115 protein-coding genes and 3 tRNA genes (2 of these 118 cut by a window edge) are annotated in these 112,142 nt (G+C 69.2%); 36 read left to right on the forward strand and 82 right to left on the reverse strand.

Features of this window, described 5'->3' with window-relative positions:
• Together ABTX24_RS00535 and rlmC are read left to right on the forward strand one after the other, a co-directional pair.
• Positions 1 to 62, forward strand: partial view of a DUF4190 domain-containing protein gene (locus tag ABTX24_RS00535; RefSeq protein WP_350836654.1) — the 3' end only. 343 nt of this gene lie to the left of the window's left edge; 62 of the gene's 405 nt are visible here — the last part of the coding sequence; its start codon lies off the left edge, out of view; its stop codon occupies positions 60 to 62.
• Between the two features lie 3 nt (positions 63 to 65).
• Positions 66 to 1,178 carry a 23S rRNA (uracil(747)-C(5))-methyltransferase RlmC gene (gene rlmC, locus ABTX24_RS00540; protein WP_350836656.1) on the forward strand — a complete coding sequence of 371 codons (1,113 nt, stop codon included), beginning with the start codon at positions 66 to 68 and terminating at the stop codon, positions 1,176 to 1,178.
• Positions 1,179 to 1,224: 46 nt separating this feature from the next.
• Here the strand turns inward: rlmC and ABTX24_RS00545 are convergent, their stop codons facing one another.
• Positions 1,225 to 1,590, reverse strand: a complete 366-nt coding sequence (locus tag ABTX24_RS00545) for a DUF6223 family protein (RefSeq protein ID WP_350836658.1) — start codon at positions 1,588 to 1,590, stop codon at positions 1,225 to 1,227.
• 171 nt (positions 1,591 to 1,761) lie between these two features.
• On the opposite strand from ABTX24_RS00545, the gene ABTX24_RS00550 reads away from it, so the two are divergent.
• Positions 1,762 to 2,871, forward strand: a complete 1,110-nt coding sequence (locus ABTX24_RS00550; RefSeq protein ID WP_350836659.1) for a sensor histidine kinase — start codon at positions 1,762 to 1,764, stop codon at positions 2,869 to 2,871.
• On the forward strand, positions 2,868 to 3,539 hold the full coding sequence (locus ABTX24_RS00555; RefSeq protein WP_350836660.1) for a response regulator: 672 nt from the start codon (positions 2,868 to 2,870) through the stop codon (positions 3,537 to 3,539). The genes ABTX24_RS00550 and ABTX24_RS00555 overlap by 4 nt, the downstream gene beginning before the upstream one ends.
• On the opposite strand, the gene ABTX24_RS00560 is transcribed toward ABTX24_RS00555, so the two are convergent.
• From ABTX24_RS00560 to ABTX24_RS00610, 11 genes are all read right to left on the reverse strand, one after another.
• On the reverse strand, positions 3,517 to 4,533 hold the full coding sequence (locus ABTX24_RS00560; protein WP_350836661.1) for a UDP-N-acetylmuramate dehydrogenase: 1,017 nt from the start codon (positions 4,531 to 4,533) through the stop codon (positions 3,517 to 3,519). The genes ABTX24_RS00555 and ABTX24_RS00560 overlap by 23 nt on opposite strands.
• Complete coding sequence (locus tag ABTX24_RS00565) at positions 4,526 to 4,924, reverse strand: MaoC/PaaZ C-terminal domain-containing protein (protein ID WP_160025607.1); 399 nt, start codon at positions 4,922 to 4,924, stop codon at positions 4,526 to 4,528. Before ABTX24_RS00565 ends, ABTX24_RS00560 begins: the two co-directional genes overlap by 8 nt.
• A complete protein-coding gene (locus tag ABTX24_RS00570) occupies positions 4,924 to 5,331 on the reverse strand; it encodes an FAS1-like dehydratase domain-containing protein (RefSeq protein ID WP_350836663.1) in 408 nt (135 codons plus the stop codon). The genes ABTX24_RS00565 and ABTX24_RS00570 overlap by 1 nt, the downstream gene beginning before the upstream one ends.
• 219 nt (positions 5,332 to 5,550) lie before the next feature.
• Positions 5,551 to 5,721, reverse strand: coding sequence for a 50S ribosomal protein L33 (gene rpmG / locus ABTX24_RS00575; RefSeq protein ID WP_091042824.1), 171 nt, complete (start codon positions 5,719 to 5,721; stop codon positions 5,551 to 5,553).
• 47 nt (positions 5,722 to 5,768) lie between these two features.
• A tRNA-Met gene (locus tag ABTX24_RS00580) sits at positions 5,769 to 5,842 on the reverse strand.
• A 67-nt stretch (positions 5,843 to 5,909) separates the two neighbouring features.
• Positions 5,910 to 5,982 (reverse strand) — tRNA-Thr (locus tag ABTX24_RS00585).
• A gap of 74 nt (positions 5,983 to 6,056) precedes the next feature.
• Positions 6,057 to 7,487, reverse strand: a complete 1,431-nt coding sequence (locus ABTX24_RS00590; RefSeq protein ID WP_350836664.1) for an amidase — start codon at positions 7,485 to 7,487, stop codon at positions 6,057 to 6,059.
• A gap of 27 nt (positions 7,488 to 7,514) precedes the next feature.
• On the reverse strand, positions 7,515 to 8,192 hold the full coding sequence (locus ABTX24_RS00595; protein WP_160025610.1) for an LrgB family protein: 678 nt from the start codon (positions 8,190 to 8,192) through the stop codon (positions 7,515 to 7,517).
• Positions 8,193 to 8,268: 76 nt separating this feature from the next.
• Entirely contained in the window at positions 8,269 to 8,658 is a 390-nt protein-coding gene (locus ABTX24_RS00600) for a CidA/LrgA family protein (protein ID WP_160025611.1), read from the reverse strand.
• On the reverse strand, positions 8,655 to 9,593 hold the full coding sequence (locus ABTX24_RS00605) for an ROK family protein (RefSeq protein WP_160025612.1): 939 nt from the start codon (positions 9,591 to 9,593) through the stop codon (positions 8,655 to 8,657). Before ABTX24_RS00605 ends, ABTX24_RS00600 begins: the two co-directional genes overlap by 4 nt.
• A gap of 21 nt (positions 9,594 to 9,614) precedes the next feature.
• Positions 9,615 to 10,646, reverse strand: a complete 1,032-nt coding sequence (locus ABTX24_RS00610; RefSeq protein ID WP_350836666.1) for a pirin family protein — start codon at positions 10,644 to 10,646, stop codon at positions 9,615 to 9,617.
• Positions 10,647 to 10,737: 91 nt separating this feature from the next.
• Between ABTX24_RS00610 and ABTX24_RS00615 the strand changes: the two genes are divergently transcribed.
• Both ABTX24_RS00615 and ABTX24_RS00620 read left to right on the forward strand, forming a co-directional pair.
• The gene (locus ABTX24_RS00615) at positions 10,738 to 11,922 is read left to right on the forward strand and encodes a glycosyltransferase (RefSeq protein WP_350836667.1); all 1,185 of its coding nucleotides are present in this window, start codon (positions 10,738 to 10,740) and stop codon (positions 11,920 to 11,922) included.
• Between the two features lie 176 nt (positions 11,923 to 12,098).
• Positions 12,099 to 12,341, forward strand: a complete 243-nt coding sequence (locus ABTX24_RS00620; protein ID WP_160025614.1) for a hypothetical protein — start codon at positions 12,099 to 12,101, stop codon at positions 12,339 to 12,341.
• Here the strand turns inward: ABTX24_RS00620 and ABTX24_RS00625 are convergent.
• The gene (locus tag ABTX24_RS00625; RefSeq protein WP_350836669.1) at positions 12,338 to 13,225 is read right to left on the reverse strand and encodes a DMT family transporter; all 888 of its coding nucleotides are present in this window, start codon (positions 13,223 to 13,225) and stop codon (positions 12,338 to 12,340) included. The two genes, ABTX24_RS00620 and ABTX24_RS00625, sit on opposite strands and share 4 nt — an antisense overlap.
• 80 nt (positions 13,226 to 13,305) lie before the next feature.
• Positions 13,306 to 15,072: a hypothetical protein gene (locus tag ABTX24_RS00630; protein WP_350836671.1), complete on the reverse strand. Its 1,767-nt coding sequence runs from the start codon at positions 15,070 to 15,072 to the stop codon at positions 13,306 to 13,308.
• A gap of 271 nt (positions 15,073 to 15,343) precedes the next feature.
• On the opposite strand from ABTX24_RS00630, the gene ABTX24_RS00635 reads away from it, so the two are divergent.
• Positions 15,344 to 15,880, forward strand: coding sequence for a type III effector (locus tag ABTX24_RS00635; RefSeq protein WP_350836672.1), 537 nt, complete (start codon positions 15,344 to 15,346; stop codon positions 15,878 to 15,880).
• Between the two features lie 333 nt (positions 15,881 to 16,213).
• Positions 16,214 to 16,780, forward strand: a complete 567-nt coding sequence (locus ABTX24_RS00640) for a type III effector (protein WP_350836674.1) — start codon at positions 16,214 to 16,216, stop codon at positions 16,778 to 16,780.
• Positions 16,781 to 16,906: 126 nt separating this feature from the next.
• Here the strand turns inward: ABTX24_RS00640 and ABTX24_RS00645 are convergent, their stop codons facing one another.
• Positions 16,907 to 18,073 carry a Fic family protein gene (locus tag ABTX24_RS00645; RefSeq protein WP_160025618.1) on the reverse strand — a complete coding sequence of 389 codons (1,167 nt, stop codon included), beginning with the start codon at positions 18,071 to 18,073 and terminating at the stop codon, positions 16,907 to 16,909.
• Positions 18,074 to 18,183: 110 nt separating this feature from the next.
• Here ABTX24_RS00645 and ABTX24_RS00650 point away from each other — a divergent pair, with 110 nt between their 5' ends.
• From ABTX24_RS00650 to ABTX24_RS00665, 4 genes are all read left to right on the forward strand, one after another.
• The gene (locus tag ABTX24_RS00650; RefSeq protein ID WP_350836676.1) at positions 18,184 to 21,156 is read left to right on the forward strand and encodes a hypothetical protein; all 2,973 of its coding nucleotides are present in this window, start codon (positions 18,184 to 18,186) and stop codon (positions 21,154 to 21,156) included.
• A gap of 9 nt (positions 21,157 to 21,165) precedes the next feature.
• Positions 21,166 to 22,119 (forward strand): metallophosphoesterase, encoded by a 954-nt coding sequence (locus tag ABTX24_RS00655; protein ID WP_350836678.1) that lies wholly within the window; start codon positions 21,166 to 21,168, stop codon positions 22,117 to 22,119.
• A gap of 96 nt (positions 22,120 to 22,215) precedes the next feature.
• On the forward strand, positions 22,216 to 23,475 hold the full coding sequence (locus ABTX24_RS00660; RefSeq protein ID WP_350836679.1) for a serine hydrolase domain-containing protein: 1,260 nt from the start codon (positions 22,216 to 22,218) through the stop codon (positions 23,473 to 23,475).
• Between the two features lie 88 nt (positions 23,476 to 23,563).
• A complete protein-coding gene (locus ABTX24_RS00665; protein WP_350836681.1) occupies positions 23,564 to 25,822 on the forward strand; it encodes a hypothetical protein in 2,259 nt (752 codons plus the stop codon).
• Positions 25,823 to 25,836: 14 nt separating this feature from the next.
• Here ABTX24_RS00665 and ABTX24_RS00670 read toward each other — a convergent pair whose 3' ends face one another.
• Together ABTX24_RS00670 and ABTX24_RS00675 are read right to left on the reverse strand one after the other, a co-directional pair.
• Positions 25,837 to 26,472 carry a response regulator gene (locus ABTX24_RS00670; RefSeq protein WP_350836683.1) on the reverse strand — a complete coding sequence of 212 codons (636 nt, stop codon included), beginning with the start codon at positions 26,470 to 26,472 and terminating at the stop codon, positions 25,837 to 25,839.
• Positions 26,465 to 27,697, reverse strand: coding sequence for a sensor histidine kinase (locus tag ABTX24_RS00675; protein WP_350836685.1), 1,233 nt, complete (start codon positions 27,695 to 27,697; stop codon positions 26,465 to 26,467). The genes ABTX24_RS00670 and ABTX24_RS00675 overlap by 8 nt, the downstream gene beginning before the upstream one ends.
• A 175-nt stretch (positions 27,698 to 27,872) precedes the next feature.
• On the opposite strand from ABTX24_RS00675, the gene ABTX24_RS00680 reads away from it, so the two are divergent.
• Both ABTX24_RS00680 and ABTX24_RS00685 read left to right on the forward strand, forming a co-directional pair.
• Entirely contained in the window at positions 27,873 to 28,868 is a 996-nt protein-coding gene (locus tag ABTX24_RS00680; RefSeq protein WP_350836687.1) for an SMP-30/gluconolactonase/LRE family protein, read from the forward strand.
• Entirely contained in the window at positions 28,865 to 30,142 is a 1,278-nt protein-coding gene (locus ABTX24_RS00685; protein WP_350836689.1) for an ankyrin repeat domain-containing protein, read from the forward strand. The genes ABTX24_RS00680 and ABTX24_RS00685 overlap by 4 nt, the downstream gene beginning before the upstream one ends.
• Before the next feature lie 72 nt (positions 30,143 to 30,214).
• Here ABTX24_RS00685 and ABTX24_RS00690 read toward each other — a convergent pair whose 3' ends face one another.
• Positions 30,215 to 31,063, reverse strand: coding sequence for a MerR family transcriptional regulator (locus ABTX24_RS00690; protein ID WP_350836691.1), 849 nt, complete (start codon positions 31,061 to 31,063; stop codon positions 30,215 to 30,217).
• A 24-nt stretch (positions 31,064 to 31,087) separates the two neighbouring features.
• Here ABTX24_RS00690 and ABTX24_RS00695 point away from each other — a divergent pair, with 24 nt between their 5' ends.
• The gene (locus tag ABTX24_RS00695) at positions 31,088 to 31,450 is read left to right on the forward strand and encodes a nuclear transport factor 2 family protein (protein ID WP_350836693.1); all 363 of its coding nucleotides are present in this window, start codon (positions 31,088 to 31,090) and stop codon (positions 31,448 to 31,450) included.
• Between the two features lie 38 nt (positions 31,451 to 31,488).
• Positions 31,489 to 32,274, forward strand: a complete 786-nt coding sequence (locus ABTX24_RS00700) for an SDR family oxidoreductase (protein ID WP_350836695.1) — start codon at positions 31,489 to 31,491, stop codon at positions 32,272 to 32,274.
• Positions 32,275 to 32,284: 10 nt separating this feature from the next.
• On the opposite strand, the gene ABTX24_RS00705 is transcribed toward ABTX24_RS00700, so the two are convergent.
• The 10 genes from ABTX24_RS00705 to ABTX24_RS00750 form a co-directional block, all read right to left on the reverse strand.
• Complete coding sequence (locus tag ABTX24_RS00705) at positions 32,285 to 33,544, reverse strand: class I SAM-dependent methyltransferase (protein ID WP_350836697.1); 1,260 nt, start codon at positions 33,542 to 33,544, stop codon at positions 32,285 to 32,287.
• Positions 33,541 to 35,544 carry an FAD-dependent oxidoreductase gene (locus tag ABTX24_RS00710; protein WP_350836699.1) on the reverse strand — a complete coding sequence of 668 codons (2,004 nt, stop codon included), beginning with the start codon at positions 35,542 to 35,544 and terminating at the stop codon, positions 33,541 to 33,543. Before ABTX24_RS00710 ends, ABTX24_RS00705 begins: the two co-directional genes overlap by 4 nt.
• Before the next feature lie 119 nt (positions 35,545 to 35,663).
• Complete coding sequence (locus ABTX24_RS00715; protein WP_350836701.1) at positions 35,664 to 36,398, reverse strand: SDR family oxidoreductase; 735 nt, start codon at positions 36,396 to 36,398, stop codon at positions 35,664 to 35,666.
• Positions 36,398 to 37,246 (reverse strand): bifunctional allantoicase/(S)-ureidoglycine aminohydrolase, encoded by an 849-nt coding sequence (locus tag ABTX24_RS00720; RefSeq protein ID WP_350836703.1) that lies wholly within the window; start codon positions 37,244 to 37,246, stop codon positions 36,398 to 36,400. Before ABTX24_RS00720 ends, ABTX24_RS00715 begins: the two co-directional genes overlap by 1 nt.
• A complete protein-coding gene (gene allB, locus ABTX24_RS00725) occupies positions 37,243 to 38,601 on the reverse strand; it encodes an allantoinase AllB (protein ID WP_160025633.1) in 1,359 nt (452 codons plus the stop codon). The genes ABTX24_RS00720 and allB overlap by 4 nt, the downstream gene beginning before the upstream one ends.
• Positions 38,598 to 39,482, reverse strand: a complete 885-nt coding sequence (locus ABTX24_RS00730) for a fumarylacetoacetate hydrolase family protein (RefSeq protein WP_350836705.1) — start codon at positions 39,480 to 39,482, stop codon at positions 38,598 to 38,600. The genes allB and ABTX24_RS00730 overlap by 4 nt, the downstream gene beginning before the upstream one ends.
• Positions 39,483 to 39,597: 115 nt before the next feature.
• Positions 39,598 to 40,779 (reverse strand): glycerate kinase, encoded by a 1,182-nt coding sequence (locus ABTX24_RS00735; protein ID WP_160025635.1) that lies wholly within the window; start codon positions 40,777 to 40,779, stop codon positions 39,598 to 39,600.
• 74 nt (positions 40,780 to 40,853) lie between these two features.
• Positions 40,854 to 42,629 carry a glyoxylate carboligase gene (gene gcl / locus ABTX24_RS00740; protein ID WP_350836707.1) on the reverse strand — a complete coding sequence of 592 codons (1,776 nt, stop codon included), beginning with the start codon at positions 42,627 to 42,629 and terminating at the stop codon, positions 40,854 to 40,856.
• Position 42,630: 1 nt separating this feature from the next.
• The gene (locus tag ABTX24_RS00745; RefSeq protein ID WP_350836709.1) at positions 42,631 to 43,524 is read right to left on the reverse strand and encodes a 2-hydroxy-3-oxopropionate reductase; all 894 of its coding nucleotides are present in this window, start codon (positions 43,522 to 43,524) and stop codon (positions 42,631 to 42,633) included.
• Between the two features lie 25 nt (positions 43,525 to 43,549).
• Complete coding sequence (locus ABTX24_RS00750) at positions 43,550 to 44,371, reverse strand: hydroxypyruvate isomerase family protein (RefSeq protein ID WP_350836711.1); 822 nt, start codon at positions 44,369 to 44,371, stop codon at positions 43,550 to 43,552.
• Positions 44,372 to 44,571: 200 nt separating this feature from the next.
• Between ABTX24_RS00750 and ABTX24_RS00755 the strand changes: the two genes are divergently transcribed.
• The 7 genes from ABTX24_RS00755 (at position 44,572) to ABTX24_RS00785 (ending at position 54,861) form a co-directional block, all read left to right on the forward strand.
• Entirely contained in the window at positions 44,572 to 46,104 is a 1,533-nt protein-coding gene (locus ABTX24_RS00755; protein WP_350836713.1) for a PucR family transcriptional regulator, read from the forward strand.
• A gap of 197 nt (positions 46,105 to 46,301) precedes the next feature.
• Entirely contained in the window at positions 46,302 to 48,257 is a 1,956-nt protein-coding gene (gene uraD, locus ABTX24_RS00760) for a 2-oxo-4-hydroxy-4-carboxy-5-ureidoimidazoline decarboxylase (protein ID WP_350836714.1), read from the forward strand.
• Positions 48,254 to 49,690, forward strand: coding sequence for a xanthine dehydrogenase small subunit (locus tag ABTX24_RS00765; protein WP_350836716.1), 1,437 nt, complete (start codon positions 48,254 to 48,256; stop codon positions 49,688 to 49,690). Before uraD (ABTX24_RS00760) ends, ABTX24_RS00765 begins: the two co-directional genes overlap by 4 nt.
• Entirely contained in the window at positions 49,687 to 52,068 is a 2,382-nt protein-coding gene (gene xdhB / locus ABTX24_RS00770; protein ID WP_350836718.1) for a xanthine dehydrogenase molybdopterin binding subunit, read from the forward strand. The genes ABTX24_RS00765 and xdhB overlap by 4 nt, the downstream gene beginning before the upstream one ends.
• A 4-nt stretch (positions 52,069 to 52,072) precedes the next feature.
• Entirely contained in the window at positions 52,073 to 52,900 is an 828-nt protein-coding gene (gene xdhC / locus ABTX24_RS00775; RefSeq protein ID WP_350836720.1) for a xanthine dehydrogenase accessory protein XdhC, read from the forward strand.
• Between the two features lie 8 nt (positions 52,901 to 52,908).
• On the forward strand, positions 52,909 to 54,210 hold the full coding sequence (locus ABTX24_RS00780; RefSeq protein ID WP_350836722.1) for a guanine deaminase: 1,302 nt from the start codon (positions 52,909 to 52,911) through the stop codon (positions 54,208 to 54,210).
• A gap of 153 nt (positions 54,211 to 54,363) precedes the next feature.
• Entirely contained in the window at positions 54,364 to 54,861 is a 498-nt protein-coding gene (locus tag ABTX24_RS00785; protein ID WP_350836724.1) for a hypothetical protein, read from the forward strand.
• 204 nt (positions 54,862 to 55,065) lie between these two features.
• Here the strand turns inward: ABTX24_RS00785 and ABTX24_RS00790 are convergent, their stop codons facing one another.
• The 7 genes from ABTX24_RS00790 to aceB all read right to left on the reverse strand — a co-directional run bounded on the left by ABTX24_RS00790 (position 55,066) and on the right by aceB (position 61,686).
• Positions 55,066 to 56,478 carry a nucleobase:cation symporter-2 family protein gene (locus ABTX24_RS00790; RefSeq protein WP_350836726.1) on the reverse strand — a complete coding sequence of 471 codons (1,413 nt, stop codon included), beginning with the start codon at positions 56,476 to 56,478 and terminating at the stop codon, positions 55,066 to 55,068.
• Positions 56,479 to 56,487: 9 nt separating this feature from the next.
• Positions 56,488 to 57,393 (reverse strand): factor-independent urate hydroxylase, encoded by a 906-nt coding sequence (gene pucL, locus ABTX24_RS00795; protein ID WP_350836727.1) that lies wholly within the window; start codon positions 57,391 to 57,393, stop codon positions 56,488 to 56,490.
• Between the two features lies 1 nt (position 57,394).
• Entirely contained in the window at positions 57,395 to 57,733 is a 339-nt protein-coding gene (gene uraH / locus ABTX24_RS00800; RefSeq protein ID WP_350836729.1) for a hydroxyisourate hydrolase, read from the reverse strand.
• Positions 57,730 to 58,236, reverse strand: a complete 507-nt coding sequence (gene uraD / locus ABTX24_RS00805) for a 2-oxo-4-hydroxy-4-carboxy-5-ureidoimidazoline decarboxylase (RefSeq protein ID WP_350836731.1) — start codon at positions 58,234 to 58,236, stop codon at positions 57,730 to 57,732. The genes uraH and uraD (ABTX24_RS00805) overlap by 4 nt, the downstream gene beginning before the upstream one ends.
• Positions 58,237 to 58,334: 98 nt before the next feature.
• Positions 58,335 to 58,802: a helix-turn-helix domain-containing protein gene (locus ABTX24_RS00810; RefSeq protein ID WP_160025650.1), complete on the reverse strand. Its 468-nt coding sequence runs from the start codon at positions 58,800 to 58,802 to the stop codon at positions 58,335 to 58,337.
• A gap of 41 nt (positions 58,803 to 58,843) precedes the next feature.
• Complete coding sequence (locus ABTX24_RS00815) at positions 58,844 to 60,100, reverse strand: DUF6986 family protein (protein ID WP_350836734.1); 1,257 nt, start codon at positions 60,098 to 60,100, stop codon at positions 58,844 to 58,846.
• A complete protein-coding gene (gene aceB / locus ABTX24_RS00820) occupies positions 60,097 to 61,686 on the reverse strand; it encodes a malate synthase A (RefSeq protein WP_350836736.1) in 1,590 nt (529 codons plus the stop codon). The genes ABTX24_RS00815 and aceB overlap by 4 nt, the downstream gene beginning before the upstream one ends.
• 163 nt (positions 61,687 to 61,849) lie before the next feature.
• Between aceB and ABTX24_RS00825 the strand changes: the two genes are divergently transcribed.
• Complete coding sequence (locus ABTX24_RS00825; protein WP_160025653.1) at positions 61,850 to 62,617, forward strand: IclR family transcriptional regulator; 768 nt, start codon at positions 61,850 to 61,852, stop codon at positions 62,615 to 62,617.
• Positions 62,618 to 62,630: 13 nt separating this feature from the next.
• On the opposite strand, the gene ABTX24_RS00830 is transcribed toward ABTX24_RS00825, so the two are convergent.
• Positions 62,631 to 63,005, reverse strand: coding sequence for a VOC family protein (locus tag ABTX24_RS00830; RefSeq protein ID WP_350836738.1), 375 nt, complete (start codon positions 63,003 to 63,005; stop codon positions 62,631 to 62,633).
• A 120-nt stretch (positions 63,006 to 63,125) separates the two neighbouring features.
• On the opposite strand from ABTX24_RS00830, the gene ABTX24_RS00835 reads away from it, so the two are divergent.
• Entirely contained in the window at positions 63,126 to 63,899 is a 774-nt protein-coding gene (locus tag ABTX24_RS00835) for a carbonic anhydrase family protein (protein WP_350836740.1), read from the forward strand.
• A gap of 6 nt (positions 63,900 to 63,905) precedes the next feature.
• Here ABTX24_RS00835 and ABTX24_RS00840 read toward each other — a convergent pair whose 3' ends face one another.
• Complete coding sequence (locus ABTX24_RS00840) at positions 63,906 to 64,382, reverse strand: alpha/beta hydrolase (protein ID WP_350836742.1); 477 nt, start codon at positions 64,380 to 64,382, stop codon at positions 63,906 to 63,908.
• Positions 64,383 to 64,575: 193 nt separating this feature from the next.
• Here ABTX24_RS00840 and ABTX24_RS00845 point away from each other — a divergent pair, with 193 nt between their 5' ends.
• A complete protein-coding gene (locus ABTX24_RS00845; protein WP_350836744.1) occupies positions 64,576 to 66,678 on the forward strand; it encodes a DUF262 domain-containing protein in 2,103 nt (700 codons plus the stop codon).
• A 136-nt stretch (positions 66,679 to 66,814) separates the two neighbouring features.
• On the opposite strand, the gene ABTX24_RS00850 is transcribed toward ABTX24_RS00845, so the two are convergent.
• From ABTX24_RS00850 to ABTX24_RS00895, 10 genes are all read right to left on the reverse strand, one after another.
• Positions 66,815 to 66,976, reverse strand: coding sequence for a hypothetical protein (locus tag ABTX24_RS00850; RefSeq protein ID WP_350836746.1), 162 nt, complete (start codon positions 66,974 to 66,976; stop codon positions 66,815 to 66,817).
• 579 nt (positions 66,977 to 67,555) lie between these two features.
• The gene (locus ABTX24_RS00855; RefSeq protein ID WP_350836748.1) at positions 67,556 to 67,969 is read right to left on the reverse strand and encodes a TIGR03618 family F420-dependent PPOX class oxidoreductase; all 414 of its coding nucleotides are present in this window, start codon (positions 67,967 to 67,969) and stop codon (positions 67,556 to 67,558) included.
• A 51-nt stretch (positions 67,970 to 68,020) separates the two neighbouring features.
• Complete coding sequence (locus ABTX24_RS00860; protein ID WP_350836750.1) at positions 68,021 to 68,350, reverse strand: nucleoside triphosphate pyrophosphohydrolase family protein; 330 nt, start codon at positions 68,348 to 68,350, stop codon at positions 68,021 to 68,023.
• 41 nt (positions 68,351 to 68,391) lie between these two features.
• On the reverse strand, positions 68,392 to 69,150 hold the full coding sequence (locus ABTX24_RS00865; protein ID WP_350836752.1) for a hypothetical protein: 759 nt from the start codon (positions 69,148 to 69,150) through the stop codon (positions 68,392 to 68,394).
• On the reverse strand, positions 69,138 to 70,418 hold the full coding sequence (locus ABTX24_RS00870) for a WXG100 family type VII secretion target (protein ID WP_350836754.1): 1,281 nt from the start codon (positions 70,416 to 70,418) through the stop codon (positions 69,138 to 69,140). The genes ABTX24_RS00865 and ABTX24_RS00870 overlap by 13 nt, the downstream gene beginning before the upstream one ends.
• The gene (locus ABTX24_RS00875) at positions 70,415 to 70,705 is read right to left on the reverse strand and encodes a hypothetical protein (protein WP_350836756.1); all 291 of its coding nucleotides are present in this window, start codon (positions 70,703 to 70,705) and stop codon (positions 70,415 to 70,417) included. The genes ABTX24_RS00870 and ABTX24_RS00875 overlap by 4 nt, the downstream gene beginning before the upstream one ends.
• Positions 70,702 to 71,013, reverse strand: coding sequence for an SAV_915 family protein (locus ABTX24_RS00880; RefSeq protein ID WP_350836758.1), 312 nt, complete (start codon positions 71,011 to 71,013; stop codon positions 70,702 to 70,704). The genes ABTX24_RS00875 and ABTX24_RS00880 overlap by 4 nt, the downstream gene beginning before the upstream one ends.
• Positions 71,014 to 71,062: 49 nt before the next feature.
• A complete protein-coding gene (locus ABTX24_RS00885) occupies positions 71,063 to 71,812 on the reverse strand; it encodes a hypothetical protein (RefSeq protein WP_350836760.1) in 750 nt (249 codons plus the stop codon).
• Positions 71,813 to 71,946: 134 nt separating this feature from the next.
• Positions 71,947 to 72,777: a hypothetical protein gene (locus ABTX24_RS00890; protein WP_350836762.1), complete on the reverse strand. Its 831-nt coding sequence runs from the start codon at positions 72,775 to 72,777 to the stop codon at positions 71,947 to 71,949.
• Positions 72,778 to 72,887: 110 nt separating this feature from the next.
• Positions 72,888 to 72,969: transfer RNA gene (locus tag ABTX24_RS00895), tRNA-Tyr, on the reverse strand.
• Positions 72,970 to 73,105: 136 nt separating this feature from the next.
• Between ABTX24_RS00895 and ABTX24_RS00900 the strand changes: the two genes are divergently transcribed.
• Positions 73,106 to 73,597 (forward strand): YajQ family cyclic di-GMP-binding protein, encoded by a 492-nt coding sequence (locus ABTX24_RS00900; protein ID WP_160025658.1) that lies wholly within the window; start codon positions 73,106 to 73,108, stop codon positions 73,595 to 73,597.
• On the opposite strand, the gene ABTX24_RS00905 is transcribed toward ABTX24_RS00900, so the two are convergent.
• The 3 genes from ABTX24_RS00905 to ABTX24_RS00915 are packed head-to-tail and all read right to left on the reverse strand — an operon-like array spanning position 73,588 to position 75,108.
• The gene (locus tag ABTX24_RS00905; protein WP_350836764.1) at positions 73,588 to 74,190 is read right to left on the reverse strand and encodes a TetR/AcrR family transcriptional regulator; all 603 of its coding nucleotides are present in this window, start codon (positions 74,188 to 74,190) and stop codon (positions 73,588 to 73,590) included. The genes ABTX24_RS00900 and ABTX24_RS00905 overlap by 10 nt on opposite strands.
• Positions 74,191 to 74,200: 10 nt before the next feature.
• The gene (locus tag ABTX24_RS00910) at positions 74,201 to 74,650 is read right to left on the reverse strand and encodes a PaaI family thioesterase (RefSeq protein WP_350836766.1); all 450 of its coding nucleotides are present in this window, start codon (positions 74,648 to 74,650) and stop codon (positions 74,201 to 74,203) included.
• Complete coding sequence (locus tag ABTX24_RS00915) at positions 74,647 to 75,108, reverse strand: 6,7-dimethyl-8-ribityllumazine synthase (RefSeq protein ID WP_350836768.1); 462 nt, start codon at positions 75,106 to 75,108, stop codon at positions 74,647 to 74,649. The genes ABTX24_RS00910 and ABTX24_RS00915 overlap by 4 nt, the downstream gene beginning before the upstream one ends.
• Positions 75,109 to 75,185: 77 nt before the next feature.
• On the opposite strand from ABTX24_RS00915, the gene ABTX24_RS00920 reads away from it, so the two are divergent.
• Entirely contained in the window at positions 75,186 to 75,680 is a 495-nt protein-coding gene (locus ABTX24_RS00920) for an SRPBCC domain-containing protein (RefSeq protein ID WP_350836770.1), read from the forward strand.
• A gap of 39 nt (positions 75,681 to 75,719) precedes the next feature.
• A complete protein-coding gene (locus ABTX24_RS00925) occupies positions 75,720 to 76,178 on the forward strand; it encodes an RrF2 family transcriptional regulator (RefSeq protein ID WP_160025663.1) in 459 nt (152 codons plus the stop codon).
• Between the two features lie 94 nt (positions 76,179 to 76,272).
• Here the strand turns inward: ABTX24_RS00925 and ABTX24_RS00930 are convergent, their stop codons facing one another.
• From ABTX24_RS00930 to ABTX24_RS01055, 26 genes are all read right to left on the reverse strand, one after another.
• Entirely contained in the window at positions 76,273 to 77,244 is a 972-nt protein-coding gene (locus ABTX24_RS00930) for a sulfate/molybdate ABC transporter ATP-binding protein (RefSeq protein ID WP_160025664.1), read from the reverse strand.
• Between the two features lie 13 nt (positions 77,245 to 77,257).
• Positions 77,258 to 78,100 (reverse strand): sulfate ABC transporter permease, encoded by an 843-nt coding sequence (locus ABTX24_RS00935; protein ID WP_350713439.1) that lies wholly within the window; start codon positions 78,098 to 78,100, stop codon positions 77,258 to 77,260.
• On the reverse strand, positions 78,093 to 78,932 hold the full coding sequence (gene cysT, locus ABTX24_RS00940; RefSeq protein WP_160025666.1) for a sulfate ABC transporter permease subunit CysT: 840 nt from the start codon (positions 78,930 to 78,932) through the stop codon (positions 78,093 to 78,095). Before cysT ends, ABTX24_RS00935 begins: the two co-directional genes overlap by 8 nt.
• A 7-nt stretch (positions 78,933 to 78,939) precedes the next feature.
• Positions 78,940 to 80,016 (reverse strand): sulfate ABC transporter substrate-binding protein, encoded by a 1,077-nt coding sequence (locus tag ABTX24_RS00945; protein WP_350836772.1) that lies wholly within the window; start codon positions 80,014 to 80,016, stop codon positions 78,940 to 78,942.
• A gap of 218 nt (positions 80,017 to 80,234) precedes the next feature.
• Complete coding sequence (gene rarD / locus ABTX24_RS00950; RefSeq protein ID WP_350836774.1) at positions 80,235 to 81,152, reverse strand: EamA family transporter RarD; 918 nt, start codon at positions 81,150 to 81,152, stop codon at positions 80,235 to 80,237.
• Positions 81,153 to 81,352: 200 nt separating this feature from the next.
• Entirely contained in the window at positions 81,353 to 82,366 is a 1,014-nt protein-coding gene (locus ABTX24_RS00955; protein ID WP_160025669.1) for a polyprenyl synthetase family protein, read from the reverse strand.
• Positions 82,363 to 83,907: an NADH-quinone oxidoreductase subunit NuoN gene (nuoN, locus tag ABTX24_RS00960; RefSeq protein WP_160025670.1), complete on the reverse strand. Its 1,545-nt coding sequence runs from the start codon at positions 83,905 to 83,907 to the stop codon at positions 82,363 to 82,365. Before nuoN ends, ABTX24_RS00955 begins: the two co-directional genes overlap by 4 nt.
• Positions 83,908 to 83,911: 4 nt before the next feature.
• Positions 83,912 to 85,333 (reverse strand): complex I subunit 4 family protein, encoded by a 1,422-nt coding sequence (locus ABTX24_RS00965; RefSeq protein ID WP_350836776.1) that lies wholly within the window; start codon positions 85,331 to 85,333, stop codon positions 83,912 to 83,914.
• Positions 85,333 to 87,198 carry an NADH-quinone oxidoreductase subunit L gene (gene nuoL / locus ABTX24_RS00970; protein ID WP_350836778.1) on the reverse strand — a complete coding sequence of 622 codons (1,866 nt, stop codon included), beginning with the start codon at positions 87,196 to 87,198 and terminating at the stop codon, positions 85,333 to 85,335. The genes ABTX24_RS00965 and nuoL overlap by 1 nt, the downstream gene beginning before the upstream one ends.
• Positions 87,192 to 87,497, reverse strand: a complete 306-nt coding sequence (gene nuoK, locus ABTX24_RS00975; RefSeq protein WP_008356449.1) for an NADH-quinone oxidoreductase subunit NuoK — start codon at positions 87,495 to 87,497, stop codon at positions 87,192 to 87,194. Before nuoK ends, nuoL begins: the two co-directional genes overlap by 7 nt.
• A complete protein-coding gene (locus ABTX24_RS00980; protein ID WP_160025673.1) occupies positions 87,494 to 88,198 on the reverse strand; it encodes an NADH-quinone oxidoreductase subunit J in 705 nt (234 codons plus the stop codon). The genes nuoK and ABTX24_RS00980 overlap by 4 nt, the downstream gene beginning before the upstream one ends.
• Positions 88,195 to 88,734 carry an NADH-quinone oxidoreductase subunit NuoI gene (gene nuoI / locus ABTX24_RS00985; RefSeq protein ID WP_160025674.1) on the reverse strand — a complete coding sequence of 180 codons (540 nt, stop codon included), beginning with the start codon at positions 88,732 to 88,734 and terminating at the stop codon, positions 88,195 to 88,197. Before nuoI ends, ABTX24_RS00980 begins: the two co-directional genes overlap by 4 nt.
• Positions 88,731 to 90,026 (reverse strand): NADH-quinone oxidoreductase subunit NuoH, encoded by a 1,296-nt coding sequence (nuoH, locus tag ABTX24_RS00990; RefSeq protein WP_160025675.1) that lies wholly within the window; start codon positions 90,024 to 90,026, stop codon positions 88,731 to 88,733. Before nuoH ends, nuoI begins: the two co-directional genes overlap by 4 nt.
• Positions 90,023 to 92,254, reverse strand: coding sequence for an NADH-quinone oxidoreductase subunit G (locus ABTX24_RS00995; protein WP_350836780.1), 2,232 nt, complete (start codon positions 92,252 to 92,254; stop codon positions 90,023 to 90,025). The genes nuoH and ABTX24_RS00995 overlap by 4 nt, the downstream gene beginning before the upstream one ends.
• Positions 92,233 to 93,546 carry an NADH-quinone oxidoreductase subunit NuoF gene (nuoF, locus tag ABTX24_RS01000; RefSeq protein WP_350836782.1) on the reverse strand — a complete coding sequence of 438 codons (1,314 nt, stop codon included), beginning with the start codon at positions 93,544 to 93,546 and terminating at the stop codon, positions 92,233 to 92,235. The genes ABTX24_RS00995 and nuoF overlap by 22 nt, the downstream gene beginning before the upstream one ends.
• On the reverse strand, positions 93,539 to 94,285 hold the full coding sequence (gene nuoE / locus ABTX24_RS01005) for an NADH-quinone oxidoreductase subunit NuoE (protein ID WP_350836783.1): 747 nt from the start codon (positions 94,283 to 94,285) through the stop codon (positions 93,539 to 93,541). The genes nuoF and nuoE overlap by 8 nt, the downstream gene beginning before the upstream one ends.
• Positions 94,282 to 95,595 carry an NADH-quinone oxidoreductase subunit D gene (locus ABTX24_RS01010; RefSeq protein ID WP_160025679.1) on the reverse strand — a complete coding sequence of 438 codons (1,314 nt, stop codon included), beginning with the start codon at positions 95,593 to 95,595 and terminating at the stop codon, positions 94,282 to 94,284. The genes nuoE and ABTX24_RS01010 overlap by 4 nt, the downstream gene beginning before the upstream one ends.
• Positions 95,592 to 96,230: an NADH-quinone oxidoreductase subunit C gene (locus tag ABTX24_RS01015; RefSeq protein WP_502890799.1), complete on the reverse strand. Its 639-nt coding sequence runs from the start codon at positions 96,228 to 96,230 to the stop codon at positions 95,592 to 95,594. Before ABTX24_RS01015 ends, ABTX24_RS01010 begins: the two co-directional genes overlap by 4 nt.
• On the reverse strand, positions 96,227 to 96,781 hold the full coding sequence (locus tag ABTX24_RS01020; protein WP_160025681.1) for a NuoB/complex I 20 kDa subunit family protein: 555 nt from the start codon (positions 96,779 to 96,781) through the stop codon (positions 96,227 to 96,229). The genes ABTX24_RS01015 and ABTX24_RS01020 overlap by 4 nt, the downstream gene beginning before the upstream one ends.
• 1 nt (position 96,782) lies before the next feature.
• Positions 96,783 to 97,139 carry an NADH-quinone oxidoreductase subunit A gene (locus ABTX24_RS01025; protein ID WP_008356428.1) on the reverse strand — a complete coding sequence of 119 codons (357 nt, stop codon included), beginning with the start codon at positions 97,137 to 97,139 and terminating at the stop codon, positions 96,783 to 96,785.
• Between the two features lie 207 nt (positions 97,140 to 97,346).
• A complete protein-coding gene (locus ABTX24_RS01030) occupies positions 97,347 to 98,432 on the reverse strand; it encodes a hypothetical protein (protein WP_350836785.1) in 1,086 nt (361 codons plus the stop codon).
• Positions 98,433 to 98,671: 239 nt separating this feature from the next.
• A complete protein-coding gene (locus ABTX24_RS01035; protein WP_350836787.1) occupies positions 98,672 to 99,322 on the reverse strand; it encodes an HD domain-containing protein in 651 nt (216 codons plus the stop codon).
• Positions 99,323 to 99,359: 37 nt separating this feature from the next.
• On the reverse strand, positions 99,360 to 100,274 hold the full coding sequence (locus ABTX24_RS01040; protein WP_350836789.1) for a hypothetical protein: 915 nt from the start codon (positions 100,272 to 100,274) through the stop codon (positions 99,360 to 99,362).
• Between the two features lie 46 nt (positions 100,275 to 100,320).
• On the reverse strand, positions 100,321 to 101,001 hold the full coding sequence (locus ABTX24_RS01045; RefSeq protein WP_350836791.1) for an ankyrin repeat domain-containing protein: 681 nt from the start codon (positions 100,999 to 101,001) through the stop codon (positions 100,321 to 100,323).
• 19 nt (positions 101,002 to 101,020) lie between these two features.
• Positions 101,021 to 101,710 (reverse strand): demethylmenaquinone methyltransferase, encoded by a 690-nt coding sequence (locus ABTX24_RS01050; RefSeq protein WP_350836793.1) that lies wholly within the window; start codon positions 101,708 to 101,710, stop codon positions 101,021 to 101,023.
• Between the two features lie 37 nt (positions 101,711 to 101,747).
• Positions 101,748 to 102,329 carry a hypothetical protein gene (locus ABTX24_RS01055; protein ID WP_160025686.1) on the reverse strand — a complete coding sequence of 194 codons (582 nt, stop codon included), beginning with the start codon at positions 102,327 to 102,329 and terminating at the stop codon, positions 101,748 to 101,750.
• A 105-nt stretch (positions 102,330 to 102,434) separates the two neighbouring features.
• On the opposite strand from ABTX24_RS01055, the gene ABTX24_RS01060 reads away from it, so the two are divergent.
• From ABTX24_RS01060 to ABTX24_RS01075, 4 genes are read left to right on the forward strand one after another with little or no spacing between them, the layout of a single operon-like run.
• Positions 102,435 to 103,685, forward strand: coding sequence for an isochorismate synthase (locus tag ABTX24_RS01060; RefSeq protein WP_350836795.1), 1,251 nt, complete (start codon positions 102,435 to 102,437; stop codon positions 103,683 to 103,685).
• Positions 103,686 to 103,694: 9 nt separating this feature from the next.
• Entirely contained in the window at positions 103,695 to 104,186 is a 492-nt protein-coding gene (locus ABTX24_RS01065; RefSeq protein ID WP_350836797.1) for a hypothetical protein, read from the forward strand.
• Positions 104,187 to 104,210: 24 nt separating this feature from the next.
• The gene (locus ABTX24_RS01070; protein WP_350836798.1) at positions 104,211 to 104,843 is read left to right on the forward strand and encodes an MBL fold metallo-hydrolase; all 633 of its coding nucleotides are present in this window, start codon (positions 104,211 to 104,213) and stop codon (positions 104,841 to 104,843) included.
• Entirely contained in the window at positions 104,843 to 105,121 is a 279-nt protein-coding gene (locus ABTX24_RS01075; RefSeq protein WP_350836800.1) for a YciI family protein, read from the forward strand. The genes ABTX24_RS01070 and ABTX24_RS01075 overlap by 1 nt, the downstream gene beginning before the upstream one ends.
• A gap of 28 nt (positions 105,122 to 105,149) precedes the next feature.
• Here ABTX24_RS01075 and ABTX24_RS01080 read toward each other — a convergent pair whose 3' ends face one another.
• Positions 105,150 to 105,980 (reverse strand): GH25 family lysozyme, encoded by an 831-nt coding sequence (locus ABTX24_RS01080; RefSeq protein ID WP_160025691.1) that lies wholly within the window; start codon positions 105,978 to 105,980, stop codon positions 105,150 to 105,152.
• 212 nt (positions 105,981 to 106,192) lie between these two features.
• On the opposite strand from ABTX24_RS01080, the gene ABTX24_RS01085 reads away from it, so the two are divergent.
• From ABTX24_RS01085 to ABTX24_RS01095, 3 genes are read left to right on the forward strand one after another with little or no spacing between them, the layout of a single operon-like run.
• Complete coding sequence (locus ABTX24_RS01085; RefSeq protein ID WP_350836802.1) at positions 106,193 to 106,552, forward strand: ArsR/SmtB family transcription factor; 360 nt, start codon at positions 106,193 to 106,195, stop codon at positions 106,550 to 106,552.
• Entirely contained in the window at positions 106,549 to 107,037 is a 489-nt protein-coding gene (locus tag ABTX24_RS01090; RefSeq protein WP_350836804.1) for an SRPBCC family protein, read from the forward strand. Before ABTX24_RS01085 ends, ABTX24_RS01090 begins: the two co-directional genes overlap by 4 nt.
• Positions 107,034 to 107,603, forward strand: coding sequence for a TIGR03086 family metal-binding protein (locus ABTX24_RS01095; RefSeq protein ID WP_350836806.1), 570 nt, complete (start codon positions 107,034 to 107,036; stop codon positions 107,601 to 107,603). The genes ABTX24_RS01090 and ABTX24_RS01095 overlap by 4 nt, the downstream gene beginning before the upstream one ends.
• Position 107,604: 1 nt before the next feature.
• Here ABTX24_RS01095 and ABTX24_RS01100 read toward each other — a convergent pair whose 3' ends face one another.
• From ABTX24_RS01100 to ABTX24_RS01120, 5 genes are all read right to left on the reverse strand, one after another.
• Positions 107,605 to 107,949: a hypothetical protein gene (locus tag ABTX24_RS01100; protein ID WP_350836808.1), complete on the reverse strand. Its 345-nt coding sequence runs from the start codon at positions 107,947 to 107,949 to the stop codon at positions 107,605 to 107,607.
• A 35-nt stretch (positions 107,950 to 107,984) separates the two neighbouring features.
• On the reverse strand, positions 107,985 to 109,589 hold the full coding sequence (gene menD / locus ABTX24_RS01105) for a 2-succinyl-5-enolpyruvyl-6-hydroxy-3-cyclohexene-1-carboxylic-acid synthase (RefSeq protein WP_350836810.1): 1,605 nt from the start codon (positions 109,587 to 109,589) through the stop codon (positions 107,985 to 107,987).
• 99 nt (positions 109,590 to 109,688) lie between these two features.
• Positions 109,689 to 110,657, reverse strand: a complete 969-nt coding sequence (locus tag ABTX24_RS01110; RefSeq protein WP_350836812.1) for an o-succinylbenzoate synthase — start codon at positions 110,655 to 110,657, stop codon at positions 109,689 to 109,691.
• Positions 110,654 to 111,694, reverse strand: a complete 1,041-nt coding sequence (locus tag ABTX24_RS01115; RefSeq protein WP_350836814.1) for an AMP-binding protein — start codon at positions 111,692 to 111,694, stop codon at positions 110,654 to 110,656. The genes ABTX24_RS01110 and ABTX24_RS01115 overlap by 4 nt, the downstream gene beginning before the upstream one ends.
• Before the next feature lie 68 nt (positions 111,695 to 111,762).
• Positions 111,763 to 112,142 carry the final stretch of a peptidoglycan DD-metalloendopeptidase family protein gene (locus ABTX24_RS01120; protein ID WP_350836816.1) on the reverse strand. The gene runs 1,564 nt beyond the window's last position, so only the last 380 of its 1,944 coding nucleotides appear in the window; its start codon lies off the right edge, out of view; it ends in the stop codon at positions 111,763 to 111,765.

Consider the following 112,142-nt stretch of genomic DNA (forward strand, 5'->3'; position numbering starts at 1 on the left):
CCAACGAGACCGACAGCACGACGTTCGACGGCATCAACGCGATGCTGAGCAGCCGAATCTGACGGATGGACTGCGGCTACTTCACCTCCGGCGCCTGCCGCTCCTGCCGCTGGCTGGAGATGGCGTACGCAGACCAACTCGCGCAGAAACAGCGGCGGGTCGCCGAGGCACTCGGTGACGTACGTTGGGAGGAACCGGTCTCCAGCCCGGAGGCCGGTTTCCGCAACAAGGCGAAGATGGTCGTCGCCGGCTCGGTGGAGGCGCCGACGCTGGGGATCCTGTCGCACGACGGTCTCGGGGTGGACCTGCTCGCGTGCGGGCTGCACACCCCGGGCCTGCAGGCCGCGCTGCCGGTCCTCTCCCGGTTCGTCACGACCGCGCGGCTGACTCCCTACTCCGTGCCGGAGCGGCGCGGCGAGCTCAAGCACGTGATCGTCACCGAGGCGCCCGGCGGGGAGCTGATGGTGCGCTGGGTGCTGCGGTCCACCGAGGCGCTGGCCCGGCTGCGCAAGCACCTTCCGGCGCTGCTGGACGACCTCCCGATCGGCGTCGCCTCGGTCAACATCCAGCCGGAGCACAAGGCCGTCATCGAGGGGCCTGAGGAGATCTTCCTGACCGCCCGCGAGGCGCTCACGATGGAGGTCAACGGGATCGGTCTGCGGCTGCGGCCCCACTCGTTCTTCCAGACCAACACCGAGGTCGCGGCCGCGCTCTACCGCCATGCCCGCGACCTGGTCTCCTCGGCAGCGCCGAAGTCGGTGTGGGACCTCTACTGCGGCGTCGGCGGATTCGGGCTGCACGTCGCCGCTCCGGGGCGGCAGGTGCTCGGTGTCGAGTCCAGCGAGCAGGCCGTCGAAGCGGCCGCCTCGACCGCCGCGGAGCTGGGACTGCCGGGCACCAGCTGGGTGGCCGGGGATGCGGCGGCGTACGCACTCTCGGCCGGCTCCGCGCCGGACCTGGTCATCGTCAACCCGCCGCGGCGCGGGATCGGCTCGTCGCTCGCCGCGTGGCTGGAGCAGTCGGGGGTCGAGCACGTCGTCTACTCCTCGTGCAACGTCGACACCCTGGCCCGCGACCTGCGCGACATGCCCTCGCTCCGCCCCGTCTCGGCACGGCTGCTCGACATGTTCCCCAACACCGACCACCACGAAGTGCTCATGCTCCTCGAACGAGCCTGATGCCGAGTCGGCTCGTTCTGACGAGCCGACTCGACGGGGAATCACGTCAGCTCGCGCCGACTCGGCGCGATCTGGCCAGGGTCAGCGCGCCGAGGACGAGGCCGGTGAGGCCGAGGACGATCGCCATGCCGCCGCCGACCACACCGTTGCCGGTGCCGGGTCCGCCGTCGGCCACGAGGAGGTTGACGACGCCGATGACCAGGGCGATCGTGCCGCAGCCGAGCGCCACGACGGCGCCGTTGCGGCCACGGTTGCCGACGCCGCGTACGGCACGGGCCAGCGCTGCCGCACCGGCGACCGCGCCGGCCAGGCCGACGAACGCGGCGAGCGTCGCCCACAGCCGGGCGGTGGTCAGTGTGTAGGCGCCGACGTCAGGGTCAGCGGCGCTGATGAGTACGTCGTTCAGGGACATGGAGGGCTCCTTCATCGAGTTCGATCGGATGACTCGATCGTCCCGTCGACGCACGCCGGAGTCGTCCTGCCTGCGTGGACTCTTCGGAGCCGTCGCTACTGCGTACGTGGTAGCCGGATCTCCTGCGTCAGAGGGACTCGCGGGTGGCGGGCGCGGGCATATCCTGCTCGCATGGCCAGGCAGCGGATCACGGTCGGAGACTGGGTCATCGCCGCGGGTGTGGCCGTGGCCCAGTTGGCGGCTGCGCTGAGCGGCGGTCAGCCCGACTCGGGCAACGAGCTTCTCGGCTACGCCGCCCTGGTCGCGAGCGGTCTGGTCCTGGTCTTACGGCGCCGAGCACCGGTCGCCGTGCTGGTCGCCAGCGGCGCGTGCGGGCTGGCCTTCCAGGCACTCGGGATCGACGTCGCGGTGATCGCGTTCCTGGTCGCGGTCTACGCAGCCGTGCGGGAGGGGCATCGGCTGGTCACGGTGCTCGCCGCGGTGGCGATGCAGAGCGGGCTGTTCCTGGTGGCGTACGCCTCCGTGGGTGACCTCGGCGCCGCCTCCGAGCAGGCGCGCGGAGCCCTGGAGATCGCCTGGCTGATCGCGGCAGGTGCCGCCGGCGAGGCGCTCCGGCAGGCCGAGCGGCGTGCCGACGAGGCCGAGCGCACCCGGGAGGCGGCGGCACAGCGCCGGGCCGACGACGAGCGCCTGCACATCGCCCGCGAGCTGCACGACTCCCTCACCCACCAGATCTCGGTAATCAAGGTCCAGTCCGAGGCAGCGGTCCACGTCGCGCAGCGGCGTGGCGAGGAGGTCCCCGAGTCGCTGCTGGCGATCCGAGAGGCCGGGCGCGAGGCGGCCCGCGAGCTGCGGGCCACGCTGACGGCGCTGCGCGACGACGATCCGAACCCGCCGCGGGGGCTCGAGGACGTACGCGACCTGGTCGGGTCCGCCGGGTCCACCGGACTGGATGTCACGCTGACCGTCGACGGGCAGCCCGGCGCGGTGCCGGTCGCGGTGGGCCGGACGGCCTACCGGATCGTCCAGGAGGCGCTGACCAACGTGACCCGCCACGCCGCGGCCACCACCGCGTCGGTCCACATCGACCACCGGCCTGACTCCCTCGGGATCCGGGTCGAGGACAACGGCACCGGCGCCCCGGCGACGACCGTGCCCGGCATCGGGCTGCTCGGGATGCGGGAGCGGGTCTCCGCCCTCGGAGGTCAGCTGCGGGCACAGCCCCGCGAGGAGGGCGGTTTCATGGTCGAGGCACGGCTGCCGGTGGAGCGTACGTCGTGATCCGGGTGCTCCTGGTCGACGACCAGCCGCTCATCCGGAGCGGGTTCCGGGCCTTTCTCAACATCGAGGACGACATCGAGGTGGTCGCCGAGGCGGCCGACGGCGTCGAGGCGGTGGCGCTCGCCCGGGAGCATCTGCCGGACGTGGCCCTGGTCGACATCCAGATGCCGGTGGCCGACGGTCTCGAGGCGACCCGGCGGATCGCCGCCGACCCCGCTCTGAGCGAGGTCCGCGTCGTGATCCTGACCAACTACGGGATGGACGAGTACGTCCTCGAGGCCCTGCGCGCCGGCGCCACCGGGTTCCTCGTCAAGGACATCCAGCCTGAGGACTTCGTGCACGCGGTCCGGGTCGCCGCACGCGGCGACGCCCTGCTGGCGCCGTCGGTCACCCGTGCGCTGATCGACCACTACGTCAGCCAGCCCTCCCCTGCCGACGCTCCCCTCGGGCTCGCCGAGCTCACCAACCGGGAGCGCGAGGCGGTAGCCCTGGTCGCCCGGGGCATGACCAACGACCAGGTCGCCGAGGCCATGGTGATCAGCGTGCTGACCGCCAAGACCCACATCAACCGGGCGATGACCAAGCTGCACGCGCGCGACCGCGCCCAGCTCGTGGTGTTCGCCTACGAGTCGGGGCTGGTCGCTCCTAGAGCTCCACGCCGAGCATGACGGGCTCGTTGACGAGCACGATCCCGTACGCCGCCTCGACCCCGTCACGTACCTCTCTCGCCAGGGCGAGCAGGTCCTCGGTCGTGCCCTGGCCGCGGTTGGTGAGGGCGAGGGTGTGCTTCGTGGAGAGCGACACCCTCGGGTTGCCGTGGCCCTTCTTGAAGCCGGCGTGGTCGATGAGCCAGGCGGCGGAGGTCTTCACCGTGCCGTCGGGCTGGGGGTACGCCGGAGCGCCCGCAGGCACATCCTCGGGGGCGACCACGGGGTTGGTGAAGAACGAGCCCGCCGACCAGGTGTCGTGGTCGGCCTCGTCGATGACCATGCCCTTGCTGCGACGCAGCGCCAGGACCGCCTCGCGGATCTGCTTGGACGGCACCCGGGTGCCCTGCTCGACGCCGAGGGCACCGGCGAGCTGGGCGTACGCGATCGGGGAGCCGGTCTCGCCGTCGGTGCCGAGCCGGAAGGTGACCTCGAGGACCACGTAGCGGCCGGGTCGCTCCTTGAACCGCGACCAGCGGTAACCGAACGCGCACTCCCCGGCCGTGAAGCTCCGCACCTCGCGGAGCTCGCGGTCGAACACCTTGACCGAGGTGATGGTCTGGGAGACGTCCTGGCCGTACGCCCCGACGTTCTGGATCGGGGTCGCGCCCACGCTGCCGGGGATGCCGGAGAGCGCCTCGACGCCGCTCCAGCCCTTGTCGACCGCGGTCGTCACGAAGTCGTCCCAGGTCTCGCCGGCAGCCACCGTGACGCGTACGCCGCCTTCGACCGGCTCCGCCGCGACGCCCGTGGTCGCCAGCTTGACGACGGTGCCCGGGAAGCCGGCATCGGCGACGACCAGGTTGCTGCCGCCGCCGAGGACGAGCACGTCCTTCCCGGCCGCGTCGGCCGCGGTCACGGCCTCGATGATCTCCGCCTCGGTGGTCGCGGTGACGAACTCCGCCGCCGGGCCGCCGAGATGGAAGGTGGTGTGCTTCGCGAGAAGTTCAGACACGTACGGAGACCTTCGGCATGCCGAGGACCTTCTGGTCGCCGGAGACGACGGTCAGGGCGATCGTCGCCAGCCCGTCCTCGACGGACTTCACGGTGCCGCTGACCGTGACCGAGGTGCCCTCGTCGTCATCGGGCACGACGACCGGGTTGGTGAACTTGGCGCCGAAGTCGACGACCTCGGCACCGTCGGTCCACTCCGAGACCGCCCGGGCGACCAGCGCCATGGTGAACATGCCGTGGGCGATCACGCCGGGGAGGCCGACGGCGGTGGCGATCCGGTCGGACCAGTGGATCGGGTTGAAGTCGCCGCTCGCACCGGCGTAGCGCACCAGCGACGCCCGGGTGACGGGGTAGGTCTTCGGGGCCAGCTCGGCGCCTGCTTCGAGTGCCATCACGCGACCTCCGCCGCTCGGTGGACCAGGGTGGCCGAGGTGGTGCACACGACCGCCCCGGATTCGTCGGTGATCTCCGAGACCGTGCCGATGATGTCGTTGCCGCCGATCTGCCGCAGCGAGGCGACGCTCAGGGTCGCGACCAGCACGTCCCCCGGCGCGATCGGCCGGACGTACGCGAACTTCTGCTCGCCGTGCACGATCCGCGACAGCTCGACCTGGACGTCGTCCAGGAAGGCGTTCATCGCGTCGAAGGCGAGCACGATCGGGAACGTCGCCGGAACCGGGTCCCCGCTCTCCCAGCTCGCACCGGTGGCGGCAGCGAACTCCCGCACCTTCTCATCGGTGACCCGATAGGGCCTGGTCGGAGGAAACGCGCGCCCTACGAGCGACCCATCAACTGCCATGCGGACAACTCTAGTGGCCCGCCGAGAAGTCGCCCGCGTCGGCCGAAGCGTCACGTAGGTCGGCCGAGTTGGCAGACCCGTGCCAACTCGACCGACCGGGGTGACGTCTCGGCCGACGGGGGTGACGTCTCGGCAAATGACGAACGCCCCGCCTCCCGGAACTCGGGGCGGGGCGTTCGGAGCGCCGATCAGTGTCGCGCTCTACCTAGAAGACAGGCTTCAGCGGGTCTCGCGGTGCGCGGTGTGCTTGCGGCAACGCGGGCAGTACTTGTTGAGCTCGATACGGTCGGGGTCGTTCCGACGGTTCTTCTTCGAGATGTAGTTCCGCTCCTTGCACTCGGTGCAAGCGAGGGTGATCTTCGGGCGAACGTCGCTGCTCTTGCTGGCCACAGGAGTTTCCTTACGGTGCTGAATCGAGGTGATGCGGTCTTTGGCGGTAGCGGGGGCGGGGATCGAACCCGCGACCTCACGATTATGAGTCGTGCGCTCTAACCGCCTGAGCTACCCCGCCTCAACAGGAATCAGGCCCGCAGTATTCCTACTGCGGGACCTCAACCCAAGAATCCTAATGGACCCAGAGCCCCTTTACGGAATCGAACCGTAGACCTTCTCCTTACCATGGAGACGCTCTGCCGACTGAGCTAAAGGGGCGTTGCGAAAGAGAACATTACGGTAGGGGCGGCGTGCTCAACAAATCGGCAGGGCCCTTCCCGCCGCCAACCGCATCATCGCAGGTCAGAGGGGCCCTCGGCGCCTCGATCGGGCTCCCAGACGCGCGCGAAACCCATCGCCTCCTCGAGCTCGTAGGACAGCTCGAGCAGCATTCGCTCGCGTCCCGGTGCCGCCCCGAACATCATCCCCTGGGGCAGCCCGGCGATGGTCTGTTGAATGGGCAGCGACACCGCCGGCCCACCGGTGACGTTCTGCCACGGCGTGAACGCGACCCAGTCCATCAGCCCCTTCATGACCAGCTCGTAGACCTGGCCCGGAGCCAGTCGCCCGATCTCCGGGGTCTCGTGCGCGACCGTCGGCGTCAGGACGACGTCGTACGCCGCATGGAACCCCTCCGCGATCGCCTGCGCCTTGCGCAGCCGGACGATGGCGGCCGGGACGTACTTGGCGTTCTTGAGCGTGTGCTGGGCGAGGCCGACCGTGAGGTTGTCGAGCCGGGTGCGGTCCCAGGTCTTGCCGCGGAGCGGGCCGGCGTTGACCAGTGCGACCGCCAAGGTCCCCCAGTAGAGGACGAAGTCGTCGGCGAAGGTCTCGGGCACCGGCGGAGGCACCGCCTCGACGGTGTGACCGAGCTCCTCCAGCACCGCCGCCGTCTTCAACGTCAGCTCGGCGACCTCGGGACTGGCGTCGCGCCCGAGCGCACCCGTGAAGATGGCGCAGCGCAGCCGTTTCGACCCGGGGCCGGTGACGTCCCCGATCGGCGGCAGCGAGGTGTGGTGCGCCTTCTCGGCCTCCCGGAAGAAGGCGGCGGTGTCGCGTACCGAGCGGGTCAGCACGCCGTCGGTGACGATCTTGAGCGGCAGCAGGCCGTAGAGCGGGTCCTGGGGCAGCCGGTCGCGGGTCGGCTTGAGCCCGACCAACCCGCACGCGGCCGCCGGTATCCGGATCGAGCCACCGCCGTCGTTGCCGTGGGCGATCGGTACGGCTCCGGCGGCCACCAGCGCACCCGAACCCGCCGAGGACGCCCCGGCCACCCGGCCGGTGTCCCACGGGTTGCGCACCGCGCCGAGCCGCGCATGCTCGGCCGTGCCCGAGAACCCGAACTCCGAGAGCTGAGTCTTCCCCAGCGACAGCAGCCCGAGCTTGAAGAGCAGCTTGGTCATCTCGCCGTTGCGTGAGGCCGGCGGCATGACGTACGAATCCGTGCCGTTCCTGGTGGGCACACCGGCGACGTCGGTGTTGTCCTTGATCAACGTCGGTACGCCGGCGAAGAAGCCGGCCCGGGGAGCACGCGCCTGGATCCGGGCCCGGTCGAAGGTGCGGTAGGCCATCGCTCCGAGCGCGGCGTCGACCGCCTCGATCCGGGCGATGGACGCCTCGACCGCCTCGAGAGTGCTGAAGTCGCCGCGCCGCAGAGCCTCGGCGACCCCGACCGCGTCGAGAGTGCCGAGGACGTCGTCGGAGAAGGCGTGCACTCGAGCCATGAAACCAACGTTAAGGCGTGAGCAAGGTCAGAGGAGGAAGTACGCCACCAGCGGAATCATGAGACAGGTCACCACTGCGGTGAGCCCCATCGCCAGTCCGGAGAAGGCGCCCTCCACCTGGCTCTCCTCCAGCATCCGGGCGGTGCCGATCCCGTGGGAGACCGCACCGACGGCGACGCCGCGTGCGCGCGGGTCGCGGATCCGAAGCAGGGTCAGCACCCGCGGTGCGACCATCGCGGCGACGATTCCGATCACGATGGCGAAGGCCGCCGACAGCTCCGGATAGCCGCCGAGGCGCTCCGTCAGCTCGATCGTCACCGGCGTCGTCACGGCCTTCGGAGCCATCGTCCGCTCCAGCACGTCGCCGCCACCGAGCCAGCGCACCAGCAGGATGCCGCTGACCATCGACACGACCGCGCCGGCGGTCAGCGCGACCAGGACGGGCACCACCATCCCCTTCAGCCGGGCGACCTGGTGGTAGAGCGGGATCGCCAGGGCGACCGTCGCCGGGCCGAGCAGAAAGCTGATCAGCGTGGTGGCGTCGGCGTAGTCGTCGTAGGTCGTGCCGCTGACCGTCAGCAGGGTGCCGACGATCACGATCGCCACCGCCACCGGCTGGGCCAGCGGCGACCGGGTCCGCGCCCGAAGCCACCGCCCGAACTCGTACGCCGCCACCGTCACGAACAGCCACAGGATGACGCTCAAACCGCCACCTCCGTAGCGCAAGCGCCACAGTACGGACGTGACGGTTTGAGGCTCATTGTCGCTCGCTGACGCTCGCTCACTCAATCTCCTCCCCCGGAGCACCTTCGGTGCCGGCCACCGACGGCACCCGGCGCAGGAACAGGGTGAGCACCCAGCCGACGACGGCCAGCCCGAGCAACCAGGAGCCGAGCAGCGCGACGACGATCGGCAGCGCCTCGTCGCGGATGACCGCGAGGTAGGCGATCACGCCGACTCCGGCCGGGATGAAGAAGAGCTGCAGGTGGGAGAGGAAGTAGTCGCCGACCTGGATGACCGGGTCGTCCTCACCGTCACGGCGCCGCAGGACGAGGACGACGAAGAGCAGCAGCATCCCGACGACGGGACCCGGCAGCGGGATCCCGGTCAGCTCGACGATCGCGGTTCCGGCCAGCTGGCACCCGAGCAGCCAGAGCAGGCCGACGATCACTGCGGGTCGGAGAGGGACTCGATCGCCATCGCGGCGCAGCCCACCAGGCCCGAGGAGTCGCCGTGGAGCTGGGCCATGAAGGTGAGCTCGCGGGTGGCGATGGGGTTGGAGCGGGCGTAGACACTCTCGCGCACCCCGGCGGTGTAGAGGTCGAAGGCGCCGGCCATGTCGCCGCCGATGACGACGACCTCCGGGTTGAGCAGGTTGACGGCCGTGGCCACGACCTCGCCGAGCTGTCGTCCGCCCTCGCGCAGCAGCCCGCGCGCGACGGCGTCACCGGCGAGCGCGGCGGCCACCAGGTCGCGTACGTGGCCTGCGGGGACCCCGGAGTCGGTCAGCCGCTGGGCGAGCGCCCAGCCGGACGCGACGGTCTCCAGGCAGCCGGTCGAGCCGCAGCGGCAGGGCCGGTCCCCGGCCGCGTCGATGCGGGTGTGGCCGATCTCGCCGGCCGCCCCGAGCGCGCCGGTGACGACCTTGCCGTCGACGATGATGCCCATGCCGAGACCGGTCGAGGCCTTGACGACCAAGGCGTTGCGTACGGGATGGTCGGAGTTGAAGAGCTCCGAGCGCGCCAGCGCGTGGGCGTCGTGGGCGAGGATCAGCGGCGCGTCGGTCAGCGCGGTGAAGTAGGGAGCCAGCTGGACGCCGTCCCAACCGCCCATCGCCGGGGTGTCGATGCTCATCCCGAGATCGGGGTTGACCACCCCGGGCAGGCTCATCCCTATCGCCAGCACCGGCAGGTCGATCGAGGTCACCATCTTGGTCATCCGCTCGACGACCTCGGGCATCAGCACCTCGGCGGAGATGCCGACCTCGTGGTCACGGGTGTCACCGGCCAGCTCGCGCCCGGCGAGGTCGAAGACCGCCGCCTGGCTACGGCTGCGGCCCACCGCCACGGCCAGCACGACCCCTGGGTCTGAGGATTCGTCACTCACGACTGCAGTCTAAGCACGGACCTAAGACCGCGAGCGGAGCCGGGCGTTGGGAAGCGGGGGTGCCGGGATCGGCCGCTGGTGGTTGCCCTCGACGACACCGAAACGGCCCTCGGTCAGGTCCTGGGAGTCCTCGACCAGCTCGCCGCCACCGCGGGTGATCTGGCCCTGCCACTCCTCGCGGTAGCCGACGACCTCCTCGTGGGTCCGCCCGACGAAGTTCCACCACATGATGATCGACTCGCCGAACGGCGTACCGCCGAGGAGGAGCAGCCGGGTCCACGCCTCACCGGCCTGCAGGATCAGCGTGGTGGCGCCCGGAGGGGCGTACGCGAGCGAGTCCTTCTCCACGTCGGCCGAAGCCGGGCCGGACGCGCCGAGGCCGGTCATCGACACCTCGCCGGTGTCCACGAGTACGCCGTGCTCGAACCGCTCGTCGACCGGGATCTCGAGCCGGGTGCCGGGCTCGAGCAGGATCTCGGCGCCGAGGATCTCGGAGTGGGTCCGCACCGGCGAGGTGACGCCGAGGAGCGACCCCATGAAGACCCGCACGGTCGCCCCGTCGCGCTCGATCGGCGTGGGCACGTGGTTCTGGAACGCCGGCTCGACGTCGCGGAACTCGTCCGGCAGCGCGACCCACAGCTGCGCCCCGTGCAGCACGGTGGTCTCGGGCGTGGAGTTCTCCGAGTGGGAGATCCCGCGCCCGGCGGTCATCAGGTTGACCTCGCCCGGGCGCACCATCGCGACCGTGCCGACCGAGTCGCGGTGCTCGATCTCCCCGGTGAACAGCCAGGAGACCGTCTCCAGCCCGGTGTGCGGGTGGGGCGGCACCTCCATCCCGCCGGAGACGACGACGTCGTCGGGACCGTAGTGGTCCAGGAAGCACCACGCGCCGATCAGCGAGCGCGAGCGGGCGGGCAGAGTGCGGCGTACGTTCATCGCTCGCGGACCACCCAGCGGGACGTCTCGCGGGGTGATGATCTGGATCTCGACGCCTTCGTCCCCGTTTCCACCGACGCACTCGACGGGGGTGGGGTGCGCGTCCAGGTTTGTCATGCCCCAACGCTACTCCGGCCGACGCGCCCCTGAACCAATACGCCGCCTCGCCATGCCGACGTCACATCGAGGTCGCCGAAGGGCTACCTCGATGCCACACGATGTGGCCGTGCTCATCGCTCAGCTCGCGAACTTCGTCGGCCCCACCTCCGGCGGCATGAAGACGGCTCTGGAGGCCCTCGCCCGTGGCTATCTCGAGGCGGGCCACGACCGGCTCCTGGTCGTCCCCGGCCCGTACGACTCGGTCACCTCGACCGACCTCGGCGAGGTGGTGCAGCTGAGAGCGCCACGCGTGGGCGGCGGCTACCGGCTGATCATCGAGCCGTGGCGGGTGACCGACGTGCTGACCCGTTTCAACCCGACGAGCCTCGAGGTCAGCGACAAGTTCACGATGCTGCCGGTCTCCCGCTGGGCCCGGCGCCAGGGCATCGGGACGGTGCTCTTCTCCCACGAGCGGCTCGACGAGTACATGCCCACCTACACCGGCATGGACACCACCTCGAAGGTCTCCACCGCGCTGCTCAACCGGATGCTGGTGCGCTCGTTCGACCAGGTGCTGGTGACCTCCGACTACGCCCGGCACGAGTTCGAGCCGCTGGCCGCGACCGTCGGCTGCCCGATCGCGCAGGTGCCGCTGGGCGTCGACCTCGACTTCTTCCACCCCTCGCTCGGGCACCGCGACGACACCCTGAGGCTCATCCACGTCGGCCGCCTCTCCCGGGAGAAGTCTCCCGACCTCGCCGTCGCCACCGCCGTCGAGCTGCATCGCCGCGGGTTCGACGTACGCATGGACGTCTACGGCGACGGGCCGCACCGTCCCGAGATCGAGGGCCTCGCCGCCGGGGCGCCGGTCGTCTTCCACGGGCACGTCTCCGACCGCCGGCGGATCGCCCGGGCGCTGGCCGAGGCCGACGTGGCCCTCTCCGTCTGCCCCCGCGAGACCTTCGGACTGGCCGTCCTGGAAGCCCTCGCCAGCGGTACGCCGGTGGTGACCGCCGACCGCGGCGGCGCCCGTGAGCTCATCGACCTCCGGTGCGGAGCCTGGGCGTCCGCCCATCCGGCAGCGCTGGCCGACGCGGTCATCGACGTCGCCGAGCGGCCGGTGGTGGCGACCCGGCGCGCGGCACGCGAGCGGGCCGAGCAGTTCCCCTGGTCGCGCACGATCGAGGACATGCTGGAACTTCACGAGAGCCTCGCGCAGGAGACCGCGCCGACCTATCTCCTCGCGCGCTCGCGGCAGCGGCAGGCGTCCCGTCGGGCTCGGCGCTACGCGTAGACCCTCGCCGAGCGAGGTCGCCAGAGTGCCGGGGGCGCGTTTTCTTTGTGGGGATAACGTTACTCAGCCGTGGTCGTTATCCGTCCGGGGCCGCTTCTTTGGCCACGTTCAGAACACGAAGACCTAGGTCTCGTCGCCATCCTGGTATTTCATGCCAATGACCATATGAGGGGCATATGAGCGAGTTGACCACCCAGGCTGCGGTGAAGCCGGTGACGCCGGAGCAGACCCACTTCGCCGACTCCTTCGGTCCGGTGTGTCGCGCGTACGGAGAAGATCCGCTGACCTCCTACGACTATCGAGACGTCACCTGTGGCGAGTGTCGGCATGCCGCGCCCTACATCAGCGCGCTGCCCGAGCACCTCAAGCCCAGGTCGACCAGGCGGCGCTCGTGGCCGCGGTCGATGCAGGACCGCTAGGACACCCGGATCTCGGTCCGCTCGTGCTGCACCGGCGTCCACCTGCCCGCCGACCGTGACCGGGCGAGCCCGACGATCCCGGTGACCAGCAGTGCGGCCGCGCTCACTGCGACCCACAGCGTGGGGGCCGAGGCGCCGAAGGCGACCACCGCGGCGACGTACGAGACGGTGGGGTTGGTGATCGTCATCGCCGCCATCGCCCAGGGCAGCGGGCCGGCGGCGAGGGCCGCCTGGGTGAGCACGATCCCGAGGCCACAGGTGCACAGCAGCCCGTAGAACGCCGGCAGCGTGAGCAGCCCGAGGAATCCGTCGGCGGCGGCCCGGTCGGCGGTGATCTTCAGCAGCACCGAGGTCGTCGCGAACGAGCAGCCGGCCGCGACCGCCGTGGTCGCCGCCGCGACCGGTGGCGGGAACCGGTGGGCCACCAGCAGGAGTACGCAGATCACGATCGCCACGCACCCGGCGAAGAGCGCGACGCGGCCGACGTCGGCATAGGTGCCGCCGCGATGGTCGTCGGTGACCAGCAGGATCACGCCGCCACAGATCGCGGCTCCGCTGACCCAGTCGGAGACCGTCGGCCAGTGGCGGGCCGCGATCGAGGCGAAGACGAGCGCGAAGAGCAGCTGTGTCGGCATCACCGACTGCACGACGGAGACCGACCCGAGGTGGAGCGCGACCGCCTGCACCCCGAAGCCGATCGCGTTGATCGCCGCGCCGGTGACCCACAGCGGGTTGCGCACCAGCGCCAGCATCAGCTGCTCGACGCCGGCCATCCCGCCGCTACGACCGGGCGCGAGGGCGCTGGCGCGCTGCTGGACGGCGGCGGAGAGCGAGAACAGGACGCATGCGCCGATGGCCAGGCTCACGGCCGCAGCATGATCCATGCTTCGACGCTAGACCTCGCGAGGAAAGCCCACCCGCCGCTCACGCGAGCATCGTGCGATCAGCGGATGAACCCTGAGGGTCAGCTCTTCACCTTCGCGCCCAAGATCTCGCCGTACTCGACCCCGAGGACCGAGGGGTCGCCGTCCTTCGGCACCAGCACCGCGACCGTGACCGCGGTCCGGATCGACAGGTTCTTGCCGGCCCGGCTGCGGAAGTCGTCATAGGGCGGGTTCCACTCCCACTCGGTGCCCTGGCCACCGACGATCGAGTTGGTCGTGAAGTCCAGCATCGCCAGCACGCCCTCGGACGTCTGAACCGCGCGGATGCTCGTCTCGTCGAAGGGCTCGGCGGTCGTCTTGACCATGTCGACGCCCATGTCCGAGGCGTACGCGGCGATCTCGTCGCCGGGTTCGGCGAGCTTCTTGAACCCGTCGAGCCCGTCGATCTTCTTCGGCTTCTCCAGGTAGGCGTCGATCTCGGCCGCGACCTCCTCGACCTGCTTCGTCGCCGCTGCCGGCACCGGGTCCGCGCCCTCCACCTCGGGCGGAACGGCCTTCTTCTTGACGCCGAGGCTGCTGCGTACCTTCCAGGGAGAGAGGGCGTCCTGCTGCTCATAGACGGCCAACCGGGTCAGCTTCGGCTTCTTCGCGCCCTTGACGCCGATCTCCACGACAGCCCACATCGGGTACTCGCTGAGCTGCACCGACCACACCCGCCCCGGCACCGCCGTCCACGTGGGCGGACGGTCCCTGACGTCGAAGCCCTCGTTCACCGCGGAGGTGAGCTGGTCCTTGGCCAGGACCGGGCCGCTGTCGGCCTCGGTCCATGCCTCGGCCTTCCACTTCCCGGGCTGGTTGGCCTTGATCGCCTTGTTGTTGCGCTTGTTCCAGTCCTTCATGAGCCCGGCTACGTCGTCCTTCCGCAGCGAGACCTTGCTGGGCTCGTCGAGCTCGACGGACGCGGGCATCGAGCACCCGGTGAGCGAGAACGCCACGACGCCGATCCCGGCCGCCGTGCCCAGGCGGCGGTAGAGCCCGCCGGCCGGCGGGCGCGGCATGGCCGGGCGAGTCGGCGCCGGCCCCGTCGGCCCCATCGGTCCCGCCGGTCCCGCCCGCCCCGTCAGGACCGGGCGGGCCGGCTGGGTCGGGTAGCTCGGCTGGGCGGGGTGGGGTGGCTGGGCGTACGAAGCCGGCGGGCGCGGCGGCTGCCACTGGTCCTGGCGTTCACGTCTCCTGGTCAGCAGCACGACCGCGCCGACCAGCAGCAGGGCACCGAGGCCCGCGACGCCCAGCGCGACCAGGAAGATCCCATCGAGCCGATAGCCGAAGGCGAGCTTGATCGGCGCACCGTCCCGGCTCGCGGCCAAGAACGAGACCGGCTCCCCGGTGAGCGTCACATTGAGCTCCTGGGTCCCCGAGCCCGAGACCGACTCGTCCCACCACGGCGCTCCGGAGGCATCCGGCACGCTCTCCCCCGAGCCGGCGGCACCGCTGACCCTGGTCAGCGGGGTCTTGGCGATCTCGACGGCCTTGGTGCCCTTGACGACGTCGAGCACGTCGACCGGGTTGCCGACACCGACGTACGCCTCCCCCATCGCCTCCACGCGAACCGTGACCGGAAGCCGGTCGAAGGCGAACGCCTCCGGCGTGGAGTACGCCGCGCCCTGAGCGATCGGGGTCTCCTTGCCCATCAGGACGTCATCGGGCCCAGCGGCGATGGCCAGACCCGCCCCGACGAGAAGGAGTGGAGCGCCGAGCAGTCCAAGGAGCATCGACAGGACGACCCTGCCGCCCTTCCTCGGCCGACCGGGATCAGCCATCACAGGTGCGTACGTTGCCGAGCTCATCGAGGCCTTCTAGGTGGGGGTCCCGAGAAAGTGGACGCGGCAATCTAGCGCGCTCGACGAATTCCAGGAACCCATTAACCCGACCGGGCATGGTATTACCCGGCGGTATGGAACGTTTACGTCCACTTGGTAATTACGAAGCCGTGTCGAACGGAACATCGCACGGTGAGCATCCCTAGCGTCATGAACCGCACGCGGACGTATCGAAGCGAGTGTTATCAGCTCGGCGGCCGCGCTGCGATCGATTCGAATTGACGATGAAAGGTATGAAATGAGCAAGAAGACAGGGCTGTTCCGCCGCGCCGCGGCCGTCGCCGCCTTCTCGGGTGTCGCCTTCGCACTGACCACCGGCACGGCCGTCGCCGCTCCGGCGCCGACCACCGCCAGCGTCTCCTCCTCCGACCTCTCGCCCTCCTCGCAGAAGGCGTGGGAGGACTTCATCCTCGGTGGCTCCTACGTCGCCGGCGGTGCTTCCCAGATGGTCAGCGGCGCCTGGGTCGGCGCCCCGGGCCTGATCCTCGCCGGCGCCACCGGCTCCCCGATCACCCCGGAGCAGCTCGCTGCCTGGGAGAACTGGGACGAGGGCGGCCACAAGATCGGTGAGGGTGCCGCCATGATGGTCGCCGGCGCCTACGTCGGTGCCCCCGGCATCATCCTCGACCAGATCGCGGGCGGGGCGACCCCGAGCGACCTGTCGCCGAGCGAGCTCGAGCAGGTCACGTTCCTCATCCCGCAGGACAGCCCGGCGCTCGACGGTGTTCCCACCGAGCAGATCCCGAACCCGATGGCTCCCCTCGGATCCTTCTGAGCGGCGACATGACAGCTGCTGACCGGTCGTAGCTCCCACCACGATCCGATCGGCGCCGTCCCCAGATGGCCTAGGCGTGCACTCGTGCATGGCCGGGCCATCTGCGCATTTACGCGCGATCAGACAACGGCGTTGCAGTTTGCTGCAAATTACGTCATTACATTTCATTCGGCACTTAGTTGACACGAAAACCGCCGTGTCGCTTGCACTGATGACCCCCGATGCTTCTAGCATCTTTTCCCGGATGCGAACGTATCGATGCGTCTGTTATCGGTCCGGGGGTCGCGTCCGTGCGTGATGTTTCAATTCGAATTGATCGATGAAAGGTACGAAATGAACATGAAGACAGGGCTGCTCCGCCGCGTCGCGGCCGTCGCCGCCTTCTCGGGTGTCGCAGTCGCACTGACCACGGGTACCGCCTCCGCAGCCGACGGCACCCACCACAACCGCACCGAGGCCGAGTGCATCAAGGAGAACTCCGCCGGTGCCTCCGACCTCTCGCCCTCGAGCCAGAAGGCCTGGGCCGGCTTCATCTGTGGCGCCGGTCAGGCGACCGGCGGCGCGGCCCGCATGGTCTCCGGCGCCTGGGTCGGCGCTCCGGGCCTCATCCTGATGGGTGCCACCGGCGGCGAGCTGAGCCCGGCGCAGAAGAAGGCCTGGGTGAACTGGGACGGTGGCTCGCACCAGGTCGGCAACGGTGCCGCCATGGTCGTCTCCGGCGCCTACGTCGGTGCGCCCGGCATCGTGATGGACAAGATCATGGGCGGCGCGCTGCCGTCCGAGCTGTCCGACAGCGAGATGGAGCAGGTCTCGTTCCTGCTCCCGATGGACAACCCGGCTCTCGACGGCCTCCCCGTCGACCAGGTCCCGAACCCGCTGGGTCCGCTCGGCACCTTCTGAGAAACATGACCATGGCCGGGTGATCACCCCCTACCGACTGCTCGGCTACGTCACACAGGTGGCCCTGGGCGTGCACACGTGCACAGCCGGGGCCACCTGCACGTTTTCCGTCGTGTTCAGGCACGTTCAGTCGTACGCCAGTGGCTCCTCGATCACGTCCATCACCGCTCTGGCGATCCAGTAGTGCCGGCCGCCGCGGCCCGACCGGCCGGCGGCCTCGATCCACCCGCGCCGCTCGGCGTCCTGGATCAGGTTGCGGGAGCCCTGATTGGTCAAGCCGGTCGCGTCCTGGACGCGCTTGACGGTCAGGTAGGGGTTGGCGAACAGCAGCGTGACCAGCCCGGACAGGTTGGCGCGTGAGGTGGCGGCCTCGTCGAGATAGCCCTCCCGGAGCGCGACCAGGCGCTCGGACCTGGTCGTGGCGTCCTCGGCCGAACGTCGCACCGCGGTGAGGAAGAACTGCAGCCACTCCTGCATCTCGCCACGTTCCCGGACGCTCTGCAGCCGCTGGTAGTAGGTCTGGCGGTGAGCCTCGATGTAGCCCGAGAGGTAGAGCAGCGGCGTGGTCATCCGCCCCTCCTCCATCAGCATCAGGTTGATCAGCAGCCGCCCGATGCGCCCGTTGCCGTCCAGGAACGGGTGGATCGTCTCGAACTGATAGTGCATCAGAGCGCACCGCACCAGCGTCGGGCTGAGGTCGGGGACGTTGACGTACGCCTCCCAGTCGGCGATCAGCTCGGGCAGGTCGGGCGGGAGGGGTGGGACGTACGCGGCGGTGGTGGGGTTGTCGGTCGGTGAGCCGACCCAGACCGGGCTCCGCCGGAACTCGCCGGGGTGGCGCTCGTGACCCCGCACGCCGGTGAGCAGGGTCTTGTGGAGCTCGAGGACGAGCCGCTGGCTGAGCGGCCAGCTCCTGATGAGCTCGAAGCCCTGGCGGGTCGCGGCGAGGTAGGCCTTGACCTCGGCGACGTCCTCGCTCCTGGTCGCCTGACCGCTGACCTCGTCCTGGAGGACCTCCTCGAGGGAGGTCTGGGTGCCCTCGATCCGGGAGGAGGCGACCGCCTCCTGGGTCAGGTAGGGCCCGATCAGCAGCTCGGGATCCTGGATCAGCGCGCTCACTCCCTGGAGGCGCCCCAGCGCGGCGTCGGCATCCGAGAGCGCCTTCACGGTGAGCGGCTGTAACGGCAGGTCACGCGGGATGTGGGCGGGCTTGTAGTACCAGTAGGCCCACTTGTTCCCCGGCTCGCGGGTCGCCCGGCCGAACTGCGGAGCGTCGTACCTCTCCGGATCCATGACCGGTCAACTTACCATTCCGAGGTCGCTTGAGTTGGAAGTTGACGGGAACTTCCAAGCGGCTCTTGGAAGCTGCCCGCCAACATCCAACCGTCCCCTACGATCCACGCGTGACAACGCGTCCTCGACGGGCACCGGCGATCCTGATCGCCTCGCTCGTCCTCCTGCTGGCGGTCGGATTCGTGCTCGCCACGCAGGTCTCCGGCTTCCTCGGGATCAGCGCCGAGCCGGTCGCGGCAGCGCCCGAGACGGCGAGCGTCGCGGCGGCACGGACGGCGACCGCACCCACCGTCGGCCGAGTGCGGCTGGCCGAGGACGAGGCGAGCCCCCGGGTCCGACTCGCGGCCGCGGCGTTCCAGAAGGCGGTCGACGACTCCGGAGCCCGAGCCGGCGGCACGCTGACCGTGACGACCGGGACCGGCCTCGGCAAAGGCGCCGGGGCCGAGGCGTATCGGGCGACGAGCGACGGCACCGACATCCACCTGGAGGCCGCCGACGCGGCAGGGGCCGCGGCCGGGCTCTACCAGCTGGCTGACCGCGTGCGCACGGCCCGTCCGCTCCTCACACCCAACGAGGACGGCGAGGTGCAGCAGCCGGACCTCCCGCTGCGTCTCGTCGACAAGGGCGCGGCCGGCGTTCCCGGGACGGCCGCCGACTGGCGTACGGGCGAGGAGTACTCGCACAACAGCGGCCAGTTCGCCGACGCGATCCTCTCGGAAGCGCCGTTCGTCGACACCGAGGCGCTCGCCGAGGACGCCGAGGAGTTCCGGACGTACGTCGATCATCAGCTCGCCCGGGGCTACAACGGCATCGTCATGCCCGGATTCCTCGAGTACGTCACCTTCGACCGCTTCGGGGACGGCCACGAGATCTATCCGACCGCCGAGGATCCGCACATCGCCCGAGCGCTCGCGATGCGCGAGCACTTCGGCTCGATGTGGCGGTACGCCCACGATGCCGGGATGAGGGTCTACCTCGGCACCGACATGCTCGCCCTGTCCACGCCGCTCCAGCGCTACCTCGACGAGCACGATCTCGACGCCGAGGACCCGGAGACCTGGAGGATCTACGCCGCCGGGCTCGAGGAGCTCCTCGCCGAGATGCCGTACGTCGACGGGTTGATGATCCGCATCGGCGAGGGCGGCCGGATCTACCAGCTGCCCGGCTGGGACTACTGGTCGGAGATCGCGGTCACGACGCCGACGGCGGTCAAAGCGATGCTCGACGCGTTCACGACCGTCGCCGAGCGTCAGGATCGAGAGATCATCTTCCGCACCTGGAGCGTCGGCGTCGGTGCGGTCGGCGACCTGCACACCAACCCCGTCTCGTACGAGAAGGTGCTCGGTGACGTGCACAGCGATGCGCTGATCGTCTCGACGAAGCACGTCGCCGGCGACTTCTACTCCTTCCTCCCGCTCAACCCGACCCTCGAGGTCGGCGGCCACCGGCGCCTCGTCGAGATGCAGAGCCGGCGCGAGTTCGAGGGGTTCGGGGCGCTCCCGAACGACCTCACCGCTGCCTACTCGGCGGCCCTGACCAACCTGGTCGACGCCAACCCGAACATCGAGGGAGTGTGGTCCTGGAGCCAGGACGGCGGCCCGATCCACGCCGGCCCGCGGACGCTCTACCTCCGGGAGGGCTTCTGGCAGCTGTGGGACCTGAACTCGTACGCAGCCTCGCGGCTCGCCTGGGACACCTCGGCCGATCCGGGCGAGATCACCGCGGACTGGGCGCGCGAGGCGTTCAGCTCGGACGCGACCACGGTGCGGGCGGTCGGAGAGGCGATGGCGCTCTCGCGCGAAGCGGTGCTCGACGGGCTCTACATCGCGCCGTTCGCCGAGAATCAGGTGCGCGCGCTCGGGCTCGAGATCCCGCCCCAGACCTGGCTGTTCGAGTGGGACATCGTCACCGGAGACACGGCCGTCCTCAGCAGCATCTACGCGATCAGCGAGGACCGCCTGGACGAGGCGGCCGAGGGCGGCCGGGACGCGATCGAGACGGCCGAGTCGATGCGGCGGATCATCGCCGGGACCGACCCCTCGACCTGGCGCGATCCGGCGCTGCGTACGGACCTCCTGGCTGCGATCGACTACGAGATCAACCTGTTCCGGGTCCTCAGCGACTACCGCGCGATGACGATGTATCACGCCGAATGGCTCGACACGGGATCATCCCAGGCACGCGATCGATGGCAGTCGGCGCGGGCGGCGTTCGAGAGGTCGCGTGCCTCGCACGTGTCGACCTACGGCGACGACCAGGCCCACCCCGCCTTCCAGTTCACCGCCGCCGACATCGGTGCGAGGCGGGCGGACCGGGATCCGGCGATGGCCTGGATCGCTCGTGGGCTGCTGGTGCTCTCCATGGCCGGGCTGATCCTGGTCAGGCCGTTGCGGACCGCGCTGACGCGACCGTGGCGGCTGGGCAGTCTCCTGCGGGAGAGACCGGTACGGCGGTGGGAGCAGGTGGTTGTGCTGGTCCTGCCGGTGCTGGTGCTAGTGCTCGGCCGGTTGACCCTGACGTGGTTCGCGGCACCCTCGCACGTGGTTCTGACCGTGGGCGCCTGGGTGTTGTTCGCGCTGACGCTACGGCTCCTGATCGGCCGCCGCGACCCCTTCGCGCTCTGGACGGTGATCGGCGCGGTCGTGCTGGTCCGGTCGGTGATCCTGATGGCGGCCCTCGCCAACCGCGGTCCAGGGCGCTACTGGTTCCTCTTCTGGACCGAGCCGGGCCCTCGGACGTTCTACATCACCGTCGCGTTCGCCGGTTTCGGGCTGTTGTTCGTCGCCACGGCACTGGCCCTGCGGAGCGCCTACGGATTCACCCGTCACGGAGCCGTGGGACGGGTCCTGATCGCAGCCGGGGTCCCGGTCGTCCTCGGCGGCGCGGGTGTCGCGATGATGGGCACCGAACGCGCCCTGACCGTCTGGAACGACCAGATGGCGCTCATCCCCTGGGGACTCTCGCGCATCCTGGGCATCACCGTGCACCTCGGTATCCCGACGAGCCTGCCGTGGTTCGCGGTGGCTTGCGGAGCCGCCGCCGCGCTGGTCGGGGTCACCTTGAGCGTACGGCTTCGCCGCTAGTCTGGCTCCGTGCAGTTCGGCCAGTATCCCGCTCCACGCCACACGATCGCTCACCTCTCCGACACCCATCTCTACGCCGGTGACGAGCGGCGCATCTACGGCAAGGTGGACCCCGCGCCCGGGTTCGAGCGGGCTTTGGCGCGGCTGCGCGGGATGCCCACCCCGCCGCAGGCGATCGTCTTCACCGGCGACCTCGCCGACCTGGGCGAGCGTGGCGCCTACGTGCGTCTTCGCGAGCAGGTGGAGCCGGTCGCGGCCGAGTTCGGCGCGGAGATCGTCTGGGTGATGGGCAACCACGACGAACGCGAGGTCTACTCCGAGGTGCTCTTCGGCGAGGCCTCCGATGCCCCGCAGGACCGCGTCCACGAGGTCGCGGGCCTGCGGATCATCGCCCTGGACACCACCGTGCCCGGCTGGCACCACGGCGACATCGACGACTCGCAGCTCGAGTGGCTGGCCGAGGTGCTGAAGGAGCCGGCGCCTCACGGCACGCTGTTGGCGATGCACCATCCACCGGTGCCGCTCCCCCTCAACGACGCCAGCGTGATCATCGAGCTCGACGGCCATGACCGGCTCGCTCCGGTGCTGGCGGGCAGCGACGTACGCTCCATCTTGGCCGGTCACCTGCACTACTCGACCAACACCACCTTCGCCGGCATCCCGGTCTCGGTCGCCTCCGCGAGCTGCTTCGCCGCCGCCCCCGCGACCGCCGACCGGTTCTCCTCAGCCGTCGCCGGCCACCAGGCGATCTCGCTGGTCCACCTCTACGACGAAGGCGTCGGTGGCGTGCCCGGTGCCCCGGTCGTGCACACCACCGTGCCCACCAGCGAGTCCCCCGAGGTCGCCGGCTTCCCCTTCTCGGTCGTCGAGAAGCTGGCCGCGATGACCGTCGCCGAGCGCCGCGACCTCTTCTCCCGCAAGGGCAAGGCCGCTCGCGCCCTGCGGCGTCAGCTTCGAGACTGACCAAGGACGGCCTCGATCTCCGACTCGAGGCTGATGTGGGCGTACGTCCGGGCCCGGAACGATGGCTGTGACACGTCGACGACGACAGGAGCAGCCATGTCTCGGACCCTCGTCCGCACGGGCACCGCAGCGATCGCCGCGGTGCTCCTTCCCCTGACGGCCGTGCCGGCCGCGTACGCCCAGCCTGATCCCGATCCTGATCGCGGGCCTGCGGCCTTCGCGCCGGACCCGACAGCGCTGACCCGGGAGGCGACTGCGATCGCCGAGCGGGCAGCCGCCGACCGGAAGGGTCTCCGGGCGCGGTCGGCGACTCCGACCGCCGCCGACCTCGACGATGCCGTCGACGCGCTCATCGCCGATGGTGCCGTGGGCGTGACCGCCCGGGTGGAGACGCCCGGCCTGGAGTGGTCGGGGGCGGGTGGCGTACGCGAGGTCGGGAAGAAGAAGCCGGTCAGGCCCGGCGACCGGTTCCACGTCGCCAGCAACACCAAGACCCTGATCGCGACCCTGGTGATGCAGGAGGTCGAGCGCGGCGGCTGGACCTTGGACACGCCCGCCAACGACCTGCTGCCCGGCACCTTCCCCGAGGGCGTGACGATCAAGCACCTGCTCAACCACACCTCCGGTGCCCCACGCGGGCCCGAGGAGATCCTCTTCGACCGCGTGGAGGACCCGACCTCGTGGGACCAGCTGATCGACGCCCTCGGCCAGTACTACTCCGAGGCCGAGCACCTCGCCTTCATGCGTGGCGCGGGCTGGCTCTTCGAGCCCGGCACCGACTTCTCCTACTCCAACTACGGCTACGTCGCGCTCGGGGTCATGCTGGAGAAGGAGACTGGGGAGCGGATCGAGGATCTCGTACGCGACCGGGTGCTCGAACCCGCAGGCATGCGTCAGAGCGCCTACCCGACCGATGCCCGCAACCGCGGCCCTTTCCTCGAGGACGCCGGCCACTACGAGGGCCGCTGGCGGCCGATGACCGACCTGCACCCGAGCATCTTCCATGCCGCCGGGGCCGCGACGAGCACCACCGAGGACCTCGCGGACCTCAACGAGTCGCTGCTCACCGGCGAGCTGGTCAGCCCGGCATCGGTCGAGAAGATGCTGCCGCCGATCGCGGGCAGCGCCGACCCGGAGTACGGGTTCGGGATCTACCGGGTCGCCGACCCGTGCAATCCCGGCGAGTACCTCTACGGCCATGACGGCGCCCACATGGGTGCGCAGTCGATCAGCTGGGGCTCACCGGACGGCACCCGCCAGATCACGCTCGGCTGGACCGGTCGCAACTGGGACAGCACCGACCCGATCTACGACCTCGGCCTGCTCCTCGAGCCGATGCTGCTCGCGACCTGCTGAGCTGCCGGGCGCCGGTGTCGACACCGAGCTTGGTGAAGTTTCGATGGACGGTGGCCCGCCAAGGACGTTAGCGCTAACATTCCCCGCCATGCCGGCCGTACGCCATCTGCTCCTGCGGGCGTTCGTCGTCGCGACACTCGCCACGGTCGCCGTACCGCTCGCCGATGCCCCTGCCCGGGCGGCGACGAACATCACCGACAGAGTTCGGGCGAACGAGAACATCGAGCTGGCGGGCGATGCGACCATCACGCTCGGCGAGGGCGAGGAGATCGTCTACGGCGGCGTCATCTCCGGTGTCGGCACGCTGACGATCACCGGGCCCGGCAAGCTCACCGTCACGGCGGACAGCGACTTCCAGATCCCGGAGAGCCGCCGGCGGCAGCGGCTAGACATCCTGGGCGAGCAGAACCACCCGTACGCCACGGTGCGCGATCCCGATCCACCGGCCGTCACGGTCGAACAGGGCGCGACGTTCCAGTACGGCGACGGAACCGGCGGCACGACCGGCCGGATCGGCCACTACCCGTACGACTATCCGAACTTCGCTTGGAACGCCCTCAACCACCGTGTCGACGGCACGCTGATCGTCGCGGTCGCCGGGCCGTCGTACCACCCGGGCATCCTCTCCGGCGGCGGCGTCCTGAAGCAGCCCCGTTTCATCTGGGACGGTGTCGAGCTGGCCGGGGACCACCCGTTCTCGGGCATCATCGTCGACGGCACCTTTGCCAAGGCCAGCAGCCGGGAGCAGTACCGCACGTCCCTCCCGAACGCGAAGTTCGTCAACTACGGCACGTTCCAGGTGGACACGCCGCACGACTACGACACCGTCCTCGGGTTCGACGTCTGGTCCCGCGAGTGGGGGAACGACATCAACTTCTACGGCGCCCCGGACGGCAGCCGGGTGATCATGTCCGGCGTCTACTCGTGGAGCGACCAGGGCACCGAGACGGACCCGCGGCTCTCCGACCCGGGCTTCAACTGGCGGCCGGTGCCGAAGAACATCAACAAGCGCGGCGTGAACATCCAGGGCGCGATCGTCCAGTGGGGCGACGGCACGCACAACCGGTTCTTCCTGCCCGGAACACGCGACACCATCTACATCAACCTGTACTCGCGGCGGGCCCGCGGCCACCTCATCTTCGACTACAACGGGCCCGTCACGCTCGGCGCGCCGATCTCGGGCGGCGTCTTCCACGACACCATGGCCGCCGTCGCGGTCGGGGACGTCACCGTCGCCGGCACGCCGGGCAACGACGTCACCTTCGCCGACCAGCAGAACTACGACGGCACCACCACGATCGAGCGCAAGGCGAAGCTGCGGCTGGGGACCGGCAAGCCGGGCCAGGACTCCTGGCTGATCACCGGGACCGCGGGCTCGCGGATCGTCGACAACGGCAAGCTCGTCGTCCACAACGCGAAGCGGGCCGTCGAGCTCTCCAAGATCTCCGGGACGGGCTCCTTCCAGCAGGCCGGCCCGGCGCCGGTGAGGTTCACGGGCGATGTCACCTACACCGGTCGCACCACGGTGTCGGGAGGGAAGCTCGTCCTCGCAGGCGGGAGCCTGGCCAGCTCGTCCGGCGTACGCCTCACCAAACCGCGGGCGACCCTCGACATCGGCAGGGCGGGCGACCAGACCGTCAAGAACCTCAGTGGTGTCGCGGGCAGCGCCGTACGGCTCGGCGACTCCACCCTGACCGTCAAGAGCACCAAGGACACGACGTTCGGCGGCGCTGCCCACGGAGCCGGCGGCCTGGTGAAGGCCGGTACGGCACGGCTGTCGTACTCGGGCACCAGCAACGCTCGCGGCCCCTGGGAGGTCGATGCGGGGACGCTCGTGCTGAAGCAGGCGAAGGTCGCCGGGGACCTGGTCGTCGACACGGCGCTCGGCGTCAGCGGCCGAGTCGCGGTGGGGGGCGATGTGACGCTCCGTCAGAGGTCCACCCTTCAAGCAGGCACGGGCAGCTCCCTGGAGGTCGGCGGCGACGTCACCTTGGCGGGCGGCAAGCTCTCCATCGACCACGAGCGCGGCGCCGCCCTACCGCAGGAGATTCCGATCATCACCTCCCGGGGGCAGATCACCGGGACTTTCGCGGGCCTCGACCAGAGCGATCGGGTCGACGTCGGAGGCACCGCGTACGAGATCACCTACACCGACCACCGCGTCCTGCTCTCCACTGCAGAGCCCACTGCAGCCGCCGCGGAGAACGGCACCGCCGAACGCCCGTCCACCCCATGGATGGTCTACCTCGCGATCGGACTCGCCACGGCCGCGCTGGCTGTCGTCGCTTACGTCGTCGCACGACGACGCCGCCGAACCCCTCCGCCGGACGTCGCAGATCGTTCGTGACGCCAGGGCTGACGTCAGGGTCGCAGGATGCGACGCTCGATCGCCGTGGCGACGGCGCCGGCTCGGGTGTCGACGCCGAGCTTGGTGTAGATGTGGGAGAGGTGCGACTTGACCGTCGCCTCGCTGACCAGGAGCTCGCGGGCCATCTCCTTGTTGCCCAGCCCTCGGGCGAGCAGCCGCAGGATCTCGACCTCGCGCGGGCTCACCTTCGGCGACGGCGACGCGGCCCGCTGCAGTAGCCGGGTCGCGACCGAGGGCGCCAGCACGGTCTCGCCTCGCGCGGTGCCGCGGATGGCGCGGAACAGCTCGTCGGGCGGCGCGTCCTTCAACAGGTAGCCCGCCGCACCGGCGTCGACCGCCTCGAGGACGTCTGCCTCGGTGTCGTAGGTGGTCAGCACCAGCACGTGCGGCGGCTCCGGCAGGTCGCGGACCAGCCGGGTGGTCTCCGCGCCGCCCGGTCCGTCGCCGAGGCTGAGGTCCATCAGCACCACGTCCGGCCTGGTCTCGCCGACGACCGCGACAGCCTGGGCCGAGTCGGCGGCCTCGCCGACGACGTCCAGGTCGTCCTGGGCATCCACCAGGGCGCGTACGCCTGCCCGGACGACCGGATGGTCGTCCACCAGCACCACCCGGATGCGTTGCTCAGCCACGACGTTCCTCCCCCTGAGATGCTGCCTGTCCGGCCGCGAACGAGGCCGCGACCACCGTGCCCTCTCCCGGGGCGCTCTCGATGACCAAGTCTCCACCCAGCAGGCGGGCGCGAGCCCGCATTCCGGTCAGGCCGTGTCCGCGCAGCCCGTCCGTCTCCCGGAGCGCGGCCGGGTCGAACCCGGCTCCGTCGTCGCGTACGTCCAGGGCGACCCCGCCCTCGTGGAAGGTGAGGGAGACGACCGCCGTGGTCGCGCCGGCGTGCTCGGCGACGTTGGCGAGCGCACCCCGCAGGGTGCGTACGACGGCCGTCGCCACCCGGCCACCGACCTCGTGCGGGTCGCCGTGCACGTGGACCGGGACGCTGAGCCCGGTGGTGGCGGCGACGTCGTCGGCGACCTGGCGTACGGCGGTGGCCAGCGCCGATCCGCCGGTCAGCTCGGTGGGCGCGAGGTCGCGGACGACACGTCGCGCCTCGTCGAGCGAGGAGCGGGCCATGGTGGCCGCCTGGTCGACGTGGTCGCGGGCGTCGGCCGGGCGCGACTCCCACTCCTGGTCGGCCGCTTGGAGCAGCAGGTTGATGCTGGTCAGGCCCTGGGCGACGCTGTCGTGGATCTCCCGGCTCAGCCGCGCGCGCTCGGCCACGACACCGGCACGACGCTCGGCGTCGGCGACCTCGTCCTGGGCCGCCTCGAGCTCGTTGAGGAGCTGGCGACGGGTCGCCGCGTCGCGCTCGAGGGCGCGGTAGGCGGTCACCGCGAGCACGGCGACACAGACCGGTCCGAGAAGGACGGTCGGGTCGGCCAGGCCGGTCATCCGGCTCCAGGCCACCGCGACGACCGCGACGAGGAACACCGTGACGGCCACGGCCCAGCGGAACGGCAGCACCCGCAGGGCCAGGAAGACCAGCGGCACCGCGGCCCACGAGAACGACGGCGCGATCAGCGCCAGCACCGTCCAGCAGGCGATCACCGCGGCCAGCCAGACGACTGCGGCGGTGCCGGCGAGGCGGCGGCCCGCGGCGTACGCGATCAGGAGTACGGCGGCGCCGGGCAGGACCACCTCGGCCTGGTCGCCGAGGCCGTGGCCCTGCAGATAGCGGGCGACCGAGGCGATGACGAGCACCACCAGCGAGATGTGGAGCCAGCGGTCGAGCAGCGTCTGGCCGGCCAGGATCCCACCGGTGCGCGGGCTGGGCCCCGAGGTTGGCACGGTTTCGGTCGACATGGTCGTTCCAGGCTAGGCCGGTCGCGCGGCTCCGGCATCATCCGATCGGCTATCCGGGGTGTCGCCGAACGGCTATCCAGACGTCGCCGGTCACCCGATGTCTCGACCCCTCCCCGACGGCGATGGTTGATGCATCAGCTCGACCAACAGCACCGAACACCGGAGGAGCACCACCATGCGTACGTCCCGAATCGCCGCCCTCGCCGGCCTGGCCGGCATCGCCGCCTCGGCCACCCTGTCCTTCACCGCCCTCGGCATGGGCACCGCGGCCAGCGCCGCCGAGGGCGACGGCCGCCCGGCGAGCTACCTGCTCGAGGGCGACCCGTCCGCCCAGGGCGGCTCGAAGTTCGAGGGCATCGGCGTCGACCCGGAGTCCGGCAGGTTCTACGTCAGCGAGGTCACCGGCGGCGAGATCCAGCGCGGCTCGGCCGACCGCGCCCAGGCCGAGGAGTGGCTGGCCGGTGACGGCACCGACGGCCGCTACACCGCTCGCGGCATCACCGTCGACGACGAGGGCCGCATCTACATCGCCGGCGGCCCGAACGGCACCGGCAACGACCGCCCCGACCTCTGGGTCTACAGCCCCGAGGGCGAGCTGCTCGCCGCCCTCCGCGTCCCCGACAACGACGCGTTCCTCAACGATGTCGCGATCGGACCGGACGGCGCGGCGTACTTCACCAACTCCAACGACCCGACGATCATCCGGGTCGCCGAGGGAGCCAACGGCTGGGAGGCGACCGAGTGGGCCGACGGCAGCTCGCTGATCACCCGGCAGGAGGGCTTCAACCTCGGCGGCATCGTGCTCAGCCAGGACCGCTCCGCCTTCGTGGTCGCCCAGGGCACCACCGGGCAGCTGTGGCGCTTCTCCGTCGCGACCGGCGAGGTCAGCGAGATCGACACCGACGGCGCGAACCTGCGCAACGCCGACGGCCTGATCGCGCAGGGCCGCGACCTCGCCGTGGTCCGCAACTTCGACAAGCAGCTCGTGCACCTCGAGCTGAACCCGTCGGCGACCTCCGCCGAGCTCGTCTCCTCGCGCGCCACCGACCCGGACCGCGTCTTCACGACCGGCAAGCTGCTCGACGGCAGGCTGCTGCTGGTCGACAGCCACTTCGACGAGCAGACCGCGCAGGGACCGTACGAGATCGTCACCGCCAGGATGCCGCGATGACCAGTCCGCGCCTGCGGAGGTCGGCGGCAGCCTCCGTCACGGCGTCCGCGGTGCTGGCCCTGCTTCTGGCAGGCTGCGCCTCGGCGCCGGAGGAGGCCGCCGAGCCGGCCTCCCCCACCCCGTCCGCGTCCGCCGCGACCTCCGCGCCGGCGCGTAAGACCCTGGAGCCCGAGGAGCGACAGCGCATGAACGAGGAGCTGATCAAGGCCGCCTGGGACAACGACGTGGCCCGTGCCCGTCAGCTGATCCAGGCCGGGGCCGACGTCAACTACCAGGACGAGACCCAGCAGAGCGCCTACCTCATCGCCGCGAGCGAGGGCTACGTGGACCTGCTCGACCTGACCCTCCGCAACGGCGCCGAGATCAATGCCAAGGACTCCTACAACGGGACCGCGCTGATCCGGGCCGCCGAGCGCGGCCACGCCGACATCGTCGGGCGTCTGGTGCAGGCCGGGATCGACCTCGACCACGTCAACAACCTGGGCTGGACCGCGCTGCACGAGGCGGTCGTCCTGGGTGACGACGGCCCGGACGCGGCCGACACCGTACGGGTGCTCGTCGCGGCCGGCGTGGACATCTCGATCGAGGCGGGCCGGGACGGGAAGACCGCCCTGGAGCACGCCGAGGAGCGTGGTTTCGACGCGATCGTGTCGACGCTGCGTACGGCTGCTGCCGAGGTCGCCGACGGTGACCAGCAGCTCCTGCGGGCGGCGGCGTCGGGCGACACCGACTCGGCCGCGGCGGCCCTCCGTGGCGGCGCCGATCTGGAGACCAGGGACGGCAACCGGCGTACGCCTCTCCTGCTCGCGGTCACCGACGACCACCTCGAGACTGCCCGTCTGCTCGTGCACCTGGGTGCCGACCCGGACGCCCTCGACGGCCAGCACGACACCCCCTGGCTGGTCACCGGCGTCACCGGGAGCGTCCCGATGGCCGAGCTGCTGCTCAGCGTCGATCCGGACCTGACCGTACGCAACCGCTACGGCGGCCTCTCGATCATCCCGGCCAGCGAGCGCGGTCACGCGGACTATGTCGAGCGGGTGGCGAAGACGGCCATCGACGTCAACCACGTCAACGACCTCGGCTGGACCGCCCTCCTCGAGGCCGTGATCCTCGGCGAGGGGTCCGACCGCTGGCAGCGGGTCGTCCGCAGCCTGCTCGAGAACGGCGCCGACCCGAGCATCGCCGACCGTGACGGCGTGACCCCGCTCGAGCACGCCCGCAACCGCGGCTTCACCGAGATCGCTCGGATCATCGAGCAGCATGGCGGCTGACCTGCGGCTGTCCCACAGCTCGAGGCCCTTACCAGGCCCCCGCTGGTCGGGGCCTCGTCCGTCCCGCTCTTCTCATGTGACGCGGAAGACCGGCCAGCCGATCTCGGTGCGCCACGCAGCGGGATCGCTGGTGTCACGAGGGCCGACGACGTAGACCTCCCGCACCGGCCCGGCCACCGACATCGCGTTCTCCACCACCCAGGCCCCGAGCTCGCCGTACGTCACCTCGACACCGTCGTGCTCGCCGACATGGGTGGTGACGGCCAGCTCCGCCGCCGGGAGGGTCGCAGGGTGCACGCGTCCGGTGCGAGGTGGCTCAGCGGTCGGCAGATAGACGAGCGCGTGACCGCGCTCCTGCTCGAAGAGGGCGTTGTCGTAGCTGCCGCCCGGCGGTCCGGTCACGGCAGTGCCGACGGCCGCCTCCAGCTCGGCCATCGCGCCTGCGAACCAGGCCTCGACGTCGCGATGCTCGACGATGGCTTCCACCGCCGCGACCGTCCGGGCGGGCTCCGCGCGCAGCTCGACGTCGATCGGCGCGGGATCGGGCCGGAGCAGGCGGCGCAGCGACACGACCGCGGCCCGCGTGCGGTCGAGCTCGTCCTCGAGGCGTTGCAGGTGGTCCGCGATCAGGGCCGCCCGGACACCCGGGTCAGGGGTCCGCAGGATCCGCTGCACATCGCCCAGGGGGACGTCGAGCTCGCGAAGCCGGTGGATGACCTGTGCGGTCGGGATCTGGTCGACGCTGTAGTAGCGGTAACCGGTGGTCTCGTCCACCACAGCCGGATCCAGTAAGGCGGCCTCGTGATACCGACGCAAGGTCCGCACACTCAAGTGGGTCAACCGCGAGAACTCCCCGATGGTCAGCACCCCCTCATTGTGAACGCTCCCCCTGGGGGAGAGTCCACCGCTTGACCCTCCCACGCCGAGAGGCCAGATGGTGGGCTCATGACACAGCACACCGATCTTCCGTCCGACCTGCTCCCGACCATCGTGCGCGAGTTCCTCGCCGCCCACGTCGCCCGCGACGCCGACACCGCCTCGTCCTACTTCGTCGAGGATGCGGTGGTCGTCGACCAGGACGAGACCTTCCGCGGCCGGGAGGACGTCCACGCGTTCCTGCGGGGCGCCGGGTCCGAGTTCGAGTACACGACCGACCAGATCGGCGCTCGCCGCGTCGATGACACCCACTGGGTGGTCACCGTGCGGCTCGAGGGCACCTTCCCGGGAGGCGTCGCCGAGCTCGACTACCGGTTCGCGCTGCGGGATGGCCTCGTCGCCGAACTCGTCATCGCCAACCACCCAGCCTGACCGCACCCACACCACCTCGATCTTCGACAAGGAGAGAAATGTCCATCTCAGATCGCGACCGTCTCGATGGTCGCCGGGCCCTGGTCACGGGCGGCTCGAAAGGCTCGGGCAAGGCCGTCGTGGAGAGACTGCGAGAGATGGGTGCCGACGTGTACGTGACGGCGCGCACCATGCCCGACGGGTACGAGCACCCTGACCGGTTCATCGAAGCAGACATCCTGACGGCAGCAGGCACCGACGCCGTGGCCGCTCGCATCGCAGAGGCCGGCGCACTCGACATCCTGGTGCACGTCGCCGGAGGGGCGTCGACGCCGTCCGGTGGATTCGCGGTCATCACCGACGACCAGTGGCTCACCGAGCTGAACCTCAACTTCCTGGGAGCAGTACGGCTGGATCGAGCCCTTCTACCGGCGATGATCGAGTCCGGGTCGGGCGTGGTCCTGCACGTCACCTCGATCCAGCGTGAGCTGCCCCTGTACGACGCGTCCTTGGCCTACGCAGCAGCGAAGGCCGCGCTGCGCACGTACAGCAAGGGACTTGCCAACGAGCTCGCACCACGCGGCGTACGGGTCAACGCGATCAGCCCCGGCGGAATCGAGACCGAAGCCTACGAACGGTTCGTGGACCGGATCGCCGAGGGCAACGGACTCACCCGTGAAGCTGCCAAGCAGACGATCTACGACTCCCTCGGAGGAGTACCCCTGGGACGGTTCGCGAGCACCGAGGAGATCGCGGACCTGGTCGGATTCCTCGTCTCGGACCGCGCCTCGGCGATCGTCGGCGCCGAGTACGTGATCGACGGTGGCACCGTCCCGACCGTCTGAGCACTCGCGATCACCCCGCTGATCGGCCGCCGGTCGGTGCCTCGTCCTGGGTGAACGTGAGCTGCTGGACATCGATGTAGTCGGCGGCGAACCCGGCGCGGGTGTACTCCAGGTAGAAGTGCCACATCCGCATGAACGTCTCGTCGAACCCGAGCGCACGGACCTCCTCGGCGTGCTCCCACAGCGCGTGGTCCCACCGCCGCAGGGTCTCGGCGTAGTGGGCACCGAAGGAGAGCCGGCTTCGCAGCCGAAGCCGGGTGTGCTCCTCGGTGACGCCGGTGATCGCCTCGGTCGAAGGGAGCAGGCCGCCGGGGAAGATGTACTTGGTGATCCAGGTCTCGGTGTTGCGGGTCGCGAGCATCCGGTCGTGCGGCATGGTGATCGCCTGGATGACCGCGGTGCCGCCCGGGGCCAGGACCTCGTCGATCTTCGCGAAGTAGACCGGCCAGAACCGCTCCCCGACCGCCTCGATCATCTCGACCGAGACCACCGCGTCGTACGTCCCCTCCACGGCTCGGTAGTCGCACAGCTCGATGTCCACCCGATGGTCGAGACCGGCCGCGCCGATCCGGCGCCGGGCCAGCTCGGCCTGCTCGACGGAGAGGGTCACCGAGGTGACCTGGGCGCCCCGGGCGGCGGCCCGCAGGGCCAGCTCTCCCCAGCCGGTCCCGATCTCGAGCAGCCGGGTGCCCGCTCCGACTCGCGCCTCGTCGAGGATCCGATCGATCTTGCGGTGCTGGGCGAGCGCCAGGTCCTCGGTCGAGGGCAGCGAGGAGAAGAGGCCCGCCGAGTAGCTCATCGTGGGGTCCAGGAAGAGCGCGAAGAAGTCGTTGGACAGGTCGTAGTGGTGGCCGATGTGCTCGCGGGCGTTCTCCGGGGTGTTCAGGTCCTTCGCCCCGCGGCGCCGCTCGTAGACGCCGCGCAGCCGCTGTGCCCACCCGGGCAGCAGACCGTCGAGATCCCGGCACAGCACGGTCAGCGTCTCCCCGAGCTCCGGCGCGTCCCAGGCACCGGTCAGGTACGCCTCGCCGAAGCCGATCAGCCCGTGCCGGCTGAGCCTGGCGTAGAACTCCTCGGGACGGTGCAGCACGATGTCGGCGGGGCTGCCGTCCTCGCTCACCCTGATGCCGAGCCGCTTCGTGGCGGCCCGGAACACGGCCGCAGCGGCAGCCGCGGTGCCCCGGGCGACCAGGCCGCTGGGCGCTTCCTGCAGCATCGGCCAACGCTCACCCACCAGGGGCTGGGCGGTGGGGGCTTCGATGGTCTTCATCGGACTCCTTCTTGGTGGTGCAACGGCCGTCTGTGGACCGGCAGGCGTCGTAGCCACAGCGCTACGCCGTGGATGCGGATCCAGGCCGCGCCGAGAATCGCGGCGGGAGCGGATCGGAGCGTGTCCCCGAACCGCCCTTCGACCCGGGAGCCACGGACGGAGGCGTCGAAGACGGTCCCGTCCTCGGTGGTCAGCCGGACGGCGACCCGGAGTCGCCCGTCGGGTGGCGGCACGGTCAGCTCGTAGTGGCCGTCCACGCCGTGGAACGGCGAGACGTACATCGCCTTCGCGACCTGCGCCCGGTGCCGTTCGTCGGGGTGGACGAGGTACGCGTGTCGGTCGCCGTAGGTGTTGTGCACCTCGACGACGGTGGCCAGCGGCTCCCCGGAGGCCGCGGTGCACCAGTAGACACTGATCGGGTTGAAGCTGAACCCGAGGGCTCTCGGCTGCGCCGCCATCAGCACCCGCGCGTCGGCCAGGTCGATGTCGTGGCGCTTCAGGAACGCGGCGAGGTTCTCCCGGATCGAGAGCTCGGGGTCGCCCAGATGGTCGCGGGCCTCGAAGCGGCCGAGTGGCCCGCGATCGGGCAGCCGGTCCAGATCGACCACCTGCCAGTGGGAGCGGTGCACGAACCGGTTCCGCAGCGGCCCCCGCCGGGTGTGGCTGATCGTCGTGCGATACACCCCGGTCGCGTCGTCGGGCCGCTCCGTCGGGGTCGTCCAGGACAGTCCCAGCCGCTCGGCCGCACGGGCACCGGAGCAGGCGCCGTCCTCATGGAACCCCCAGCCTCGCCAGGCGCCGGCGAAGACCAACGCGTCGGAGTCCAGCTCGTCGGCCCGCTGTTGGGCGGCGACCGATTCCGGGGTGTAGAGCGGATGCTCGTACTCCATGGTGGCGATGACCGTCTCCGGGTCGATCAGGTCGGCCCCACCGAGCGTGACCAGATGACGTACGCCTCCGGGAGCCGGCAGCCGCATCAACCTGGTCAGGTCGTAGGTGACCGTGACCTGACCACGGCCCGGGCGCTCCAGGTAGTTCCACGACGAGCGGACGTGCTCGCTGTCCGGCAGCAGGCTGGTGTCGGTGTGCAGCTGAGCCTGGTTGGCGGAGTACGGGAACCCACCCAGGATCTCCCGCTGGGCCGCCGTCGGCTCGCCGAGCATCGCCAGCGACTGTCCCGGATGGGTCGCGAGCACGGCCGCGTCGAAGAGCTCGGTGCGCCCGTTGCCGTCGGTGATCTCCACCCCCGCGCCGGTCTCGACCACGTTCACCACCTTCGTCGAGGTCAGCACCCGGCCGCCGCGGTCACGGATCGCGGCGGCGACCCTCTCGACGTACGTCGCCGACCCGCCGGTGACCGTGCGCCAGCGCGGCGAGCCGAAGATCTGCAGCATCCCGTGGTGGCTGAGGAACTCGAAGAGATAGCGAGCCGGGTAGCTCAGCGCCGTGGCCGGGTCGCAGGACCACACCGCGGCGACCAGCGGTGCCATGAAGTGGCGGCGGAAGTGCGGCGTGAACCCGTGCTCGTCCAGGAACGCCTCGAGGGTGCGGTCGTCGGGCTCACCGCCGGCGAGCAGCGCCCGGGCAGCCCGGTGGAACCGTGGGATCTCGGTGAGCATCCGCAGGTGCGCCGGACGCCACGCACGGCGGTCGGGCAGCACCCCGCGCAGCCCGCGCGCGCCTGCGTACTCCACCTCGGCGCTCTCCGAACGTACCGACATCGACATCTCGGAGACCTGCGTCGGCACGTCGAGCTCGGCGAAGAGCCGGAGCAGGGTCGGATACGTACGCCGGTTGTGCACGATGAACCCGGTGTCGATCGCCAGCTCGCTCCCGTCCGGCGCGGTGACGCGGTGGGTGTCGGCATGGCCGCCCAGCCGGTCGTCGGCCTCGAAGAGGGTCACCACGCTGTCGCCGGAGGCGACGTAGGCCGCGGTCAGGCCGGCCACACCGCTGCCCACCACCGCGATCCGGCGGCGTTCGTGGTCGGCGCTGCTCATCGGGCTCCTCGGGTCGAAGTGGGCGGTCGGCGCAGAGGCGCCGACACCCGGTCTTCGGTCACCGGGGCGAATCGGATTGGTCCCGGGCCGTCACCTTTCTCGGGACGGCCCGAGGAGCGTCAGCCGCGACCGGCGTACGGCATCCCGGTCGCGAGGATGGTCATCGCAGGCACGCTGACCCCGAGCGGCAGCTGGGCCATCGCGACCACCGCGTCGGCGACGTGCTGCGGGTCGAAGGTCGGCTCGGGACGTACGGTGCCGTCGGCCTGACGGGCGCCGCCAGCGATCCCGGCGGTCATCTCGGTGGCCGCGTTGCCGATGTCGATCTGGCCGACCGCGATGTCGTGGGTGCGGCCGTCGAGGGCCAGCGAACGGGTGAGACCGGTGATCGCGTGCTTGGAGGTGGTGTAGGCGGCGCTGCCCGGTCGCGGCACGTGCGCGGAGATCGAGCCGTTGTTGATGATCCGCCCGCCGCGCGGGTCCTGCCGCTTCATCTGGGCGAACGCCTCGCGGGCGCAGAGGAAGGAGCCGGTGACGTTGACGGCCAGCGTCGCGGCGAACTCCTCGGGCGGGACCTCGTCGACCTCGCCGCTCGGCCCGAACGTGCCGGCGTTGTTGACCAGCAGGTCCACGCGGCCCCACATCCCGACGACCGCGGCGAACGCCGCCGACACCTCAGCGGCGGAAGCGACGTCCGTGGGCAGCACGAGGGACCGCGCCATCACCGACGCGGTCTCCTCGAGCGAGGCCTTGGTGCGCCCGAGGAGCGCGACCTGGAAGCCGGCGCCGTCCAGCGCCTGCGCGATCACCCTCCCCAGCCCGGAGCCGGCACCGGTCACGACCGCGACCGGCATCAGGTGAACTGCCTCGACAGGACCGCGTGCCGGTTGACGTCCTTGTAGAGCAGGTAGCGGAACCGGTCGGGTCCACCGGCATAGCAGGCCTGCGGACAGAACGCCCGCAGCCACATGAAGTCGCCCTCCTGCACCTCCACCCAGTCCTTGTTGAGCAGGTAGACGGCCTTGCCCTCGAGGACGTAGAGCCCGTGCTCCATCACGTGCGTCTCCGGGAACGGGATCGCGCCGCCGGGCTCGAAGCTGACGATGTTGACGTGCATGTCGTGGCGTACGTCATCGGGGTCGACGAAGCGCTGGGTCTTCCAGGCGCCGTTGGTGCCCGGCATCTCGCCGCCGGGCACGTCGACCTCGTTGGTGACGAACGGTTCGGGAACGTCGATGCCCTCGACCGCCTGGTAGGCCTTGCGGATCCAGTGGAACCGGGCGACCTGGTCGCTGGTGTTGTGCAGCGTCCAGGTAGAGCCGGGCGGGAGGAAGGCGTAGCCGCCCGGGGTGAGATCGTGCTTCTCGCCCTCGACCGAGAGCGTCAGCGCGCCCTCGACCACGAACAGCACACCTTCCGCGCCCGGGTCGAGCTCGGGCTTGTCACTGCCGCCGCCGGGCGAGACCTCGACGATGTACTGGGAGAAGGTCTCGGCGAACCCCGAGAGCGGGCGGGCGATCACCCACAGCCGGGTGCCCTCCCAGAACGGGAGCTTGCTGGTGACGATGTCGCGCATGGTGCCACGAGGGAGCACGGCGTACGCCTCGGTGAAGACGGCCCGGTCGGTGGTCAGCTCACGCTGCGACGGGTGGCCACCGGTCGGGGCGTAGTAGCGGCCAGGAGGGTTGTGTGCTGCGCTCATGGTCGGGCTCCTTCTGTGGTGGCTCTGCTGAGCAGCCGGCCCTGGGGCGCGGCCTCGATGTCGATCTTCTCGCCACGCAGCCAGGTCGCGCGGACGACGCCGGCGAGAGATCGGCCGTGGTAGGGCGTGACGGCGTTCTTGTGATGGAGCCTCGCGGCATCGACCACGTAGGAGGCGTCGGGGGCGAGGACCACGAAGTCGGCGTCGTGGCCGACCGCGATCTGCCCCTTGCGGGCCAGCCCGGCATGACGTGCGGGAGCCTCGGACATCCACCGGGCGACGTCGGCGAGGGTGAAGCCGCGGGTCCGTGCCTCGGTCCAGACCGCCGACAGGCCCAGCTGGAGCGACGAGATGCCACCCCAGGCGACCCCGAAGTCGCCGCTGTCGAGGGCCTTCAGGTCGGGTGTCGAGGGCGAGTGGTCGGTGACGACCATGTCGATGACGCCGTCGCGCAGGCCCTGCCAGAGCAGCTCGCGGTTGGCGGCCTCCCGGATCGGCGGGCAGCACTTGTACTGCGTCGCGCCGTCGGGGATCTCCTCCGCGGCGAAGGTCAGGTAGTGGGGGCAGGTCTCGGCCGTGATCGGGACCCCGTCGCGGCGGGCCGAGGCCAGCATCGCGAGCACGTCGGAGCTGGAGACGTGCAGGATGTGGACGCGGCAGCCGGTCCACCGGGCCAGCTCGATCACCTGGGCGATGGCGAGGTTCTCGGCGCCGCGGGGCCGGCTGTGCAGGAATCTTTCGTACGCCGCACCCCCGGCCTCCGGCGCGTGCTCGATCGCGTGCGCGTCCTCGGCGTGGACGATCAGCAGACCGTCGAAGGACGCGATCTCGCGCATCGCGAGCTCGAGCTGTGCGCTGTCGAGCGGCGGGAACTCGTCGACTCCGGAGTGGAGCAGGAAGCACTTGAAGCCGGAGACCCCGGCCTCGTGCAGCGTACGCAGCTCCGCGACGTTGCCCGGGATGGCTCCGCCCCAGAAGCCGACGTCGACGTAGGCCTGGCTCGCCGCGGTCTTGCGCTTGAGGTCGAGAGCCGGGAGGTCGCAGGTGGGCGGGATGCTGTTGAGCGGCATGTCCACGATCGTGGTGACCCCGCCGGCGGCCGCGGCACGGGTCGCCGAGGCGAAGCCCTCCCACTCGGTCCGGCCGGGGTCGTTGACGTGCACGTGCGCGTCGACGACGCCGGGCATCAGCACCTCGTCGTCGGCGAGCTCGACCACCCGGGCCGCGGTCAGGTCCTCTGCGATCGGCGCCACCGCGACGATCGCACCGTCGCGAACTCCGACGGCCCCGGCTCGCTCGCCCTCGGGGGTCACCATCCGTGCCGCCCGGATGACGACATCGAGATCTCGACTCACACCCTCACCTCCGCCTCATCGACTGCCTCTTCGACTGCCACCACCCGGGTCCGCTGGCGACCGAGACCGGTCACCTCGGCCTCCACCACGTGCCCCTCCCGCAGGAAGGGCCGGGGCTCGGGCCGCAACGCTGCGACCCCGCCAGGCGTCCCGGTCAGCACCAGGTCGCCGGGCTCGAGTGTCATCAGCGTACTGAGGAACGCGAGGAGCTCGCCGACGCCGTAGGCCATCCGTGCGGTCGTCCCCCGCTGCCGGCGCTCGCCGTCGACCCAGAGCTCCAGGCCGAGGGCCTGCGGGTCGCCCACGGCGTCGGGCGTGACCAGCCACGGACCGATGGGGGTGAAGGTGTCGGCACACTTCCCCTTCGCCCATGTCGGCCCGGCCGCGATCCGCGCCCGCTCGCTGACGTCGTCGGCGGTGAGGTAGCCGCCGACCGCGGCCAGGGCCTGCTGCGGGTCGGCACACCGGGTCAGTCGGCGGCCGATCACCACGCCCAGCTCGACCTCGTAGTCGGTCATCGTCGACCCCGGCGGCAGCTCGATCGCGTCGTGCGGCCCCACGATCGATGTCGAGGGCTTGAGGAAGACGACCGGCTCGTCCGGGATGGCGACGCCGGCCTCCTCGGCGTGGTCCTCGTAGTTGAGCCCGATCCCGACGACCTTGCCCGGCCGGGCCACCGGCGGTCCGATCCGGGTGCCGTCGGCGACGACGGGAAGGCCGCCCGAGGCGATGGCCTCCCGCACCCGCCGGATCCGCTCCGGGTCGCCGAGCAGGTCGCCGTCGATCGCCGGCACGACGGCCGACAGGTCACGCAGTACGTCCTGGTCGTCGAGGGCCGCGGGGCGCTCCTGGCCCGGCGGGCCCACACTCAGCAGTCTCATGCCGCCTCCTCGGATGCTGACCGAGGGACCTCGGTCTGGTTGCGCTTCCCTCGTGGAACTCCACGAAGGAGGTGGGCGCCCACCGAGTTACCTCGGTGAACATTCCGCCGCTCGCTCATGCGTCCTCCTTGATGAGATGGTCGGCGGCGATCCGCTCCGCGATCTGCTCGAGCAGGGCGGCGCCCTCGGTCAGGCAGCGCTGCAGGTCGGGCTCGATGTCCGTCAGGGCGTACGCCGTGCCGATCCCGGCCGCCTGCAGCCGGTCGTGGTCGAGATGGTTGACCCCGCAGACGGCCACGACCGGGACACCGGCGCGGGCAGCCGCGGCGGCGACGCCGGCAGGGGCCTTTCCGTTGAGCGTCTGGTCATCGAGCGCACCCTCGCCGGTGACGACGAGGGCCGCACCGTCCAGGGCGGAGCCGAAGTCGACCAGCTCGAGCACGAGCTCGATGCCCGATCGCAGCTCCGCGCCGAGCAGGGCGAGTGCGGCGAAGCCGACACCGCCGGCGGCTCCGGCGCCGGGGTGGTCACGGAGATCGATTCCGGTGAACGAGGCCACCAGAGACGCCCAACGGCCGAGCGCGACGTCCAGCCGTCGGACCTGGTCCGCATCGGCGCCCTTCTGCGGGCCATAGACCGCGGCCGCACCCGTGGGGCCGGTGAGCGGGTTGTCGACGTCGCACGCCACGGTGACCGTGACCCCGTCCAGGCGCCGCCGCAGCTCGTCGACCTCGATCCGGGCAACCTCCTCGAGCCCGGCTCCACCTGGGCCCGCCGGGTCCCCGGCAACGGTCAACAGCCTGGCGCCGAGCCCGCAGAGCAGCCCCGCGCCGCCGTCGGTGCTGGCGCTGCCTCCGATCCCGAGCACGATCCGGCGACAGCCCGCATCGATCGCGGCCGCCATCGCCTGCCCGGTCCCGAGGCTGGAGGAGCGCAGCGGGTCCAGCACACCCGGCAGCCGCGCCAACCCGGACGCGTCGGCGAGCTCGACGACCGCGACGTCGTCCCTCCGGGCGTACGCCGTCCGCACCGGCTCCCCGGTCGGCCCGGCCACAGCGACCGGTACGAGGACGAACCCGGCGGACTCGGCCGCCGCCAGGGTGCCGTCGCCACCATCGGCGACCGGGATCGCGTCGACGACCACACCGGGACTCCCCCGGCGCATCCCGGCGCTCACCGCCGCCGCGACCTCGGCAGCGGTGAGCGATCCCTTGAACTTGTCGGAGGCGACCAGTACCCGCTGCGCAGGCCGAGTCGGCTCATCCTGACCGAGATCTCCGTCGAGTCGGCTCGTCATGACGCGCCGACTCGGCGGATGTGCGTCAGGGCGCGCCGACTCGGCAGAGGTGGAAGCGGGAGACATGGCCTGCCTCAGTCCAGCGGGACGAGCGCGGTCGGGGCGTGCTCACCACGCTCGGCCAGCTCCTCGAACTCGACGACGCCGTCGATCTCGACGCCCATCGAGACGTTGGTGACGCGCTCGAGGATGACCTCTACCAGCACCGGGACCCGATACTCCGCCTGAAGCGCCTTGGCCTTCTCGAAGGCAGCCCCGAGATCGGCCGGGTCGGTCACCCGGATCGCCTTGCAGCCCAGGCCCTCCGCGACCTTGAGGTGGTCGACGCCGTAGCCCTCGACCTCGGGGCTGTTGACGTTGTCGAAGGCGAGCTCCACGCAGTAGTCCATCTCGAACCCGCGCTGGGCCTGGCGGATCAGGCCGAGGTAGGAGTTGTTCACGACCACGTGGATGTAGGGGATGTTGAACTGGGCGCCGACCGCCAGCTCCTCGATCAGGAACTGGAAGTCGTAGTCGCCCGAGAGCGCGACGACTTGGCCGTCGGGGACGGCGGTCGCGACCCCGAGGGCGGCCGGCAGGGTCCAGCCGAGCGGGCCGGCCTGGCCGGCGTTGATCCAGTGCCGCGGCTTGTAGACGTGCAGCAGCTGTGCCGCCTGGATCTGGGACAGGCCGATCGTGGTGACGTAGCGCGTGCCGGACCCGAAGGCCCGGTTCATCTCCTCGTACACCCGCTGCGGCTTGATCGGGACGTTGTCGAAGTGGGTCTTGCGCTGCAGGGTCCGCTTGCGCTCGGCACACTCCTCGGCCCAGCCTGCACGGTCGGTGACGCGGCCGTCGGCCGCCCACTCCTTCGCGACCTCGACGAGCACCTCGAGCGCCGCGCGGGCGTCGGAGACGATCGAGTAGTCCGCCGCGAAGACCCGGCCGATCTGGGTCGGCTCGATGTCGATGTGCACGAACGTACGTCCGCGGGTGTAGGTCTCGACCGAGCCGGTGTGGCGGTTGGCCCACCGGTTGCCGATGCCGAGCACGAAGTCGCTGGCCAGCATGGTCGCGTTGCCGTAGCGGTGGGAGGTCTGCAGGCCGACCATGCCCGCGTTGAGCGTGTGGTCGTCCGGGATCGTGCCCCAGCCCATCAGCGTGGGGACGACGGGAACCCCGGTGACCTCGGCGAGCTCGACGAGCAGGTCGGAGGCGTCGGCGTTGATGACGCCACCGCCTGCGACGATCAGGGGGCGCTCCGCCTCGAGCATCATCGCCAGCGCCTTCTCCGCCTGGGCACGGCTGGCCGCCGGTCTGGCGATCGGCAAGGGCTCGTACGTCTCGATGTCGAAGTCGATCTCGGCCAGCTGGACGTCGAGCGGCAGGTCGATCAGGACCGGGCCGGGACGCCCCTCGCGCATCAGCCGGAAGGCCTTCTGGAAGGTGCCCGGGACCTGGGCCGGCTCCATCACGGTGACCGCCATCTTGGTGAGCGGTCCGGCGACGGAGGCGATGTCGACCGCCTGGAAGTCCTCCTTGTGGAGCTTCGCGACCGGAGCCTGCCCCGTGATGCACAGGATCGGGATCGAGTCGGCGGAGGCCGAGTAGAGCCCGGTGATCATGTCGGTGCCGGCCGGGCCGGAGGTGCCGATGCAGACGCCGATGTTGCCGGCCTTCGCCCGGGTGTAGCCCTCGGCCATGTGCGAGGCCGCCTCGACGTGACGGGCGAGCACGTGCTGGAGCCCGCCGTGCTTGCGCATCGCGCTGTAGAACGGGTTGATCGCGGCACCCGGAAGGCCGAACAGCTGGGTCGCGCCCTCCTTCTCCAGGATCAGGACAGCGGCGTCGACCGCGCGCATGCGTGCCATCTCAGTTCTCTCCCTTGGTGACAGAGCCGCTCAGGCGCTCGACCCCGCGGAGCAGTGCGGAGTGATCCAGGCCGCCGTCGCCGTTGGCCCGGGCGCTCGCCATCAGCTGGGCGACCAGCGAGCCGAGCGGGACCACGACGCCGGCCTCGCGGGCGGCGGAGGTGACGATCCCCATGTCCTTGTGGTGCAGGTCGATCCGGAAGCCGGGCTGGAAGGAGCGGGTGAGCATGTTCTCCTTCTTCTGGTTGAGCACGCTCGACCCGGCGAGCCCGCCACCGAGCACCTCGAGGGCGGCCTTCGTGTCCACGCCGTACGCCTCGAGGAAGACGACCGCCTCCGAGAGCGCCTGGATGTTGGCGGCGACGATGAGCTGGTTGGCCGCCTTGACCGTCTGGCCGGCCCCGCTCGGACCGACGTGGACGATGGTCTTGCCCACGACGTCGAAGAGCGGCTTCGCGGTCGCGAAGTCGTCGGCCGACCCGCCGACCATGATCGAGAGGGCCGCGTTCTTCGCGCCGGCCTCGCCGCCGGAGACCGGGGCGTCGAGGATCCGGAAGCCACGCCCAGTGGCCTGCTCGGCGAGCGTCGCGCTCACGTCGGGCCTGATGCTGGAGAAGTCGATGATCAGCGCACCGGCGGGGGCGGACTCGAAGACGCCGCCCTCGGCGGTGAGGACCTCCTCGACGTGAGGCGAGTCCGGGACCATGACGCAGACGACCTCGGCGTCGCGGCAGGCGTCGGCGGTCGAGGTGGCCGCGCGGCCGCCCGCCGCAGCCAGGGCCTGGGTGCGCTCGGGGCTGTGGTCGAAGCCGGCGACGGTGTGGCCCGCCTCGACGAGGCGGGCGGCCATCGGGCTGCCCATGATGCCGAGGCCGATGAAGGCGATGTTGGTCATGATGTTCCTCCTGCGGGGGGGGTGGTCAGTGGGTGGCGGTCGCGGCGCTGCGGCGCTCGCGCGGCAGCCAGTCGAAGCTCTCGGCGGAGGCCGTGGCGGGCTTGTACTCCAGCCCGACCCAGCCGCTGTATCCCGCCGCCTCGAGCGCGGCGAGCTGACGCTCGAGCGGGAGCTGGCCGGTGCCGGGCTCGTTGCGGCCCGGGGCGTCGGCGATCTGGACGTGGGCGATGCGAGCGGCGTACGCAGCGATCACCGCGTCGACGTCGTCGCCGTTCACGGCGAGGTGGTAGAGGTCGGCGAGCAGACCGATGTTGGCCTCGCCGGCACGGTCGATCGCCGCCACCGCGTCGGCGGCGGTGAGCAGCGGATAGCGGTCGGCGCCGCTGACCGGCTCGACCAGCACGGTGCCGCCGATGCGGGCTGCCGCGCGGGCGGCCAGAGCGAGGTTCTCGGCGCCGAGCTCGTCCTGCTCCTCGGGGGCGACACCGTCGACGCGGTTGCCGTAGAGGGCGTTGAACGCCGTGCAGCCGAGCCGCTCACCGATGCCGATCGTGACGTCGATGTTGTCGCGGAACTCCGCCGACCGGGCCGGCCACGAGACCAGGCCGCGGTCGCCGGCAGGCATGTCGCCGGCGAAGAAGTTGAGGCCGACCAGGTGCACCCCGGCGTCCTGCACGGCGGTCACGAAGGCGTCGACGTCCTGGTCGGACGGCACCGCCTCGGCGAACGGCCACCAGAACTCCACCGCGTCGAAGCCGGCGGCCTTCACCGCCGCGGGGCGCTCGAGCAGCGGGAGCTCGGTGAACAGGATCGAGCAGTTCACCTCGTACCGGAGCTGGTGGGTCATCACACCGTTCCTTCCGTATTGCGGAATTTGATTTCTGACATTCGAAATATAAGGATGTGAGCGGAGTCACGTCAACCCGCGTCTCGGACTCGGCCGCAAAGTGGTGAAGAAACGACAACGGGCCTCCCGTGCACATGCGCGGGCGTTGTACGTTCCTCCAAGACGCGGCCGATATGGACCGGCGGACCGGTGGAGGCACCGTGCTACTTGCAGAGCTGTTGGAGCAGCCCAGCCTGGGCCTGCGACTCCTGCACGCCCCCGACGGCTCGCTGGAGCGTCCGGTGGGGCGCACGATCACGATCGACCTACTCGAGCCGGGCCGCTACCTGAACGGCGGCGAGCTCGTGCTCACCGGGCTGGTCTGGCGCCGCGGACCGGAGGACAGCGAGACGTTCGTGTCCTCGATCGCCGAGGGTGGCGCGACCTGTCTGCTGGCCGGAGCGGCCCTGCTCGGCGCCGTTCCCGACGACCTCGTCGAGGCCTGTCACCGCCATCAGGTCGCCCTGGTCGAGGTGCCCGGCGACGTGGCGTTCGCCGACGTCACCGAGTACGTCGCGGCCGCAGGCGCCGCCGGCGCGAGCGCACGGATGTCGGCCAGCCTGGCCCGCCAGCGTCAGCTCCTCTCCGCCATCGCCTCGGGTCGCAGCCTCGACGAGCTGGCCGCCCGGGTGGCCTCCGAGATCGGCCATGCGTGCCGGGTCCTCACCGCCAGCGGGCGCCATGTCGTACCCGGCCCCGGAGAGCTCGATCCCGAGACGGTCGACGCGCTGACCCGCCGCTTCCTGACCGCCGACCTGCTGCCCGCCGTGGCCGAGGTGGGCGACCGCAGCTACTCGCTGTTCCCCATCGGATCGGGCCTGGCCGACCGCCTCACCGGATGGACCGTGGCGGTCGAGGGCGACCACACCACCTGGCCTCGGGAGGACCTCGACATGGTCCACGAGTTCGGCGCCATCACAGCTCTGGACCGCTCCCGGCGCGACGAGGGATTTCGCGTCCGGCGACCGCTCGCGGCCGCGACCCTCGCCCATCTGGAGGCCGGCGCCTCGCCTGCCGAGATCGCGACCGGGCTACGCCAGTCCGGGCTCGACCCCGAGCGTCCGCTGGTGCTCGCCGTGGCCGAGCTCGGACCGGGTGGCCCGCCGGACGCGGTGGCCGCGGTGCTCGAGGATGTGGCCCTCGGGCTGGGGCCGTCCGTGGTCGCGAGCGCGCGGGACGGCTGTGCCGTCGCCTTCCTCCCGTCCCGCCCGGACCTCACCGACCAGCTGCGCCGCTCGCTCACCCGGTTGGCGCCGGCCCTGGTCCGCGGCTCGCTGTCGGTGGGACTGAGTGGCGAGAGCGCCATCGACGCGCTGGCCGGCGCGCTCGAGGAGGCCCGGTTCGCGCACCGGGTCGCCCGCTCCGGCGGCGGCGCGGTGGCGCTGTCCAGCTCGGAGGAGGTCACCTCCCACGTACTGCTGCTCGCCACGGTCCCCGACGACATCCGCCGCACCTACGCGCAGCGTGTCCTCGGCCCCGTCCTCGAGCACGACCAGCGCACCGGCAGCGATCTGGTGCCGACGCTCGACCGGTTCCTGACGTACGCCGGGTCGTGGACGCGTACCGCGGAGTCGCTCCACCTCCACGTCAACAGCGTGCGCTACCGGATCTCCCGGGTCGAGGAGCTGACCGGGCGTGATCTGACCACGATGGAGGACCGCGTCGACGTCTTCCTCGCCCTCAGATCGCTGTGAAATACGGCCGCCGAAACCGGTACGAAACCGCTCTGCAACCGGCCGCAGGTCATTCTGGAGCATCACACAAAGGCCGCATCGACGCAGACCCCATCTTCGGATGATCGGCGGGTGCCGCTCGGGGCCCGAAAGTACCAGGCTGTGGTGTTAGTCACAGCTCACCTGCCCATCAGGGCGCCCCCGAGAAAGGTGTGAGGATGAACGCGAGAGCAGTCCTGAGGTCGATACGGCCCCAGAAGAAGGACGGTGGCCGCCCCACCCACCCCGTCGACGAGGTGCTCCCGGCGGGCAAGCTCGCCGTCTACGGCCTCCAGCACGTGCTCGCGTTCTACGCCGGGGCGGTGATCGTCCCGATCCTGCTCGCCAACTCCATCGGGTTGAGCCAGGAGGAGCTGATCCACCTGATCAACGCCGACCTGTTCACCTGCGGCATCGCCTCGATCATCCAGTCGGTCGGCTTCTGGAAGGTCGGCGTACGCCTGCCGCTGCTGCAGGGTGTCACCTTCACCGCCGTCTCGCCGATGATCGCGATCGGCCTCGCGGCGGGAGGCGGCACGGACGGGCTGCTCGTCATCTACGGCGCGGTGATCGTCGCCGGACTCGCGACGTTCTTCATCGCCCCCTACTTCAGCCGGCTGATCCGGTTCTTCCCGCCGGTCGTGACCGGCTCAGTGATCACCATCATCGGCATCGCGCTGCTGCCCGTCGCTGCCGCGGACGCGACCGGTGGCGCCGGCCCGACCTCGGACCCCACCAGCGGCCGCAACCTGGCGTACGCCCTGGGCACCCTGGCCCTGATCGTGGTCATCCAGCGGGTGTTCAAGGGCTTCATGGCCACCGTCGCAGTGCTCGTCGGCCTGGTCGTCGGCACCCTGGTCGCCTGGGCCCTCGGGGATGCCCACTTCGACGCGGTCGCCAGCTCCGACTGGGTGGGCGTGACCACGCCGTTCCACTTCGGCTGGCCACAGTTCTCTGCGGCCGCGATCGTGTCGATGATCGTCGTCATGCTGATCACCGCCGTCGAGACCACCGGTGACGTCTTCGCCACCGGCGAGATCGTCGAGAAGCGGATCGGCCGCAACGACATCGCCCGCGCCCTGCGCGCCGACGGCCTGGCCACCACCATCGGCGGCGTCTTCAACTCCTTCCCCTACACCTGCTTCGCCGAGAACGTCGGCCTCGTCCGGCTGACCCGGGTCAAGAGCCGCTGGGTCGTCGCCGCGGCGGGCCTGATCATGGTGTTCATCGGGCTGCTCCCGAAGGTCGGCGCGATCGTCGCCGGCATCCCGCACCCGGTCCTCGGCGGCGCCGCCCTGGCGATGTTCGCGACGGTCGCCGTCGTCGGCTTCCAGACGCTCAGCAAGGTCGACTTCCACGACCACCGCAACGTGGTGATCGTGGCGACCAGCGTCGGCCTGGCGATGTACGTCACCGCGCAGCCGGAGGTCGCCCAGGCCGTCCCGGACTGGGCCGAGATCATCTTCGGCAGCGGCATCACCCTCGGCAGCCTCACCGCGATCCTGCTCAACATCCTGTTCCACCACGTCGGCCCGGACTACGGCCCCGCCGTCGCCGGCCAGCCCGGCGAGGGCGTCCGGCTCGACCAGGTCAACCAGATGGGGCGTACGGAGTTCGTGGAGACGTTCGACGGTCTCTTCCAGGGACCGCGGTGGATGGTGGAGCGGGCCTGGCAGCAGCGTCCGTTCGCCGACACGCACGCCCTGCGCCGCGCCTTCCAGGACGCCCTCTTCAGCGGCTCCGTCGAGGAGCAGCGCGAGCTGATCGAGGCCTACCCCGAGCTCGGCTCGCGCCTCGTCTCGGAGGGGATGGTCGGCGAGGAGTCGCTGCGCGACCAGTCCTCGCGCGGCCTGACCCACCTGGCCGAGCCGGACCAGGAGACACTGTCCTCGCTCACCGACGCCTACCACGAGCGGTTCGGCTTCCCGCTGGTCATCTCCGTACGCGACTCCGACTCGCTCGACCGGATCCTCGCCGAGGGCCGGTCGCGGCTCGGGAACTGCGAACGGCAGGAGCACGCCGCCGCGCTGATCGAGATCGCCAAGATCGCCGGCCACCGCTTCGACGACTTCCTGCGCGATGCCAACCCGATCCACAGCGCCCGCACCCGCAACCCGATCCGGAGCCAGCCATGACCGATCCCTCTGTCACCGTCAACGGGGACCACGTACCCCTGACCGGGGTCGCCACCCACACCACCGCCCTCGACTGGCTGCGCGGACGTGGCCTGACCGGCGCCAAGGAGGGCTGTGCCGAGGGCGAGTGCGGCGCCTGTTCGGTGCTCGTCGCCCGGCCCGGCACCACCTCGCCGACCGAGTGGACCGCGATCAACGCCTGCCTCGTCCCCGTCGCCGCGCTCGACGGCCAGGAGCTGGTGACCAGCGAGGGTCTCGGCTCCAGCGACGACCTGCATCCGGTCCAGCAGGAGCTGGCCGTACGCGGCGGGTCGCAGTGCGGCTACTGCACGCCCGGCTTCGTCTGCAGCCTCGCCGCGGAGTACTACCGCCCGAGCCGCGAGGCGACCGCCGAGACCTGCGACCACGAGCACGGCCCGAACGGCGTCGATCTGCACGCGCTGAGCGGCAACCTGTGCCGCTGCACCGGCTACCGCCCGATCCGCGATGCCGCCTACGCCCTCGGCGCACCCGAGGCCGACGACGCCTTCGCCGCGCGCCAGCAGCAGCCTCCGCCCGAGCCGCGACCGACCCGGATCGCGGTCGACGGCGCCGAGTTCGTACGCCCGGAGACGCTCACCGAGGCCCTCGACCTGATCACCGAGTGGCCGGAGGCGCAGGTCGTCGCCGGCTCGACCGACTGGGGCGTCGAGGTCAACATCCGCGGCCGCCGCGCACCCCTGGTCGTGGCGGTGGACCGGCTGCCCGAGCTGCGCGAGCTCTCGTTCCGAACCGGCCACGTCGAGATCGGCGCGGCCCTCACCCTGACCGAGATCGAGCGCAAGCTCAACGGCCGGATCCCGCTGCTGGCCGAACTGTTCCCGCAGTTCGCCTCGCGGCTGATCCGCAACGGCGCGACGCTCGGCGGCAACATCGGCACCGCCTCGCCCATCGGCGACGCCCCGCCGGCGCTGCTCGCGCTCGACGCCGAGGTCGTCCTGGCCTCGCCGCGCGGCGAGCGGGTCGTCCCGCTGGCCGACTACTTCACCGGCTACCGCGAGACCGTCCGCGCCGCCGACGAGCTGATCCGCAGCGTACGGATCCCGCTGCCGCTGGCCCCGCTCGTCGGCTTCCACAAGATCGCCAAGCGCCGTTTCGACGACATCTCCAGCGTGGCCGTCGGCTACGCGGTCGAGGTCGTCGACGGCACCGTGGTCCGCGCCCGGATCGGTCTGGGCGGCGTGGCGGCCACCCCGCTGCGTGCCGTCGCCACCGAGGACGCCCTGGTCGGCCGGTCCTGGACCGAGGAGACCGTACGCCGCGCCGCGGCCGTCCTGGCCGGCGAGGGCACACCGATGGACGACCACCGCGCCAGCGCGTCCTACCGCTCGGCGATGCTGGGCCAGTCCCTGCTGCGCCTGTTCCACAACGACCGCGAGGAGGTGCCTGCATGAGCGCCCTGTCCGAACGACCCGACAACCCGATCGTCGGGATCCCGCTGCCCCACGAGAGCGCCGCGCTGCACGTCACCGGCGAGGCGCTCTACACCGACGACCTGGTCGGACGGATGACCGGCGTGCTGCACGCCTGGCCGGTCCAGGCCCCGCACACCCATGCCCTCGTCACCGCGCTGCGGACCGCCCCGGCCTACGACGTGCCCGGCGTCGTCCGGGTGCTGACCGCCGAGGACGTACCGGGCGTCAACGATGCCGGCGTCAAGCACGACGAGCCGCTCTTCCCCACCGAGGTGATGTTCCACGGCCACGCGGTGTGCTGGGTGCTCGGCGAGACCCAGGAGGCCGCTCGGCTGGGCGCGGCCGCGATCGAGGTCGACTACGAGCCGCTGCCCGCCCTGGTCACCGTGACCGAGGCGATCGCGGCGGAGAGCTTCCAGGGCACCCCGCGCAACCTCGAGCGCGGCGACGTCACGGCGGCCCTGCAGAAGGCCGCCCACGTCTTCGAGGGCGAGTTCGAGTTCGCCGGCCAGGAGCACTTCTATCTCGAGACCCACGTCTCCCTCGCCCTGGTCGACGAGGGTGGCCAGGTGCTGGTGCACAGCAGCACCCAGCACCCCTCCGAGACGCAGGAGATCGTCGGCCACGTGCTCGGGGTCCCGAGCCACGAGGTCACCGTCCAGTGCCTGCGGATGGGTGGCGCGTTCGGCGGCAAGGAGATGCAGCCGCACGGCTACGCGGCCATCGCCGCGCTCGGCGCCACCCTGACCGGGCGCCCGGTGCGGCTGCGCCTCAACCGCACCCAGGACATCACCATGTCCGGCAAGCGCCACGGCTTCCACAGCACCTGGCGCGTTGGATTCGACGACGAGGGCCACATCCTCGGCCTCGAGGCCACCCTGACCGCCGACGGCGGCTGGAGCCTCGACCTCTCCGAGCCGGTGCTGGCCCGCGCGCTGTGCCACATCGACAACGCCTACTGGGTGCCCGACATCCGGGTCGACGGCCGCGTCGCGCGCACCAACAAGACCTCGCAGACCGCCTTCCGCGGCTTCGGGGGGCCGCAGGGCATGCTCGTCATGGAGGACCTGCTCGGCCGGTGCGCACCACTGCTCGGCATCGACCCGCTCGAGCTGCGCCGCCGCAACTTCTACCAGCAGAACCAGACCACGCCGTACGGTCAGCAGGTCCGCCAGGCCGACCGGCTGGCGGCCTGCTGGGACCAGGTGGCGTCCTCTGGCGAGGTGGCTCGGCGCCGGGCGGAGATCGCCGAGTTCAACGCTCGGCACCCGCACACCAAGCGCGGCCTGGCGATGACTCCGGTGAAGTTCGGCATCTCGTTCAACCTCACCGCCTTCAACCAGGCCGGCGCCCTCGTCCACGTCTACAAGGACGGCTCGGTGCTGATCAACCACGGCGGCACCGAGATGGGCCAGGGCCTGCACACCAAGATGCTCCAGGTGGCGGCGACCGCGCTCGGCCTGCCCCTGTCCCGCGTACGTCTCGCCCCGACCCGCACCGACAAGGTGCCCAACACCTCGGCGACCGCGGCCAGCTCCGGCGCCGACCTCAACGGGGCCGCGATCAAGAACGCCTGCGAGCAGATCCGTGAGCGGCTCGCCCAGGTCGCCGGCGGCCGGCTCGGGATCAGTCCCAGGGACGTACGTTTCGATGACGGTGTCGTCCACGGCCTCTCTCCCGCGTCTGGCGAGATCGGTTGGAACGAGCTGGTCAACATCGCCTACCACCAGCGAGTGCAGCTGTGGGCGGCCGGCTTCTACCGCACCGAGGGTCTGCACTGGGACCCCAACGTGATGCAGGGCGAGCCGTTCAAGTACTTCGCCAACGGCGTCGCCGCCTCCGAGGTGGAGGTCGACGGCTTCACCGGTGCCTACACGCTGCGGCGGGTCGACATCGTCCACGACGTCGGCGACAGCCTGAGCCCGCTGATCGACATCGGTCAGATCGAGGGCGGCTTCGTGCAGGGTGCCGGCTGGCTGACCCTGGAGGACCTGCGCTGGGACACCTCCGACGGACCCAACCGGGGCCGGCTGGCGACGCAGGCGGCGAGCACGTACAAGCTGCCGAGCTTCTCGGAGATGCCCGCGGACTTCCGGGTGAAGCTGCTCGAGAAGGCACACGAGGAGGGTGCCGTCTACGGTTCCAAGGCTGTCGGCGAGCCCCCGCTGATGCTCGCCTTCTCCGTACGCGAGGCGCTGCGTGAGGCGGCCGCTGCCTTCGGCCCGGCCGGGACCAGCGTCGAGCTCGGCTGTCCCGCCACTCCGGAGGCCGTCTACTGGGCCCTCGACAAGGCTCGTACGCCGCAGGCCGCCGAGTCGGGCGGCGAGCCCGAGCCGGTCATGGCCGGAGAGAGGTGATGACATGGAGTGGCTGAAGGCCGTCCAGCGGCTGCGCGAGCAGCGGGTTCCCGGCGTACTCGTGACCCTGACGTCCGTACGCGGCCACTCGCCGCGCGAGGCCGGGGCGAAGATGGTCGTCTCGGCCGAGCACACCTGGGCCACCGTCGGTGGCGGCAACCTGGAGGCGGTCGCGATCGAGCGCGCCCGCGCGATGCTGACCGAGGGCCTCGCGGTGCCGGAGAGTCTGAAGGTGTCGCTCTCCGACAAGGCGCCCTACCAGCACGGCGTGCAGTGCTGTGGCGGTGAGGTCGAGCTGCTGCTCGAGCCGCTGCCCGTCGTCCCGTCCGTGGCCATCTTCGGGATGGGCCACGTCGGGCTCGAGCTGGCGCGCATCCTCGCCCGCCACGATCTCGAGCTGCACCTGGTCGACTCCCGCGCCGCCCAGCTCGAGCCGGAGCAGCTGCGGGGGTTGGACGACGCCGTCGCCGGCATCCACGTCCACCAGGTGCCGGTGCTGCCGGAGCTCGTCATCGGCGAGCTGCCCGAGGGCACCCACGTCCTGGTCATGACCCACGACCACGCCGAGGACGCCGCGCTGTGCGACGCCGCTCTGCGTGCCGGGCATCTCGGATCGATCGGGCTGATCGGCTCGAGCGCCAAGTGGAGCCGGTTCCGGGCGAAGCTCGCCGACGAGGGCCACACGCCCGAGGCGATCGCCCGCATCACCACGCCCATCGGGCTCCCAGATCTCGGCGGCAAGGAGCCGGCCACGATCGCGGTCAGCGTCGCGGCCCGGCTGCTTCAACTCTTCGCGGGCGACCCCGCGCAGACCGAACAACAAGCAAGGTGACATCCCGCATGACGCTCTACCGAGGAACCTTCCTCGACACTCCCGACGACCCCTTCACCGGCGGCCGGCTCCGCACCGAGCAGGACGGCGCGCTGCTGGTACGCGACGGCGTGGTCCGCGCCCGCGGGTCCTTCGCCGACCTTCGCGGCCAGCACCCCCAGGAGGAGGTCGTCGACCTCTCCGGCGGCTTCGTGCTGCCCGGATTCGTCGACACCCACGTGCACTTCCCGCAGGTACGCGTCATCGGCGGCCTCGGCATGCCGCTGCTCGACTGGCTCGACCAGACCGCGCTCCCCGAGGAGGCGCGCCTGGCCGACCCGACCTACGCCGCGGGCGTGGCCACCGATTTCGTACGCGGCCTCGTCGGCGCCGGCACCACCACGGCACTCGTCTTCGGCAGCCACTTCGCGCCCGCGGTCGACACGGTCTTTGCCGAGGCCGCCCGCGTCGGGCTGCGGATCACCAGCGGCCTCGTGGTCAGCGACCGGCTCATCCGCGAGGACCTGTTCACCGACCCGGACCGGGCCCGCGAGGAGTCTCTCGCGCTCGCAGCCCGCTGGCACGGCGTCGGCCGGGCCCGCTACGCCGTGACGCCGCGGTTCTCGCTGTCGTGCTCTGATCCGCTGTTGGCGGCCTGCGCCGACGTCCTCCGTGCCGTCCCAGGGGCCATGCTGACCTCCCACGTCAACGAGAACACCCGCGAGATCGAGACCGTCGAGGCGCTCTTCGGCTGCGACTACGTGACCTCCTACGACCGGCACGGCCTGGTCGGCCCCGGCACCGTCCTCGCGCACAACGTGCACCCGACCGACCCCGAGCTCGCTCTGTTGGCCGCCCGCGGTGCCGCCGTCGCGCACTGCCCCTCCAGCAACGCCGCCCTCGGCAGCGGCCTGTTCCCGCTGGCCCGCCACCGCGCCCACGGCGTACGCGTCGCGATGGGCTCCGACGTCGGCGCCGGCACCGGGTTCTCCCTGCTCAAGGAGGGCCTGAGTGCGTACGTCGCCCAGCAGCTCCTCGGCGATGCCGGTCACCCCTTGACCCCCACCCACCTCCTCCACCTCGCCACGGTCGCCGGAGCCGAGGCCCTCGGCCTCGGGGCCTCGGTCGGCGACTTCTCCGTAGGCCGCCGCTTCGACGCCCAGTGGATCAAGCCGGCCGCGAGCACACCCCTCGACGTCGGCCTCACCCACGCCGCGGATGCCGGCGACGCCCTCGCCAAGATGTTCGCCCTCGGCACCCCCGCCGACGTACGCAGCGTCTGGATCGAGGGCGAGCTCGTCAACGCCCCCGACCCCCACCTCGTCGGTTAGCACCCCGAGGCGTCACCCCGGTCGGCCGAGGCGTCACCCCGGTCGGTCGAGTGGTCACCTCGCTGCCAACTCGGCCGACGGGAGTGACGTCTCGACACGTTCGAAAGACCGGTTCACCGATCTGGATCGTCCTGGCTGCGTACCATCTCCAGAGTGTCGGAGCTGTTCGTTGCGATCGTCTCGGCCGTCGTCGGTGCCGCCGTCGGCTCGGGTCTGACGACGCTGGCTGCCACCATCCGGTGGCGACGGGTCCAGGTCAGGGCGCATCGCGCACGTTGGCTCGAGCCCGAGGAGAGCCTCGTCAGCCCGCCGGCGAGTGGCCTCGTCCCGGTCGACTTCCCCGTTGACGGTGCGACAGCAGGCGCGAACCTCCATGTGAAGATCGTCAACCGATCGACCCGTGACGTGGAGGTCACCCATGTCTGGCTCGCGACGGATCCTGTACGTGAGCTCGATCTGTCCCGCTTCGCGCTGCCGGTGAGGATCCGACCTGACGAGACGCACGAGGTCTGGTTCCCGGTCGGCAACCTTCCAGCCGACGCTCCGCTCGAGCGGCTGGCGACGGTCCGGTTGTCGACAGGGAAGACCATCAGGTCTCGGCCCAACGACACCGTGCCGCCGTTCGGGTCGGTCGCTCGTGCGCAAGGCTGAACAGCCCGATGCCGACAACACGTAGAACACGCGTGTCCAAGGCAGCGTGAGACGTCAGCTCGCCGCCTTTCTTCCCAACGTCGAGTCGGCGCATCCTGACACGACATCATGCCGAGTCGGCTCGTTATGACGAGCCGACTCGGCATGATTTGGGGTGAGGACGAGCCGACTCGACAGGCCCGACGTACGCCGTTCCTCAGCCGGTCAGGTCCGGTCGATGTCATCGTCGAGCCGGTCCCCGAAGCCCTCGCGAGAGTCCTGGGAGGCGGCGAAGACCGAGGCGCCCGAGCGGTTGCCGACGGTGATCTCGTTGAACAGCAGGTTGAGCACGACGGCGACCAGGGCGGTGGCGCTGATGCCGGAGTGCATGATGACCCCGAGCCACTCCGGGAAGGCGTCCCAGAAGGTCGGTGCGGCGATCGGCAGGATCCCGACGGCGAGAGCTACGGAGACGATCACCATGTTGAGGTTGTCCTCGTAGTCGACGCGGGACAGCGTGCGGATCCCGGAGGCCGCGACGGAGCCGAAGAGCACGATGCCGGCGCCGCCGAGCACGGGGTACGGGATCGCCGCCACCACCGCACCGACCACCGGCAGCAGACCGAGGAGCAGCAGGACGAGACCGCCGGTGGCAACGACGTACCGACTCCTGATGCCGGTCAGGGCGACCAGGCCGACGTTCTGGGCGAAAGCGCTGCACGGGAAGGTGCCGAACAGCGGGGCGACCGTGGTGGCGGCCATGTCGGCGCGAAGACCACGAGCGACCCGTCGAGCGTCCACGTCGGTCTCCACGATCTCGCCGATCGCCAGGATGTCGGCGGTCGTCTCGGTCATGATCACCAGAATGACGATCGTCATCGAGACGATCGCGCCGACCTCGAAGGTCGGGCTGCCGAAGTGCAGCAGCGGCGGCAGCGCGACCACGTCGGCCTTACCCACGGAGGAGAAGTCCGCCTGTCCCGCGATCACCGCGATCACGGTCCCGACGACGAGCCCGATGAGGATCGAGAGCCGCGAGATCGCACCCTGGAACACCCGGCTGATCACCAGGATGATGAGCAGCGTCAGCCCGGCGTACGCGATGTTCGTCATCGAGCCGTAGTCCGGCGCGGAGGCGTCGTTGCCCATCGCCCAGCGGAACGCCACCGGCATCAGCGAGAGCCCGATGACCGTGATGATCGTGCCGGTGACGACCGCCGGGAAGAGCCTGACCAGCTGAGCGAAGAACGAGGAGAGCACCAGCCCGATCAGGCCGGCGACGATGATCGCGCCGAAGACCGGGCGCAGCCCGTCCTCGCTGGCGATGGTGACCATCGTCGACACGCTGGCGAACGAGATGCCCTGCACGATCGGCAGCCGGCTGCCGAAGGGCCCGAGGCCCAGTGTCTGGAGCAGCGTGGCGAAGCCCGAGACGAAGAGCCCCGCGGTCACCAGCAGCGCGAGGTCCGTGCCCGAGAGACCCGCGGCACCCCCGACGATGAGCGGCGGCGCGATCACGCCGCCGTACATCGTCAGGATGTGCTGCGTGCCGTAGGCGAGGAGCTGGCCCGGCGGATGCCGCTCGTCCTCAGGTCGGGTCGTGATCGGCGCGGTGGCCTGCCTCCTGCGACCTAACATGGCCGGGCCTCAGCAGAATCCGGGGATGGCGTGCCAGGCGTTGCCGGCGTCTGGCGCCTCGTCGCGTACGACCGAGGCTTCGATCAGGCCGTAGGGCCGGTCCGCGGCGAAGAAGACCTCGCCGGGGTTGTCCAGGCCGAAGGGCGAGAGATCGGAGAGGAAGTGGTGCTTGTTGGGCGCGGAGAACTTGATCTCGGCGACATCACCGTGCTGCTCGAGCACCGAGGTGCCCATCCCGTGGAGGGTCTGCTGCAGCGCGAGACTGTGGATCTCCGCGAACCGCTGCAGCAGCAGGGCCCGGATGGAGTCGTACGCCTTGTCCCAGTCGACCTCGGTGGTGGAATAGCGCCAGCGGGCGACGAGCGAGGTCGCCAGGATCCGGTCGGTGGTCTCCTGCAGGGTCGTGTACTCGTCCTTGAGGAAGCCGTGGAACTCCGAGCCGGTCGACTTGAGCACGACCAGGTCCTTGATGCCGGAGACCACGTGCGCCACTCGATCCGACCCACGGCCGTCGACGTTCACCACCGTGGTCCGTACGCCGCCACCCGAGCGGACGAAGGAGTGGTCGTGACCCGCTCCATCGACCTCGATCCGGTCCCAGGCGTACTCATCGATCTCGACCCGTGCCCCCTCGGCGGCCGGGCAGGCCTCGAGGTAGCGGTCGGCGAGAGCCAGCGCGAACTCCTCGATCGAGGCGACGCCGATCTCCTTCGCGTAGGCGAAGACGGTGTTCTTCTGGGTGTCGGTCGGCAGTACGTCCTGCTGGTCGCCAGTGGTGTGGGCGTCGTCGAAGCTGCCGCGCAGCGCGGTGGAGACGTTGAGGTCACGGATCTGGTGGCGCGGAGTGTCGCGGTAGATGCGTACGACGCGGTTCTCGGCCTTGCCGTACTGGTTGGGTCCAAGACGAATGGGCATGTCAGCTCCCTCGGTAGGTGGAGTAGGCGAACGGGCTCAGCAGAAGTGGCACGTGGTGGTGCCGCCGGTCGGTGACCGCGAAGGTGACGGAGACCTGCGGGTAGAAGCACTCCTGACCGGTCGCCGCGTAGTAGGCGGCGGTGCCGAACCGGAGCTGATAGGTGCCGGCCGGGACCTGATCGGGTCCCAGGTCGGTCACCCGGCCGTCGTCGTCGGTGACGGCGTCGGCGAGTACGACGGATGACTCGTTGGCGTCGATCCGGCTGAGCCGGACCGGGACACCGGCGGCCGGACGGCCGAGCGCGGTGTCGAGTACGTGGGTGGTGATGGCGCTGGTCATGCCGAGACCTCCGCGGCCAGGACGCGCTCGAGGCGGAGCAGCGCGATCTTGCGCAGCTCGTCGGCGACCACGGCCGCCTCCTCGTCGTGCTCGTGACCCAGCCGCTCGCGGAGGGCGCCGAGCACCTGGTCCGCCGAGAGGCCCGAGGCGCAGATCAGGAAGACCCGGCCGAAGCGCTCCTCGTAGGCCCGGTTGCCCTCGGCGAGCGCGTGGGAAGTGGCCTGGTCGGTGCCGACCGCGGCCTGCTCGCGCCGCGACCAGGCGGCCTCGGGGTGCGCGCCCTCGGCGCGCTCCCCGATCCTGGGGTGGGCGGTCAGCGCCTGGTCGACGTCGGCCGCGGTGAACCGTCGGGCCGCCTCGTCGGCGGCCCGGAAGAGGTCGGCCTCTGCGGCGTAGGGACGCCCGGCCAGGACGGCGGCGACCCAGCTCGGAGCGTCGCAGCAGGCCTGGAGCACGGGCCGTACGACGTGCGCCGGTGAGGTGTTGAAGCTCTGGAGATCCATGAACCGTTCTCTCTCGCTATGCGGAAACTAATTTCCGTACAGCAGCAACGATTGCATGTGTCGCTCATCACAGTCAACAGTTTGTTGAAAAGTAGGGACTACTCCCGCTCGCGGTTCAGGTAGTTGTAGACCGTGAACCGGGTGACGCCGAGCGCGGCCGCCACGATCTCGGCGCTCTTGCGGTAGTCGAAGGCGCCGCGCTCCTCCAGCAGCCGCACGGCGCGCTGCTTCCCCTGGCGGTCCAAGGCCGCCAGGTCGCCACCGAGGCTCTCGGCGACCTCGGCGAGCAGTGCGTCCAACCCGCTCGCCGTACGCCGCGGCGCGCTGTGTCCTTCGACCCGGACCTGGAAGGTGATCTGGTCGGCGCCGTGGTCCAGGCCGGCGGCCACGACCGAAGCCAGCGTGGCCAGCACCGCGTCCCGCTCGCCACGCACCGACGTGCCCAGCGGCCCGAAGTCACACTCCAGGCCGGCCTCGCGGGCGGCCGCGAGCGCCGCCGTGGCGTGCTCGGGAGGCTCGCCCTCGCCACGGAACGGTTCGGTGGTGAACTCGGCTTCGACGCGCATGGCGGCAGGCTACCCAGCCTGCCGCCATGCCATCGGGATGCTCAGGCGGTGATCCGCCGGCGAGCCAGCTCGGCCAGCTTGGCCTGGTCGATCCCGGCGAGCGTCTCGACCTCGTCGGCCGCGACAGCACCGCACTCCACGCCACGCAGCACGAACGCGGCGAGCGCGGCAGCGGTGGCGGGCTCGTCGAGATAGCTGGAGTCGCCGCCGTGGACGTACGCCCGCAGGCGAGCCGAGGCGACCTCGAGCCCGTCTCGGAAGAACGCGTACGTCGCGATGTAGCGGCTGGGGAGCTGGGCCGGATGCAGGTCCCAGCCCTGGTAGATCCCGCGGGCCAGCGACCGGCTCACCAGGCGCGAGTGGAGCCGCCAGGCGGCGCGTACGGCCTCGGGGTCGCCGACCGGGAGCACGTTCGTCGAGCCGTCCGAGACGAAGACACCGGTGCCGGCGGCGGCCACCTGCATCACGTCCTTGGCATGGTCGGCGACCGGGTGCTCCATGCTCTGGAAAGCGGCCGCGACCCCGAGCGAGGCGGAGTAGTCGTACGTCCCGTAGTGCAGGCCGGTGACCCGGCCGGCGCCGGCGGCGATCATCCGCGCGATCAGCGCCGTGCCGTCGGAGCCGAGGATCGCCTGCGGCGTCTCGACCTGGATCTCGAACCGAAGGCTCCCGGCCTCGATCCCGTGGGCGGCCTCGAGCGCGGACAGCGCGGTGACCATCGCGGTGACCTGCTCGACGGAGGTCACCTTGGGCAGCGTGATGACGAAGCCGTCGCCCAGGCCACCCTCCCGGACGAGCTCGCCGAGGAAGAGGTCGAGCGTACGCAGCCCGCGGTGCCGCGTCGGGGCCTCGAACGACTTGATCCGGATGCCGTGGAACGGCGTCGCGGAGCCGTCACGGACGGTGGCGGCGAGCGCCCGGGCGGCCGCCACCACAGCGGCGTCCTCGTCCTCGTCGGGCCGAGCGCCGTAGCCGTCCTCGAAGTCGATCCGCAGGTCCTCGATCGGCTCGGCGGCCAGCTTGGCCGTCACCCGGTCGTAGATCTCCTCCGCCAAGCCGGGCTCCAGCTCGAAGGAGTCTGCGACCTCTGCAGCCGAGCCAGCATGCTCAGCCAGCACCCGACCGGACTCGGCCGACCACTCCGAGACGGTCTTCTCGTCGTAGCGGTCGCCCGGGACGTAGACGGTGTGCACCGGCTGACGTACGCCACGGTCCCCCGGATAGCTGGCGGCCAGCGCCGCGTCGGCACCGGCGAGCGCGCGGTCGAGCCGCGCAGCGAGCTCCTCGAGGTGGCTCATGCACCCACCACCTGCTCGTAGGCGGGCAGAGTCAGGAAGTCGACGTAGTCGTCGGCGAGCGCGACCTCCTCGAAGATGGTGCGGGCCTGCTTCAGGTGGTGCTCGATCCCGTCGGCCGCCCCGAGCAGCTTCGTCATCTCCTCGTCCAGAACCCGGCGTACGAGCTCTGCGGTCACCTGGGTCCCGTCGTCGAGCTTCGATCCGTTGTGCACCCACTGCCAGATCTGCGAGCGGGAGATCTCGACCGTGGCGGCGTCCTCCATCAGGTTGTGGATCGCGACAGCACCGGCGCCGCGCAGCCAGGCGTCGAGGTAGACCAGCGAGACCTCGACGTTGTCGTGCAGCCCGGCGAGGGTGATCGCGCCGCCCGCAGAGGCGACGTCGAGCAGGTCCTCGGCGGCAACGGCGACGTCGTCGCGCTGCCGGTCGACCTGGTTCGGCCGGTCGCCCAGGACACCGTCGAAGATCTCGCGGCAGATCGGGACCAGGTCGGGGTGGGCCACCCAGGAGCCGTCGAAGCCGTCCCCGGCTTCACGCTCCTTGTCCTCCCGGACCTTGGCGAAGGCGGTGGCGTTGACCTCCTGGTCCCGGCGGCTCGGGATGAAGGCGGCCATGCCGCCGATCGCGTGGGCGTTGCGGCGATGGCAGGTCTTCACCAGCAGCTGGGCGTACGCACGCATGAACGGCGAGGTCATCCCCACCGTCGCCCGGTCCGGCAGCACGAACGAGGGCCCGGCGTCGCGGAAGTACTTGATCAGGCTGAACAGGTAGTCCCACCGGCCGGCGTTGAGCCCCGAGGCGTGGTCGCGCAGCTCGTAGAGGATCTCGTCCATCTCGAACGCGGCCGGAATCGTCTCGATGAGGACGGTCGCGCGCACGGTCCCGTGCGGGATCCCGAGCTCGGCCTGGGCGAAGGTGAACACGTCGTTCCACAGCCGCGCCTCGAGGTGGCTCTCCATCTTGGGGAGGTAGAAGTACGGCCCGCTGCCGCGCTCCACGAGCTCGCGGGCGTTGTGGAAGAAGTAGAGCCCGAAGTCGACCAGGGCACCGACGACCGGCTTGTCGTCGACCAGGACGTGCAGGTCGTCGAAGTGCCAGCCGCGCGGGCGCATCACGATCGTGGCCAGCCGCTGGTCCTCCTTGAGCTCGTAGAGCTTGCCCTGCGGGGACATCGCCGAGATCTGGCGCCGAATGGCGTCGTACAGGTTCACCTGGCCGCCGACCACGTTGCTCCAGTGCGGCGTGCTGGCGTCCTCCATGTCGGCCAGCCAGACCCGCGCCCCGGAGTTGAGGGCGTTGATCGTCATCTTCCGGTCCGTCGGGCCGGTGATCTCGACGCGGCGGTCCTGGAGGTCCTCGGGCACCGGCGCCACAGTCCAGTCGCCGGCGCGTACGTCGGCCGTCTCGGGCAGGAAGTCGAGCCGGCCGGTGCGGGCGACCTCCTCGCGGCGCACTCGGCGGGCGGCCAGGAGCTCGTCACGGCGGGCCCCGAACCGTCGCTGCAGCTCCGCGACGAAGTCGAGGGCCTCGGGGGTGAGGATCTCGGCTCCTCGCTCGACCTCGCCACCGGTGATCTGAATGTTCACGAGCTCCACCCTTCCAGGGCTACAGTTTCCTTTGAATGGATTTCTCTTTCCGCATTGCGGATATTAATCCGGCCAGACAAGGGACGCAACCAGCCGGATTTCCTCTACACGACGCTAGACTTCCGTCATCCGGAAGACAGTACCCATAGATCGGGGAGCTCAGGTGAGCGAGAACGAGAAGGCGCCGAAGGCCCGCACCGGGGCCGTGCAGTCGATCGAGCGTGCCTTCGCACTGCTGGAGACGATGGCCGACGCCGGCGGGACCATGGGGCTCTCCCAGCTCGCCGCCGCCTCCGGCCTGCCGCTGCCGACCATCCACCGGCTGGTGCGCACCCTCGTCGACCTGGGCTACCTCCGCCAGGAGGCCAACCGGCAGTACGTCCTCGGGCCCAAGCTGATCCGGCTCGGCGAGAGCTCCTCGCGCATGCTCAGCACCTGGGCCCGCCCGCACCTCACCCGGCTCGTGGACGAGGTCGGCGAGTCGGCCAACCTGGCGATGCTCGACGGCGACCAGATCGTCTACGTCGCCCACACCGAGTCGCGCCAGTCGATGCGCATGTTCACCGAGGTCGGCCGCCGGGTCTCCCCGCACTGCACCGCCGTCGGCAAGGCCATCCTCGCCGACATGGCTCCCGACCAGGTCCGCGACATCCTCCGGCGCACCGACATGGTCCCCTACACCTCCACCACGATCACCTCGCGCGACGACTACCTCGACCAGCTCGAGCAGGTCCGCGAGCGCCGCTACGCCATCGACGAGGGCGAGCAGGAGGCAGGCGTACGCTGCGTCGCCGTCGCCGTCCCCGACTACGCCCCGCGCCTGGCGATGTCGATCAGCGGACCGACCGGCCGGATGAGCGACGAGCTCATCGAGCGCGCCGTCCCGCTGCTCACCGAGGCCGGCAAGCAGCTCGCCGCCGACCTCGCCTGAGCTTCGTCGGCGGTCAGCCGCCGTACGGCACCGTGATGATCTCGAGGTTGTGTCCGTCGGGGCTCTCCCAGTAGACGCCGCGACCGCCGTCGTTGTGGTTGATCTGGCTCTCCCGCCGGTGGAAGGGGTCGGCCCAGTAGGTGATGCCGCGCTCCTTGATCCGCCCGAAGATCTCGTCGAACTCGGTCTCGGAGACCTTGAACGCGTAGTGCTGCGGCCGGAAGTCCTGATCCTCGACCACGTCGAGGCTGACCTGGTTGGTGAGCTCGACGACCCGGAACGGGCCGAAGACCTGGGCCTCCGGAAGCCCGAGGATCTCGGTCAGATGAGTCGCCATCGCGTCCCGGTCGGAGGCGTGGACGATCGTATGGTTCAGTTGGACGCTCATCGGATTCTCCTCTCACGTCATGATGACTCTAGGTCGCGGATACGACGCCGCCGACCGCATTTCGTGGTACGTATTGCGGTCCACGGGTCACCTCGACCCGGTAGATCTCGGGAGATCTCTATGAAGCGCACCACCGTCGGGATGAACCGTCGCGCCCTGCTCCAGGGAGCCGCCGCCATCGCGGGACTCACCGCTCTGTCCTCGTCGGCGGCCGCATCTGCGACCTCCGCCGGTCCACCGCACCAGAGCCCCATCCGCATCTACCGCGGCGGCGCCCAGCATGAGCACCTGCCCGCTCTGCACGTCCACTATCCCCACGACGCGACCGTCACGATGAAGTACGTCCGCGAGGACGCCGACGAGCCCGACGGCTGCACCGTCCGCGGCGACGAGGAGACCGTACGCGCCGAGCTCCCGCCCGGCGTCGGCTCGCTCGAGATGGCCGGCGTGACGTACGGCCTGGTGCAGTTCCACTGGCACACCCCGAGCGAGCATCGGCTCTCCGCCCGGGACTACCCGATCGAGATGCACTTCGTGCACCAGGACGCCTCCGGCCACACCCTCGTCGTCGGTGTCTGGGTCCGCCCGGGCCTCGTCAACCCGACCCTCGGCCGCCTCTACGACCACCTGGTCTCGGAGTGCTCGACCGCCGACCACGTCGGCCACATCGACGTCGGCGCCCTCCTGCCGCGCCGGCACACGTCCTACCGCTACGACGGCTCCCTCACGACCGCGCCCTACACCGAGCACGTCCAGTGGGTCATGCTCACCGACCCCATCACCGCCTCACCCCGCCAGATCGACCGGTTCCGCACCATGTTCCCGACCGGGAACCGACGCGACGTCCAGGACCTCAACGACCGCGTCGTACTGAGCGACCGCGGGCTCTTCTGAGTCTGATCAGCTGACCGGAGCGGCGAGGTTCTGGGCGAAGAAGGCGCCCAGACGCTCCACGGCTGCACCGACGTAAGGCTCCTTGTCGTAGAGATCCACATGGCTGGCGCCCTCGATCCAGAAGACTTCCTTCGGTCCCACCGCCCGCTGGAAGGCTTCGATCGTCATCCACGCCGTCTCCGCACGGGTGCCGACCACCATGAGAAGCGGTCGCTGCCCGATCAGTGGCACCTGCACGAAGGCGTCGAACGTCGCCATCTTGTCGACGCTCGTCCAGTCGAATGCCTTGGCAGCTCGCTCATGATCGAAGCGCGGCGTGCAGTAGTAGTCGAAGCCCTCGGCCGCGTGCTCGCCCCCGATCGCTCGCGCCTCGTCCGCCGTCGCCGGGAAGAGCGGCAGAACCCCCGGGTCGCCGCCGTTGGCGCGGGCCGTACGAGCAGCCGCGGATCGAATGTAATCAAGACTGGGTATTGCGTCGCCCACGGGCTCCACTAGCAAAACAGGTGCGCAATGAATTGTCGCGGGTGCGCCAGGGGAACGCTCATACAGGACGACCGCGGTCAACCGCCACGAGGACGCTCTCGGAAACATGACTACCCGCGCACGAGGCCAAACTACTCATGCCCTCTTGCCGGATCGAGTATATTGCCCAGACTCAACACGTACCGGAGGTGCAATGAAAGCGGCCGAGACCAACATTCTTCGCCTTCTCCAAGGCTCCAAGGTTTTCCTCGTTCCAAACTTTCAGCGGCGATACTCCTGGCGACGGGACGAGTGGAATCAGCTCTGGGAAGATCTACTAAGGGAGTGCCGCCGTGAGCACGATCCGGACCCACAGACCCTTGATGGTCACTTTCTCGGCAGCGTCGTACTCCACCCCGCCCCCGGGGGTGCCTCCGTCCTGATGAAGCACCTGATTGTGGATGGACAGCAGCGACTTACAACTATTCTTATTATCATTGCCGCCTTGCGAGACGTCGGGAGCCACCTCAAGGTTAATGGATGGAATCCTCGAGAGTACGACGAGAAGTACCTCATAAACAAGTACGACGACGACTACCCAGACCGGCTGGTACCAACCAAGCTAGATCGCGAATCTTACACGCGCACGGTCCGCGACAATACACCGACCGGTGGCATCGGCCAAGCCTACACGTTCTTTTCAAAAAAAATACGTGAAGTGAGCACTTCCGATGACCCCAACATCAAGGTCGACCTCCAAGATCTCGCAAGAACCCTCCTTCTTCATCTCCTGGTGGTTGAGATCAACACCACACCAGGAGACTCAGTGAATAACATATTCAATCGCCTGAATTCAAAAGGGATGCAGCTTAGCGCCGCCGACTTGGTTCGGAACGAACTTCTTCTGAATCTAACTGAGCATCAGGCCGAAACGGCATACGAAGCGTACTGGATGCCGATGGAAAACAACCTCGTCAGACCGATGCCGGGCGGAAGGCGAGACGACCGCCCATTCGTCACATTTCTTTGGGCGCGCGAGGTCGCGCATTCCCCAGATACGACCCGCCTCAACCTCTTCCTGGCATTCGAGAAGCGTTTCCGGGATGAACTCAAAGACCTGCCGCCGGAAAAACGCCAATCTCGTTCGCTCGACATATTCAAACAGATACATCACGATCAAGCATTATTCATGATCTTCCAGGATCCACTGAACCCATTCCATGACTCGTCATCAATCAGCTTACGAATGCGCGAAGCGCTCGATAGAGTTCGTCGCTGGAATTCGGATCCTTGCACGCCGCTTGCCCTGTGGATTCTCACCCAAGTCGATAACGGCAAAATTGAGGAGGAGGAAGCAATCGGGGCTATTGACATCGTTCTTGGTTATCTAGTTCGAAGGAGTCTCGCCGGGATCCCGACAAATCAACTCAATCGCCTCCTCACACCAATTCCTCATCAGCTCCAAGTGCGCCAAGGAAAGAGCCTGATTGAGCGGCTGACAGAGATCCTGAGCCTCCCCGGATATCATTGGCCAAGCGACAGCGAGGTCGTGGTGCAGGGTGTACGCACACCCCTGTTTCTGTCTGCCAATCGGCAGGTCCCATTCATTCTCAGTGAGCTTGAGGTAGCTCTCTCCTCGAAGGAGCGCGTCTCGACTGGTGACCTGAAAGTCGAACACGTCATGCCACAAAGCATGCCAGCCGATTGGACAGAGTACATCCAGGCGTCCGGCGAGGGGATCGACGAGGCGCTGGCCGCACTCCACACCTTAGGAAATCTCACGCTTACCCGAAAGGACAGAAACCCCGACCGGAGTGACTTCTTTGCGAAGAAGAGTTACCTTTCAGAGTCGTCATTACACCTCAACCTAGAGATTTCGCAGATGGAGTCGTTCCTTCCCGCTGACATCTATGAGCGATCACTCCGGCTGCTTGCCCTTTTGCTCGATCGATATCCTGGTCCGCCGCGACCAGCGGGGGCATTCGTGTCAGAGGACGAGGGTCTGTTCGAGGGGCTAGAAGGCGCTCTACAGACGATTCCGGACGCAAGTTGGACTACAGACGAAGACTTGGTCCCATTCCTCGGAACCGATCTTAATAGTCTTCGCGCTCTCGTAAATCGGCTCGGTCCGGAAGTTGCGAGGCTGGTGCGGGACCAGAACGGCATGGTTCCAGCTTGGTTCACGGATTCCCTCCGGAACGCCGTCATTGCGCAGGACAGTGATTTCGACCCCCGCCCGGATTCCCGTGTTTCGTCGACGAAACTTGCTGAACTTGTTGATGCCATTGGCCGCATAGATGGCGACTCGGATGACTAGCAGTTCAACGGACGATGCATCGCCCAGGAAACAAGGGCTCTGGCGGATAGCCACCTATGCTAGCCCGGTAAGCGGAACCCTGCTGGGTTCCGCTGGGCTCCTGCCAGACCTAATCTCGCTTGGCTGGCGGATCTTTCTAGTTATCGCGGGCGTCGTTCTCCTGGCCGTTGGTATATGGGCTGTGAACCGAAGGAACGCTGCGCTCCAGCGGCAAGACAAGGAGGTCCAGCGTCTGACAAGCAAATTGCGTGATATTGAGTTGATCGATGTCTCGCTTCCCGAGCAGACGCTCGAGCACGTTGCAGACATGCTATTCCGTCATCATTCCGGATGGCGACTAACGCTATACGTCGTTGAAGCAGATGGCGATGGTGATTGGTGGCTCCGAGCGCTAGTTCGGCGTTCATCAATTCAATTCTACGAGTCGATTGGACGCACCCATATCCAGCTATCGCGTTCGTTATGCCGCGATCTTATTTATGTTGATCCACCCCACGCCTCACCCTACCCCGATCTCCCTTCCCGTGATACTTCTCAGCAGGCCTGGGAAGCTTGGCAGATGCGATTCATTCAGAATGTCGATCATGTCCGCTCCCTGCGGATGCCTTCTAGGAGTTACGCCTGGGCGGCCGCGCGCGAGAACACCGGAATGCGACGTACAGTTGCCCTAGTGGCGGAGGCGGTTGAGCCTGGCGCTATAAACTCAGGGGTATTGCAGTCCGAGCTTATGTCGGCATTTTTGCTCACGATGCTTCGTTTGGCTGAGCTGCCGGATTCGCTTCGGCCAGTGGCCCGGGAAAGCGCTCAAATGCTCCAGCAGTTTAATGCGAGCCATGAGGTCTCTACTACGTAGACCAACGCATCGCGCAAGATCGGCTCACCAGCCCGAAGGACGTACGGTGCCCAGCACCCGGGTCACGGTGATCTCGATGACCACACGCTCCGGATTGGGCCGGGGCTGCCGGTAGCGCTCGGCGTACCGCCGCTCCGCCTCAGCCACCGACTCCGCGTCGTCCTTGACCACCGCGGTGCCCTCCAGCGTGCACCAACGCCGCCCGTCCACCTGGCTGACCGCCGCCTGCGCACCGGCCCCCGCCGCGCGTACGTTCCGGACCTTCTTGCTGCCCGCGCTGCTGATCACGCGCGCAACGCCGGCCACCGGATCGAACGTCACCCCAACCGGGACGAGATGCGGGCTCCCATCCGGCCGGCTCGTGGTCAGGAAACAGACCCGGCGCTCCCGCCAGAACTCATCGTTCTCGGCGGCGGACGGAGATGCATCGACTGTCATGGTGCTCCTTCTTGAATCGGGACCGTGGCGGCCAGGGCCCCCAACGGTGGGTCAGCGATCGTCGCCGCTTCCACCGATAGCGCCACGCTGCTGACGATCGGCGAGCTTCTTGATGTTGAGCTCGGCGATGTCCGCGAGCGGAAGCCCGAAGTGGTCAGCGAGGACCGCCAGGTACCACAGTGTGTCGCCGAGCTCCTTGGCGAGATCATCGAGGTCCCATTGGCCGAAGTCGCTGTCGTGGTCCCGAATGATCTTCTTCGCCTTCTCGGCGATCTCGCCCGTCTCGCCGACCAGCCCCAGCAGCAGATGGAACACCTCGTTGGGCGTGCCCTTCGACGCCGCGGTGCGCAGCGCTGCCTGCTGATAGGCGTTCATATCCATCACCGGAACCTATCGCGCCTCATGGCTCCGCTTCGGCGAACTCAGCGGCCCCACCAGCGCCGCTTCGGCTCGCTCTGAGCCGCCACCGCACGCTCCCGAACCTCTGCAGCGAATCCTTCCGGTCCGCCCGCGAGGCCATTCGCCTGAATGAGCATCTCCCCGGGCACCAGCCGCGCGCACCACAGCCGCGGCGTCAGCCGTTTGTAGCGAATCGAGGACGGATCCTCCGGCTCGACCCGAACGGCATCGAACACATCGAACGCCGTCTTGACGTTGGCCAGTGCGATCTCCCGACGCAGACCAAGATGCTCGTCAACGATCCGCGTCTCCGTCACCCACACCCCGCCGCTACGAAAGCGACCGACCGCCCGAAGAACGGGAAACCCAAGGAAGTACGCCGCGGGAAACGCCACCAGCACCGGCCAGATCCAGTTTCCGTCGACGGCACCGACGATTCCCAACGCCAGGAACCAGCCGCCGAGCAGCAGGAAGATGAAGTTGCTCGCTACGGCGCCGGGATTGGCGTTCCGAGGAAAGAACCGTGCGCGCTCATCCTCGAAGGTGACGTCACGGGCAGGGCTTGGCGATGGTCGTGCGCGTTTCGCCAGTAGAAGCGCGACGTACGAAATCAGGACGATCAGGCCGAACACAAGCATGAGTGATGACCAGACCGTGCTGAACGGATCGTCGTGGTACCGAACGACCGAACCAACGCCAATTCCGGTCACCCCCAAACCGAGGAGAAGGCCGAGGACGCTGACGACAGGGCCCGGCGTTTGTTGCGTTCTCAGTCGAACCATCCCCCAACAGTGTCCTTGACGGAGGAGGCAGCGTCACCAATGGCGTCACCTGTGTCCTTGAGCGACTTCATTCCTTCATCGAGCGCCTTGCCGACATCCGGCCCGTTCTCAAACAGCGAGTCGATCGCACCGTCAGCGAAGATAGCGACTCCAGCTCCGACTGCCGTGCCGACGACGGCTCCGACGGCTGTTCCTAGACCCGGCACGACAGACCCAAACGCCGCGCCCATAGCCGCCCCGGTCGCCATAGACGCGCCGGCGCTGGCGAGCCCACCTGCGACGATTCCTGCCCCTGCGGAAACACCCTGCGAGACGGCGATCTGGGTCCCCGTCTCGCCCTCCTTGTAGTCGTTGTAGATACCGAGTCCGATCCCAAGAGGTCCGAGGACCTTTCCGGCACGGCCGAGGAACTTCGGGACCTTTCCATCCTCCAACTTGGCCGCGTCGTCCAAGAGCTTCTCGGCCTGGCTGAGCCTCCCTTCAAGGGCCAACTGATCCGCTCGGAGTTTCGTCTCGTCGAGCGTCTCGAAGAAGAGCCACTTGCGTTTCATGTACCGCTCAGGGTGCGCCTGCAGATCGTCGATCGCTCGCTTCACCTCGTCGACAAGCTCTTGAGCGCGCGTGTGAAGCTTCGATTGCTTCGTCGCGATATCCACGCCAATCGCCCCGGCAGCGGCAGCTCCAAGGATCTCGGTGGCGTTCAGGATCCAGGCGGCATGCTGGTTGACCGAGTACTTCTTCTGCAACGACTCGCAAGCGGCGGCGTACTGTCGGTCGATACGCTCGGCTTCCGACTTGGCGTTGCCATACGCGACGACCTTGCCCATATGGTCGTTGTAGACCTCGACGTCCTTCTCGTACTGCGCCACTTGCTCGGGTGTTCCGGAGAACGACGCAGGAGGCGTAGCAGGCGGTGGCCCGGGATCCTCGACCTTGAACCCAGACACGACGAGCTTGGCAGTCCGGGCCTCGGTGCGTACGTCCTCCATCTGGTTCTGACACCGCCGCAGCTTCTCGGCGAAGTCGTCGAGGTCGTCCGCCATCGACTTGGCGGCATCATGGAGTTTCTCGGTCTTGTCGCGCGCCCGGGACATCATGTCGACGAACTCATCGCCGGCATCTGAGTTCCACGACCCGTCGGCGTTCCGGCGGGAGTCGTTGAGCTTGTCCACCGCGTCATCCAGCTTCTTGGCGAGCTTGTCGCGCACCCAGTCCGCGGCACTCTCCACCTGCGCGGGCTTACCCTCGATCTCAGTGTCGACGCTCACTTGCCCATTGCCTTCTTGATGTCGTCGAGGCCAGCCTCAGCGTCGGCATCCGCGCGCTGGTAGTAGCGGCGACACACTTCGACCGCGTCGGCGGTTCCGGACATCGAGGTCGAGACATTGCCGGCGCTATCCACGATCTGGCTCAGCATCCCGGCGATCACAGCGGTCATCGGGCCAGCGTCGACGCCGCTGGGCACGCCACCCGCCAGTCCCTCGAGCCCTTCCGCGCCGCTGTTCAGGTCACTGGCGATCGACGTGAGCACCCCGAGCTCGACATCGACACTCATGACGCGACCCCATTGTCATCTTGAAGACCTGGGTCGACATCCAGGAACAGCAGATCGTACGGCGTCTGATCATGGACCTTCTGCAAGGCGGCGACGTCGCACACCACCCACGAAGCATCGGGAAGGTAGAACCGGTGCAGTCGGTCCATCGCCGAGTAGACATACAGAGCCGTACGTCCGTCCTCCACCTTGTGCATCACGACCCTGCGAACGGCAGGGTCGTCCTCGTTCGTGGTCGGCACGTACACCACCGGCGGAAATACCCGGCGCTCCTCTGTGCCTTCGGTGAGCGGCTCACCATCAGCCATGGACGGTTCCTCCCGATAGAAGCGTCGACATTCGCAGTGAACACACTAGCTAGCGATTGCCGGTCAACTGCAGCTCGTCTTGAAGCCACTGCGCAAGGTCATTGGCGGTGTGTCCCATCATCGAGCACTTGATGACCATCTTGTCCGCCGGTATCCGCTTGCTTCCGCGCCACAGAACTGGGCACTCGTTCACGTTGGCGGGCGACCGCAATGTCAGGAGAACCGAGTTCCCGCGCGCACGCACACTCCGAACCTCGCTTCGAGCGGACTGGGACCAACCCGACGAGGTGTTGTGGACGATGTACTCGTCCAGCAACACGAGCCCTTCGTTTCGGCGCCTCCCGAGCGCTGCCATGAGCACCCGCCCGAGGAACCAGAACGCGACGAGCCCGATACCCAGTGCCGGCAGCACCCACTGACCGCCAGCCTGGAAGCCGAGAGCCGCCACGAGCAGTCCTGCTGCCGCGAGAGCCGCGTCCAACCCCATCGCGTGCCACCAGTCACCACGCCATGCATGGACCTCCAGCGCCAGAGCTCCACCGACGTTGCGCTCACGAAGTGTTGGCAGCTGTCTCGTGAACGCCAGTGCGATGACCAAGACGATCGTGATGCCAACTGCGAAGGCGGTGAACCACGAGGCCACACGGATGGGCGTGACCTGCTCCGGCACCTGAGTGAACCCGACCCAGGCAAGCGCTGCACCCAAAACCGCGAGAATCGCGTTGCCCGCGACCTCACCCCACTTGTCCCGACCTCGGAATGGGACCACATCCGGTGACGTCACAGGAACCATCGGCACCCGGCACAGTCTAACTTGGTGCGGTTCTAGCCATCGCAGAATGTTTGACCGCTAGGCGTCGGGAGAACCCAAGCGATGATTGGTCAAGTCGCCTTGCAGCCGTCACGCCGCCTGGTCGTGCCTCCTCCGGCCCCTCAAGGTAGCGGTCGCGTCTCGGTACGTTCGTCTGGCGATTCGGGAAATGCGGCGAACGCAGCCTCAGTGGCATCGTCCAGGACCCTGATCAAATTGGGACCGAGAACAGCTGTCTCTGCGGCCTCCAGGACAAGGCAGAACTGGCCACGCGGACCATAGGAGTTCAGCAGCCTTCGGTAGTTCTCGGCCAGGTACCGAGTCGTCGCGCGATTCGTTGCTGCGTGTTGGCCGCAGATAACGAAGACGACCGTGCCGTCCTCGCGAACGATCTTGGCGAGCGCTGCGTACTCCCGCTCTCCGCGGACCGAGACATAGCTCTTGTCGCCAACGTGGAGGGTCAAACGCCAACGGTCAGTGCGGCCTTCGACGTCCTCCTTTGACATCCGCAAGCCTCTGAGGGCTAACCGGAGATGCGCCTCGGTCCGTTCATTTGCTCGAGGACCGCCGACGCAGAACTCCGTGAGTTGGCGGCCGTGGGATTCCTGGTCGTGGAACACAACCTCGGGCTTCGCCTTGCAGTAGCCGAGGATCGGAGACAGCTCGAGCAGCGCCGCAACATCAAGCCGATTGGTGCTGGTCGGCGACGTCGAGGCGTGCCTCGGAATGATGATCAAGCACTCGCTTCGGTCTCGCAGACCAAAGAACTCGCGCGCCCGGTTCAGTCGTCGAACGGCCACCACCCTGCCAACGCCCCAGACCACGCTCGCGGCTATGGCACTTGAGATCAGGTTCAGTGTGATGTTCCAGGTATCACCAGTCACCGACGCGCCACCTCTTATCTCCGCCTCAGTCGGGGCGAGACTAGCCACTCTGAACCAGTCAAGGGGCAAGATGAGCAGGATACATCCGTCGATCCGCGTATGCGGGCGGACACAGCCGGACAAGCGAAACACCCCGGTGGCCAACGTTTCCGCTGGTCACCGGGGTGTTCTCCCAGGCGTGGCAGATGAAGGATTCGAACCTTCGAAGGCAAAGCCGACGGATTTACAGTCCGCTCCCATTGGCCGCTCGGGCAATCTGCCTGGGTTGTACGCGCGCCCCGGTCAAGGGGATCGCGACAGCAATAAACAATAGCGCAGGGGCTGGCGGCGTACGAAAACGGCACGAGGTTCTAGGGTGAGACACCACAGACTTGGTCAGAATCCAGAGGAGAGAGTCATGGCGGACTCGTCGTTCGACATCGTGAGCAAGATCGATCGCCAGGAGGTCGACAACGCGCTGAGCCAGACCGCGCGGGAGATCGCGACGCGGTTCGACTTCAAGGGGACCAACGCGACCATCGAGTGGAGCGGTGAGCAGGGGATCGAGATCTCGGCCTCCGCCGACGACCGCGCCAGCGCGGTGCTCTCGGTCTTCCAGGACAAGCTGATCAAGCGCAAGCAGTCGCTGAAGATCCTCGACGCGAGCGAGCCGCGCCAGTCGGGGCAGCAGTCGAAGATCTCGATCACCCTCAAGGAAGGCATCTCCTCCGAGGACGCCAAGAAGATCTCCAAGCTGATCCGCGACGAGGGGCCCAAGGGCGTCAAGGCGCAGATCCAGGGCGACGAGCTGCGCGTCTCCTCCAAGAAGCGCGACGACCTGCAGACCGTGATCTCGCTGGTCAAGGGCCAGGACTACGACTTCGCGGTGCAGTTCATCAACTACCGCTGATCCGTCGCAGGCGCCGCCTCGCCGAGGATCATCAGCGAGGCGAGGCGCCGGACGAGGTCGGTGGCGTCGGCGGGCACCGGGCCGGGCAGAGAGCGGCGTACGACGGCGATCGGCATCTCGAGCATCGCGAAGGCGACCTCGTCGGGGCGCCTGCCGGCAGCCTTGGCGACCTGCTTGACCCGGGCAGCGACCGCGCGGTCACGGGAGGCCTCGTACGCCTCGGTGGCCGCCGTGTCCGCGGCTGACCACTGCTCCGGCGAGAAGGCCGTCTTCCCGGCGTGCAGGACTGTCGCCGAAGCCTGATTCTCGCGGCACCACTCGACCACCCATACCGCCATCTCGACAGCCCGTCGCGGGGTGGGATCGTCGCCGAGCTGGTCGCGGTAGGGCTCGTCGAAGGTCTGGACCGCCCGCTGCCACAGAGCGTGAAGCAACGCCGACCGGTCCGGGAAACGGTGGTAGACCGACCCGCTCGGCGCCCCTGCCTCTCGGGCGACCGCGGCCATCGTCACGGCCCGTGCGCCGCCGTCGACGAAGAGCCGTACGCCTGCGTCGAGCAGCGCTTCGGCGCCATGTCTGGCCGGTCGTCCCATGCCGCGGAGCCTAGACGGCGCCGTCAGCGCGGGGCCGCAGGCACATCACCGTCTGCTGGCCGGTGGCGACGAGCGTGCGCGATCCGTTGCGGACGGCATGGACGTCGAGAGCGGTGACGGTGAGCGTACGTCCGGCCTTGACGACCTCGCCCACGGCCTCGAGCCGCTCGCCGAAGGCCGGCGCGACCAGGTTGATCTTGTACTCGACCGTGAGCACGTCGCTGTCCGGCGGGCAGAGGGTCAGGGTGGCGTATCCCCCGGCGCTGTCGGCGATGGCGCTGGTCGCGCCGGCGTGGATGTAGCCGTTCTGCTGGGTCACCTCGGCTCGATGCGGGAGGGCGATGACGACCCGGCCAGGGGTGACCGACTCGATCCGCGCACCGAGGTGCGTCATCAACCCCTGCTTCGCGAAGCTGTCGCGGATGCGGCGCTCCACCGCCAGATCGATCTCGGAGGTCATGCGGCCCTGGATGTGGCGAGGACGTCGGCCATCGCGCGGGCGAGCTCGCGGCCCTTGAGGACGAAGTGGTCGCGGAAGAAGCCGTGGTGCTCGTCGTGCTCGTGGAAGTTGAGCGGGGTCAGGACGGCCGAGAAGGTGGGCACGTCCGTCTCGAGCTGCACCCGCATCAGCGCGTCGACCACCGTCGAGGCGACGAACTCGTGACGGTAGATCCCGCCATTGATCACCAGCGCGCAGGCCGCGATCGCGGCGTACTCCCCCGACCTGGCGAGCCGCTGTGCCCGCAGCGGGATCTCGTAGGCCCCCGGCACCCGGATCACGTCGACCTCCCAGATCCCGAGGCTCGCCAGGTCGTCGACGCACGCCTTCACCGCCTGGTCGACGATGTCGGAGTGCCAGCGCGAGGCGATGACCGCGATCCGCTCGGCACGGGCTGATGGGGTGGGCACCTGCGTCATGGCTTCACTCCTTGCTGGACGTTTGACCCGATATTAGCGAGACATCTCTAAAACAACCAGGGACTTATGATCCAGCCGTGAGCTACGAGCACCCGCGAGCCTCGGTCGAGATCGACGCTCCGATCGAGGTGGTGTGGCGGGTGATGGTCGAGACCGAGTCGTACGCCGCGTGGAACCCGTTCGTCGTCTGGGCCGAGACCGCGCAGCCGGCGGCGGTCGGGAACCCGATCGTGCTGCATGTGACGTGGGCGAACGGCGGCCGCACGCGCTCGCCGGAGCGGATCTCGGCTCTCGAGCCGCCGGCGGTCGGCGAGGACGGGATCGAGGCTGCGTACCTGGCCTATGTCTATGAGGGCTGGCCTGCGCGGCTCGGCCTGGTGCGGGGCGTACGTCACCAGCGGCTGACCCAGCGGCCCGGCGGGCCGACGCGTTACGAGACGGTCGAGGAGTTCTCCGGCCCGCTGGTCGGGCTGGCCGGGCCCGAGCGGGTTGCGGACGGGTTCCGGCGGCATGCCGCGGCACTCAAGGTGCGATCCGAGACGCTCGTGAATGAAAGTGGACTTGACCACTAGATTGAGCGAAATTCTGCATTCATCTGCAAGAATGTGGCCGTGCGAGTATCTGCCAAGTCCGACTACGCCCTCCGCGCCCTCATCGAGATGGCCGCGCGCGAGGACGGAAAAGCTGTCAGCGCCGAGGAGCTCGGCCGCGCCCAGGAGATCCCTCACGGGTTCCTGCAGGCGATCCTCGCCGACCTCCGCAAGGCCGGCGTGGTCATCTCACAGCGCGGCCAGTCAGGCGGCTGGCGTCTGGCCCGGAAGGCCGAGGACGTCTCCGTCGCCGACGTGATCCGCGCCGTCGACGGTCCGCTGGTCTCGGTCTACGGGCTGCGCCCCGAGGGGGTCACCTACAACGAGCGCGCCGACGTCCTCCAGCACGTGTGGATCGCCGCCCGCGACTCGCTGCGCGAGGTCTTCGAGAAGGTCTCGATCGCCGAGCTCGCCTCCCGTGAGCTGCCCGACGAGGTCACCACCCGCACCGCGCGCGACGAGGCGTGGCTGCCTCACTGATCCTCGGGCACGGTATGCCGAGAAAGGCCCACATCCCGCGCGGAGCTCCGCTGGGGATGTGGGCCTTCGGCTGCATACCTTGGTGAAGGAACCCCTACGCCGCCGGCGCCGGCATCGTGTAAGCCCCCGGCGACGGCGTGACGAAGACGTTGACGCCCTCCTCGAGCCGCAGTGCCCGGGCATGCGTACGCGTCAGCTCGGCGGTCACGACCTCACCGTCGTCGGTGAGGACCGTCAGGCGCACCTCGAAGCCGATCCGCAGGACGCGCGAGACGGTGCCCTCGAGCGAGTGCTCGGAGATCGGCGAGGGGGTGACCTCGACGTCATGGGGCCGGATCAAGGACCCGCCCAGGGTGGTGACGTCGCCGAGGAACGACATCACGAAGTCGTTGGCGGGCTCGTCGTAGAGCTGCTCGGGGGTGCCGATCTGCTCGATGCCACCCTGGTTGACGACCACGATCTCGTCGGCGACCTCGAGGGCCTCCTCCTGGTCGTGGGTCACGAAGACGGTGGTCACGTGCACCTCGTCGTGGAGCCGTCGCAGCCAGTCACGCAGCTCCTTGCGTACCTTCGCGTCCAAGGCCCCGAAGGGCTCGTCGAGCAGCAGCACGGACGGCTCGATCGCCAGCGCGCGAGCCAGCGCCATCCGCTGCCGCTGGCCGCCGGAGAGCTGCGAGGGCAGCCGGTTGGCGAACTGCGAGAGGTGGACGAGCTCGAGCAGCTCCTCGACCTTCTTGGCGACCTCCGCCTTGGGGCGCTTGCGGATCTCCAGGCCGAAGGCGACGTTCTTGGCGACCGAGAGGTGCTTGAACGCGGCGTAGTGCTGAAAGACGAAACCGACGTTGCGCTTCTGGACCGGCAGCGACGTCGCGTCCTTGCCCTCGATCACGACCGACCCGGTGTCGGGTGTCTCCAGCCCGGCGATGACCCTCAGGAGCGTGGTCTTTCCGCCGCCGGAGGGTCCCAGCAGGGCGGTCAGCTGCCCGGTCGGGATGGTCAGGTTGATGTCCTCCAGCGCGACGAAGTCGCCGTAACGCTTGTTGACACCACTTACTTCGATGCTCATGGGATGTGTCCTTTCACCGCACGCGCGCACCGCGGGCGCGCAGCACGAAGACGATGAGGATGCAGATGACCGAGACGCTGGCGAGGAGGAAGGCGACGGCGTACGCGCCCTGCTGATCGAAGTTGAGGTACTTCTCCTCGACCGCGAGGGTGGCGGTGCGGGTCTGGCCGAGCACGTTGCCGGAGACGACCTTGACCGCGCCGAACTCGCCCAGCGACCGGGCCAGGGTGAGCACGACGCCGTAGATGACGGCCCACTTGATGCCCGGAAGCGTGATCCGCCAGAACGTCTGCCAGCTGCTCGCGCCGAGCGACGCGGCGGCCTGCTCCTGCTCGGTGCCGATCTCCTCCAGCACCGGGATGACCTCGCGGATCACCAGCGGCAGCGAGACGAACGCGGTCGCCATGATGATGCCCGGCGTCGAGAAGATGATCTGGATCCCGGCCGACTCGAGCGTCGGCCCGAACCAGCCGTCGCGGCCGCCGTAGACCAGCACCAGCGCCAGGCCGACGACGATCGGCGAGACCGACAACGGCAGGTCGATCATCGCGCTCAGGATGCGCTTGCCGGGAAATTCCGTACGCACCAGCAGCAGCGAGATCGAGACGCCGAAGAGCAGGTTGATCAGCGTCGCGACCACTGCGGCCACGCAGGTCAGCTGGATCGCGTGCATCATCTGCGGGTCGTTGAAGATCGCGGTGAACGCCTCGGTCGTGAACCCGATGTCGGGCACGTAGAAGGCGTTCCAGGCGACCAGGACCACCGGCCAGGCCACCAGGAGCCCGAGGTAGGCGATGACGATGACGCGAAGGACGTACGTCAGCGGGGTGCGGGGAGCACGACGGGTCTCAGCCACGGCGGACCATCCTCCTCTGGACCAGGTCGAGGACGACGATGACGAGGAGGGAGACGCCCAGCAGCAACGCCGCGATCGCCGCCGCGCCCTCCGGGTTGTCGTTCTCGATCGCGGACAGGATCCGCACCGAGGCGACCTCGGACTTGAACGGCAGGTTGCCCGAGAGCAGGACCAGGGAGCCATACTCCCCCATGCCGCGCGCGAAGGAGAGCGCCGCGCCCGCCGCGATGGCCGGGGCCAGCGACGGCAGGATGATCCGCCAGAACGTGGTGAACCGGGAGGCCCCCAGGGAGGCAGCGGCCTCCTCCACGTCGGTGTCGAGCTCCTCGAGGACGGGCTGCACCATGCGTACGACGAAGGGCAGCGTCACGAAGGCGAGGGCGAGGTAGACCGACGTCGACGTGTTCGCCCAGTGCAGGCCAAGGGGTGACTCGGCGCCGTAGAGGGAGAGCAGCACGAGGCCCGCGACGATCGTCGGCAGCGCGAACGGGATGTCGATGATGACCTCGAGCAGGCCCTTGCCCCAGAACTTGTCGCGGACCAAGACCCAGGCGATCACGGTGCCGATGACGACGTTGATCAGGGTGACCACGATGGCCGCACGGATCGTCAGCAGGATCGCCGACGCGGTCTGCTCGTTGGTGAGCTGGTCCGCGAAGGCGGACCAGCCGCCGCTGGAGGCGGTGATGATCACCGCCACCAGCGGGATGAGGACGAGCAGGCTGAACCAGAGCATCGTGATACCGAGCCCGATGCCGCTGGTCCTTGTCAGAGTGTTGCCCGGCCGACTGCGACGGGCAGCCGGCCGGGCCGTAGGGATGGTTGTCGTCATGACCGGACTACTGCGAGGCCTTGCCGGACTTGGCGATGGAGTCGGTCACGATGCCGAGGGCCTCGCCGTCCTCACCGGTGCCGAAGAGCTTCTCCTTGACGCCCGACCAGTCGCGGCCGCCGAAGTCGTTCTCCAAGGTGAGCAGCTGCTTCGGCGCCGGGAACGGGTCGGCCGGGTCCTTGGCGCCCTTGATGTCCTCCGGCTTGAGCCCGATCGCGTCCCAGTCGACGACGCCGGGCTCGGCGATGTTGACCGGGCGGAAGCCGGTCAGCGCGAACTGCTTCTGACCGCCCTGCGGGTCGAGGACGAAGTCGAGCCAGTCCTGAGACGGCTTGGAGGAGTCCTTGAGGATGGCGCCGGGGTTCTCGATCAGGACGGTGGAGTCCGGGATGATGTACTCGAAGCCCTCACCCTGCTGGGCCGCGAGGATCGCCTCGTTCTCGTAGGCGAGCAGCACGTCACCAGTGCCGCCGAGGAAGGCGGTGGTGGCGTCGCGACCGGAGTTGGTCAGGGTGACGACGTTCTTGAAGAGCTTGTCGAGGTACGCCTTGCCCTCCTCCTCGGTGCCACCGTTCTTCACCACGGAGCCCCACGCGGCCAGCGCGTTCCAGCGGGCGGCGCCGGAGGAGGCCGGGTTGGCCGTGACCACGCCGACACCGGGCTTGATCAGGTCCTCCCAGCCCTGGATGTTCTTCGGGTTGCCCTCACGGACACCCAGCACGACGACCGAGCTGGACACGATGCCCTTGTTGTCGCCGTCGTCCCACGACGCGTCCACGAGGCCGGCCTTCTCCAGGCGCTGGACGTCGGTGCCGACGGACAGGTGGACGTAGTCGGCCTTCAGGCCGGACTCGACCGCACGGCTCTGGTCACCCGAGGCGCCGTACGAGGTCTGGAAGGTGACGCCTTCGCCCTCGGGAGTCTTGTTGAACTCCTTGGCGATCGCCTTGTTGGCCGTCTCGGGGACGGCGAAGCCGACGATGGAGATCGACTCCGCGTCGCTGTCGCCGCCGGAGCCACCGCACGCGGTCAAGGTCAGGATGCTCGCAGCGGCCACGGCCACTGCAACCTTGATCTTCTTCATCTGGTTCCTCACTTCTGCCCTGCCGAGTCAAGGTCGATCGGGTTACGAATGTCGAGGAGAATACTTGAATTAGTCGAGTGGATGTGAAAACGCCCGAACGGTCCGCTCCTTGGACGGCCACCAGTCGCCGAGACGTCACCTAGGTCGGTCGAGATGGCACCGGAGTGCCATCTCGACCGACCTGAGTGACGTCTCGGCCGGCGGGGGTGACGTCTCGGCTAGGCGCCGGTGGTGCTCAGCGGGGCGACGCTCTCGCGCAGGACCTTGCGGCGCTGGTGGACGGCCTCGGCACTGAAGATGACCAGGGCGATCCAGACGATCGCGAAGCCGGCCCAGCGGCCGGGAGGCATCGCCTCGTGGGCGATGAAGACGCCGACGGCGAACTGCAGGATCGGGGCGAGGTACTGGAGCAGCCCGATCGTGACCATCGGCACCCGGATGGCGGCCGCGCCGAAGCAGGCCAGCGGCACGACGGTGATGATGCCGAGGCTGATCAGGAGGAGTACGTGGAGGACACCGTGGCCGACGAGCGTGCCGTTGCCGGTCGCCTGGAGGGCGATGATCAGCGCCAGCGCGAACGGCGCCGTCACGGCGGTCTCGACGGCCAGCGACTCGAACGGCCCGACGCCCGCGCTCTTCTTGAGAAGCCCGTACGTGCCGAAGGAGAATGCCAGGATCAGCGCGACCCACGGCAGCCGGCCGTAGTCGACGGTGAGCACGACGGTGGCCACGAACGCGATCCCGAGCGCGACCCACTGCAGCTTTCGCATCCGCTCACGCAGGATGATCACGCCCATCAACATCGTGACCAGCGGGTTGGTGAAGTAGCCCAGGCTCGTCTCCACGATCCGCCCGTTGTTGACGCCCCAGATGTACGTCACCCAGTTGATCGAGATCACCGCCGCAGCCGCAGTCAGCAGCATGAGCTTGCGCCGGTCGCGCAGGATCGCGGCCACCTGCTGGCGGCGCCCCACGATCAGCACCAGCGCTCCGGCCACGACCAGCGACCACACGATCCGGTGTCCCAGGATCTCCCAGGCCCCGGCGGGCTCCATGAGTGGGAAGTAGAGCGGGAACGCTCCCCACATGATGTAGGCAGCGGCGCCGAACATCACTCCACGCCGTTGCTCATTCACGTCGCCACGGTACTGCCATGCAGCCGAATCCCTTTACCGAATATCGCGCCCTGGATTCCCACCCCACCAGACCTGCCTCGCTGGTCGAGCCCGCGAGCGCCAGCGAGCGGTGTCGAGACCAACACAGCCCATATGCGACTGTGTTGGTCTCGACACGCCTCCGCCTAGCGGCTCCGGCGGCTCGACCAGCGCGTGAGACGTCAGACGGAGCGGACGGCGACGATGTCGGCGAAGGCCTCGAGAGCCTTGCGGACGGGGCCCTCGGGAAGCGGCGCGAGAGCGGCCTTGGCCTCCTCGGCGCGGGACTGGACGTAGGCGCGGGCCTCCGCCAGCGCCGGGTGGGCGCGGAGGAGGCCGACGCACTCGGCCAGGGCCGCATCGTCGGTGAGGTCGCTGTCGAGAAGCTCCAGAAGCCTGGCGTCGGACGCGTCGGTGGACCGACGGGCCAGCAGCACCGGAAGCGTCGGTACGCCCTCACGGAGATCGGTCCCGGGCGTCTTGCCGGACTCGTCGGAGGCGATGTCGAGGATGTCGTCGGAGAGCTGGAAGGCGACGCCGACGATGTCGCCGTAGGCGAGCAGCGCGTCCTGGATCTCCTTGTCAGCGCCGGCGAAGAGCGCACCGTAGAGAGCCGAGGTGGCGATCAGGACGCCGGTCTTCCCGGCCAGCACCTCGAGGTGGTGGTCGACCGGGTCGACACCCTCGGGCGGCGCGACGCCCTCGAGGATCTGACCCTCGACGAGCTTGGCGAAGGTGGCCGCCTGGATGCGTACGGCCTCCGGGCCCAGCTGGGCGGTCAGCTCCGAGGAGCGGGCGAAGAGGAAGTCGCCGGTCAGGATGGCGACGTGGTTGTCGAAGCGGGCGTTGGCGGTGTCCTCACCGCGGCGTACGAGCGCCTCGTCCATGACGTCGTCGTGGTAGAGCGAGGCCTGGTGGGTGAGCTCGACGACGCAGGCGGCGGTGATGACCTCGTCGGCGAGCTTGTCCGGGCCGTACTCGGCGGCCAGCAGCACCAGCAGCGGCCGGAACCGCTTGCCGCCGGCCTCCAGCAGATGGGAGGCCGCTTCCGTGACGAACGGGGAGCTGCTGCGGGCGTAGCCCGCCAGCTTCTCCTCCACGATCGCCAGCCGAGCGCGCAGCCGCTGCTCGAGCTCGGGATCGGTGATCGGGAGGGCGAGTTCAGGGGCTCGGTCGGTGGGTGCGCTGGTGCTCACCCGATGAATCCTCCCGCATCCACCAACAGGCTGAGCACAGGGCCCGGAATTACACCCAACAAGACGGTGGCGACAGCGCTCAGTGCGATCACGACGGTGGTGGCGTACGACGGGGTCATCACCGTGGCTGCGTCCTCGCGCGGGTCGGTGAAGAACATCAGCATCATCACGCGTACGTAGAAGAAGATCGCGATGATGCTCGAGCAGATCGCGACCACGACGACGGGCCACTGACCGGCGCCCAGCGCGGCTGCGAAGACGCCCCACTTGCCGATGAAACCGGCGGTCAGCGGCAGCCCGGCCATCGAGAGCAGGAAGACGGCGAAGGTGGCCGCGACCCAGGGGTTGGAACGCCCCAGGCCGGCCCAGCGGTCCAACGAGTTGACCTCGCCGTTGGGCCCTCGCACCAGGGAGACGATCGCGAAGGCGCCGAGCGTGGCGAACCCGTAGGCGGTCAGGTAGAAGAGCACCGCCTGGGTGGAGCCGAAGGCGTCGGTCTGTACGCCGAGGAGGCCGGTCAGCAGGAAGCCGGTGTGGGCGACGGCGGAGTAGCCGAGCATCCGCTTCACATCGGTCTGGACCACCGCGAAGGAGGCGCCCAGCAGCATCGTCAGCACCGCGATCACACCGATCGCCGGCCGCCAGATGTCGCCCTCGGCACCGAAGGCGACGTAGAAGAGCCGGAGCATCGCGGCGAAGGCGGCGATCTTGGTGGCCGCGCTCATCCACGCGGTGACCGGCGTCGGGGCGCCCTGGTAGACGTCGGGGGTCCAGGAGTGGAAGGGCACGGCACCGGTCTTGAAGAGCAGGCCGACAGCCATCAGGCCGATGCCGAGGAGCAGCAGCGGGCTGGAGCCGTCCTCGGCCGCCACCTCACCGATCTCGGCCAGCGACATCGACCCGGCGAAGCCGTAGACCAGCGCGAGACCGTAGAGGAAGATGCCGGAGGAGAACGCGCCGAGCAGGAAGTACTTCAGCGCCGCTTCCTGGGAGAGCAGCCGGCGACGGCGCGCCAGCCCGGTCAGCAGGTAGAGCGGCAGGGACAGCACCTCGAGCGCTACGAAGAGCATCAGCAGGTCGCCGGAGATGCAGAAGAGCATCATCCCGCCGACCGCGAACATCATCAGCGGGTAGACCTCGGTGTGCTCGAGCCCCCGCTGGGAGGCGGTGCGCTCGGCAGGTGTGCCCGGCAGGGCCGCGGCTTGACCGGCGAAGGCGCTCACGCCGTTGTCGAGACGTCGCTCGGCGAAGAGCGCGACGCCGCCGAGCGAGACCAGCAGCACCAGCCCCTGGGAGAAGACCCCGGGGCCGTCGACGATGAGCGCACCCTCACCGGTCGAGGCGCCGAGGCTGGACCCGGCGCCGACGGCGACGGTCCCGGCGAGTGCGGCGACCAGGCCCGCCAACGCCAGCGACACCTGGGTGTTGAACCGCGCGGCCCGCGGCGCGAAGGCCTCCACCACGACACCGGCGCACGCCACGGCCAGCACCAGCAGGACGGGCCAGAGGGTGGCGTACGAAATTCCGGGGGACTCGAACATCGCGTCACTCACCTGCCTGGATCACATTGACGAGAGGCTCCACGACCGGCGACGCCGCCGAGATCAGCGGTCCGGGGACGAAGCCGAAGAAGAGAAGGGCGACCAGCAGCGGAACGAGTACCCCGACCTCTCGCCGATTGAGGTCGCGGACCGGTGTGGTCAGCTGAGCAGGTCCGGTGAAGATCCGCTGGTAGGCCCACAGCACGTAGATGGCGGCGAGCACGATCGCGGTGACCGCGATGACACCGACCAGCCAGTGGTAGTCGAAGGCGCTGATCAGGACCAGGATCTCGGAGACGAACTGGCTCAGACCCGGCAGGCCGGCGGTCGCCAGACCGGCGATCAGGAACGTGCCGGCGAGCACCGGCGTCGCCTTCTCCATCCCCCGCATCGACGAGATCGAGGCGGTCCCCTTGCGGGCGATCAGGAACCCGGCGATCAGGAACATCGCCGCGGTGGCGACACCGTGGTTGACCATGTAGAGGATCGCCCCGACCAGGCCCTCGCGGGTGGCCGCGAAGATCCCGAGGGTGATCAGCCCGAAGTGCGACAGCGAGGTCAGACCGATCAGGCGGAGCAGGTCGTCCTGCCCGATCGCGAGCACGGCGCCGTAGACGATCGAGATCAGCGCCAGCACCACGACGACGGGCGTCGCCCAGGCGGACGCCTCCGGCACCAGGCCCAGGCAGAGCCGGATCATGCCGAAGGTGCCGATCTTGTCGAGGACGCACACCAGGAGCACCGAGGTCGGCGTGGTGGCCTGCTCGGTGGTGTCGGCCAGCCAGGTGTGCACCGGGAACAGCGGCGCCTTGACCGCGAACGCGATGAACATCGCCACGAAGATCCAGCGCTCGGCGGTGGTGCCGATGTCGAGCTGGGCGAGGTCGCTGATCAGGTACGACGGCGAGCCGGCCTCCGAGGAGACCACGAAGAAGCCGATCAGCGCACCGAGCAGCACCAGTCCGCCACCGAGCTGGAACATCAGGAACTTGAGCGCGGCTCGGGCCCGGTTGGGGCCGCCGTGCTGGCCGATCATGAAGTACGCCGGGATCAGCGTCGCCTCGAAGGCGATGTAGAAGAGGAAGAGATCGCCGGCGGTGAAGGTGAGCAGCGCGAAGGCCTCCAGGGCCAGCGCCCAGGCGTACCACCTCTTGTCGTGGTCCTTGACCGCCGCGACCATCACGAGCGGGACCAGGACGACGGTCAGCATCACCATCAGCTTGCCGAAGCCGTCCATCTCCAGCGCCCAGTGGACGCCGAGCGGCTCGATCCAGACGAGATCGGTGTCGGGGGCCGTGAACATCGTGACGATGCCGGCGATCAGGGTGGCGAGCGCGAAGCCGAAGGCCCACGCCTTGGGCCGCGCCGGCATCACCGCGGTGATCAGCGCACCCGCGAACGGGACGAGGACGAGGATTGTCAGCATCAGTTGACCACCAGGATCGCGAGGGTCACCAGCACAGTGCCGCCGAGGACGGAGAGGGCGTAGGAACGTACGTAGCCGGTCTGTGCCTTGCGGAGCTCACCGGCGATCGCCGCGAGGGCGATCGGGCCACCGCTCATCAGGCCGTCGACGGCGTACTTGTCGGTCGCGAGGGCACCGCGCGTGATCGCCATCCCGGGCGGCACCACGACGTCCTCGACGTGCGGGACGTGCAGGTAGGGAGTCGGCTCGGTCGTGATCGGGCGGCGCCCGAAGACGAACCCGGCGGCCGCGACCCCGATCGCGACGACCAGCACCGCGAGGACGGAGGTCGCCCACACCGGGAGCGGACCGTGGTGCTCGGCGTGGCCGATCGCGACCACCGGCTCGAGCCAGTGCTCGATCCAGCCGCCGAGCGCGAAGACGCCACCGAGGACCGACAGCGCGGCGAGAACGACGAGCGGACCGGTCATGATTCGCGGCGACTCGTGCGGATGTACGCCCTCGGGCCAGCGCTTGCGGCCGAAGAAGGCGAGCATCATCAGGCGGGTCATGTAGAAGGCGGTCACACCGGCCGCTAGGAGGGCGATGATGCCGACCAGCCAGCTCTCGGCGAAGGCGACCTCGAGGATCTTGTCCTTGGACCAGAAGCCGGCGAACCCGGGGAACCCGATGATGGCCAGGTAGCCCATCGAGAAGGTCAGGAACGTCACCGGGAGCGCCCGGCTCAGCGCGCCGTAGTGCTTGAGGTTCACGTCGTCGTTCATGCCGTGCATCAGAGACCCGGCGCCGAGGAACATGTTGGCCTTGAAGAAGCCGTGGGTGAGCAGGTGGAAGATCGCGAACGCATATCCCGGCCCGCCGAGCCCGGCCGCCAGCATCATGTAGCCGATCTGGCTCATCGTCGAACCGGCCAGGACCTTCTTGATGTCGTCCTTCACGCAGCTCACCGCGGCACCCCAGATGATCGTCACCAGGGCGACGACCACGACGGCGGTCGAGGCGGCCTCGGCGGCGTCGAAGATCGCGCTGCTGCGGACGATGAGGTAGACACCCGCGGTCACCATCGTCGCCGCGTGGATCAGCGCCGAGACCGGGGTCGGGCCCTCCATCGCGTCGAGGAGCCAGCCCTGCAGCGGCACCTGGGCGGACTTACCGCAGGCACCGACGAGCAGCAGGATGCCGAGCCAGTTGAGGGTGGTCGTGGTGGTGTCGCTGATGTCGATCGCCGAGAACGAGGTCGACCCGAAGGTGACGAAGCTGAGCGCGATCGCCAGCGAGAGACCCAGGTCGCCGACCCGGTTCATCACGAACGCCTTCTTGGCGGCCGCCGCTGCCGACGGCTTGTACTGCCAGAAGCCGATCAGCAGGTAGGACGCCAGGCCGACGCCCTCCCAGCCGAGGAAGAGGCCGACGTAGTTCTCCGCCAGCACCAGCATCAGCATCGCGGCGAGGAAGAGGTTGAGGTAGCCGAAGAACCGGGTGCGCCGCTCGTCGTGGGCCATGTAGCCGACCGAGTAGACGTGGATCAGGGTGCCGACGCCGGTGATGAGCAGCAGGAACAGGCTGGAGAGCTGGTCGTAGAGCAGGTCGAAGCCGACGCTGAGGTCGCCGGTGTCGAACCAGGTGTAGAGGTGCTGGACGACCTGCCGGCTCTCCTCGTCACGACCGAGGGCGGCGATGAAGAGGACGAGCGACAGCACGAAGGACGCACCCGCGAGCGCGACCGCGAGCCAGTGCCCGATCCGGTCGAAGAGCGCCGGCGCGAACGGCCGGCCGATCAGGATCAGAGCAGCGCCGGCCAGGGGCAGCGCGATGACCAGCCAGATCAGCGAGAAGACGCCGCTGGCCTCGACAGGGTTCACCACTTGAGCATCCTTGGCTCGTCGACCGAAGCCGTGTTTCTGGTGCGGAAGATGGTCATGATGATCGCCAGCCCGACGACCACCTCAGCGGCCGCGACGACCATCACGAAGAACGCGGTCACCTGCCCGTCGAGGTTGCCGTGCATCCGGCTGAACGCCACCAGGGCCAGGTTGGCCGCGTTGAGCATCAGCTCGACGCACATGAAGACGACGATGGCGTTTCGCCTGGTCAGCACACCGATCGTGCCGATCGTGAAGAGGATGGCGGACAGGATGACGTACGCCGTGGTGTTGTCTGTCATTCGTCCTCTCCTTGTTCCGTGCGACCGCCGGCGAGGATGGCGGGGACCGACTTCGTGCTCTGCGACCCGTCCGGCAGCAGCGCCGGGGTGTCGTTGCTGTTGTGCCGCGCGAAGGTGCCCGGTGGGGGCAGCGGACCGAGGTGCTTGCCGCTCTTCGCGTAGTCGGCGACCCGCTTCTGGGCCAGATCGGTCTGGCTCTGCTTCGGGTCGATCCGCTCACGGTGGGCCAGCACCATCGCGCCGATCGCGGCGGTGATCAGCAGCGCGCTGGTCGCCTCGAAGGCGATCACGTATCGCGAGAAGAGGAGGTCGGCGAGGCGTTGTACGTTGCCGCCCTCGTTGGCGCTGGCCAGCCCGCGCATCGTGGCGATGCTCGCCTGGCCGACGCCCGCGATCAGCGTCGCGCCCAGTCCGACCCCGAGGATGACGGCGAGCACCTTCTGCCCCGCGATCGTCTCCTTGAGCCTGTCGGAGGTGTCGACACCGACCAGCATGATCACGAAGAGGAAAAGCATCAGGATCGCGCCGGTGTAGACCACGATCTGCACCGCGAACAGGAACGGCGCCTCCAGCGTCGCGTACATCATCGCCAGCCCGATCATCACGACCGCCAGCGACAGCGCGGCGTGCACCGGCTTGCGCGCGAACAGCAGGCCCATCGCCGCGATCACCATGATCGAGGCGAGGATGACGAAGCTCATCGGGCCGACTCCTTGGGCTCCGGCGCGTAGTAAGAGGTGTCGTCGTTGCCGAGGAACATCGGGTGCGGCGGCGCCTCCATGCCCTCCTCGAGCGGCGCGAGCAGGTCCTGCTTCTCGTAGATCAGGCTCTCGCGCGAGGTGTCGGCGAGCTCGTACTCGTTGGTCATCGTCAGCGCCCGCGTCGGGCAGGCCTCGATGCACAGCCCGCACAGGATGCAGCGCAGGTAGTTGATCTGGTAGACGCGGCCGTAGCGCTCACCGGGCGAGTAACGCTCCTCCTCGGTGTTCTCCGCACCCTCGACGTAGATGGCGTCGGCGGGGCACGCCCACGCGCACAGCTCGCACCCGACGCACTTCTCCAGGCCGTCGGCGTGCCGGTTGAGCTGGTGCCGGCCGTGGAAGCGCTCCTCGGTCGGTTCCTTCTGCTGTGGGTACTGCTCGGTGACCGGCTTCTTGAACTGCGTCCCGAACGTCACCGCGAACCCGCTCACCGGGTCCCAGAAACGCTCCTTGAACGAGCGGTCGTCGTTGCTCACTTGGCCTCCTCAGGAGAGGGAAGAATGCGTACGCCGTTGGTGGCTGTCGGCACAGCCGGCGGTCCGAACACCAGCGGCTGGGCGGCACCCCGTACGGCCCCGCCCAGCGGCAGGGCGGGGGTGGGGAAGCCGCCGGTCGGCGTGGTGACCTGGGCCTCCTTCTCCGGAAGCCGGTTGAGGAAGCCGAGCACCACGACCACCGTCACGGCCAGACCGAAGCCGAAGAGAACCCAGTTGGGGCTGAAGCCGCCCTGGATCGCGGCCATCTTGATCACCGCGACGACGACGATCCAGGCGAGGCTCGCCGGCAGCAGGACCTTCCAGCCGAGCGACATGAACTGGTCGTAGCGCAGCCGCGGCAGCGTGCCGCGCAGCCAGATGAAGACCCAGATGAAGAAGAACATCTTCAGGAAGAACCACAGCACCGGCCAGTAGCCCTCGTTGGCGCCGGCCCAGAGCGTGCCGAGGCCGAGCGGGGCTCGCCAGCCGCCGAGGAACAGCGTCGTGGCGAGCGCGCTGACGGTGGCCATGTTGATGTATTCGGCCAGGAAGAAGAGCGCGAACTTCAGGCTGGAGTATTCGGTGTGGAAACCACCGACCAGCTCACCCTCGGCCTCGGGGAGGTCGAACGGCGCGCGGTTGGTCTCGCCGACCATCGAGATGCAGTAGATCAGGAAGGACGGCAGCAGCAGGGCGCCGAACCACCAGTCCGTCTGCGCCTCGACGATCTGGCTCGTGGACAGGCTGCCCGCCATCAGGAAGACGGTGACGAGCGCCAGACCCATCGAGACCTCGTACGAGATCATCTGGGCGCTGCTTCTCAGCCCGCCCAGGAGGCTGTAGGTGGATCCGGAGGCCCAGCCACCGAGCACGATCCCGTAGATGCCGATGCTGGCGATCGCCATCACGAACAGCACCGCGACCGGCATGTCGGTCAGCTGCAGCGGCGTCTGCACACCGAAGAGGTTGACCTCGGGCCCGAACGGGATCACCGAGAACGTCACGAACGCCGGCACCGTGGCCAGGATCGGGGCCGTGATGAAGACGATCTTGTCGGCCTTCTCCGGCGTCAGGTCCTCCTTGAGCGCCAGCTTCACACCGTCGGCCAGGGATTGGAGCAGACCGAACGGTCCGTGCCGGTTGGGCCCGATGCGGTGCTGCATCCGGGCCACGACCTTGCGCTCCCACCAGATGTTGAACAGCGTCAGCACGACGCAGACCACGAAGACCAGCAGGACCTTGATCGCGATGATCCACCAGGGGTCCTGGCCGAACTGCTCCAGCCCGTTCACTGCTCCCCCTCGGCGGTCGAGCTCGTCGAGACCACGGTCACCGTCGAGCCCGGGGACGCCAGGTCCGCCCAGACGCCTCGTCCGAAGCTGTTCGTCGGGACCCACACGGTGTTGTCGGCCAGCTCCGCCGGGAGCGCCGGGAGCGTCCAGCTCCCCCGGTCACCGGTGATCGTCACGACGTCGCCGACCTTTTCGTGGAGCGCTGCCGGGATGCGTACGAACGCCGGTCGCGCGGTCGCGGCCAGTGCCTTGTCGCCGCTCTGGAGCGTCCCGTTGTCGAGCATGAGATGCCAGGTCGCCAGCCGAAGCCCCGTCGAATCGGTAGCTGTGGCGGCCGAATCGGTAGTTGTGGGCGACGATTCGACACTCTCGTCCGCCACTTCTGCAGACTCGGCGTCCACAAGTGCGAACTCGGCGGTGATGTGGCCGAGGACCTCGGCGTCGGAGTAGGCAGCGGGCTTGTCGAAGACCTTCGGGAACGGGCGGCGGCGACCTTCCCAGGTGACGAAGGTGCCGGCCTTCTCCGAGGCGGTGGCGACAGGGAGTACGACGTCGGCGCGCTCGGTCACGGCGGTGACCCGCTGCTCGAGACTGACCACGAAGCCGGCCTGGTCGAGGGCGGCCAGGAAGGCGGCCGGGTCGGCGGTGTCGTCGGGGTCGACGCCGGCGACCACGAGGGCGTCGAGTCCTGCGCGGACCATGGCCTCGGCGTCGAGGCCGCCCGCACCGGGCAGCAGGTCCGCCTCGACCGCACCCCGGTCACCGGCACGACGCGGCACCCAGGCGAGCCTGGCGCCGGTGCGATCGGCGAGCTCGGCAGCGGCGGAGTAGGCGCCGGGGCTGGTCGCCATCCGCTCGCCGACCAGGATCACCGAAGCCTCGGTGACCCCGCTGACCTGGGACAACGCGTCCTTCTCGGCACCGGGAGCGGTCAGGACGACCTCGGCTCCGAGCTTGCGCGAGCCCTCCGAGGCGTACGGACTCAGGGTGGTGATCCGCAGACCGCTCTTGTTGGCCTTGCGGAGCCGGAGGAAGAGCGTGCCAGCCTCGTCCTCAGGCTCGAGGCCGGCCAGCACGACGTGGTCGGCGGCGTCGAGGTCGGCGTAGGTGAGGCTCGTCCCGGCCACGCGTGAGCGCAGGAAGCCGGTCTCCTCCTCCGAGAGCGGGCGCGCGCGGAAGTCGATGTGGGGAGTGCGCAGCGTGTCGCGGGCGAAGGTGGCGTACGCCTTCGCGTCCTCCAGCGTCAGGCGCCCGCCGGGCAGCACGCCCACCGAGCCCGCCCCGGCCAACCCGGCAGCGGCGACGGCGACGGCCTCCAGCCAGGACGCCGGCCGGAGCTCGCCGTCCTCACGGATCATCGGCGAGGTGAGCCGGTCGCGAACGGCGTAACGGAAGCCGAAGCGGTCCTTGTCAGAGATCCACTCCTCGTTGACCTCCGGGTCGTTGCCGGCGAGGCGGCGCATGACCTTGCCGCGGCGGTGGTCGATCCGGATCGCGGCGCCGCAGGCGTCGTGCTCGGCGACGCTCGGAGTGGAGACCAGGTCGAACGGCCGGGCGCGGAAGCGGTAGTCGTCCGAGGTCAGCGCGCCCACCGGGCAGATCTGGATGACGTTGCCGGAGAAGTAGGACGAGAACGGCTTGTCCTCGGCGATACCGATCTGCTGCTGTGCGCCGCGCTGGATCAGCGCGATCCCCGGGTCGCCCGGGATCTCGGCGGCGAAGCGGGTGCAGCGCTGGCAGACGATGCACCGCTCACGGTCGAGCAGCACGTTGGGCGAGAGGTTGATCGGCTTCGGGAAGGTCCGCTTGGTCCCCTCGAAGCGGGTCTCACCCTGGCCGTGGGACATCGCCTGGTTCTGCAGCGGGCACTCACCACCCTTGTCGCACACCGGGCAGTCCAACGGGTGGTTGACCAGGAGAAACTCCATGATCCCGTGCTGGGCCTTCACGGCCGTGGAGTTCTGCGTCTCCACCACCATGCCCTCGGCCACCGGGATCGTGCAGGAGGCCTGCGGCTTCGGGAACCCGCGGCCATTGCCGGCGTCGGGGATGTCGACCAGGCACTGCCGGCAGGCGCCGACGGGCGCGAGCAGCGGGTGGTCGCAGAAGCGCGGGATCTCGATCCCGGCCTCCTCGGCGGCCCGGATCACCAGCGTGCCCTCAGGCACGGTCACGTCATGTCCGTCGATCTTGACGGTCACATCGGTCACTGAACTGCCTCCGCCCATGCGGTCGACTTCTTGGCGTCGAAGGGACAGCCACCCTGCTCCAGATGGGCCAGGTATTCGTCCCGGAAATACTTGATCGAGCTCGTGATCGGGCTCGTCGCGCCGTCACCGAGCGCGCAGAACGAGCGGCCGAGGATGTTGTCGCACTGGTCGAGCAGCAGATCGAGATCCTCAGGCGAACCCTGGCCCTTCTCGAGCCGCTCCAGCACCTGCACCAGCCACCAGGTGCCCTCGCGGCACGGGGTGCACTTGCCACAGGACTCGTGCTTGTAGAACTCCGTCCACCGCAGCACCGCGCGCACCACACAGACGGAGTCGTCGAAGATCTGTAGGGCGCGGGTGCCGAGCATCGAGCCGGCCGCGGCCACCCCCTCGAAGTCCAGCGTCACGTCCAGGTGCTCCTGGGTGAACAACGGGGTCGAGGAGCCACCAGGGGTCCAGAACTTCAGCTCGTGACCCTCGCGTACGCCGCCGGCCAGCTCGATCAGCTTGCGCAGCGTGATGCCGAGCGGTGCCTCGTACTGCCCCGGCTTCTTGACGTGACCGGAGAGCGAGAAGATGCCGACGCCGGCTGACTTCTCCGTGCCCATGCCGGCGAACCAGTCGGCGCCGTTCTTCACGATGGCCGGCACCGAGGCGATCGACTCGGCGTTGTTGATCACCGTCGGGCTGGCGTAGAGACCGGCGACCGCCGGGAACGGCGGCCGCAGCCGCGGCTGACCACGGCGCCCCTCGAGCGAGTCGAGCAGCGCGGTCTCCTCGCCACAGATGTAGGCCCCGGCACCCGCGTGCACGACCAGCTCCAGGTCGTAGCCGGAGCCATGGATGTCCTTGCCGAGGTGGCCGGCGGCGTAGGCCTCACGGACGGCGGCCTGCAGCCGCCGGATCACGTGCAGCACCTCGCCGCGTACGTAGATGAAGGCACGTTCCGCGCGGATGGCGTAGGAGGAGATGATCACGCCCTCGACGAGGGTGTGCGGACTCGCCATCATGAGCGGGATGTCCTTGCAGGTGCCCGGCTCGGACTCGTCGGCGTTGACCACCAGGTAGCGCGGCTTGGGGTTCTCGGGGTCGGGCGCCGGCAGGAAGCCCCACTTCACCCCGGTCGGGAACCCGGCGCCACCGCGACCGCGGAGCCCGGAGTCCTTGACCATCGTCTGTACGTCCTCGGGCGCCATCCCGAGCGCGACGTCGAGCGCGTCGTAGCCGCCCTGCTCGGCGTAGGCGGGCAGGGTCCAGGCCTGCTCGTCGGCCCAGTTGGCGGTCAGCACCGGGGTCAGGGTGTCAGTCATCGGACGCCTCCTCGGCGATCGTCTCCGACTCGGCGCGACGGGTGTCGGCCACCTCGACGGCCTCGGGCATCTCCTCCGGTACGTCGGCGGAGCCGTGGGTGTCGGAAGGTGCGGCCCAGCCGCGCTCGCGGGCGATCTCCAGCCCGACGAGCGACGCCGGCCCGGCCGCGGGGCCCTCGTCGACGAGCCCGTCCTCGAAGCCGGCGAGGACCCGCTCGGCCTCGCGCCAGCTCGTGATCCGCGCGCCGCGGGAGGCCACGACCTCGCGGCCCTCACGCAGGTCGTCGACCAGCTGCGAGGCCGACTCCGGCGTCTGGTTGTCGAAGAACTCCCAGTTGACCATCACCACCGGCGCGTAGTCGCAGGCCGCGTTGCACTCGATGTGCTCGAGCGTGATCGCGCCGTCGGCGGTGGTCTCGTCGTTGCCCACCTCGAGCTTCTCGCGCAGGCAGGCGAAGATCTCGTCTCCGCCCATGACCGCGCACAGCGTGTTGGTGCAGACGCCGACGTGGTGGGTGCCGACGGGATGACGCTTGTACATCGTGTAGAACGTCGCCACCCCGCTCACCTCGGCCGGGGTGAGGCCCAGGACCTCGGCGCAGGCCTGGATTCCTTCGGGCGTGACCCGGCCCTCGACCGATTGCACCAGGTGGAGCATCGGCAGCAGGCCCGAGCGGGCCTGGGGGTAGCGAGCCGCGATCTCGCGCAGCTCGTCGTAGGTCTCAGCAGCAAGCGTCATCGGTCGACGCCTCCCATCACCGGGTCGATGGACGCGATCGCCACGATCACGTCGGCAACCATGCCGCCCTCGGACATCACGGAGGTCGCCTGCAGGTTCGTGAACGACGGGTCCCGGAAGTGGACCCGATAGGGCTTGGTGCCGCCGTCGCTGACCACGTGGGCGCCGAGCTCGCCGCGTGGCGACTCGATCGCGGCGTACGCCTGGCCGGCCGGCACCCGGAAGCCCTCGGTGACCAGCTTGAAGTGGTGGATCAGCGCCTCCATCGACTCGCCCATGATGTGGCGGATGTGGTCGAGGGAGTTGCCCTGGCCGTCGGGACCGACGGAGAGCTGCGAGGGCCAGGCGATCTTCTTGTCGGCCACCATGACGGGGGCGCCGTCGAGATCCTTCAGCCGCTTGAGAGCCTGCTCCATGATCCGCAGCGACTCCCACATCTCGGCCAGCCGGATCCGGAACCGCCCGTAGGAGTCGCAGGTGTCCCAGGTGATGACCTCGAAGTCGTAGTCCTGGTAGCCGCAGTAGGGCTGGGTCTTGCGCAGGTCCCACGGATAGCCCGTGCTCCGCAGGATCGGGCCGGTCAGACCGAGCGCGAGGCAGCCCTCCAGGTCGAGGTAGCCGACCTGCTCCAGGCGGCCCTTGAAGATCGGGTTGGCGTTGCACAGCGCTGCGTACTCGGTCAGGCGCTTCTTCATCAGCTCGATGAATTCGCTCACCCGCGCGACGGTGCCGTCCGGCACGTCCTGGGCGACGCCGCCGGGACGGATGTAGGCGTGGTTCATCCGCAGGCCGGTGATGAACTCGAACAGGTCCAGGCAGAGCTCACGCTCGCGGAACCCGATCGTCATCACGGTCAGCGCCCCGAGCTCCATGCCGCCGGTCGCGATCGCCACCAGGTGGGAGGAGATCCGGTTGAGCTCCATCAGCAGGACCCGGATGACGTCGGCCTTCTCCGGCACCTCAGCACCGATTCCGAGCAGCTTCTCCACCCCGAGGACGTACGCCGTCTCGTTGAAGATCGGGGACAGGTAGTCCATCCGGGTGACGAACGTGGTCCCCTGCGTCCAGGACCGGAACTCCATGTTCTTCTCGATGCCCGTGTGCAGGTAGCCGATCCCGGCACGCGCCTCGGTGACCGTCTCGCCCTCGAGCTCGAGGATCAGCCGGAGCACCCCGTGCGTCGAGGGGTGCTGCGGGCCCATGTTGACGACGATCCGCTCGTCCTTGACGTCCTTGAGGGCGTCGGTCAGCTCGTCCCAGTCCTGGCCGGTGACGGTGAACGTACGTCCCTCGTCTTCGGTGGTCGTCATGAGTAGCTCCTGCGGGTGTCCGGCGGCGGGATCGTCGCGCCCTTGTATTCCACCGGGATCCCACCCAGCGGGTAGTCCTTGCGCTGCGGGTGGCCCGGCCAGTCGTCGGGCATCAGGATCCGGGTCAGTCCGGGGTGGCCGTCGAAGACGATCCCGAACATGTCGTAGGTCTCGCGCTCGTGCCAGTCGAGCGTCGGGTAGATGGCCACCGCGCTCGGCACGTGCGGATCCTCGTCGGGAGCGGAGGTCTCGACCCGCACGCGACGGTTGTACGTCATCGAGAGCAGGTGGTAGACGGCATGAAGCTCTTTGCCCTGGTCAGCGGGGTAGTTCACCCCGGAGACACCCGAGCAGAGCTCGAACCGCAGCTCATCGCGGAGCACCTGCAGGGCCTCGAGCAGCCGCTCGCGGCGTACGTGGAAGGTCAGCTCACCGCGGTGGATGACCGCCTCCGCCTCGGTGAAGGCGAGGGCGTCGGCGATCTCCTTGAACCAGCCACCGTAGGGCTGCACCCCGACGTCGCTGGTGCGGCTCGGCATCGCGTGCTGGCGGGTGAGACCGCCGTAGCCGCTGGTGTCGCCGGTGTCCGCCACTCCGAACATGCCGCTGTTCTGGCCGCTGTTCTGGTCGCTCACCGCAGGAGTCCCGTCTGGTCGATCAGCGGTAGCTGGCGCAGCGCCGCGGTCTCGTTGGCGACCTCCTCGCGCTCGGCGTTGACGCCCAGCGAGCCGCCCTGGATCTTGTCGTGGAGCTTGAGGATCGCGTCGATCAGCATCTCCGGGCGTGGCGGACAGCCGGGGAGATACATGTCGACGGGCACGATGTGGTCGACGCCCTGAACGATCGCGTAGTTGTTGAACATCCCGCCGCTGCTGGCGCAGACGCCCATCGCGAGCACCCACTTCGGCTCGGGCATCTGGTCGTAGATCTGGCGCAGCACCGGCGCCATCTTCTGGCTCACCCGGCCCGCCACGATCATCAGGTCGGCCTGCCGCGGACTCGCGCGGAAGACCTCCATCCCGTAGCGGGCGAGGTCGTACTTCGGTCCGCCCGACGTCATCATCTCGATGGCGCAGCAGGCCAGTCCGAACGTCGCCGGCCACAGGCTCGCCTTGCGGAAGTAGCCCGCCAGGCCCTCGACGGTCGTGAGCAGAACCCCGCTCGGGAGCTTTTCTTCGAGACCCATGTCAGTCCCAGTCCAATCCGCCGCGGCGCCACACATAGGCGTACGCCACGAACACCGTCAGCAGGAACAGGCCCATCTCCGCGAGGCCGAACCATCCCATCGCGTCGAACCTGACGGCCCACGGGTAGAGAAAGATGATCTCGATGTCGAAGATGATGAAGAGCATCGCGGTGATGTAGTACTTCACCGGGAAGCGACCGCCCAGCGCCTGTGGCGTGGCCTCGATCCCACACTCGTAGGGATCCGCCTTGGCTTGGTTGGCGCGGCTCGGCCCGACGACCGAGCTCATGATCACCGAACCGACCGCGAAGAGCGTCGCCAGTCCCGCCAACGCGAGCACCGGCACGTAGAGCTCCATCTCGCCTCCTACCCTGAGCGGCCCACCCCTTCTTGAGACTTTGTGAATAGAATCACAATGTGGGCCAACTCACATCCTGCCACTCCTGTGACGGAATGCAAGTGGGTTGCCGAAATGGCGCGCGCACTTTCTCGCCATGGCGGGAAAGTGCCTCAGCATCCGGCGGCAAACGCTTGCAGAACCACGCCATGGCGGGGTTGTGGCGGGTCAGACTTCGGTGCTGACGGCCGGCGTCGGCGTGTCGAGGAAGGCCCGGGGGATCACGACGATCCGCTTCTCGACGTCGATCAGATGGGCGGGACTTCCGTCGGCGTTCGTCTGCATGACTTCGTACGTCACGGTGTGCGCGGTCATCCGCCGCTGCCTGAGCCACCCGTGGTGCCAGGCGACGCTCCCCCACGGTCCCTCGATCTCGAGCGACTCACCGACGGAGCCGGTGACGGTCGCGCCGACCGGATACATTCCCGACATCCGGCCCTCGCCGGAAAGCAGCCAGATGAGCGGGTTGCACAGGATCACCACTACCAGGAAGGCAGCCATCCTGTAGGAGCCACCGGCAAGATGGACCGCGATGTTGAGGGCGATGGCAACCGGGACCAACCACGCCACGATGCCGAACGGCGCCGTGATGCCGAACCGCGTCCACAGCCATGCCCGGATGAGCCGCCGCCTCAGGGCACGGTCGACGACGGTCGGCTCCCCAGCCAGCGGAACCTCCACGGACTCCCGGCCTGCTCTCTGTGCCAGCTCGTGTCTGATGTCCGGCCCGATGAGCTGGGCCGGGAAGTCGATCGACCGCGCCAGCTCATCCGGCCCGGCCGGTAGATACGCCGGTACGGCCAACGTCCTAGCGACCTCCTGCCGACACCGCACAAGCACCGGCCCCGCCTCGACCTGCGTCAGCCGCGACCAGGGGTAGAAGGTGAGTCGGCTGGGCGTGCGCACGCCCAATCCGCTCTCCGTCGTCCATGCGACGAGAGTGGCTCCGACAGGAAGTTCGCGCTTCACGCGGCGAGGGACTATCCACAGCGGAAGCGGCAGCATGAGCGCCGAGCAGGCGATCCCGAAGGTCAAGATCATCACCAGAGCGACAGCATCGCTGAGCGGATCAAGCCCCAGATCACGCGACCCGAACCAGCCGGAGCCGGTCATCAGCGCTGGCAGAACCAGCCCCAGGACCCAGTAGGACCAGCTTCGCAGCCGCAATCTCACCATCGCCCATTTGAGCCGACGCTGATCATCGAGGGTGACGGTCCAGAACGTCACCGATCCCGGCACCACATCCACGTCCACGAGCGGCTCCCCTCAGCGTCCTCGCGGCCCAAAGTCGCCGCAGCGTAACGGATACCGGGGAGGGAATGTGGGCAAACTCGGGACGGGTCCCCGTCAGTCGGGATCCGAGGCGAATCCAGCCAGGCAGGAATCCGCCAAGTCGGCCCGTACTCACCCAAGATCTCGCCGAGTCGGCTCGTCATGACGAGCCGACTCGGCCTGGTTTCGCGTCAGGATGCGCCGACTCGGCGGGATCGGGGTCAGTCGGGATCGGGGCGGATCCAGCCCTTGGCGAGGCCCGCGCGGACGATGGCGTCCGTGGCTTCGCCGAGAGTCGTGCTCGCCGCGACGACGCCGGCCTCACGGGCCCGGACACGGGACTCGGTGGCACCGGGCATGCTCCAGGTGCCGCCGCGGTTGAGCCAGTTGAGGAGCATCGGCTCGAGGCGGTCCATGGCCTTGCAGAAGCGCGCCTCGGGGGTCTGAGCGGCCTCGAACTCGTCCCACAGGGCACGAATCTCACCAGCCTGGTCCGGCGGCAGCATCGTGAAGAGCCGCTCGGCGGCAGCGATCTCGCGCTCGACCTGGTCGACGACCGCAGCGGCGTCGAAGACAGGGCTGTCGCCGGCGTAGATCTCGACCATGTCGTGGATGATCACGAGCTTGATCGCGTGCCCGACGTCGATCGGCTCGTCGGCGTACTCGGCGAGCAGCAGCACCATCAGCGCCAGGTGCCAGGAGTGCTCGGCGTCGTTCTCACGCCGGTCGGCCGCGGCCAGCGGCGAGGCGCGCAGGATCGTCTTGAGCTTGTCGGCCTCCGCGATGAACTCCAGCTGAGCCCGCAGCCGGCCGCCGATCTCGTCCGGGAGCGGGTTCAGGTCGATGATCAGGTCGTCGGTCGAGTCATCCATGCGTCGACCTTCGCATGCTGCGTACGTCTGGAGAAACTCACTTCTCGTCGAGAATCGCCCGCGGCACGACCACCCAGGTCGGACCCGACTTGAAGGCGATCGCGTGCTTCGTTGTGGCGACCAGCTTGAGCTTGGACCGGTGGATCGACGTACGGCCCCAGGGACCGTGGACGACCAGGCTCTCCCCCATATGACCACGGATGGTCGACCCGACCGGATAGCTGCCGATCGTCGGAGCAACCACTGCGAGAACGACAGCACCCAAGCCAAGCATCAGCACGCCCACCATCCACATGGTCGGCCAGGGGTCGGAACCAGCCATCGCGAGAAGGGCCATGAGCACCATGACCGTGCCCAGGAACCAGCCCGTCACGCGGAACTGCCGTGCTGCCGCCAAGCCAAGCGCTATCTGCAGCTGCCGGTCGACTACCACGGAGCGCTCACCGGGCACGTCCTCGCGAACGACCGGCTCGGAGTCACCTTCCCCGACCCCCAGAGCCAGGCGCGCTCTCGCCTGCTCACCCAGCACCTGCCCAGCGACCAAGAGGTTCTGCTTCGGCGTCCGCGTCCTTAGATGCGTCGCGACCGGTCCGACGTTCACAGCGGTGATGCGACCCCAGTTGATCTCCATACCGACCCCGGGGCCTTCGAGCCGGTACGCGGTGACATCTGCCCAGGAGCGAAAGGTCTCTCCAAGGGGATAGATCCTCCGCACCCGCCACACCGAGAAGGCGGCGAACACGGCCAGATCCACGAGCAGGAAGACGATCACCACGGCCGGATAGACGTCAAGAACCGCCACCGCACCGATGACGACTCCCACAGCCCCGCACAGCACCAACAAGATCGAGGGCTGCCGCCACCACCACAACCAGTACGCGCGGAGGAACCTGCGCCGCTCCTCGGAGGTCACCGTCCAGGTGGCATCCGGGACGTCGATCGTGTCAGTCATGACGGCGCATCATGCCGCAACGCCGCACGGGTCGACAGGCGAGGGGTCAGCGAACGGGGAGGGCGGGTACGGCGCGCTTGGAACGGCTCACGTAGGCCGATCCCTCCGGGCCGACGACGACGTAGGAGTCGCCCAGCCGGGAGTTGTACTCCAGGTGGGCGCGACCCCAGAACATCCCGATCCGGATGCCGCCGTACATCCCCGGGGCGGTGAACCAGGCCTCGTCGGGGCCGCCCTCCTCGGAGATGAGCCGTACGTCGAACGTACGCAGCTGGTTCTCGCCGCGGAACTCGGCGGTCAGCTCCGCGAGCGTCGTGTTCACGTGGAGGTTGACGTTCTCGAGGTTGTCGCCGAGCGGGGTGCCGGGACGGAAGTAGGGGTCGAGCATGTCGAGCAGGTGGTCGTGACCGCGTCGCTGGGCGAGCTGGTAGGGCGTCTCGCCATGGGCAGTGGGGAGCGAACGAACCCCACCCAGCGAGAGCAGCTCCTGGACGGTCTCCCGCGGGGCACCGAGGTAGGCGGCGTGGTGGAGCGGCGTGAACATCGACTCACCGCCGATCTTCCAGGTGTTGACGCCGACGGTGTAGTCGTTGCGCACCTGCGAGAGCGCGCGACGCCAGTCGCCCTGTGCGGCCGCGTCGGTGAGTGAGTCCCTGGCCTTGACCGCTGCGGGCCCGTAGGCCTCGCGAGGCATCAAGATGCCGTCCCATGGCAACGTCGTGGTCATAGTTGAACTTTCGCAGAGATCAAGCGGTTGCGTGATGAAGTGCGACGATTCCACCCGAGAGGTTCGTCCAGGTCGGAGCCTGCCAACCCGCTGCGGAGAGCATGGCGGCGAGGCCTGCCTGGTCGGGCCATGCACGGATGGACTCGGCGAGGTAGACGTAGGCGTCCGGGGAGGACGATACCGCCCGAGCGACCGGCGGCAAGGCCTTCATCAGGTATTCCACGTAGACGGTCCGGAAGGGCTTCCAGGTCGGGTGCGAGAACTCGCAGACCACGATCCGACCGCCGGGGCGGGTCACCCGGCGCAGCTCACGCAGGCCCGCCGCCGGGTCGACGATGTTGCGCAGGCCGAACGAGATCGTCACCGCGTCGAAGGTCGAGTCGCGGTAGGGCAGCTTGGTGCCGTCGCCGGCCGTGAACGGCAGGTGGGGCTTGGCCTTCTTGCCGACCTGGAGCATCCCGATGGAGAAGTCGGTCGGGACCACCTCGGCACCCGCATCCAGAAACGGCTGGGACGAGGTGCCGGTGCCGGCGGCGAGATCGAGCACGAGCTCGCCCGGCTTCGGGTCGACGGCCTTGATGACCTCGCGTCGCCAGCGTCGGTCCTGGCCGAGGGAGAGCACGTCGTTGGTCACGTCGTAGCGCTTGGCCACGGCGTCGAACATCCGACGTACCTCGCCGGGCTGCTTGTCCAGATCTGCTCGGGTCACGGGCTGATTCTGTCTCGGTCTGCGTCCGGGACCGAACTCAGGCGAGCTTCTCGAAGATCTCGTCGGCGTACTTCGCCGCGTCCTTCTTCGAGGCAGCGGTCGCCTGGACGGTCAGGTCGTTGGACGCGTGCGAGCACGTCGCCTGGGTCTGACCGGTCTGCTGGTCGGCGCTGGAGTAGCAGACGTTGTCGCCCACCTTGGAGACCTCGCCACCGCCGTAGTAGGCGCTGCCGTCACCGGCGAAGGCGCGGATCATCACGGACTTCTTCATGTCCTTGGTGATGTAGGTGCGCGAAGCCATCGAGAACCCGAGGGCGTCGGACACGTTGCGGTCCTCCGTCTTCGAGCTGGCGGCGTTCTGCTTGATGAACAGGTCCAGCTGCTCCTCGGACGCGCCCTGCTTCTTGATCACGTCGAGGTCGTAGGAGGACTTCTGGTCCGCCGGCTTGTAGCCGCCCGACAGCGTCTCCGGAAGCGTGATCTTCACGCCCGAGTGGGATTCGGAGTCGCCAACCCACCGTGGCAGGCCAACGCCCAGCACGACGAAGAGGGCCAAGGCGATGATGCCGAGGGTGATGCCGTTCTCTGCGATGAACGACTGCTCTTTGTTGGTACTCACGCCAGCGCACGCTACAACCCACATGGTCATATATGGCAACCCGGGGCGGATGCCATACATCACTTCGACTCGTCCTCGCCGACACCACGCCGATACCCTGGGCGTGTGAACGAGTCTGAGCAGCCGTCCCTGGTAGCCACCACCGTGGCACTCGATGCCGGGTCGGAGACGCTCGACGACCTGCTCGCGCTGCTGCCCGCCCGCCGGCGCGTTCTGTCCTGGGTCCGCCACGGCGAGGGCCTGGTCGGCTGGGGCACCGCCGCCGAGATCCGTACGTCCGGACCGGAGCGGTTCGCGCACGCGACCAAGTGGTTCGAGGAGCTGGCGGCGGTCTCCACGGTCTCCGACCCCGTCCGCGAGCCCGGCACCGGCCTGGTCGGCTTCGGCTCCTTCGCCTTCTCGGACCTGCCGGGATTCTCCGTCCTCAAGGTGCCCGCGGTCATCGTGGGCAAGCGCGGCGACACGGCCTGGGTGACCACCGTCGGCCCGGCCGCCACACCACCCCCCGACCTGATTCCGATGCCGGAGCCGGAGGCGCCGCGCGACGTCGTCTTCGCCGATGCGTACGTCGATGGCGAGCACTGGATGCGGATCGTCGCCGACGCCGTCGCCCGGCTCCAGGACGGGGACCTCGACAAGGTCGTCCTGGCCCGCGATCTGCTGGCCGCGGCCAGCGCCCCGATCGACATCCGCGCCGTGCTGCGGCGGTTGGCCGCTGCGTACCCGACCTGCTGGACGTTCCACGTCGACGATCTCTTCGGCGCGACCCCCGAGCTGCTCGTACGCCGCGAGCGCGGCCTGGTCACCTCCCGTGTGCTCGCCGGCACGATCTGGCCCACCGGCGAGGAGAACCTCGACCACGCCCTCGCCGCGTCGCTCGCCGAGTCCTCGAAGAACCTCGAGGAGCACGAGTACGCCGCCAGGTCGGTCGCCGACGCGCTGGAGCCGCACTGCTCCTCGATGAACGTGCCCGACGCGCCCTTCGTGCTCAAGCTCCCCAACGTGATGCACCTGGCCACCGACATCACCGGCGTGGCCAGCGACGGGGTCAGCTCGCTCGATCTGGCCGCCGCACTGCACCCCTCGGCCGCCGTCGGTGGCACCCCGCGCGAGGACGCCGTCGCGCTCATCGCCGAGATCGAGTCGATGGAGCGCGCCCGCTACGCCGGTCCGGTCGGCTGGATGGACGCCACCGGCGACGGCGAGTGGGGCATCGCGCTGCGTACGGCCGAGATGATCGACGACCGCACCGCCCGCCTCTTCGCCGGCTGCGGCATCGTGGCGAGCTCCGACCCGGAGACCGAGCTGGCCGAGACCCAGGCCAAGTTCGTCCCGATTCGAGACGCGCTGTCTTAACCTCCGTGCATGGAGAACTCGGACGGCCTCATCCGCACAGCCCTGCGTGAAGGAGAGGAGACCGCCGACCGGCTGGCACGTACGCAGCTGCTCACGATCCCGTTCCTGATCGTCGCGATGATCTCGGTGCCGGCCTTCCGGATCGTCCACGACGACGGCGAGGAAGGCGACAGCTACGGCTTCTGGTCGGCGATCGCCTGGCTGGGCGACCGCCCCGACGACGCCCCGGGCGCGTACAAGCTGCTGATCGTCGCTGCGGTGCTGACGATCCTCTTCGCCGTGGCGGCCGCGGCGATGGGCCTCTACCTCGCCTACTCCCGGAGCAACCGTCCTGGGATCGAGACGGGGATCGTGATCGTGGCGGGGGCGCTGCCGAGCGCCATCGCGATGATCGGCGTCGTGGCCCTGCCGGACGGCTCCGCGGTGCGGATGGGCTGGGGCGTACTCCTTCCGGTCTTTCTCGGCCTGTGGCTGGCCAACATGGTCCGCTCCGACGTCTAACCCGGCCGCGATAGATTCGGCGGCATGAGGATCACGAAGTTCGGCCATGCCTGTGTCCGGATCGAGCACGACGGGGCGGTGGTCGTCGTCGACCCCGGTGTGTTCACCCAGCCCGAGGCGCTGGATGGCGCGACGGCGGTGCTGATCACCCACGAGCACCCCGACCACTACAACCCGGCCCTCCTGGAGGGCAGCGACGCCCCGATCTACACGATCGGCGCGGTCGCGGCGCAGATCCAGAAGGGTGCCCCCGCGGTCCACGAGCGGACCACGGTGGTGAAGCCGGGCGAGTCGTTCGACGCCGGGCTCCCGGTCACCGCGATCAACGAGAAGCACGCGGTCATCCACGCCGACCTGCCCCACTTCGACAACTCGGGCTACCTGATCCAGGCCGGGGACACCAAGATCTTCCACCCGGGCGACGCGCTCGACGGTCCCGGCCAGGCCGTGGACGTACTCTTCCTGCCGGTCTCCGCTCCGTGGGCGCGCTCGGGCGAGCTGATCGACTTCGCCCGCTCCGTCGGTGCCTCGAAGACCGTCGCGATCCACGACCGGGTCTACTCCGAGGCGGGCTCAGGCATCTTCGACACCCAGGCGGCAGCGCTGATCCCGGCCGAGCACGGCTACGTACGTCTCGCGGACGGGGCCGACCTCTGATGGCCCTCGTCGCAGTCCTGTACGCCTACAACGACCTCCCTGACGTACGCGCCGAGCATCTCGACGCACATCGTGGGTTCCTGGCGAGCCAGGACAACCTGGTCCTCTCCGGCCCCACCTCCGACGGCGGCGGCCTGCTCGTCTTCGAGGGCGACACCGCCACGGTCGAGGCAGCCGTGGACGAGGACCCGTTCGTCGCGGTCGGGCTGATCAAGGAGCGTCGCGTCTTCGAGTGGACCCCGGTCCTCGGTTCCTGGAAGACCCAGCTGGGCCTGTGAGGACCGGGGGTCCGCCCCCGACGAGGACTCACCCCAGGGCGAGCGCCTGCAGGCGCTCGTACGCGCCGTTGAAGGTGTTCTGGTCCAGCGGTGACGAGGTGTACTGCCAGAACGTGTAGTAGCCCCAGCCTGCGGGCAGGGTGCCCGGCGTGCTGGCGTAGCGCGCGATCCAGAGCGGGTGGGCGCTGGCGAACTGCGAGGTGTTGCCGGTGCAGGTCGTCCACCAGTCGGTGGTCGTGTAGATGACCGCGTCACGCCCGGTGCGGGCGCGGTAGCGGTCCAGGAACGCCGCGATCCACGAGCGCATCGACGCCTGGGAGAGGCCGTAGCAGGTGCCGCCGCTGTAGGGGTTGTACTCGATGTCGAGCACCCCGGGAAGGGTCTTCCCGTCGGCCGACCAGCCGCCGCCGTTGTTGACGAAGTAGTCGGCCTGCGCCGCGCCGCCCGAGTCGGACGGGTTGGCGAAGTGGTAGGCGCCGCGGATGAAGCCCTGGTTGTAGGAGCCGTTGTACTGCTGCGGGAAGTAGGTGCTGTTCCGGTAGTAGGTGCCCTCGGTTGCCTTGATGTAGGCGAACCGCTTCCCCTGACCCCACCAGTAGGCCCAGTCGACGTTGCCCTGGTGGCCGGAGACGTCGATGCCGCTCACGGTCGCCTGCGCGGTGATCGGGGCGTCGTTGGCGGTGCCGCCCGTGGCGTTCGAGCCGGGCGTCGACCAGCCGACGTACGCGCCGTGCTCCATCGTGACACCGTGCGACCGCGCCTTCTGGGTGAGATGGCGGTCGTCCTTCTCGGCGGCGCCGGCGGACTGGGTCGGAGAGAGGGAGAGGGCGAGGAGGAGACCGGCGGCAATCGCGGTCACTCTCATGGATCTGCGGCGCGAAGGACTCATGGGCTGGGCCTTTCCCGAGGAGGAGACATGCACTGAGAAGCGTCGTGACTGGGAAACATGGTGCCGCAACCGATGTCCCCCGGGGAATGTTTTCCGGTAAGCAAGTTACTCAACCAAACGGTTGACAATCGTCGAGCGGGGAGTCTAGCCTCGTTATCAACCAAATGGTTGAGGAGTACGAGATGAGCGAGGACAGACTCTCCCGAGTCTTTGCGGCCCTGGCGGACCCGACCCGGCGCGACCTGGTCGCCCGGCTCTCGTCCGCCGACGCGACGGTCGGCGAACTGGCGGCGCCCTATGACGTCAGCCTCCAGGCGGTCTCCAAGCACCTCAAGGTGCTCGAGGACGCCGGCCTGGTGAGCCGAGAGTCGCGCCGCGCCCCCGTACGTCTCGAAGCGGAGGTGTTCGACCTCATGACCAAGTGGATCGAGAGATATCAGCAGCAGGCCGAGGAGCGCTACCAGCGCTTGGACGCACTGCTGGCCGAGATGCAGGAAAGCACGCCATCACGAGAATCAACACGAGCAGAGGACGCATCATGACCACCACGAAGCACGAGACCACGATCGAGGCCTCCAAGGAGACCCCGACGATCACCATCGTCCGCGAGTTCGACGCTCCCCCGGAGCTCGTCTTCCGCGCCCACGCCGAGAAGGAGCTGTACGCCAAGTGGCTCGGCCCGCGCGACGTCGGCATGCACATCACCACCTGGGACTTCCGCACCGGCGGCTCCTGGGCCTACTCCGCCGAGCGCGACGGCGACGAGTTCACCCAGTTCTTCGGGAGCTTCCACGAGGTGCGCGAGAACGAGCGCATCGTCCAGACCTTCACCTGGCGCGGCGCCCCCGAAGGAGCCTCGCTGGAGTACCTCACCCTCGAGCCGCTCCCCGGCGGCCGCACCCGACTGACCGGCCTCAGCGTCGTGGAGTCCTTCGAGACCCAGGCCGCGATCATGGCCAGCGGCATGGAGAAGGGCGTCCTCCAGGGCTACGAGCAGCTCGACGAGCTCCTCGCGGAGCTCTCGTGAGCTCCCCCGATCTGAGCAGGCGCGAGCAGCACGCGTACGACGCTGCCCGGTTCGCCGAGATCGTCGGCTCCGCCGCCCCCGAGGACTGGGCCCGCCCCAGCCCGGTGGCGGCGTGGACCGCGCTCGATGTCGTCACTCACCTGGTCGAGTGGCCACGCGACTTCCTCCGCGGGTCGGCCGGGGTGGATCTTGCGCCGCTCGACATCGCTGCGGACCCGGTCGCCGCCTGGAAGACCCACACTGCCGACGTCCAAGGGCTCTTCGACGACCCCGCCGGCCGGATGGTCTCCAACCCGCACATGGGCGACAAGCCGCTCGACGTCGCACTCTCGGAGATCTACACCCCCGACATCTGGATGCACTCCTGGGACATGTCCCGCGCCCTCGGGCGCGACTTCGACCTCGGTACCGAGCGTGCCGCGGCGATGCTGGCCGCCGCTGCGACCATGGAGGACGCCATGCGTGCCTCGGGCCAGTTCGGCCCTCGCGTCGACGTCCCGGCTGATGCGACTCCGCAGGAGCAGCTCCTCGGCTTCATCGGCCGAGACCCGTACTGGCGGGCCTGAGTCAGGACAGCGTCAGCGAGCCGACGCCGGAGGTGTAGTGGGTCGCGTACGTCAGCTGGACCGGCTCCGCGCCGGGTGAGAGCAAGATCGTGGCGGCCTGCTGGATGTAGTCGCCCTCGACGTGGACGCTGACGTGGCAGGCCCGCTCGGCGGGGATCTCGAAGGACACGGTGCCCCAGTAGACGACGTACTGCCGGCCGTCGATGCTCGCGATCGGCGGCAGCTTGCCGGGGTTGTTCGCCAGCATCTTGTTTCCGCTGGTCAGGTGGAGCACCAGGATGCGCTTCGCGCCGGTGTAGTACTCGACGTAGGGCACCACGCCCGGCCACTGTGGCTGTTCGGTCACGGGCACACTGTGCCATGGCCGATCGGGTCAGCGGCTCAGGAACGGGCGAGCGCGCGGATCGCCAGGTCGAGCTCTCGACGGCCGTCCCGCGAGACCACTGCCTCGACGACCTCGATGCCGCCGTTCGGGGAGGCCAGGGCGGCTTCGAGCTCGGGCACGGAGGTGACCGCGAGGTGCGGGATGCGGTGGGCGGCGCAGAGCGCTTCGAGGGAGGTGCCGTGCGGGGTGCCGAAGAGGCGCTCGAAGCTGTCGGCGTAGTCGTCGGCACCCTGCTCGAGAGAGGCGAAGATCGAGCCGCCGTCGTCGTTGGCGACGACGATGGTGAGGTCCGGGCGGACCTCTTCGGGACCGAGCAGGAGACCGCCGGCGTCGTGCAGGAAGGTGACGTCGCCCATGAGCGCGAGCGCGCGCGTCGAGGACTCGCGGCCGACCGCGGCGCCGATCGCCGTCGACACGATGCCGTCGATGCCGGCCAGGCCACGGTTGGCCAGCACCTTCCGGCGCCCGCCGACGCGGTTGGGCCGCATCATCAGGTCCAGGTCGCGTACGGGATTCGAGGGGCCGAGCATCAGCAGCCCACCGTCGGGCAGGGCGCGGGCGACACAGCCGGCGACGTCGTACGCCGTCATCTCCTGCTGCTCGTGGAGCAGCCGGTCCACCTGACGACCGAGGTCACGGTCGGCCTCGCGCCACTCCTCCAGCCACGCCGGGTCGGGCTCGCCCTCGACGTGGAGCCGGGTGCGGATCGCGCGGTCGACCCGGAACGGGCGCGCGGGCCAGACCCCCTCGACCGGGGCCGCGATGACCTCGATGTCGGCGCGGGCGAGCAGGTTGGTGACCGGCCGGGAGAGGGTCGGGTGGCCGTAGACGACGACCCGCTCGATCCGCTCGGCGAGCGGTGACTCGAGCAGCAGCCGGTAGGAGCGCAGCGCGTTGTCGCCGGTGCGCGCACCCGAGGAGGGCTCGGCGAGCAGCGGCCAGCCGCCGTCCTGGGCGAGGATCCGCGACGGCGGGCCGGCGTCGTCACCGGCGACGACGACCGTGCGCGGCGTCCCGGGGCCGGTCGGGATCGACTCGTGGATCATCAGCTCGGGGCGCGGCGGGGCCGGGCGGGCCTCGATGGTCCCCGGCTGCCAGCGGTCGGGCGGGGTCAGCGGGTCGTCGAGCTGGATGTTCCAGTGGACGGGGCCGCGTGCGGAGTCGAGCGCCGCGATGTCGTTCTCGTCGGGTGCGTCGGCCAGGTCGCGGGTCGCAACCAGCAGACCGAAGATGCCGACCTGGTCGGTGACCTGGTTGGCGCCCGTCTCCCGGAGCCGCGCCGGCCGGTCGGCCGTGACGACGGCCAGGGGCACCCCGGCGTGAGCGGCCTCGAGCACCGACGGATGCAGGTTGGCGACCGCGGTGCCGGAGGTGCACATCACCGCCGCGCGCGAGCCGACCTTGGTCAGGCCGAGCGCGAAGAAGCCGGCCGAGCGCTCATCGATCCGGGTGTGCAGACGTACCAGCCCCGCTCGCGAAGCGTCGAGAACGGCGAACGACAGCGGCGCGTTGCGCGATCCGGGCGCGATGACGATGTCGGTGACCCGCGCCTCGAGGAGCGCGGTGACGACCGCCCGGGCGAGCTCAGTAGCTGTTGGCATTCATCCTCCTCGGGGCATTTTCCCGCCATGGCGGGGAAATGCGGCAACCAGGGCGACGGGCACCGCGCAGAATCCCGCCATGGCGGGAAAGTGGTCGACTCACCGAAGCGTTCCCCGGTAGGCACGCACGTCGGCCAGACGCTTGCGCCAGAACTCCGCGCGCTCCGGGGTCGCCTGCAGCGCCCGATCGGCGAGCAGGCGCTCGGGTGCGGGCGAGGCAGTCAGTACGGGCAGGACGCCGCCGGACGGGAGGAGCGGCGACGCGGCGATGTCCTCGGTGAACATCGAGACCGTGCCGAGCCCACAGGCGTAGGGCAGCTCAGGCAGCGCCGCGGCGAGCGCGATCCCGGCGGCCATCCCGACCGAGGTCTCCAGCGCCGACGAGACCACGCATGGCAGCCCGATGTCCTCGGCGATCCGCAGACAGGCGCGTACGCCGCCGAGCGGCTGCACCTTCAGCACCGCCACGTCGGCGGCCTCGAGGTCGCGTACGCGATAGGGGTCCGCGGCCCGCCGGATCGACTCGTCCGCGGCGATCGGGACATCGACCTTGCGGCGTACGTCAGCGAGCTCCTCGACCGTGGCGCAGGGCTGCTCGACGTACTCGAGCCCGCCCGCGGCCCTGTCGAGCACGCCGATCGCGGCGAGCGCCTGGTCGACCGTCCAGAGACCGTTGACATCGATGCGCACGTTGCCGGCGGGGCCGAGGGCGTCCCGGACCGCCTCGACGCGGGCGATGTCGTCGGCCAGGCTCTGGCCCGGGTCGGCGACCTTGACCTTGGCGGTCGCGCACCTGGAGCGGGTCACGATCTCGTGGGCGCGCTCGGGGCCGACCGCCGGAACGGTGGCGTTGACGGGCACGGTCTCACGTACGGGCGTCGGCCAGTCCCCCGCGGCCGCCTCCTCGGCGCAGCGCAGCCAAGGCTCGATCTCGGGGGTGTCGTAGTCGAGGAACGGCGACCACTCGCCCCATCCCCCGGCGCCCTCGAAGACGAGGCCCTCGCGCTCGGTGATCCCCCGGAAGCGAGTCGTCATCGGAAGGGCGAAGACATGGCCTTGGTCGGTCATCGTGCCTCCGCGTCGTCGGTCGTCGCCAGTGCGAGCAGAGCCTGCCGGTCGGGCTTGCCGTTGCCGAGGAGCGGGATCGCGTCGAGCGCGACGACCTGTCGCGGCGCCCAGGAGCGGGGATGCTCAGCGGCGACCCACTCGCGGACGGTGCCGGCGTCGATGTCGCCGACGACGAAGGCGACCAGGCGCTGGCCCCACTCGTCGTCGGGAGTGCCGAGGGCCTCCGCGGCCTCGACGTCCGGGTGTTCGCGGAGCCGCCTGGCGACGAGCGCCGCCGGGACCTTCACGCCGCCGGAGATCACCATGTCGTCGAGACGGCCGAGGATCCGGAGCCGGCCGTCCTCGTCCAGGGTGCCGGCGTCGGAGGTGAGGAACCAGCCGTCCACCAGGGAGTTCGCGGTCTGCTCGGGATCGCCCTGATAGCCGTCGAAGAGCATCGGTCCGCTGATCCGGACCCGGCCGTCGGTGCCGATCGCGATCCCCACCCCGTCCAGCGGCATCGCGTCGTAGACACACCCGCCACAGGTCTCGGCCGAGCCATAGGTGGCGACGACGTCGACCCCAGCGTTCTCGGCACGGGCCCGCAGCGACGGGTCGATCGGACCACCGCCGAGCAGCAGCGTGTGGAAGCCGGCCAGCGCGGCCAGGTCGTCACCGCCCGACTCGATGATCCGGTGCAGCTGGGTCGGCACCATCGACACGAACCGAGGCCCGTCCGCCATCGCCGCCGCGGCCTCGGCGAAGGACTCGTGGGCGGCGGCGATCACCGGCTCGAACCCCGCAAGCAGCGAGCGGGCGATCACGTTGGCCCCGGCGACGTACGACTCCGGCAGCGTCAGCAGCCACTGCCCGCTCGCCCCGACGCGCCGCGCCGATGCCGCTGCGGACGCCTTCACGGCCGCTCGGGAGAGCATCACCCGCTTGGGCTTGCCCGTCGAGCCCGAGGTCTCCACGACCCAGTGCTCCGGCCCGCCTCCGGCGAGCCACTCGGCCATCGCGGCGACGGTCTTCTCAGCCCGTACCACCACGTCGTCCACACCCCAACGCTATCTCCTGCGGTGCGGGGGTTCGCGGGCGGCCGTCGGCTGTAACACGCGTCGGCGCGCTACTGGCCGCGGATGTTGAAGTCGCCGACGAGGCCGTGGTGGTCGGACTCCAGCTTGAACGTGGCGTGGCGGGTGGGAGTGGCGGTGGCGCTCGAGCCGAGGAGCCAGTCGATCGTGCCGCCGCCGTCGTGGGTGGCCCAGCCCTGCGGAGGCGCGCCCAGGGTCTCGAAGGAGGAGGTCATCCCGGCCTTGGTCATCAACGGCTTCGGGCCCCACGGATCGCCGTCGCCGCCGTTGCGCGGGTAGGGCGAGTTGAGGTCGCCGGCGACGAGGACCGGGCCGTACTTCTGCAGCCCCTGAGCCAGTCCGGCGAGCTTCGCGAAGCCGCGCTGGGCCTCGTTCTTACGCGCCTGCGGGCTGTTGGCGGGCGAGGTCATCG

This window comes from Nocardioides sp. NPDC127514, from assembly GCF_040302125.1.
Taxonomy (GTDB): Bacteria; Actinomycetota; Actinomycetes; order Propionibacteriales; family Nocardioidaceae; genus Nocardioides.

Coding starts and splice junctions, on each gene's coding strand:
- ABTX24_RS00695 (WP_350836693.1), top strand. CDS start 31,088: ATGACACAGCACACCGATCTTCCGTCCGACCTGCTCCCGACCATCGTG.
- ABTX24_RS00730 (WP_350836705.1), bottom strand. CDS start 39,482: ATGAGACTGCTGAGTGTGGGCCCGCCGGGCCAGGAGCGCCCCGCGGCC.
- menD (WP_350836810.1), bottom strand. CDS start 109,589: ATGCCAACAGCTACTGAGCTCGCCCGGGCGGTCGTCACCGCGCTCCTC.
- ABTX24_RS01035 (WP_350836787.1), bottom strand. CDS start 99,322: ATGGATGACTCGACCGACGACCTGATCATCGACCTGAACCCGCTCCCG.
- ABTX24_RS00930 (WP_160025664.1), bottom strand. CDS start 77,244: ATGAGCATCGAAGTAAGTGGTGTCAACAAGCGTTACGGCGACTTCGTC.
- ABTX24_RS00780 (WP_350836722.1), top strand. CDS start 52,909: ATGACGCTCTACCGAGGAACCTTCCTCGACACTCCCGACGACCCCTTC.
- ABTX24_RS00590 (WP_350836664.1), bottom strand. CDS start 7,487: ATGGCTCGAGTGCACGCCTTCTCCGACGACGTCCTCGGCACTCTCGAC.
- ABTX24_RS00665 (WP_350836681.1), top strand. CDS start 23,564: ATGCCGGCCGTACGCCATCTGCTCCTGCGGGCGTTCGTCGTCGCGACA.
- ABTX24_RS00565 (WP_160025607.1), bottom strand. CDS start 4,924: ATGGCACTCGAAGCAGGCGCCGAGCTGGCCCCGAAGACCTACCCCGTC.
- ABTX24_RS01110 (WP_350836812.1), bottom strand. CDS start 110,657: ATGACCGACCAAGGCCATGTCTTCGCCCTTCCGATGACGACTCGCTTC.
- ABTX24_RS01070 (WP_350836798.1), top strand. CDS start 104,211: ATGAGGATCACGAAGTTCGGCCATGCCTGTGTCCGGATCGAGCACGAC.
- ABTX24_RS01040 (WP_350836789.1), bottom strand. CDS start 100,274: ATGACTGACACGATCGACGTCCCGGATGCCACCTGGACGGTGACCTCC.
- ABTX24_RS01090 (WP_350836804.1), top strand. CDS start 106,549: ATGACCACCACGAAGCACGAGACCACGATCGAGGCCTCCAAGGAGACC.
- ABTX24_RS01020 (WP_160025681.1), bottom strand. CDS start 96,781: ATGGGTCTCGAAGAAAAGCTCCCGAGCGGGGTTCTGCTCACGACCGTC.
- ABTX24_RS00545 (WP_350836658.1), bottom strand. CDS start 1,590: ATGTCCCTGAACGACGTACTCATCAGCGCCGCTGACCCTGACGTCGGC.
- ABTX24_RS00630 (WP_350836671.1), bottom strand. CDS start 15,072: ATGAGCTCGGCAACGTACGCACCTGTGATGGCTGATCCCGGTCGGCCG.
- ABTX24_RS01065 (WP_350836797.1), top strand. CDS start 103,695: ATGGAGAACTCGGACGGCCTCATCCGCACAGCCCTGCGTGAAGGAGAG.
- ABTX24_RS00625 (WP_350836669.1), bottom strand. CDS start 13,225: ATGGATCATGCTGCGGCCGTGAGCCTGGCCATCGGCGCATGCGTCCTG.
- ABTX24_RS00550 (WP_350836659.1), top strand. CDS start 1,762: ATGGCCAGGCAGCGGATCACGGTCGGAGACTGGGTCATCGCCGCGGGT.
- ABTX24_RS00860 (WP_350836750.1), bottom strand. CDS start 68,350: ATGGATATGAACGCCTATCAGCAGGCAGCGCTGCGCACCGCGGCGTCG.
- nuoF (WP_350836782.1), bottom strand. CDS start 93,546: ATGACTGACACCCTGACCCCGGTGCTGACCGCCAACTGGGCCGACGAG.
- ABTX24_RS00635 (WP_350836672.1), top strand. CDS start 15,344: ATGAGCAAGAAGACAGGGCTGTTCCGCCGCGCCGCGGCCGTCGCCGCC.
- ABTX24_RS00610 (WP_350836666.1), bottom strand. CDS start 10,646: ATGACAAACCTGGACGCGCACCCCACCCCCGTCGAGTGCGTCGGTGGA.
- ABTX24_RS00980 (WP_160025673.1), bottom strand. CDS start 88,198: ATGAGCTTCGTCATCCTCGCCTCGATCATGGTGATCGCGGCGATGGGC.
- xdhC (WP_350836720.1), top strand. CDS start 52,073: ATGGAGTGGCTGAAGGCCGTCCAGCGGCTGCGCGAGCAGCGGGTTCCC.
- ABTX24_RS00905 (WP_350836764.1), bottom strand. CDS start 74,190: ATGGGACGACCGGCCAGACATGGCGCCGAAGCGCTGCTCGACGCAGGC.
- ABTX24_RS00735 (WP_160025635.1), bottom strand. CDS start 40,779: ATGACGAGCCGACTCGACGGAGATCTCGGTCAGGATGAGCCGACTCGG.
- ABTX24_RS00640 (WP_350836674.1), top strand. CDS start 16,214: ATGAACATGAAGACAGGGCTGCTCCGCCGCGTCGCGGCCGTCGCCGCC.
- ABTX24_RS00835 (WP_350836740.1), top strand. CDS start 63,126: ATGAAGCGCACCACCGTCGGGATGAACCGTCGCGCCCTGCTCCAGGGA.
- ABTX24_RS00855 (WP_350836748.1), bottom strand. CDS start 67,969: ATGACAGTCGATGCATCTCCGTCCGCCGCCGAGAACGATGAGTTCTGG.
- ABTX24_RS00865 (WP_350836752.1), bottom strand. CDS start 69,150: ATGGTTCGACTGAGAACGCAACAAACGCCGGGCCCTGTCGTCAGCGTC.
- xdhB (WP_350836718.1), top strand. CDS start 49,687: ATGAGCGCCCTGTCCGAACGACCCGACAACCCGATCGTCGGGATCCCG.
- ABTX24_RS00570 (WP_350836663.1), bottom strand. CDS start 5,331: ATGGCAGTTGATGGGTCGCTCGTAGGGCGCGCGTTTCCTCCGACCAGG.
- ABTX24_RS00830 (WP_350836738.1), bottom strand. CDS start 63,005: ATGAGCGTCCAACTGAACCATACGATCGTCCACGCCTCCGACCGGGAC.
- ABTX24_RS00715 (WP_350836701.1), bottom strand. CDS start 36,398: ATGCCGGTCGCGGTCGTGACCGGTGCCGGCTCCGGGCTGGGGAGGGTG.
- uraD (WP_350836731.1), bottom strand. CDS start 58,236: ATGGATCTCCAGAGCTTCAACACCTCACCGGCGCACGTCGTACGGCCC.
- ABTX24_RS00620 (WP_160025614.1), top strand. CDS start 12,099: ATGAGCGAGTTGACCACCCAGGCTGCGGTGAAGCCGGTGACGCCGGAG.
- ABTX24_RS00680 (WP_350836687.1), top strand. CDS start 27,873: ATGCGTACGTCCCGAATCGCCGCCCTCGCCGGCCTGGCCGGCATCGCC.
- ABTX24_RS00675 (WP_350836685.1), bottom strand. CDS start 27,697: ATGTCGACCGAAACCGTGCCAACCTCGGGGCCCAGCCCGCGCACCGGT.
- ABTX24_RS00995 (WP_350836780.1), bottom strand. CDS start 92,254: ATGGGCGGAGGCAGTTCAGTGACCGATGTGACCGTCAAGATCGACGGA.
- ABTX24_RS00765 (WP_350836716.1), top strand. CDS start 48,254: ATGACCGATCCCTCTGTCACCGTCAACGGGGACCACGTACCCCTGACC.
- uraH (WP_350836729.1), bottom strand. CDS start 57,733: ATGACCAGCGCCATCACCACCCACGTACTCGACACCGCGCTCGGCCGT.
- ABTX24_RS00790 (WP_350836726.1), bottom strand. CDS start 56,478: ATGTTAGGTCGCAGGAGGCAGGCCACCGCGCCGATCACGACCCGACCT.
- ABTX24_RS00815 (WP_350836734.1), bottom strand. CDS start 60,100: ATGAGCCACCTCGAGGAGCTCGCTGCGCGGCTCGACCGCGCGCTCGCC.
- ABTX24_RS00710 (WP_350836699.1), bottom strand. CDS start 35,544: ATGAGCAGCGCCGACCACGAACGCCGCCGGATCGCGGTGGTGGGCAGC.
- nuoK (WP_008356449.1), bottom strand. CDS start 87,497: ATGACAGACAACACCACGGCGTACGTCATCCTGTCCGCCATCCTCTTC.
- pucL (WP_350836727.1), bottom strand. CDS start 57,393: ATGCCCATTCGTCTTGGACCCAACCAGTACGGCAAGGCCGAGAACCGC.
- gcl (WP_350836707.1), bottom strand. CDS start 42,629: ATGGCACGCATGCGCGCGGTCGACGCCGCTGTCCTGATCCTGGAGAAG.
- ABTX24_RS01075 (WP_350836800.1), top strand. CDS start 104,843: ATGGCCCTCGTCGCAGTCCTGTACGCCTACAACGACCTCCCTGACGTA.
- ABTX24_RS00700 (WP_350836695.1), top strand. CDS start 31,489: ATGTCCATCTCAGATCGCGACCGTCTCGATGGTCGCCGGGCCCTGGTC.
- ABTX24_RS00660 (WP_350836679.1), top strand. CDS start 22,216: ATGTCTCGGACCCTCGTCCGCACGGGCACCGCAGCGATCGCCGCGGTG.
- ABTX24_RS01010 (WP_160025679.1), bottom strand. CDS start 95,595: ATGACGACCACCGAAGACGAGGGACGTACGTTCACCGTCACCGGCCAG.
- ABTX24_RS00945 (WP_350836772.1), bottom strand. CDS start 80,016: ATGAAGAAGATCAAGGTTGCAGTGGCCGTGGCCGCTGCGAGCATCCTG.
- ABTX24_RS00880 (WP_350836758.1), bottom strand. CDS start 71,013: ATGGCTGATGGTGAGCCGCTCACCGAAGGCACAGAGGAGCGCCGGGTA.
- ABTX24_RS00915 (WP_350836768.1), bottom strand. CDS start 75,108: ATGACGCAGGTGCCCACCCCATCAGCCCGTGCCGAGCGGATCGCGGTC.
- ABTX24_RS00910 (WP_350836766.1), bottom strand. CDS start 74,650: ATGACCTCCGAGATCGATCTGGCGGTGGAGCGCCGCATCCGCGACAGC.
- ABTX24_RS00845 (WP_350836744.1), top strand. CDS start 64,576: ATGAAAGCGGCCGAGACCAACATTCTTCGCCTTCTCCAAGGCTCCAAG.
- ABTX24_RS00705 (WP_350836697.1), bottom strand. CDS start 33,544: ATGAAGACCATCGAAGCCCCCACCGCCCAGCCCCTGGTGGGTGAGCGT.
- ABTX24_RS00720 (WP_350836703.1), bottom strand. CDS start 37,246: ATGAGCGCAGCACACAACCCTCCTGGCCGCTACTACGCCCCGACCGGT.
- cysT (WP_160025666.1), bottom strand. CDS start 78,932: ATGACGACAACCATCCCTACGGCCCGGCCGGCTGCCCGTCGCAGTCGG.
- uraD (WP_350836714.1), top strand. CDS start 46,302: ATGAACGCGAGAGCAGTCCTGAGGTCGATACGGCCCCAGAAGAAGGAC.
- ABTX24_RS01045 (WP_350836791.1), bottom strand. CDS start 101,001: ATGACCACGACGTTGCCATGGGACGGCATCTTGATGCCTCGCGAGGCC.
- ABTX24_RS01025 (WP_008356428.1), bottom strand. CDS start 97,139: ATGGAGCTCTACGTGCCGGTGCTCGCGTTGGCGGGACTGGCGACGCTC.
- ABTX24_RS00615 (WP_350836667.1), top strand. CDS start 10,738: ATGCCACACGATGTGGCCGTGCTCATCGCTCAGCTCGCGAACTTCGTC.
- nuoN (WP_160025670.1), bottom strand. CDS start 83,907: ATGTTCGAGTCCCCCGGAATTTCGTACGCCACCCTCTGGCCCGTCCTG.
- ABTX24_RS00900 (WP_160025658.1), top strand. CDS start 73,106: ATGGCGGACTCGTCGTTCGACATCGTGAGCAAGATCGATCGCCAGGAG.
- ABTX24_RS00745 (WP_350836709.1), bottom strand. CDS start 43,524: ATGACCAACATCGCCTTCATCGGCCTCGGCATCATGGGCAGCCCGATG.
- rlmC (WP_350836656.1), top strand. CDS start 66: ATGGACTGCGGCTACTTCACCTCCGGCGCCTGCCGCTCCTGCCGCTGG.
- ABTX24_RS00645 (WP_160025618.1), bottom strand. CDS start 18,073: ATGGATCCGGAGAGGTACGACGCTCCGCAGTTCGGCCGGGCGACCCGC.
- ABTX24_RS00750 (WP_350836711.1), bottom strand. CDS start 44,371: ATGACCCACCAGCTCCGGTACGAGGTGAACTGCTCGATCCTGTTCACC.
- ABTX24_RS00810 (WP_160025650.1), bottom strand. CDS start 58,802: ATGCGCGTCGAAGCCGAGTTCACCACCGAACCGTTCCGTGGCGAGGGC.
- ABTX24_RS01085 (WP_350836802.1), top strand. CDS start 106,193: ATGAGCGAGGACAGACTCTCCCGAGTCTTTGCGGCCCTGGCGGACCCG.
- ABTX24_RS00965 (WP_350836776.1), bottom strand. CDS start 85,333: ATGCTGACAATCCTCGTCCTCGTCCCGTTCGCGGGTGCGCTGATCACC.
- ABTX24_RS00875 (WP_350836756.1), bottom strand. CDS start 70,705: ATGAGTGTCGATGTCGAGCTCGGGGTGCTCACGTCGATCGCCAGTGAC.
- ABTX24_RS00685 (WP_350836689.1), top strand. CDS start 28,865: ATGACCAGTCCGCGCCTGCGGAGGTCGGCGGCAGCCTCCGTCACGGCG.
- nuoE (WP_350836783.1), bottom strand. CDS start 94,285: ATGACGCTTGCTGCTGAGACCTACGACGAGCTGCGCGAGATCGCGGCT.